This window comes from Calditrichota bacterium (assembly GCA_013112635.1).
In the GTDB taxonomy this organism is placed as follows: Bacteria; Calditrichota; Calditrichia; order Calditrichales; family J004; genus JABFGF01.
Map to the genome: position 1 here is coordinate 57672 of JABFGF010000008.1, position 95019 is coordinate 152690.

Sequence of the window (95019 nt, forward strand, 5' to 3'; positions counted from 1 at the left end):
CGCTGCATTTGCCGATTTTGACTGTGATGGATTAGAAGATTTTTATTTTTATGATCGGCTTTATCTTAATAATGGGAACCATCTTGTAGAAAGCCCGCCGGCAATCGGCTATTTACCAATTGGAAATCCATATGCAGTTGATATTGATTTGGATAGTGATCCTGACTTGTTATTACGGGGAACGGAAAAACTTTCGGTTTATAAAAATACATTCAACCCCACAAATAGTTTGCAGGTTACTTTAAAAGGTGTTCGGTCAAACTCTTTTGCAATTGGGACTCAGTTAAAACTATGGCGTGTTAATAATGAAAAAAGCACACTGCAAAATTATAAGCAGGTTTATGATTCAAACCCTCTAAACTTCTATTTGGATAAAACGAACGAGTATAATCTAGAAGTTATTTTTCCATCAGGCATAAGACGATTGTTTAATAATGTAAAATCAGGTCCGCTGCAAATAAATGAATTTCCATTTTTTTTCAATGCTTTCTGGGATTTTTATTATTCATTCAAACGGAGCTTACAGCTTACATCAGTTAAGAATGAATTATTAAAACTTTTGATGCTGGTAATTATGTCGGTTCTGTTCTTCCTGTTAATTCGCAATACAAAAGCAGTAAAATACTTGAATCATGCATATTCACTTTTTCTATTTGTTTTTGCTTATCTGGTTTTGATGCATGTTTCAGTTCGCGAAAGTTTTTTTGTCTCATTTCTTACTCCGGTAATGGGCATTTTCATTTTACAGGTTCTTCTCTTTTATTTTATTCGTCAGCGGTTGAGCCACCTGGAAGTTAACTATGTTTCACATTTTCGTTTGCAGCAGCCTATTGGTATGGGCGGAATGGGCATGGTTTATAAAGCCTTTGATGTCCATTCAAAAAAAATTATGGCTGTTAAAATTATAAATAAGCTTATTTCTGAAGATGATAATAATCGTGGACGATTGCTGGCTGAAGGCCAGATAATGACACAACTTAGTCATCCAAATATTGTAAAAGTCCAGGAGATGGGTAAGACCGAAAATAAAGATTTTATCGTGATGGAATATTTGGAAAATGGCACTTTAAAAAATTTTATAAATGAGCACAAGCCAATTGCTGAGCAGGAGATTGTTCGAATTGTTAAACAGGTTATTGATGGGCTTCAGGCAATTCATGATTCAAATATTGTACATCGTGATTTAACCAGTTTTAACATTATGCTTGATGGTTCAAAAAATATGCGTATTATGGATTTTGGGCTTTCTAAATCACCTTTGATTACGTCAATGACAACATTGGGGACAGCTGTTGGAACCTTGGGTTATACCGCACCAGAACAAATTACCGGCGGCAAGGTTGACCAACGATCTGATATTTTTTCCCTCGGAGTGATTATTTACGAGCTGCTTACATCTAAGCTGCCATTTACGGGAGAAAATGAAATGGCTCTTATCCATTCAATTTTTAATGTAACGCCACAAGTGCCATCTAAATTACGTGCGGATATACATCCATTCTGGGATAGAATTGTTTCTAAATGTATGATCAAGGATATCAATGAACGGCCTGAAAGTGTTGTGGAAATCGGTCATGAATTGGATGCTGTTTTTACGGAAATCGATTCTTGATACTCGACAAACTATCCCATCTAATATTTTAAATATTTTTACAAGACAAGCCTACCGGTAAACTAAATCAAGAAAAAATTTGCGTAACCGATTTGTTACACTTATATTTGTAACCGATTGGTAACATATTGGTTTTAATATGAGAAGAGATGTATTCCAGGCAATAGCAGATCCAACACGCAGGGAAATAATTAATCTGGTAGCTGATAAGCCATTAAACCTTAATACTGTGGCGCAACAATTTAGCATCAGCCGTCCGGCCATTTCCAAGCATATAAAAATTCTTGTAGAATGCGGATTAATAGAAATAAATCAACTTGGAAGAGAACGATTTTGCAAAGCCCGGACGGAACAATTAGCACAAGTCTCGGATTGGATTGAAAACTTCAGGCACCTATGGGAAGCGAGATTGGACTCTTTTGAAGAATACCTGACACAAATACAAAACAAAGGCAATGATGATGGAAAACAGCGTAATGAATAAAAGAATTCTCACACTTGTGCGTAATTTCAGTGCCCCCAGAAAACTTGTTTGGGAAGCATGGACCCAATCAGAACATATTGCCAAATGGTGGGGTCCAATGGGTATGAAAACCAGGGTAGTGGATTTGGATTTCAAAGAAGGGGGTAACTGGAAATATATTATGACCGCACCAAATGGATCTGAATTTCCTGCACATGGTGTTTTTACAGAAATAATTGAGTTAGAAAAAATTGTTTCCTCTGCAGATTTTGAACCGGTTACACACGGGGTAATAATAACAGCGCTTTTTGAGGATTTGGATGATAAAACTAAACTCACATTTAGTGTCACACATCCAACGGAAGAGTATTGTTCCAAGCAGGAGAAAATGGGTGTAATGAACGGTTGGGGAGCAAATTTTGATGGGTTAGAAAACTATCTCAGCCAACTACCTTAAAATGAAATTAACCGCTTTGACTAAAACAAAAACTATATTGGAGGATATAATATGTCTAATTTTATGATTGCATATTACGGAGGAAAACAGCCTGCCTCAAAAGAAGAGGGCATGGCTCAAATGGAAAAATGGAAAGCCTGGATTGGGAGTCTTGGAGCGGTAATAGTTAATCCCGGAACACCATTACCAGCTTCAAAAATTGTTACATCAAGCAGTGTTTCGGATGATAATGATCCCAATGCGATGAAAGGTTTTGCTGTTGTGAAAGCAGATAGTTTAGATGCGGCTGTTGAAATTGCCAAGACTGATCCGTTTTTAGAAAATGGCGGAACAATACGTGTTTCTCAGATGATGGAGATGTAGATTATCATGGTGCCGGGTAACCTCCGGCACTGATTTTTGGAAATTAGTTATAAATGAAAGAGAAATTAAAATGTCTAAAATTGAATTTTCAGATCAGGAAAAAGAAGTAATTATTAAAAAGGTGCAAACTTATTTTACAGATGAGTTGGATCAGGAAATTGGCCGTTTTGATGCTGAATTTCTTCTCGACTTTTTTGCTAAAGAACTTGGTTCCTTTTTTTATAATCGTGGATTATACGATGCCCAATCAATTTTAAAAGACAAGCTGGAAAACATAAATGACGCCATCTATGAGTTGGAAAAACCTACTGATTTTATCCGCTAGATATATTTCCGCACTCCTCGTATCGCTGCTATAATTGACGTTATCGTTAATTAATAACCTTAAATTTTCAAGTTTAAAGTCCGGGCAATATTTAAACACAATATAATTATGGAAGAGTAATATATTTTTAAATATTAAGCAGCAATAATAAAGGCTGCAAAATAAGTAATATCGGAAAATATTGTTGAAATAAAACGGATACTCAAAACACTTTAAATGTGTATATTACACCAGTTTTAAATTGATTTACTACAATAATGTGGAATAAAAAAGAGGCTTTTAAACTCATGAAGAATCTTACACAAAAACTCGACTGGTTGGAATATAAATTTGAAGAAATAATTAAGAAGTCACTGGAATTTGAGCAGCTTTACCAAGATGATATTACCAATGTTCATCCAGACTATAAAGCAAGCGCCATAAATTTGGTTCATTATCTGGCATTTCGGAGTTTTGATATTGCTTCATTGCAGGCAGAACTTCGCGAATTGAGCCTGCCAAGTTTATCAAATATAGAACCCCATGTTATGAAAAGCCTTTTATCGATTAAAAAGATAATAGAAAAACTAAATGATAAAGAAACAGGTACAACTAAAAAGGGCTATGTCACCATAAAAAAATCCAGAAAGATTATTAATAAAAACACAAAACAATTGTTAGGAAATAAATCTAGAAAAAGGCGCACAAGGATAATGGTTACATTGCCAAATACGGCTGCGGAAGATTACGGCTTTGTACACAGGTTATTGAAATCAGGAATGAATTGTGCGCGGATAAACTGCGCCCATGATGACACGGAAGCCTGGAAAAAAATGATAGACAATGTGAGGGAGGCAAGCGAAAGCCTAAACAAAAGCTGCAAAATAATGATGGATTTGGGTGGTCCAAAATTACGAACGGGTCAAATGACTCCCGGTGCAGAGGTTGTTCACTTAAAACCTGAACGTGATGAGCTTGGAAAGGCAATTACCCCATCAAAAATATGGATAGCGCCACCAGATGTGCTGCCTCCTGATGATTCTGCAGATGCCATTTTGCCTGTAGATGAAATCTTTTTTAAAAAAATAAAGCGTGGGAATACAATTTCGTTTGTCGATTCCAGAGATAAAAAATGTAAAATAACAATTGAAAAAAAACAGGGAAAAGGCAAATGGGGTTCTTGTTCTGATTCTGCTTATGTCCAGTCAGGTGCAGAACTGGCATTAGTTAAGAATAAGGGCGACAAAGAAAAGATAAGGGTTGGAGAACTATTACCTTTGGAAAAATTTATTTCACTTAAAACCAACGATCATCTGATCCTTACAAGTGAGCCGGATGCCGGCGAAGATGCCAAATATGATGATGCCGGCAATATTATTCAAAAGGCCCATGTTAGCTGTACTTTGCCGGAAATATTTAACGACCTTTGCATCGGGGAACCGATATTTTTTGATGATGGAAAAATTGAAGGCATTATTGAAAGTATAAATGAAAAAGATCTGGATATTAAAATCACTTATGCAAAAGATAATGGCAGTAAGCTGAAAGCTGATAAAGGAATTAATTTACCGAAGAGCGATATTAAAACCAGTGGATTGACAAAAAAAGATATAACGGATATGGAGTTCGTGTTAGAACATTCTGATTCTGTAAACTTTTCGTTTGTAAATGATGAAAATGATGTTGAGCAGCTTCATAATCTTTTCGAGGAAAAACAAAAATCAGTTGGCGTGATCCTTAAAATTGAAACCGAAAAAGGCTTCAAAAATCTCCCGCGTATTTTACTGAGGGCAATGAAAAATTATCCGATTGGTGTAATGATTGCGCGAGGTGATTTAGCCATCGAAACAGGTTGGAAGAATTTTGCCAGTATCCAGGAAGAAATAATGCGCATTTGTGAAGCAGCACATATTCCCGATATTTGGGCAACTCAGGTTTTGGAAAACCTGGCTAAAAAAGGCGTTCCTACAAGATCAGAAATTACCGATTCTGCTTTAGCGCAAAGGGCCGAATGCGTAATGCTTAATAAAGGATATTACATTACCAAAGCAATTAAAATGCTGGATAAAATATTGCGCAGGATGCAGTATTTTCAGAAGAAAAAAGAAATAATGCTTCCGAAATTAGCAGGGGCAGATAAACTTGTTTTATCTCATGAAATTTATGATATCAATTGAGACGTTATAGGATAGGAGATTGATATCATCTTAAAGGAGTATTTATATTGTGGTTATTAAAAGGATTCTTAAAATGGTTAGTTTGTTTATCATAGGAATAGTTGTTTTCCTGATATTGAGTGTGACGCTTTTCCTAAATTTTTATCCTACACTTGGTGGATCGCAATCGGCAGAACGTAAAGAGTTATTTGAGCAGTCTGGTCATTATAAAGATGGTATTTTTGTAAACCAGATTAAAACGACAATGGATATGAATTTCAGTAAAGGTATGTCTATCTTAAAAGATTATATAAACGGGATTCCCAATCAATCACCTAAAAATCCAGTACCGGTTTTGCCTTTGGATTCAATGACGATTGTTTCAAAAAAGGATTCAATCCCGCGAGTAACCTGGTTTGGCCATTCAGCTTTTTTGCTGGAAATTAATGGTAAAAATATTTTGCTGGATCCGATGTTTGGGGAAGCAGCAGCTCCTCATTCATGGCTTGGACCAAGCCGCTTTAGTGATGGTTTACCAATTGAAATAGAAAAACTTCCTAAAATCGACGCTGTAGTTTTTTCACATGATCATTATGATCATTTGGATTATGATTCCATCATCAAATTAAAAAATAAAGTTGATCATTTTTATACGCCTTTAGGAGTTGGAGCCCATCTTTTGGCCTGGGGAGTTGAAGAATCCAAAATAAGCGAACTTAATTGGTGGGATGAAGTTTTTGTTGATGATCTTCATTTTATCTGTGCTCCTGCAAGGCATTTTTCAGGTCGTGGTCTACTTGATCGTTCGACAACTATGTGGGCTTCATGGATTATCAAATCAAAAACATATTCGATTTATTTTAGTGGTGACAGCGGTTATGGACCACATTTTAAAGAGATCGGTGAAAAGCACGGCCCTTTCGATTTCGCCATGATGGAATGTGGGCAGTATGATAAGCGTTGGGAAAATATACACATGCTTCCGGAACAAACAGCACAGGCTGCATTAGAGTTAAACACAAAATTGATGATGCCAATTCACTGGGGATCATTTGTACTTGCCTTGCACAGTTGGACCGATCCGGTAGAACGGGTAACTAAAAAAGCACAAGAGCTTGGTGTTGAAGTTATTACACCCAAAATTGGTGAGCAGTTTAACCTTAATGAAACGAAAATAGAAGACAATAATTGGTGGGTAAAATGGCATTAGAAAATAGCATCGCATCAAAATAAAGAAATGGTTCGACTACGCTCACCATGAAGAACATAAGCTTCATCTCGAGCGAAGATAAGAGATTTCTTTTTTGATTATTTTAAATATTATCCGCAGCTCTCTAGTGAGAAAAATATGAATAACAAAATAAGAGCAATAATAACTGGCGTAACAGGCATGGTGGGTGAGGGCGTTTTACACGAGTGCCTGAATCATCCTTTGGTAGAATCGGTTTTGGTTATTAACCGCCGGCCATGTGGAGTGCAACATGATAAGGTAACAGAAATTATTCATGAGGATTTTCATAACCTGACAGAAATAAAACATCAGCTGTCGGGGTATAATGCCTGCTATTTCTGTATGGGCGTTTCATCAATCGGGATGAAAGAACCAGAATACACTCGTATTACCTACAATTTAACAATGCATGTCGCGGAAACGTTACATGAGCTTAATCCAGAAATGACATTTACCTATGTTTCCGGGGACGGAACGTCCGGCGATGAAAATGGAAAAACAATGTGGAACCGTGTAAAAAGTAAAACTGAAAATGAGTTATTGAAGTTGTTCAAAAATGCTTATATGTTCCGCCCGGGTTATATTCAGCCAACTAAAGGCTTAAAAAATGCTTACAGGATTTATTCATTCACGGCACCATTTTATCCAATTTTAAAAACAGTGTTCACAGGATTTGTTTGCACTTTGCAGGATTTAGGCTTGGCCATGATTGATGTGACCTTAAATGGCTATGGAAAACGTATTTTTGAAAACAGAGATATAACAAAAGTGGCAAATACTTATGAGAGGTAATCCAATAATTTCATTATTAATTTTTAGTATAATTATTTTGGCCATTGATTTCTATGTTTTTTGGGGTATCAGAAAAATAACACGTGATTATAGAGCATTGGTTAAGAAAATTGTAACTATTGCCTTTTGGTTTGTACCTGTGTTCAGTATAAGCGGCCTGGTCATGATTTTTCTTTTCCGTGAAAGCATTTCGCCTGCAAAAACAATGACTTGGTTCTATTATGTAAGTGGGCCCTTCATCCTTTTTTATGTGCCAAAACTTATTTTTATTTTATTCAATTTGGTTGACGATATTTATTTTCTAATTCGCAAATTAGTGACACAGGTTCAAACAAAATCAAACGCTGAAAAGAGAACGATTACCCGCAGAAAATTTTTAACACAGGTTGGGATTGTTACTGCGGGTATTCCATTTTTATCCCTTTTTTATGGCATAGTTTATGGCAGGTTTGATTTTACGGTTCGAAAACTCAAGCTAAAATTTAAATCTTTCCCCAAAGAAATGAATGGTTTAAAAGTAGTACAGATTTCAGATTTTCATATTGGTAGCTTTTTGGGCAAGAAAAAAACGATTGATGAAGCTGTTGATCTAATTAACCAGCAACATGCGGATATACTTCTGTTTACCGGGGATTTTGTAAATAATGTTTCTACCGAAGTGGATGAGTTTATCGAAAGTTTAAAAAACCTAAAAGCCCGGATTGGAAAGTTTTCTGTTTTGGGCAATCATGATTATGGAGAATATGTTCGTTGGCCAAGCGTTGAAGAAAAGAAAAAGAATCTTAACAGGCTAATTAAAATCCAACAAGATATTGGCTTTGATCTTTTGTTAAATGAGTCCAGGACTATAGAACTGAATGGAGCCAATTTTGAATTATTAGGAGTTGAGAATTGGGGGCTCCCGCCATTTCCGCAATATGGTGATTTAGAGAAAACCCTTTCCGGCTCCAACTCGGAATCATTTCAAATATTAATGTCACATGATCCAACCCATTTTAGTGCGCAGGTTGCCGGGAAAACAAATATCGATCTAACACTTTCCGGGCATACGCATGGTGCACAATTTGGAATTGAAATTCCCGGCTGGCGATGGAGCCCTGTTAACCTCCGCTACAAATATTGGGGCGGGCTTTATGAAGAAGCTAATCAAAAGATTTATGTCAATACCGGGATTGGCTTTATCGGATTTCCTGGCCGCGTAGGAATGCCACCGGAAATAACCGTTTTTGAAATTGAACAAGGATGATAGTTTATTAACCGTCTACCATCCTAAAAAGGCCGGCTATTAAATTCGCCGGCCATAGTCATTGTTTCAGGATATACTTATAATCAACTTTATAATCTATTTCTTACCCCCCACTTTTCAAAAAGAACTGGAATAACAATCATATTTAAGAATGTGGCCGTCAATAAGCCACCAAGAATAACAATAGACATCGGCGCCTGTATTTCACTACCCGGCTCTCCTATGGCCAGGGCCAGGGGCAACAATGCAAGCCCTGTTGTTAATGCAGTCATTAAAATAGGATTTAACCTTTCCAATGAACCTTGTACAACTGCATCGTGTAGGGATTTGCCTTCTTCCTCTATTAAGTGGTTGTAATGTGAAACCATAATAATTCCATTACGCACCGCTATACCAAACAAAGTAATAAAGCCAACCATTGAAGCAATAGTAATAATTCCTTCGCTAAAAAATAGGGCAATTACCCCACCAATTAAGGCTAATGGCAAGTTGACCATTACAAGTAAAGATTGACGGAAATTCCCAAACTCCATGTAAAGGGCTACCAAAATAGCAATAATGGACAGAACGCTAAGCAACATAATTAAGCGGGTTGCTTCAGTAGCACTTTCAAATTGACCGCCATACTCCACATAATAGCCCTGTGGAAAAGAGACATTTTCAGCAACCTGTGATTTAATATCATCTACCACACTTTGTAAATCCCTGTCAGCTACATTTGCCTGAACGACAATTTTGCGTTGTACATTTTCACGACTTATATAGTTTGGACCTTTATCAATCTGAATATCAGTAACCATTTTCAAAGGTATCTGGGCACCATTTGGCAGATCAATTAATGAATTACGTACGGCATCTAGGTTATCGCGAAATTGCGGTGCATATCGTATAACAATGTCATGACGGTTTTGCCCTTCATAAACCTGTGACACTGGCAACCCCAGAAAAGAAATATCTATCATTTCATCCACATCAGCAGCGGTTAATCCAAAAAGTGCAATGTTATCACGATTTACTTTTAGCCGTACCTGCGGAACATCCGTTTGCTGATCTTTAGAAAGGTCAACAATGCCTTCAATATTTTTCATTTGTGATTCAATTTTATCAGCCAGGCTACGTAACTTGTAGAGATCAGGACCAAATATTTTTACAGCAATATTAGCCCTTGTACCTGAAAGCATATGGTCAATACGGTGGCTGATAGGCTGACCGATAGTTATCACCGTACCCGGTACTATAGATAAATTGTTTCGTAACTCTATCAACAATTTCTCTTTACTGATTTGCTCCAAATCTATCTGAACTTCCATTTCGTGGGCGTGTGATCCCATGGAATGTTCATCCAATTCTGTTCTACCGGTTCTTCGTGCTGTAGATTTAACTGCAGGATGCGCCAAAAGAATTGTTTCAACCATCTGCCCGATTTTATCAGACTCTTCCAAAGATGTCCCCGGAACGGTAGCCATACTGATATTAAAGGTACCTTCATTAAATTCCGGTAAAAAGGAACGCCCCATAAAAGGAAGTGTAACCAGTGCAGAAATTATAAAAACCGCTGCTACTGAAATTATTATACGCCTATGTTGTAAGGCCCAAAGCAGACTGGGCTGATATATTTTTTTTAATTTTCTAACAAGCCATGGCTCGGTTTGGTTGAATTGTCCTATCTTCCTAAGCAGAAAAGAACTAAGCGCAGGTGTAACCGTAACCGCAACTAAAAGTGAGGCAAAAATAGAAACAACGTAAGCAATACCAAGTGGCCTCAACATACGTCCTTCAACACCGCTTAGGAAAAACAGAGGCAAAAAGACAACAATGATAATGAAAGTTGCCATTACAATAGGCGTTCTGATTTCTGATGAAGCATTGTGCACAACATCAATAAAGGATCGCTGTTCAGTTACAGGTTTTAAGGCATTTTGTCGTAAGCGCCGATGAACGTTTTCAACATATATAATAGCATCATCAACCAGTACACCAATAGCAATGGCCAATCCACCCAGGGTCATAGTATTGACCGTCAAATCAAATACTTTTAGTACGATCATTGTTATTATCAGAGATAAAGGAATGGCTGTAATAGAAATGATTACCGTACGGAAATTGGCCAGAAATAGCATCAAAACAACAATAACTAAAATAGCACCGTCACGCAAAGCGTCAACTACGTTATTTATAGCCAGCTCAATAAAATCTGATTGTTTAAAAATATCAGTGTGCATCACAATTCCAGCGGGTAAGGTGTTTTTCGATTCATTAAGCACCATTTGGATTCGGTCTGTCAATTCAAGGGTGTTAGCATCAGGCTGTTTGCTGACAATCAGCATAATTCCTTTTTCATTATTAATGGATGCTTCGCCAATTTTTGTGGCGGCCGAAATTTTCACTTCCGCTACATCGCCCAGCAGCAAAGGAACACCTTTACGCACGGCGACAACGGTTTTCTCTAATTCGGAAATATTTTCAATGCGACCTATGCCACGGATCAAATATTCTTTTCCAGATTGCACAAAAATCCCACCAGCAGCATTAACATTTGTACGCGAAACAGTGACTAATACTTGGTTTAGGCTTAGATTATTGTTTTTCAAATGCCAGGGGTCAATCTGTACTTGGTATTGTTTTGTTTCGCCACCATAAACAAGAACTTGGGATACACCAGGCACAGCCATAATGCGTCTGCGCAAGGTATAGTCTGCTATTGTTCTCAAATTCATTGCAGCCAGGGTGTCACTGGTTAATCCTACCAGCATAATCTCACCCATTATGGAAGTTACAGGAGCCAAGATGGGTTGATCAACGCCCGCGGGGATAGCATTTTGCAACGCCTGCATTTTTTCATTCACTATTTGACGGGCTTTAAAAATATATGTACCCCATTCGAACTCAACCCAGATGGTAGATAAGCCTTGAATAGAGTTTGAACGTACCCGACGTACCCCTGACGCACCATTCACAGCGGTTTCAATTGGAAAGGTTACAAGCATTTCCACTTCTTCGGGTGCAAAACCGTGCGCTTCGGTAAGTATGGTCACAGTGGGCGCCGTTAAATCCGGAAACACATCAACCGGTAAATCAATAGAAATAATTGTTCCGGTAATTAATAGTGCCGTGGATGCAAGTATTACTATCAGCCTGTTTTTAAGACTTATTTGCATTAATTTATCAAGCATAATTTTTCCTATTTTCTTTTGTCATGCCCGAGAAACCGGGCATCAAGATTCATTTTTTAGTGTGCATGTGGGTGACCAATTTCTTCCGAAATGGAAGCCAACTTTACCTGATACCCACCAAGACTAACAACCCTTTCACCGGTAGAAACACCTTTTAAAATAGAAATATAATCCTGATGTATCGGACCCGTTTCCAATTCACGTTTTTCAAAAGATTCACCGGAAGAGTGAATAAATATTACTTTTTTCGAATTATCATCATAGACAGCAGACAAAGGAACGGTCAGCATGTTCTGCTCCGGATTTGTATAAATTTGCGCACTAAAAGTTTGTCCAATTAAAAATTTTCGGTCATAATTTTTTGCTTCCAGCCAGAGAATAAGCGTCCTTTTTTGCGGATCAATCATCTCGCCACGGCTAATCAGCTTTATGTCATCACTATCAAGATTTATCTTTTTATCATTGCCAGGGATATTGATTGAGGCACCGGAAATATCTGTAAGATTTTTGGCATGTTCCGCAAACACGTCTAACTTTAACCACACCATATCCGAATCAACAATGCTGAATAGTTTTTGATGACGGTCTATTTTCTGGCCAGGCAAAATGGATACATCTGAAACAATTCCACTAATTGGCGCTGTAATTAAGAACTGGTTATTCTTTGAATCAAAACGTAAACTACTACCATCAGAATCAAAATAATTTGAAAATCCTGCTTTGTTTATTTCATAATTTCGTTTTGCCTGCTCAAAGTCCCGGTCAGAGATTGCCGCTCTATCTTTTAAACGCTGCGCTCTTTCATACTCTGCTTTGGATTGTTCATAATCGAGATATATTTTTGCCCAGCTATTCTGGGCTACTAATGGTGGAACAATAACGGCCATAGTTTGGCCAATACTTATTTTTTGTCCTGGCTTAACCAGCCTTTTTGCTTCAGCAATGCTTATTATCCCTTCTACCGGAGATACAATTTCCGCGTATGAAGCTGGTCGTACCCTAACTTCTCCCACAACCCCAACAGAAGATTTAATTGGGCGCACCTGAGCGACTTCTGTTGCAAAAGATGTTTTCCACTGTTGCTCTTTCAGATAACTGATCTCTTCCCCGGCATCTTCTTCTTCACTTGCAGGAATATCAGCCAATGTTTGATATACACTAAAATTTCCTATTGAAAAAGACTCACTTGCCTTATCACCCTGGTAACGGATGCTGAACTGATAATCACCCGCTGTTTCAAATATCTTAACAGGTGTAAAAATACCTTCGCGTAAAAGTTCATCTTTTTCAATGGAGATATTTGATCCACTGGAACTTTTAAAATTAAGAAAGACTTTACCTTCACGAACCGGTTGAAAATCAGCCATAGTAGTTAAATGGATAATGAATTTAATCTCATTACCCACAAAAGCCGTTTCATACTCCATAAAGATTTCCATCTTTTCTGTCCATTGAGTTATAGCAATAGCAGGAACTTCCGTTTCAGTAGCAGATTGTTCGTGCTCATGATCATGCGGTTGACAGCCGATTAGCAGCAACCAACCTGTTAGCAAAATTACAATTAATTTTTTCATTGTTTTCCTCTGTTAAAATGTTACAAGTTGTTGGCCATACAAGGCTTCTAATTCAAATACTGCCTGATAGTATTCGGTCAGCTGTTCTGTATATTGTTTGCTGCCTTCGCGATAAATTTGTATTGCATTAAGGAATTCGGCCAGAGACATTGTTCCTTCTTTATAAGCAGCTAATATGTCCTCAACAAGAGTGTTGTTAGACTGTTCATTCCCATATTCCTGCAATAATTCCGCTTGCCTCTTAACTGTCTCAACCAGGTTAACAATTTGTGATCGTATTTTTTGACTGTAAAGAGCGTTTTCTGTCATCTGCATATGATGAACTATTTTTTGTTTTTCAATTTGCGGGCCATTCCAATTTAAAAGCGGCAACGGTATAGACAGGCCAAAAGTATAACCCTTCCAGCCCGGATCTATTTTTTTATATCCGCCATGCAACGTTATTGAAGGTAAGATTCGGCTTTTTTCAAGTGTAATTCTTTGTTCCAATGCGGATAGCCTTAGCTGAGCAGCTTTTAATCCGGGATGGTTTTTTGTTAATTCAGTCTCTTCAAAAATATCTGTATCAATTTTTAAAAATGGGATTGATGTGCTTAGAATAATATCGTCTGAAGAATCAAAACCCAATATCTGTTTCAAAGAACTTAATGCGAGGCTATTTTCCTTTTGTGTAAGTAATAAATCACCTTCCAATCCAAAGATACTCATGGCCAGCAGCCGAGCTTCCATTTTTGAAATTGCACCTTCCTCGCTTTGTGAGTGGGCAGCCTGTTTAAGGTTTTTAAAAACTTCTTTTAGATTTATTTGTTGTTCAGATAACTTCTTTAACAATCCTACTTTTATATATCCCGTGCGGACAGATGCCAGCAACTGTTTCGAGTCTTGTTCCATGTTTAACTTTGCGGCTTCAAGATTAGCTCGCCATATGCTGCGTCGTTGCCAGTAATTCCATGGCAGGCTAAATGTTTTGCTTACATAAGCCAATTTTTCTGTTTCTTTGTTTCCATTGTTTTCAACGTATTCTTGATCATAGCTGAACTCAGGATTTGACCATTGTAGAGCTTCATCGCCTTGAGCTTTGATTATAGCTTGTCGAGCATTAATCAAGCTTTGCTGTGGACTTGTTTTTACAAGCAATTCTGGCAAATCTGTAATAGCCAATGAAATTTGCTTTCCTTGTGCAAACAAGTTGCCAGCTATTAATAAAAATATTAAAAAGCTTCGGATGGACACTTCTATCCTCCTTGTATTATGTTGTATATAATTGGATATAATTTTCCGAAGACTATTTAAAAAAAATTAAACAGCATCGGTTGACGAGTTATTTAGACAAAAACTGGGGGGGCGCGATTGGGAAATGATAAAGGTAGATATTGACTCGGGATTTTTAAAGGTATATACCTCGGTATTCTGCTCAAAACCTGGGGTTCAATCTCTGAAGCTACATAACTCTTAAAGGTTTTTGCAGTAATTATAGAATTCGTTGTTTTTGCATGAATTGTATAATCACTGTCTCCGTCAAAGTGCGTGTCTTCATGCTCATGCTCATCGTTATGACCATGATGCTCACCATGGTCATGATTATCTACAATTACATCTGGGGGGTGTATGCTAATTTGTAATTCAACATCATTCTGATGTTCCTGGGCGTGCCAGTGTACGACAGGATAAACCTGAGTGAAAAAAACATAGATTAGGAGAGAGATTATTTTTATGATTATATGCATATTCAAAAACTATAATAAAGATCGTGAAACGTAGCAAAACAATTTATGTATTCCAATTTTTTTTATATCTATTACTATCTATTATGATTTACGGTTGATAAATCTCGTTTGTAAATTTATTTTAAACCTTCTAAGTTAACAACCCCAAAAAACAACCATTCACGGAGATATTATGAAGCAAACATTTGTAAACAAATTTGTATTATTTTTATTATTGATTTTTATTCTCAGCAATTCTTCTTTATTTGCACATTGCCAAATACCATGCGGTATTTACGGTGACCAAATGCGCATAATGATATTAAAAGAACATGTTACTACAATTGAAAAATCAATGAACAAAATTATAGAATTATCTAAAGCTGAAAGCATTAATTATAATCAATTAGTTCGCTGGGTGAATAACAAAGATCAGCATGCTCAGGAAATGCAGGATATAGTTACTGCTTATTTTCTAACACAGAGAATTAAACCGGTTGATTTAACTGACAAAGAAGCATATAAAAGCTATTCTGAGAAGACTACAACGCTCCAACAAATACTGTTTTATGCAATGAAAACAAAGCAAACAACAGATCTGAAGCATGGCGCTAAGTTAACAGAATTGATCGATCAGTTTTCCAAATCATATTTTAGTGCTGAAGATTTAAAACATCTTAAAGAACACAAATAAGATTATGATGGGCAGTTTGCTGCCCATTTTTTTATACGATTTTTCCTCATTTTTCTTTTTTATTTTCATATAACATATTTCACTTTACAAAGTGAATCTTTTAATTAAATTGTGCATCAAATTTCCCAACGATAAAATTCATAATAGTTCTACTAACTCAAAGAGTTTATCAAATGGCACTCAAAATGACTGTTTTTTTAATAATCGTTTTATCACTCCCTTTGTTGGCACAAAAAGAAACTCAGCTATTAAAATTAAATGATGTGCTGGAGATTGCCAATAAAAATAATCCAGCCCTTAAGAATGCAAAACTAGATTTAAAAAAATCAAAAGAAATGCAATGGAGCGGTCTTGGATTAGATAATCCTAAGCTTATGTTTATGCAGGAAGGTATTGAGAGTTCATCTTATAATGGTTTCGCCGAACGGCAAATCGGAATCCAGCAAAATATTGACTTCCCGTTAAAAAGCTATTTTCGCACGGCAAGTCTCATTCGTGCAAAAAAGGCTTCAAAAGCACTTGTTGATTACCAACAAAATAAACTAAGGGCGAACGTAAAAATAGCTTATACGAAAGTTTTATATGCAAAGAGATTACAGAAATTACAGCAAAAGGAGCTTGAAATTGCTGACCGGTTACATCGCATTTCAGATAGTCGCTTTAAATCCGGCGATGCATCCGAGCTTGAGTTTATGAGAACCGAAATTCGTCTTTCAGAAAGTAAGAATGCCCTGGAAGAGGCCGCTAATATTTATCATGCTACGCGATATAATTTATTTGAAACGATAGGTTTAGACGCTGAAGAACAAAGATATTCATTAGAGTTTTATGATACATTACTTTTTAAGGATCCGAATTTTGATGAAGAAGACCTTTTCGTCAATTCGATGAAACAACCTATACTTATAGCTGTCGAACATCAGATTCAATCAGCGAAAAATAAAAAATATGAAGTAGGCAGCTCTTTCTTTCCTGATATCTCCTTAAACCTTTATAAACAAGATTTTGGCAACGGCTATGATTTTGTTGGTTTTGAGGCCGGGTTTTCGATCCCGCTTTGGTTTTTCAGTAACCAGGCGGTTGATCTATCTTCAGCAAAAGTACGTTACGCGAAGGCTGTAAATGAAAAACATAAAATTAACCTGCAAATTAAGAAAGAAATTGAGCTTGCCTGGCACAATTATAAAAAAAATCAGGTTATACTTACACGTTATGATTCTAAAATTCTCGATCGGGTAAATCAACTTATGCAGGCTACCGTAAAAGGATATGAGTTGGGTGAGATCGATTTGCTAAACTTGCTCGATACTCAAAGAACGTTTATAAATAGCCGGAAAAATTATTTTAAAGTTTTGCGTGATTACTATATAAGCTTAATCGAACTAGAACAATTTACTGACAACGAACTGGTTTATAATTGAAATAATGGAGATAAAAATGCGATTTTTAAAAATGATTAAATTGCTTTCTTTGGCTTTGCTCGTAACGATAATTTCGTGCGGTCAAAATGAAACAGCCGTAGAAAAAGAAGTTGAAACCCTGCCACCATCTATGCGGTCTGATGATGAGGGATTAATCAATTATGTAACGCTAACTAATGAACAGGCAGAAAACCTGAAAATAAAAACAGAGGTTGTTCAAAAATCATTTGCTGTTTATCCTATAAATGCTTCAGCTGTAGTTGAACCATCTCCCGATCACGTTAGCATAATAAGTGCGCCAATTGAAGGATTGATTGTAAAGATCTATGCTCATAAGGGAGACCCTGTTAAAAAAGGTCAGGTTTTACTTGAATTGGAAAGTCTGGAGTTTGCAGATTTAATTGCATCCTTAATACGTTCAAGCGCTGAAGAGAAATTCCGTAAAAATAATTTTCAACGTATGCAGTCGCTTTATGATCAAAAAATAAAATCACGCCGTGAACTTGAACAATCTGAAAATGAGTATGAAAGGGCTCGCGCATCAGCCCGGGCTTCTGTGGCACGCTTGCTTGCGGTGGGTCTTACACAAAAGGAAATACAAGCCTGGCAGGAGGATCCGGACCGACATCCACATCTGGCAATCCGCGCCGACCGTTCCGGTTGGATGACCGAACATCTTGTTGAACACGGTCAGGCTGTTAATCGTTATGACCGAATGGGGATGATTGTAAATACTGATAAATTACTGGTAAAAGGGTACGTATCTCCAGAAGATGCAGACTTTATCGATCCTGAAATCGATGTTACAATTAGCCTTCGTAAATCTGAAAACAAACAGCTAAAAACAAAAATTCATTCCATTGTTCCAGTATTAGATGAGCAAAATCGCTCAGTTGTTGTGAATGCTTTTGTAACAAATCCGGATTCCTGGCTTACACCGGGTAGAAATGTTCGTATGCAAATTGAAGGTTCAACAGCCGAAAAAGTTATCCATATCTCAAAAAACGGACTTTTAATATTTGGTGACCAACCGACTGTTTTTGTAAAAGTTTCAGATAATAAATTTGAACAGCGTCCCATTAAGATTGCTCAAGATACTGGCTCAAGAACTGTGGTTTATAGTGGATTAACTGCTGGTGAAGAAATTGCGGTGAGCCAGGTTTTCTCCCTAAAAGCATTAGCCAAATACACAGAAGAACCTGAATAAAGGATTAAATTTTAGCCGAGGAATATAATGTTAAACCGAATTATCAATTTTAGTTTAAATCAGCGCTTTGTGGCAATCTCTTTGGTTATTTTAATGGCTTTTGGCGGATACAGGGCATTAAAAGATATTCCAATCAATTCTATGCCGGATGTTACACCGATTCAAGTTTTGGTTATAACAAAGGCGGGGCGCTATTCTCCCAATGATGTTGAAAAGCTGGTGAGCTTTCCTATTGAAACGGTAATGAGTGGCTTACCGGATGTGAGCGAAGTACGTTCAATTTCACAATTCGGCCTCTCGGCGGTTACAGTAGAGTTTGATGAAGGGACAGATATTTATTTTGCCCGACAGCTTGTTAGTCAAAGAATTCAAAGTATCGCCGGAGAACTTCCTGAAGGAGTCTCGTTACCTCAACTTGGGCCCATTTCAACTGCCCTGGGTGAAATATATCAATATGTGGTTCGTGGTGAAACTCAGTCATTAACCGAGTTACGCACGATCCAAGATTGGCTTATCGCGCCACAGCTTAAAAAAATTCGTGGTGTTACAGAGATAAATTCTTTCGGCGGATTTGTAAAACAATATGAAGTAATAATCCGGCCCGGCCAACTACGCACACTTGGGATTGGCTTGAAAGATGTTATGGATGCAATCTCAAATAATAATAGTGTTTCCGGTGGAAATTTCCTTGAACACAATCGTGAACAATATATTATCCGGGGTTTTGGTCAAATCCGCAATGCAACGGATATTGAAAATATTGTGATCACACGAATTTCAAACCGGCCGGTATTTCTGCGCGAGGTTGCCGATGTGACCTTGAGTGAGCAATTAAGGCAAGGCGCGGTAACGCAGGATGGCAATGGTGAAGTAGTTACAGGAATTATTATGATGCTCCGTGGCTATAATGGTGAATTGGTAATTGAAGAGATTGTTGAAAAAATAAAAGACGTTAACAAGAGTCTGCCTAAGGGTGTAAAAATTGAACCATTTTATGACCAATCTGATTTGATTGACCGGACAACAAACACATTGATTACTAATCTGGTTGAAGGCGGATTCCTGGTGATTGTTGTTTTACTACTGTTATTGGGTGAAATCCGTGGTGCTTTGATTGTGGCATCGGTTATTCCATTCTCAATGCTTTTTGCTTTTATTGGAATGCGTGAGTTTGGTTTGGCCGCTAATTTAATGAGTTTAGGCGCAATCGATTTTGGTATGGTTGTGGATGGTTCGGTGGTTATGATGGAAAATATAGTTCGTCGTTTGCAGCAGGATGACGATACGCCAAAAATTAAAAAAATAATGCAGGCCTCTATGGAGGTTTCGCGACCAATATTTTTTGGTGTTCTTATTATTCTAATGGTTTATGTGCCAATCATAACATTTAGCGGCATGGAAGGAATTTTGTTTAGACCAATGGCAATTACTGTTGCAACAGCCGTTCTGGGATCGCTAATTCTCGCTTTACTTTATATTCCTGCAGTCGCCAGCATTGTATTTCGCAAAGGCATTAAAGTAAGCAGAAACCGTTTGATGGAATGGTTGAGGCCGAAATACGTAAAAGCACTTCAGTGGCATTTAAAAAAGGCACGTCTCGTACTCGTTTCAGCATCTGTATTATTTCTTTTATCCCTGGTTTTGCTATTTAATACAGGGACGGAATTTTTGCCGGAGTTAGATGAGGGCTCAATCCTGATAGAAGAAATTCGTCTGCCAAGCTCTACCTTAGAAGAAAATATTAAAAATGCGGATTGGCTTGCTGAACAAATCATGAAAAATATTCCGGAAGTTAGAACTGTGGTTCCTAAGACGGGCCGATCGGATCTTGCCAATGATTGGATGGGAGTCCATCAGACAGATGTTTGGGTGCTGCTAAAACCAATGGATGAATGGCGCTCGGGAATGACCAAAGAAAAGATTGCTGAAGAAATCGAACCCTTTTTGCAGAGTGAACCGGGTCTTGCTTATAACTTTACACAACCTATCGCAATGCGCGTTGATGAACTTACGAGCGGCGTTAAATCAGATGTGGCTGTTAAAGTTTTTGGAGAAGATTTGGATGTAATGAGTCAGATTGCAAATGACATTGCTACACAAATTGAAAAACTACACGGAACAGATAATTTTTATGTGGAAGAGGCAGAAGGGCAGCCATATATAAATATTGATATTGACAGGGATGCTGTTGCTTCGTTTGGAATAAATGCAGATGATGTTCAGCGTGTAATTGAAGCCGGCATTGGCGGGCAGACTGTAAGCCAGGTGTTTGAGGGGCAGCGCCGTTTTGATATCACTGTACGATTTCCTCAAAATATACGCGATCGATATGACAAAATTCTTGATTTGCCAGTTTACCTGCCGGATGGCGGATATATCCCTTTAAAACGTGTTGCGCATATTTATCCGGAAGAAGGCCCGCGTGAAGTTGCCAGGGAAAATGGTTGGCGCCGGACTATAGTTGGAGCAAATATTAAGGATATTGACATTGGGACTTATGTTGCGAATCTTAAAGAAAAAATAGACAGCCATGTCAATATCCCGGCAGGTTACTTCCTGGAGTTTGGTGGCTCTTTTGAAAATCAACAGCGCGCCATAAATCACTTATTTCTTGTCGTACCATTAACTTTATTAATTATTGTTGGATTGATGTATTTAATGTTTGGCAAGTTGCGCTATGTAGCTTTGATTTTTATAAATTTGCCATTTGCTTTGTCCGGTGGAATTTTTATGCTGTGGATGAGAGATCTTTATCTGTCAGTTACTGCAAGCATTGGCTTTATTGCTTTGTTTGGGGTTGCCGTACTAAACGGAATTGTGCTGGTTGAGCATATAAATGAAATGCGCAAAAAATCAACTAATCTAAAGGAATCTGTCCTTAATGCTGCGGCAGATCGGTTACGTCCAGTACTAATGACAGCCCTAGTAGCAAGCTTGGGATTTATTCCAATGGCCTTCAATGTTGGGCCAGGTTCAGAAGTGCAGAGACCATTAGCATCTGTGGTTATTGGTGGGTTGATAACTGCTACATTCTTAACACTTTTTGTAATCCCGATCCTATACAATTGGATGGAAACCAAATACCCGGTTCAGGATAATTCTTCTGTTGATGCCATAAATTAATTTGAAATATAGAGGGAATCACTCTTGGCCCATTTTATTAAAGTGCCGATTTCCTCTTCTGTTAAGTCAGCTTCAGAGTGAGTAATTATATAAGGTGGAAGTGGCATTTCACCTTCTTCAACTTCTTCAACAAGCTCTTTGAGTTTCCGGCTTTTACGCTTCTGAGAATATTCCTGCCAAATCGAGAAATTAAGTTCATCCCGACCTTCCTGAACATGGTTAACCACAAAAAATGAAACGGGGGCAACAAAACTGTACCACGGCCAGTTTGTATTATTAGAGTGGCAATCATAACAAGCTTTTTCAATTATGGGTTTTACTTCTGGTTTGAGTTTTATTTCTGATGTTGGATTGGATGCAGGATTATCCCTATTAAGTGGGATAAATTGTATGATTATTAAAACGATAATCAATGCTATAAGTGCTTTTTTCATTTACTGCTCCATTTATTTTAAGCTGATTTAAGATTGCGGTGGTTTAAACTACGGGAGGCGGAAATTTTTTTCAAGACAAATTGATTTCTTGTGGGAAGTCTTTTAGGCAAGGTACTTCCCCTTGGAATTAATATGCTGCCATAGAGAAATGGATTACAACAGAAAGGCGTTGGCTAAAAAGTATAATTAATCTGACTCATTATCAGGGATTTAGCCGGTTGATTTCCAGGTCTTATTTCAATGTATTTTAGATGTTCATTAATATTTGAATGGTAGAATTAAGAATAAGTTTAATTCAAAATCTTGGAAAAAATAAAAGGATATAAATAAATACAATTATATATTGCATTTATATTTTTACTTCGTAAATTGTAAGTAATTACTTACGTACTAAAAATTGTGAAAAAATTCTCTTTAAGACAACAGCAAATATTAGAAGCTGCAATCGAGCTTATCTCTGAAAAAAGCATCATGGGTTTAACCATCAAGAATCTCTCCCAAAAAATCGGAGTAACAGAAGGTGCTCTGTACAGGCACTTTAATAGTAAGTTTGAAATCCTCCTCGGTATACTTAAAGTTTTTCAAAGAGAGGCGCAAAAATCATTGGACGAAACATGTTCTACAAATGATACGGCTTTTACAAAAATAGAGAATATCTTTTTACATCATTTAAAATATTTTTCTGAAAAACCGGCGGTAACTGCTGTAATTTTTTCTGAGAGTATTTTTCAAAGCGACCATCAACTTGCCCAGGAAGTTTTAAACCTATTAAAAAAACATGAAGAAACCCTTAGTTGTGTTATAGAAGAAGGCCAAAAAAACAATGAAATAATTAAAACGATTCCAAAAGAGGAGCTTGTACGAATCATTATTGGGACTATCCGTTATTTTGTGACTCAGTGGCGTTTATCGCATTTTGAATTTGATCTTAACCAGGAAGGAAAAAAAATATTAAACAGCATTAAAGGGTTAATAAAAAAGTAAAAAAATTTACACAAAAAGTAAGTGAACGTTTACTTAAATATTTAGAAGATTTAATTTAAAGGAAGAAAAATGAAATCATCGTTAAACCGTTTTCAATATCTTTTTCAATCCACAAAGGGGTTGACTCTGGTAGCTATCTCAATGGTGGCGCTTGTTACGGCCATCTGGGGGACACTATCGGGTCCTATGGTGGAGTGGGGTGTTAGGGACTTTGTTGTTGATCTTTTAGGAATGGAACTTCACCACTGGGAACGCGAAGGCAGGATAATAATGCTATATCATGCCATTGCCATGGCGATTCTGGCCATTGAAGTTTATTTCATAACTTCGATAGTTCCAATGAAAAAACATCAGCAGGTAAATATTAATGCACTGGCCACTGTTGGTTATTTAGTTGCAATGATTTTTGGTTTATGGTTTGCATATTTTGGTCATGAATATATTTTTCATGGATTATTTTTAGTTGGCCAGACATTAGTGTTTTTCTCTGGTGTTTCACTGGCGGCTGCTTTATGGCCCTGGAACAAAGAGTACTATCTTGCTGCTAACAGCGATTATGCCCATACAAAATCAGGTCTGGATCTTGAACGGACAGCTCTTTTCACAATGACTGTACTTACTTTAATTTCAGCAACATGGGGAGCTGTGGCCGGTTCATATTGGAGCAATGGCCATGAAACCTTTTTAGCTGAAAACCTGATTCGTAACCCATATAAAACAGGCTTGGAAAAAGCAATTATTGGTCATTTGCATATAATGCTTTCATTGGTAGCCGTAGCTATTACCCTAATTGTGGGTAGATGGGTTGATTTTAAAGGCATTTTACATAAATGGTCAATGTATTTAATGATATTCGGCTCGATCACACTTACTTTTGGTGCATTAGCAGTTGTTTGGATTCCCTGGGCGCATACTATTATTTACTTCGGATCAGTTGGTGTGATGCTTGCTGCCCTGTTATATGTTATCTATTCATGGAAAAAAATAATTCATGAGCGTGTTACTGAATTGGGTCTGGAAAAACCTACATTCTGGCAAAAATTTAAAGCTATGCTGCATGACCCACTCAAATTTGGATCAGGCTGGCAAATGGTATTTATGAATTTTACTGTTAGCGGGATTGGTATTTTTATGGCCATTAAGTTGGATAAAATATTCCGGGTTTGGCCAGCACGTGAGGAACGAATTACTTTGACTGGTCACTGGCACATTTTGGCGGCAATTATTGCTACAATAATAATAATGTATTACTGGGATATTTCCGGTATGAAAGGTAAAACACGGCAATGGGCAGGCTGGACACTAATCATTGCCTCGGATATTGCCTTTGCGTCAGCAACTGTTTTTTCTATGAAACGCCTATTTGTTACTGAATATTTTGAAGGACCTGTTGTTAACTGGACTATGGTTTTAATGGATTTTGGTTTGGGGGCAATTCTTGTAATGATGGCTGTCTTCTTAGGCTGGCGGCTATTTGGGCTTTTTAAGCAGGAAGGCCTTTGGAAAGCAGAGGCAGCTAATCCCGAGCTTGATGTAAACAGAATACACCCTGCGGTACCAGTTGAAGGTGTCAATGTTGAAGAGGAGATTAAATAATGAAGAGAGCAGTAGCAAAACTAGCATTTTTGACATTGATATTTTTTATTTCCTGCAATGCTCAACAAAAGGTTGAAGTAGCTCCTATTCAATTTGTTGATACCGGTGTTGACTCTGAAGCCTGGGTTAAAATCCCCGCGGGTGAGTTTTTAAAAGGGCAGCATCGACATGAAACTATGATTGAAAAAGAGTATGAAATTATGGTTACTGATGTCACAAATCTTCAATATGTTAAATATTTAAATGAAGCATTAGCTAAGGGCACGATAATAGTTAAAAAAGATTCTGTTCTTGGCTATTATCCTGGAGATCCATTTGATGGATTTAAACATGAATTTGAAATTACAGAAGGAAATAAACTATACATCAACTTAGGGGAGCCGGGTATTCGGATAAAATTTGATGGTAAACTTTTTTCAGTGATTGGCGGATTTGAAAACCACCCTGTTAGTTTTGTTTCCTGGTTTGGTGCAAATGCTTATGCGCATTTTTACGGATGGCGTTTACCATTGGAAAATGAATGGGAAAAAGCTGCACGTGGAACAGACGGGAGAACCTTTCCTTGGGGAGAAGATATTTCAGCTAATGTGGCTAATTATTTAAGTAGCCATACCCTGTTTGAAAAAATGTATGGTAAGCAAATTACAACAACGCCGGTAGGTTTTTTCAATGGAAACACACACAATGGATATGAAACTGTAGATAATAAAAGTCCATATGGCTTATACGATATGGCGGGTAATGTTTGGCAATGGTGTGGTGATGATTATCCTGATTTGCATTATCGCTATATTCGGGGGGGAAGCAGAACAAATTATGAGTATAATCTTTTTATCTGGGCAAGAAACAGTGCCGGACCCGAGTTCTACAGTATGTATATAGGTTTTCGCTGCGCCCGTGATGTGCAAGAAAAAGAAGAGGAATTTAAAAATGAAGCAGATCTTGAATAAGTTTAAATTATATTGGCCACTTATTAAAAGCCTTCAAACAGGCTTGCTAATAATAACCGGCATTGCAGGATACATAAGCTCTCAATGTCCGGTAATGACCTGGCAAACATTTTTAGGATTGGTTGGTAGTCTGTTTTTAACAGTTAGTGGAAGTACAATTCTAAATATGGTCTATGATCGTGACATTGATGCCAAAATGAACAGGACTTCGCACCGTCCTTTACCTTCAGGAAAATTAGATGTCAAAGAAGCATTAATACTTGGATTAACTTTGTCTTTTGTCGGGGTTTACTGGGCTGTAACATTATCTACTTTATTTGGTGTAATAATTTTTGCAGGACTATTTATAGATGTAATTATTTATACAGTTTGGCTTAAACGTAAAACAGCCTGGTCCATTGTTTGGGGAGGTATATCCGGTGGAATGCCAATTTTGGCCGGCAGGGCTCTTGGCACTGGGGAAATAGATTTGATTGGTCTTCTTTTTACAATATCTATTCTGTTGTGGATACCTACGCACATATTAACATTTAGTATTCGTTACTCAAAGGATTATGCACAAGCGGGCGTTCCAACTTTTCCTTCAACATATGGGGAAGATAAAACTCGATTAATTATTGCGATTTCCAGCCTTGGTGCTGCATTAGCAATTGTTATTGGTTCTTTTGCACTCGGGCTTAGCTGGGGATATTTAAGATTGCTCGCTGTTTTGGCTATTGGTGTTATCGCTCTGGCCATTTTAAGTGTATATAAGCCATCAGAAAAAGTTAATTTCGGGCTTTTTAAATATGCTTCAATGTATATGCTTGGATCTATGGTTATGGTTACCTTAGGAACTATTTGATGAAAAAGATTTCCGCTTTGGATAGAATATTATTTCTATTAACCGGGCATGTAGCCGGTTACCAGATAATTAAAGGAATGGAAAGCTTTGATGTATTAACAACATTTTATTTTACCGTTTCTTTTGGGATTCTGGTTTTGGCTTGTCTTCTATTGTTACTGTTTGGATTTGAAGTTCTGTCAAATAAGGCTGTTTCTCTTATTGCAACGGTAATTCCGTTAAGCCTGTCTTTAGGGCTTGTAAATCATTTATTTGCAGATTTTCATGTACATTTCCTGTTTGTGGTAATTATTATTTATATAGTTTTTTTTATGGCGCGTTTTTTTGCATCATCACAATTAGCTTCCCTTATTTTGGCTTTTGTGCATGGGATTGCAGGATTAGTCCTTTTTATTCTTCCAATTATTATGATCATTCAAGGTAATTCTAATTTGCAGTTTATCCTGGTTAGTTTAGGAAGTATGTTTATTGGGATAGAAGGGATGTTGCTTGCATTTGCAAAATCAGATAAGTCTATTGTAAACGAAAAAAAGATTTTTGCCATTTTCCCAATAGTTTTGTTATTGGCAACTGTTTCATTTGTAGGTGGTTTGGCTGTTTATTAAGAATTGAGAAAAAGAAGGATTTTTTAATAAAACAATTATTAAATAGAAATATTTAAAACAGTTTCTACTACCATAAAAAAAATAAATAGAACGGGGAGTTTTGTGAAAAATATCCCAAAAAATTTTACATTAATTAGGAAGTAAGCATTTACTTACAATAGTTCACTATTAATAAAAAAAGCATTCATGCTATACAAAGAGTTATAACAACATTTATTAACCTTAGGAGGTTTCATGTTTAACGAAACAACAAAAACCCAGCGAATAATTATGGGCGTAACTGCCGTCATTGCTGGTATTTTTATGATGTATTTTGCGCCTACCCAAGGCATGCAAACATTAAAAATTGCACTGGAAAATGTAATGGAAAGACTAATTCCATTTGATCCGGATTTCTATCCGGCAGTTCCAATTTTAGGTGCTACTTACAGTATCTGGATGGTCCTGTTGTGGCTTACAGGCGCATTTGCCATAGTCTTGGCTAAAAAAGTATACGATGGTGAAGAGTGGGCCAGAAGCACCATGCTTGGTATTGTAGCCATCCCGTCTGTTGCAGGAATGACTATGTTAATTCCCTGGATGGTTCTTGTAGTTTCCGATTATTCAAACGGACCGGTTGCGGGTATTTTGCCTCCACCTGAAGGACTTTCAAAAATGCCTCCTGTTTTATGGACGATGGTTTTCGGATTGATATTTTATTATGTATTCCTTCTTGCAGACAAAGACGATTTAAAAAACAAAGCATTAAAAATCATTCCTTATACTTTTCTTGGGGTTGTTGCCGGTATGGTTTTTATGAATGGCCAGCATGGTGTTCGTTATTTTATCTTCATTCCTGAATATCTTACATACACTTCGTCATTTGATCCGTTGGGTAACTTTTTTACCAATCTAGATCATTATGATGCCCTTGCTTTAGTCAAAACTTCACAGGCACAAATTGATGCCGGACAGATTACTAAAACAGCACAGGCAGTTTATGATCCTAATACGTTAACATTATTGCTTGGTGGGTTTATGAATTATGCCTCATCATATTTGATGATTCTCTCAATTCCTTTCCTTGCGATGCGCAAAAAGTTTGGGTATTACACAGTTTTAGCAACTGCTTTAGCTACCGCTCTGATTGGTTTTGATGGCTATTTTGTTCGCCATTCCTTTGAATGGGCTGTTGGTGGGCTTATGTCATTGGCATTATTTGGAATGTTCCTTCTTCCTGTTTTCAAAAGAATGTTCGTTCCCGTTAAAGAATAAATATTGTAAGCCAAAATGAAAAGGGTAATTGATGATATTACCCTTTTTTATAAATAATTAAAACTTTTAGAGAATTGGATTAAATCCCACTGAAAAGGAAATGACTAATGAAAAAGATAATTACGGTTTTAGTAATTCTGGCTACTTTCTCATCACTACATGCAACGGACGGCGACCAGATGTTAGGTGTTACTGCAATGCAATGGTTACGTGGCGGGGCAGTTGTTGCTTCACCGGTTGACGCGCCAAGTATGATCTACAATCCCGCTGCGCTTGGAGCTTTAAAATTTGATAAGATGGCTTTTGATCTCAGTTTAGGAATTTTAAATCCACCAAGAAAAATTACTTCAATGGCGGGAACAACTGAAAGTGGTTCAAACAGCTATCTTGGTATGGGCAATGGGTTTGCTATAAAACTATCTGATAAAATGTTTTTTGGAGTTGCAGCAGGAGGAATTTCAGGTATGGGAGTTGATTTTGCATCAACAACATTGCCAGATAATCCAGGAACACCTTTCCCGGAAAACACATCCGTCGTGACGAAAAAAGGCTTGTTAAAAATTACTCCTACAATGGCATATAATGTTTCAAAGGATTTGACACTTGGTGTTTCATTGCACATAGGTCATCAATCCATGGCTTTAAAAACTCCTGGTTTTACAATGCCTCAAACTGAAGTGTTTGGGTTTGGTGGATCAGTCGGTGCAATTTATAAAATTACAGACCAGTTTCAGGCAGGGTTATCGTATGTATCTAAACTGGATATTGCTGAGTATGAGTTTAATGGAACCAGCCCTATGGCTGGCGAAGGAGTTTATAAAATGGATATGGATGCTCCTCAAAATTTTGCATTTGGCCTGGCTTACAAACCAGCTAAAGGGATAAATATTGAGGCAGATATAAAGTGGTATAATTTTTCGGATGTAATGGATAAGGTTGAATTAAAAACACCAACAGGTGGAGTAATCCCCTTAAACTTCGGTTGGGATGACCAGGTTGTATATGCTTTAGGAATTGACTATGCAGTAATGCCAGGTTTTTGTGTTAAGGCTGGTTATAATTTTGGGGAAACCCCAATTGCTGGAGAAGATGTTGATAGCAATCTTGGTTCAATAGCTGTTGTTGAACAACACTTCTCAATCGGTTTTACAAAACACCTTGGTGATGAATTGCTCGGCACATTGGCGTATACACACGGTTTACACAATGAAGTTAAATCCAGTTTAACACCAAATAAAATTGAAGCTGAACAAAATATTGTTTTTTTGCAATTCAGCTATCGTCTATAACAGGTTTAAATATTGATGATTTCAAATCATTTTTACCCAACGAATAAACCAGGAGGCTTATCATGACTTTATTCGATCAAATTGTGCTACTGTTAACAGGGCTAATTGCCATCTATATGATTTGGTTTTTTGTTAAAAGACAAAAGTCCGCTGAAAATAATGGTGTAACGAACATTTATTATATTATTTCTTTTACAGTGTTTTTAGTGGCGGGGTTATTACTAATCATTTTTGGTTGGGGTGCTTTGTCCAATAAACTTGTGGCTGTTGTTTCAGGACTTATACCTTTTGCCCTGGCAACCGGATTGATTGCCAAATATTATCCCAAAATGGAAAAAGGCTATCTTGCCCTAATGTTATTTGGATTAGTACTTATTACTCTGACAAAATATGGTGATATGATAGTTATGGGAAAAATTGTTTATCCGTTGTTTCATTCTATTGCCGGTTTAACAATATTTTTTGTTCCTATTTTAGTTGTTAAAGCAACAAAAATTAGCACGCCATTTATTAATATAACCGTGGGCGGGACTTTGATTGGCTTGGGAGGCATTGCTTTAGGATTCTTATCAGCAGGATCCCAATTATTATTCTTTTCTCAGGAATTTGTTTTAATGATCCTTGCGCCTCTTTTATTTCTAACTGCGCTTTTCTTTGCATTAGGTTTTATAAAAGGAATCGATTTAGGTTAACACTTTGCAGCCAGACAGAGGGGTTCTTTCTTTTTGAAGAACCTCTTTTTCTAATAAGATATGATAAAGAAACCCGCAGTTAATAAGCATTACTTACTTCTAATATCCGGATCAATGTGGAGCAGCGTTGGTGTTTTACTTATTTGGATCGCTATAAACTGGTTTCATTTACTTACCAGTTTACAAATTATTTTTGCGATTCTAATTGGAGCGGCGCTTGCTATTGCGATTAGCTGGTTTGGTTTTATCACTTTAGCAAAAAAAAATGCGCGAAGAATACTTGAGTATCCGGAATACGTCTGTGTTTTTGCCTTTCAGAGATGGCAAATGTACCTATTAATTGCTGTTATGATGAGTATGGGGATTTTTATGCGTACTTCTTCACTTTTTCCGAAATACTTACTAGTACCAGTTTATATAGGAATTGGTCTTGCTCTTTTTGCATCAAGTTTTAGTTATTATCGAATTATGTATAATGAGAAAAAATCTCGACTCATTTCAAAACCCCTTTCTTAAAAAACTATTATCCAAAGTCTAAAAATATGAAAGAAAAATTATTTTGAAATCACATCCCTTCAATCCAAAATATTTCCAGGTCCTGTTGGCCTTATTTTTAATAAATGTTTTGTCAGCTCAAACAGAATTTAGCGGATTTTTTGATATTTATAACAGTGCACAATTTGAAATTGAAGAATATAGTGGTTTTCAAATTAATCAATTTGAATTGGACATCAGTCATTCATATAAGGAAAGCTTATCATTGGGAACAGCAATAGCATTTAATCCAAATATGGGTCAATTCGAATTGGCATCGGCATATCTTCATTATAGCATATTTAACAAGGCAATCATGCATCCCAGGCGCAAAGAGGAGCGCAACCACACTGCGATTATGATAGGTAAATTTGATGTTCCTTTTGGTTTGGATTATTTGTCCCTCGCATCCCCTGACCGCCCAACTTTTTACCAACCGTTACCTGTTGAAAAATCGATAGGCGCATGGAACGATATGGGCATAAATATACATGTACTTGCTGATCAGTTAAAAGGTGATTTTACAATTGTGAACGGATTTAATGAAGGGGTAAATTTAAGCGCTAAAATCGAATATGAAATATTTCAAAAACTTAATATGGGCATTTCACATGCTTCTGATTTTAGCTCATTTAAACAGAGGAATAATTGGGCTAATGGCATCAGCTTTTTAGCAGATATTGATATTGTACAGATAAAATCAGAATACATTTGGGCAAGGGGATTATTGCATGGAGAGCAGGATACATTAAATGCAAATGGTACAAATCATGGATTTTATATACAGGCATTAACTGAATTAGAACCAATAATCGGGTTGCCTTATTTTGTGACCGCACGTTATGGTATCTGGAATTCATCTAAATATTATAAAGAAGAAAAGCCGGGTGACAGGCAAGATCGTTTTACTTTTACAATAGGTTATCACATTTGTAGTGAGTGTTCGGTCCGGAGTGATATTCAAAGTGATCAGTTTGGAAAGAATGAACGTTCAACGCAGGCCACTATTCAGCTTGTGGTAGGTTTTTGATACTGAAAATATATAGGAATAAATTAATTCGTCCGGATAAAACAAGAATCCAATCAAAAAAAATTACTGGTTAACATTATTAATTCAACAAGGAAACATCATGACTACGCGTATTTTTATGGTTTTACTATTTATTACTTATTCATTTGCTCAAATTGAAGAACACCAAGGAGAAATGGCTGGTCCTTTTAACTCCCCTCAGGAAGTAACAGAAGCATGTCTTAGCTGCCATGAGGATGCGGCAAAACAAATTATGTCAACAACACATTGGACCTGGCTTTCAGCAGATTCCATGCTTGTACCGGGACACGATCAAAAAATGCGAGTTGGAAAAAAAAATGTATTTAATAATTTTTGTATCGCATTAAATTCAAACTGGCCTCGTTGTACAAGTTGTCATGTTGGATACGGCTGGAAAGATACCTTATTTGATTTTAAGAATGAGCAAAATGTTGATTGCATTGTATGCCATGATAACACAGGCAAATATGTGAAAGCGCCAACCAAAGCGGGCTATCCGGCAGAAAATGTTGATTTGGTGAACGTAGCCCAAAATGTGGGAATGCCAACTCGTCAAAGTTGTGGAACCTGCCATTTTTATGGGGGTGGTGGCGAAAATGTAAAACATGGCGATTTAGAATCGGCCTTAGTAAACCCACCGGCAAATTTTGATATTCATATGGGTGAAAATGAAATGCTTTGCCAGGATTGTCATGAAACTGAAAGCCATGGTATAAAAGGGGTTTCACTCGCAGTGAATACAAAATTAGTTGACAAAGAAGTAGAATGTACAGACTGCCATGATATACCTGTTCATAATAACGCCGATCTGGACAAACATTCTGAGAAAATTGCCTGTCAAACGTGCCATATTCCTACCTATGCCAAAGAAAAGCCAAGAAAGGTTTACTGGGATTGGTCTGATGCCGGTAAAAAAATGGAAGTGCCAAAAGATAAATATGGGCAGCTTGCTTTTCACAAAAAGAAAGGTTCATTTGTTTGGGAAAAAGACATTAGGCCTGAATATCTTTGGTATAATGGAAATACTGAGCGCTACCTTCTTGGTGATAAAATAAATGAAAATGGCATTACACGTTTAAATTATCCGCTTGGAAATAAGGATGAAGAGAAATCAAAAATATACCCATTTAAAGTTCATCGCGGAAAACAGCTTTCCGATGCCCAAAATAAATATCTGCTAATTCCAAAATTATTTGGTGGCTATTGGAAGCATTTTGATTGGAGTAAAGCGGCTGAAGATGGCATGAAAGGTACTGGTTTTGCTTACTCGGGAAAATATGAATTTGTTGAGACTGAAATGTATTGGCGGGTAAATCATGAAGTTATTTCAGGCGAAAATGCATTAAGCTGTCTAAGCTGCCATGGAGATAATGGTCGTATGGATTGGGAGGCTCTTGGCTATAAAAATAATCCTGCATCTGAGGATGATATTGCTAAAATGAAAAAATAAATTTCCACCGAATAATAAATAAACAACAAGAAATACAATTTAGGCCGTCTCAAAAGGGCGGTCTTTTTTGTGTGGCACGTATTTGTAAAGATTATAGCGTAGCATAAAACTTCAAATTATCCTACATTAGCCGATATCTTTAAAATTACTTCAAAGACAATCATTTCTTGAGGGGGAAATGGATACACTTTCTGCTATTCAAAAAAAATTTAACGAGCTAAATAGTGATTCTGTAGCGCAGATATCTTCGCTTTTTATGGAGCTTTCTTCTCAACTAAAAAAAGAAAATGCTTCGGAGGGAGTACAGAAATGCCTTGACCGTCTGTTTAAAAAATGGATGGCACTCAACCAGGGTTTAACAACTGAAAGTAAAAAAATGTTAAGCAGCCTTGAGCAATCCGTAAAGCTGCAGGAATATTATCTTGAAGAGAAACGGCGTTTTGAAGCGTTGTTTGTTTCCGGGATTGTTTTTACCTCCATAACTGAAATGCAACAGCTTATGGAAAAGGCTATTACAACCATCGTTAAAGAGTTAAGAGCAGATGCAGGTTTCATTGTTTTGACTGATAAGGATGGTCAGGTTAGTCATACTTTTGCCCGTAACATGGATCCTGATGAAGATAAATCGGCTAAAGAAATGAGCATGTCGGTTGTAGAGCGTTCAATGCATCGAAGTAAGCCTGTCAACATGGATAATGATAATGATGACACAAATATTTCATTGTTTGAAGCCAACAGCGTTATAAACCTTGGAATAAAGTCGGCCTTGTGTGTGCCGTTGCTTACCGAACAAAAAGTATTGGGCGCAGTCTACCTGGATAGACGAGATAGTGAACAATCTTTTACTGAAGCAGATTTGAAATTTTTTATGTCATTTGCCAGGCAGATTGTGCAGGGCATGGATATTTCTCAGGAAATCAGCAATCTTGAGGATAAATTGATTGATGAAGCAAACCTGCGTTTTGAGGATTTGCGTAAAAATTTTGATTGCCGGGAAATTATTGGGAATAGTAAAAAGCTTTTTGAAATTCTAAAAATTGCATCCAAAATAAGTGCAACAAATGCTTCTGTTATTATTCTTGGTGAAAATGGAACCGGGAAAGAATTGATCGCACAAGCAATACATAAAAATAGCCGCCGGGCCGAAAAACCTTTTGTTGCAATCAACTGTAGCGCTATCCCAAGGGATTTGCTTGAATCGGAATTATTTGGCTATGAAAGTGGTGCATTTACAGGAGCTAATAAATCTAAGGAAGGCAAGTTTGAACTGGCCAATGGCGGTACATTGTTTTTGGATGAAATTGGTGAAATGTCTGTAAACCTACAGGCAAAACTTTTGCGTGTCATCCAAACACAGGAAATTGAACGTCTTGGTTCAGTACGTCCCAAAAAAATAGATGTCCGTATTCTTTCTGCAACAAACCGCGAACTACAAACCTTAATTAAAGAAGGCGAATTTCGCGAAGATTTATATTATCGTCTCAAAGTAGTTGAGTTAACCATGCCTCCACTTCGGGAACGTAAAGAAGATATTGAAGCACTGTCCGGTTACTTTCTTTCAAAACATGCCCAAAACAATGAGGTTCTTAAACTTAGTGAAGAAGCATTGTTTATTTTAGAAGAATATGACTGGCCGGGCAATATCCGGGAACTGGAAAATGTAATATTGCGGGGCATTGTTCTTGCAAAAGAAAATGAAATTCATCCTGATGAGTTGCCGGAGGAGTTACATCAAAAAGCAGAAGATATGCCAGCTGTTGGTGTTGGGAATTCTCTTGCCGACGCAGAACTTGAGTTTCGCAGAATGTATGTGCTGAGGACTTTGAGAAATGCAGGTTCAAAAGCAGAAGCCGCAAAAATACTTGGAATAAACCGCACTCACTTTTACCGTATTCTTTCACAACTTGGTATAGAATAACTGATTGTAAGATTTAGTTCTTTTAACCAAATAATTGAGTAGAAGATTTTTTTTCAAAACTCTACCATTCTAACAAACCTTTTTTAGAATTACATAACTCTTGTCGCATTTATGCAACATACCCGCCTTTTTATGCTGTCTGTAAATTGAGACAATATTATTCTTCGCTTCCAATAGTTTTGTAGATAAACCCATATAAATACACAACTTGTCGTTTATTTAAAAAATCATGGCATGTCCTTTGAATAATGTGATTTAAAAAATGAGGACCGAATGCGAAAACAAATTCTAATCGTTGAAGAAAACAAAGAGGAATTACGCAAACTGCGGAAATTACTCTCTCGTGAAGGCTATAATATTATGACAGCGATGGACAAAGATACAGCGATTGAGATTTGTCAAAACCTGGATATATCATTTATTCTATCAAGCACATCTATTTTAGATTTAAAAAAACCATTAAAATAAAATTACCAATTATTCATTTAGGAGGAGTTATGAGAAGTGTACGTCTCAAAGTAGTTGTATTATCATTGTTTACCATTTTGTTTTTAGCCGGTTGTGGTGCAATCACTAAAATGACCGGTAGCCTTGTTGGTTCGTTATTAACAAAGAGCACCGACAACTTAAATAATGCGGCAATCCAGGTTTATTTTATGCGTAATGTTTACCCAAAGGCCACAAATGTGGTTGAGGTTGATTATATGGGTGAAAGCTGGCAGGAGAATGGTAATATGGTTTTTGTCAGCTTCTTAAACAGGGATGGAATGGGTATGTTGACCGTAGATGGAACTGTAGAAATTGATGGTGAAATAGTCCCCCATGTTAAAAATGGATTTTATGGAAAATGGATTGGAAAAGATGATCTATCTCCAAAGCACGTTGTCATTAAAACAAAAACCGGCCAGACAGCCGAGTTTACAGTAAGTGCGCCAGAGCCAATTAAAATTAAGTCTGTAAATGGAAAAAGCAGCGGCGCGGAAATAAATGTTGAAAAAGATCTGGTATTGGAATTGGAAAGCCCTAATACAAATAAGAATACAGAGATAAAAATAGGGATGATTAACAGTATTATGGGAATGCTTGCTTTTACAGATGCGGGCGTATTTAAGTATGATGATAAGTTAACCATACCTGCTGTTATGTGGGAAAATACAGGGTCAGGAATGTCCCCTAAAGAAGGTGAAAACTGGTTGAAAGTCGAGCGTTTTAACGTAATCCCTACTAACGTTAAAGGCGTTGGTGCATCACAGGTTATTGGTATGTCTTTAGATTGTGTTCCAGTTAATGTGACAGGTGAAATTGATGAAAATATTTTTGGTACTTCCTCAAATTATGGTTTACGTGTTACTGAAGAGTTTGAAACAGAAAATGGTAAGCTGAACATTGACATATCGAAACCAACAGCATTTTTAGGCCGCCCGATGAAAAGTGGAAAGAAATTTGCGATGGCCTCGTTTACAGTCAGGGCAACGAAACTCCAGCAATCAAGAACAGATGTTTCTCACACAATGACTCATAAAATAACCACAACAACCACAAAAACTTTTCCAAAATTACCAGATTCTTATTGGGAAAATTTGGTGAACGGTTTGTATGCTGATTTTGAAAAAGTCTTAAATAATAATTATGATATGGAGTTAATTCCAATTTCAGATGTATTGAAAGCACCTTCATACAGTCGTTTGGAACCAATTAGTGATAATGTGTCAGTTGTGGAAGTTGAAAAAAGTTATAAGGGAACAAAAAATTTAATACCTACAACAGTATCCGCAATTGTTGACAATATTTCTACAACCTTTGCTTCTGACAGGGTTGATGCACGGTTAATTAAGGAATTAGGAGTAGATGGGCTTATCGCTGTAACATTGGATTTAGAAATGAACTGGGAAACTGCTGCTCTCTCACCGCGGATGAGTATACGTATCTCCGGAGCTCCAAATGGATATATTGCCGGCCCAACAATTTATTTGCAAGGTGTGATAACAGGCCAGGGCGTGGATTGGGATGAAGCACGAATGGAAGCTAATTATGTTATGGAGGCTTTACCTAATACTATCCGACAGAAAGATTTAATGAAAGCGCTGGATACTGCATTTAAGAAAATGTATGCAGCTGAAAAAGAAAAAGGTTATGATGCTCTTTGGGCAATCAAATAATCGCAAATAAAATCTCTCAAATATGCCTCCGAGAGAATATAGCGGAAGTCTTGGTCAGGGACTTCCGCTTTTTTTATTATGGTAAAATTTTTGCCAATCATAAAAACCCCTTGGAATCAGTTATAACTTCTCCCACCAACTAATGATAGTACAATGTAAAATTATTTAATTAATCCTGAGAGGAAATAAAAAAAGCCCAGTAATAATTGTCTACCAGGCTTACAAAAGTTTAAGTTATTTTAATTAGTCCGTCTAACTATGCGCAGACGAATCAAATCATCCTTAATTATTGGCGACTCTCCAGTAACCTTATGAATAAGTGTAATAAAAGCTGATGTTAATTCGACTGATGTGAAATTACAATGACCATACCTGTTTATGGCGCGAGTAGTTAAAAAGTCGCTATTTCCAGCTTCAGCTACTTTTTCGATATACAAATCCTGTTGCCATTTTGGTACAATCGGGTCTTTAAATGTGTGAATCATTACCAAAGGCTTAAAAATGTTTCCTGATGTTTGATAAGTGTTTTCTATCTCAGCTAAAGCATTTTCATCTGCTGAAAACCTTTGCACACCTGCATTAAACAATCGCATAAATGCACCTCCGCTGTAAACTCTTTCGGAGTTATCGAAAGGTTGGCCACCTAAAACTTCTGCAGCATTATTTGTGGCAAAAACGTTGTACCAAAGCAGGCTGACAATTGTATTTGCGATTGAATAATCCGGATCAGAATTATTAACAGCGGCGCGGTTAATTTTTAAAACCATTGCCGCCCCGGCAGGGTTTTCTTCAATGGCCGAGAGTATTGCCGGTATATAAACAGTTTCAAAATTATCCATTACTTCCTGCGGAATATCTACAGCGCTGCCTGGGATAACACCCGGAAAAAAGAAATCAAATGTAACCCGGAAATCTCCAAAATAATTTATTTGTTCTGCAAAATCACCAGTCGGTCCGCAAATAGAAAGTGCACCATCATAAAGAAAGAAATTTTTCTCCATGCTTAAATTGGTAATTAAACCACCCTCAGATGCGCCAATTAGGTAAACCCGTCTCGCCCGTCCAAAATTATTTTTAAAAATATCAATTAAGTCCGCCAGGTCCGCCATACCTTCTTTAACTGCTAATCCATTTTTTGAATAACTTGTAGTGGCAAAGGCATATCCTAAATCTGTAATTATTTTCTCCATGGATGTGGTATCATCAATACTTAAATCAGGCAGAGCGATTGGTTCTGTTGCAGAAACATATCCATGAGCATATAAAACAAGCTCCCTGTTCCAGATATCAGGAACGCAAATTTTATAAAATGCACCACTTTTCTGTTGGCCCTCAGTGCAACTTACGCCGTCAATAGTTTCCTGGAAAACAACTTTGGATTGTTGTGAAGTTTCTGAATTAATTATAGATGAATCTGTTGAACATGAACTAAAAATTAATGCAAATGTGAAGAGAATCGAAAAGAGTTTTGCGGATTTTATTTTAATATTAGCTGATCTCATATAATTTCCTGGGTTAAAGGTAATAATTGGTATTTAACAAGGTTAAAAAAGAAAACTAAAATTTTCATTTTGTTAAATAACACTATTTAAAGTAAAAAGAAGATTACCTATTGATTGGTTAAATTAAATTATCAGTATAGAATGAGCTAGATTTGAAGAGTTAATATATTCATAAAGCCCAGTATTAGCAAGCTCGGTGGGCTTTTCTAAAAAAATGTTAAACTTTTCCCGGTAATAATATTTTTATTGAGTTGTTTTTTATACCTTATTGCCAACAGGCTTTAATTGACTTGATGTTTATGCGGCACTAAATTAAATGGTTCTAAAAACACATTTAGAGATCAGGTTATGAAAGATGTATGGAAAAAATTTGAAGAAAATGGATTGACACATAGCAGCATGCATCACTTAATGGCTGTTTATGAGTTGTTAAAAAATAATGGCTATGCACGTGGTATTGATGTTGCCAATTATCTGGATATTAGCAGATCGAGTGTTTCTGTAACTTTGCATAAACTTTTGGCAAAGGGATACATAACCGAAGACGATAATAAGTTTTATCAATTAACATATGAAGGCAAAGAACTTGCAAACGATGTTTTAAGCATACGCAGGATTGCCAAAACATTTTTTGTTGATGTATTAAATCTTCCTGAGGAGATCGCGGAAGAAGATGCTTGTAAAGTTGAGCACTTGTTAAATCATGAAACAGGAGAAAGGCTTTTTAAATTTGTTAGCTTCTTTCTTTCTCAAGAACCGAGCAGTATTGAGTTTCGTGAGAGTTTTAAGAAATATGTTCATAAATGCAGTGATGATTGTGAAATTTGCGATGATGACTGTTTTATCAAATAAAGTCCATTTTGCCATATAAAATACCTTAAAAAGAATTGCAAAAAAACAGACGCTGCGGTAATTTCGCTGCTGTGAAAATTCAAATATTAATAATCCTTACAATATTACTTTCATTATTGTCATTTGCCCAGGAACCGGCATCCACTAATATTGTATGGATTGAGAAAAATATAAACTCAATATTGGATTCACTTAAGATTGAAAAGTCCATAAATGGAAGTACTATTGAGATTAAACTTGGAGTTGTAAAAGGAGAAAAAAAAGGATTTATAAAAAATCAGGTTCTGAGTTATTTGAGTAAAAAACAATCTGAGAAAAAGCTTGAAACCTTTTCAAAATTTCACATTGAACAATTCAACACAACCATCGTTTACGAACAGAATTCGGATGGTTTTTTAAATTTAAATACCTATTATTTACGGAAAAATAAAATAACATTTTCTGGTTGGATTGAAGATTCAACTTCAAAAACAATCAAATCGTTTAATATAAATAAAGTTTTTAGTAACGAACTGAAAATCGAAAATCTGGAGCAGATTGAAGTTAGTCCATATTCTTTTAGCAAGGGTGAAATAAAAGATTTATCGTTTTGGACAAGCACACTGGAACCAATTTTAGTTGGCGGGTCAGTGGCAGTAATAGTTTATCTGTTTTTTTCAGTTAGAAGCTAAACAACGTGTTTAAGGAGAATTTTATCTTGAAAAGAGTTTTTTTAGTTATTGTACTAGCCCTGTTTTTAATTAGCTGTGGTGGAAATAAACCAACCCCGGAATGGAATGCCAGCGATTATTTTAAAGCTGCCAAAGAAAAATTTGACGATGAAAGTTACTTTGAAGCTTCGAACGATTTTAATGTTGTTTTGTTAAGATTTGCAGGTAGTGTTGTGGCTGATAGTGCGCAATTTTATCTGGCAGAATCTCATTTCAAAATGGGTGATTATCTTATTGCCGGTGTTGAATTTGAGAAATTAATTAATGATATGAATCAGAGCCCATTAGTTAAGCAATCACAAATGAAGTTAGCTGACAGCTATTATGAACTTTCACCGAGATCTGCACTTGACCAGGAGTATACCTTAAAGTCAATCCGCGAATACCAATATTTCATTGATGAATTTCCTACGGACACATCAAAGCAAACTGCTGAAAAACGAATTTTTGAGCTGCGTGGTAAACTAAGTAAAAAAGAATGGCAAAATGCCGAAATTTACCGCAAAATGAAGGAATTTAAAGCAGCAATAATTTATTATGATCAGGTTCTTTCAAAATATTATGATACTGATTGGGCTGATGATTCACAATATGGAAAAGTTATTACCCTTATCGAAGCGGAAGATGTTGAGCAGGCAAACTTGGAAGCAGTAAAGTTTGAAGAACAATTCCCTGATAGTGAACTGCTGGAAAAATTGTTAGATTCGAAAAAAGAAATTAAAGAAATGCAGGATGAGCTGGCCAAAAATGAAAAAAGTGAATAATTCTATTGGCTTATTTGGGGGAACGTTCGATCCACCACATATTGGCCACATGGTTGTTGCAGAATGGCTAAGTGAGGTTCTGGAAATTGAAAAAACTTTTTTTATCCCTACCAAAATTCATCCCTTAAAAAAAAGACCGGAAATAAGCACGTCTACAATAAGAAAAGAGATGATTACTGCAGTTTTGCAGGATTATGCAAATTTTGAATTAAGTACATTTGAAATTGACCGTGATACTATTTCTTACACAATTGACACAATTAAACATTTTAAAACTAAATATCCTCAGAGTGAAATATTTTACCTTATCGGCGCTGATAACCTGGATTCTTTTTTACAGTGGAAAGATCCGTTCCAAATTTTAGAGTTATGCTATTTAGTGGTTTACAACCGTGGGACTAAAAACGAAAAAAATGATCTTATTGACCACCCAAAAGTTTTGACAATTGAAAGTCCACTTATAGAGATATCTTCGAGCCATGTGCGAAAACGAATCGCAAAACAAATGCCTTTTAGAAGTCTTGTCCCGCATCAAGTGTTCCAGTATATTACCCAAAACAAATTATATAAAAATAACAGTTGAAAATCCTGCCCTGAGTTTTGATTAGGAATATGGATGTTTTTTTTTATTAAATTTTTGCACAATTTCACTCACTATATTTTTTATTACAATTTTTAGGATAAACATTTCGTGTTCCTTGCAAAAGTTGTTGGTTCTGTCTGGGCCACCAAAAAGACTGATAATCTATCTAATTTGAAGTTTTTGGTTGTAAACCCAATTAACTTAAAAAAAGACCCGCTTACTGATGTAATAGTTGTTGCCGATGTTCTTGGAGCCGGTGTTGGTGAAACTGTAATTTGTGCATATGGTCATGCAGCACGTAAAGCAATCTCATCTCAAAACCCGGCCGATTTGAGCATTGAAGCTGCGGTGATTGGAATTGTTGACAAAATTGATATTGATAAATCTAAAATAGAATAGGAATTCTATGGCTTCTCTAACAGAAAACCAAATAAGACAAATTGCCGAACAGGCGCTAAAGCAATTAGGCGACCATGCCACAGCTGCCAATATCGAGCAAGTAGTTCACGAAACGGTTCAACGGTTGAGCAATGAGTCACCGCAAGAAAATCAGCAAAAAAACACATCTTTGCCAAACAATAACAAAAAAACGGATCGTGTGATTGTTACAGCATTTGGTAAAAACAAAATCGGGATTCTCGCCGGGATGACAGGTTGTCTGGCCACTACTAAATGTGACGTGATTGATCTTTCGCAAAAAATATTGCAGGAGTTTTTTACAATTATGCTTTTAGTGGATATCTCATATTCTGATTTATCGTTTGAGCAAATAAAAGATGAGCTGGTTAAAACCGGTGAAGAATTTGATCTCAAAGTAATTGTTCAGCATGAAGAAATATTTAAAACTATGCACAGGATTTGATTATGCAAATTGAATTGGCAGAAATACTTGAAACGATACGCATGACCGAGGTTGAGCATTTTGATATCCGTACGGTTACAATGGGTATTAATCTAAAAGATTGTTCAAGTGATAACCTGGAATCACTCAAACAAAATATTTATGAAAAAGTTACCCGCTCAGCTGCCGAGCATGTAAAAACTGCAGAAATGATTGAATCCGATTTTGGTATTTCGATTGCAAATAAAAGGGTTTCCATTACACCACTTTCTTTGGTAGCAGATGGTTTTTATGCGGAAGATTTTGTGGAGCTTGCCCAGGTGCTGGATAAAGCCGCTGATAATTTGGGAATAGATTATCTGGGTGGATATTCTGCATTGGTACAAAAGGGATTTAGTAAAGGTGATCTTAGCCTTATTAAATCTATCCCGGAAGCACTTTCCACAACAAAACATATTTGCTCTTCTATAAATGTTGCTACTACAAAAGCCGGAATAAATATGGATGCTGTTTACCTGATGGGCAAAATGATAAAAGAGACAGCAGAAAAAACAGCAGACCAGGAAGGAATTGGCTGCGCAAAACTTGTTGTTTTTGCCAATGCACCGGAAGATAATCCGTTTATTGCCGGGGCTTTTCATGGAGTAAGCGAACCAGATATAGTAGTCAATGTTGGTATTAGCGGGCCAGGAGTTATTTTACGGGCTGTACAAGAGGCACCTCATCATAATTTTAGTTCGCTGGCTGAAAAGATAAAAGGAATGGCGTTTAAAATTACGCGGGCCGGAGAATTTGTTGGCCGTAAAGTGGCCGAGATTCAAAACCTGCCATTTGGAATTGTTGATATTTCCCTGGCTCCAACACCCATGCCCGGTGATAGTATTGCCGACATTTTAAAAGCTATGGGAATTGAAGATGTGGGCGCTGCTGGAACAACAGCTGCTTTGGCAATGCTTAATGATTCGGTAAAACGAGGCGGTCTTATGGCATCATCGCATGTGGGCGGAATGAGCGGGGCTTTTATTCCAATTTCCGAGGATCAGGGGTTTATTTCAGCCGCGGAAAAAGGCCACATTACTTTGGAAAAAATGGAAGCCATGACCAGCGTATGCAGCGTTGGGATTGATATGGTTGCCGTGCCCGGAGATACATCTTCTGAGGTTATTGCAGGTTTAATTGCCGATGAATGTGCCATTGGTGTTGCCAATAGTAAAACAACTGCTGTTCGTGTTATTCCAGTTCCGGGAAAAGATGTTGGAGAAGCAGCGGATTATGGTGGTTTGCTTGGTGTGGCTCCGATAATGCCAATCTCAAAATTGAATAATGACCAGTTTATTAAACGAGGTGGACGGATTCCCGCGCCGGTTAAAGGAATTAATAATTAATTTTGAAAATTATGTCAAAAAAAAGAAAAATAAAAGTAGCAATTGCCCAGGTAAACTCTGTTTTAGCGGATCTTGACAGGAATATTGACAAGCATATTGAGTTTATTGAACAGGCCATATCACAAAAGGCTGATCTTATTGTTTTCCCGGAGTTATCGCTAACAGGATATTCATTAAAAGATGCCACATTTGATGTAGCTTTGGCCAAAAATGATCCCCGATTGGATAGAATCCGCGACCTGAGTTCAAAGATTTCTATTTCCTGCGGGATTGTAGAGATGGGTGATCGCTTTGAGTTTTATAATACCAATCTTTTTTTCGAAGACGGTAAACTTTTGACTACACACCGTAAAGTTTATTTACCTACTTATGGTGTTTTTGAAGAAGAACGATACTTCTCTTCCGGAAACCGCTTTCATGCTTTCGATTCTAAACTGGGTAAGTTTGGCACTCTTGTTTGTGAAGATATCTGGCATACAGCTTCGGGGCTAATTCTTGCTCTGGATGGAGCATCGATTATGCTGGTAACAGCTGCAGGCCTCACGCGTGGAACCACCAAAGATGACAAACCTGAAAACATAAGTGCCTGGGAAACTATTGTAAAATCATTGGCAATTTCAACAACATCGTACGTTGTATTTGTAAACCGGGTTGGAGTAGAAGACGGATTAATATTTTGGGGTGGTTCGGAACTGGTTCAGCCAAACGGGAAAGCTGTTGGCAAGGCAGAATATTTTGAAGAAGAACTTCTTATTGCAGAAATAGATATGCATGTTCTTAAACATGCTCGTTTAAATACTACTTTATTGAGCGATGAAAAACTGCCTGTTTTAATTGAAGAGTTTACACGGGTTCATAAAAAGAATAAAGATTACTGATAATCTCTTTCCTCTCTTTCTATTAATTGAAAAAAACTCATTGTACTTTAAAGGTCTAACTGTTACCAATTTAAATTCCTATAAAGAGAATAGAATGAAATCACTGAATCGCGCATGGTTGGAAAAAAATAAAAAATGGTTTATTCCAACAATAATTACTAGCGGAGTTCTATTAATAATTACTTTTGTTTCCTTGTTTGTTTTTACCATTATAGGTCATATAAAAGAAAGTGAAGCCTATCAGGAAACAATGGGGGTTGTAAGAACCAATGAGGTTTGTCTTAAATATTTGGGCAATCCAATTGAAACCGGATTTTTAATTTCAGCAAGTTTTAGCATTAGCGGATCATCAGGTAGTGCCTCTTTAAGCATTCCAATTAGTGGCCCAAAAGGTGAGGGATACATTTTTTCTGAAGCCATAAAAAAATTAGGTAAATGGAAGGTTATAGATATTGTTTTCGAAATAAATGAAAATAGATTTGTTTTATTAGAAAGCAGCCGTTAAAATTTTTGTTTTATTTGTTATTTATATGACTAAGAATGCAGAGTTTCCAAGCATCTTAATAATGTATCCAGAAACTTTTGCTCTTTTTAATTTAAAAAACTAAATTCGGGCTTTTTATCCGGAAGATAATTTAGGACGTAAGGGAGGATCCATGGATCTCAAAGAAATACAAAAGTTAATAAAAATGGTAGAATCAGCTGAAATCAGCGAATTTGAAATTGAAGAAAAAGGTAATAAAATACGAATCAGTAAAAACAATTCTGCAAATTCAAATAATGAAACACACATAATCCCAACAATGATGCCGCAAATGCAGGCTCCTGTTGCCGCTGCACCTGCCGCAGCTCCTGTAGCCGATTCTGCCTCTGCGCCAACACCGGCAAAAAATGATAATGTAATTGAAGTGCGGTCACCAATGGTTGGTACATTTTACCGTGCAGCAGGACCGGACTCCGATCCATACACAGATGTGAATAAAACTGTAAAAGCCGGTGATGTTTTATGTATTGTTGAAGCTATGAAATTGATGAATGAAATTGAATCTGAAGTTTCAGGTAAAATAGTTGAAATTTTAGTGCAAAATGCCCAGCCTGTTGAATATAATCAGGTATTATTCCTGGTCGAAAAAGGCTAACAGCATTATAATAGATTTAATAAAAGGGAAAGGTGCATAACCATTCCCTTTTTTTTTGATTTGATTACCAAATCTTTGCTTAATAATCTTCCCTTTAAGCTTGTAATGATTTATATTAAATTCTAAATTTAGAATCTTAAAAATTTAAAAATAACTACGATCTAATTTTTCAAACCAACATAGCCATTTTCATAAAAAGACAATGGGATTAAAATATAGTTTGTTCGGGAGGAAATTTGTTTAATAAAATTTTAATTGCTAATCGCGGAGAGATTGCGCTGAGGATTATCCGCGCTTGCCAGGAGCTTGGAATTAAAACGGTTGCTGTTTACTCAGAGGCCGATGAAGACTCGCTACACGTCCGTTTTGCTGATGAGGCAATTTGTATTGGACCGGCAAAAGGGATTGATAGTTATTTGAAGCCCGACAGAATAATTGCCGCGGCTGAAGTGACAGGTTCTGAAGCTATTCACCCGGGATATGGATTTTTATCAGAAAATGCAGAGTTTGCAGATATGTGCGCTTCGCACGGATTTAAATTTATAGGGGCGCCGGGCAAAGTTATTAGAATGATGGGTGATAAAGCGCAGGCAAAAGAAAATATGAAAAGCGCCGGAGTTCCTGTTGTGCCAGGCAATGAAGGTGTAATTACCAATTTAGACGAAGCAAAAAAACTTGCTGAAGAAATGGGATTCCCGGTCATTTTAAAAGCAGTTTCTGGTGGTGGTGGCCGCGGAATGCGTATTGTCAATTCTGTTGATGAGTTTGAAGTTAATTATCAGATGGCCAGTTCGGAAGCTGCGGGGGCTTTTAATAACCCGGATATGTATCTTGAAAAATTTATCCAAAACCCGCGTCACATAGAAATCCAGATAATGGCTGATCAACATGGAAATGCTGTTTACCTGGGTGAGCGTGAATGCAGTATACAACGCAGACATCAAAAATTAATTGAAGAAGCGCCTTCCGCAGTTGTATCTGAGGAATTACGGAAAAAAATGGGACAGGTATCCGTTGCAGGATCAAAAAAAGTTGGATATGAAGGCGCCGGAACGATTGAATTTTTACTAGATTCTGATGATAATTTTTATTTCATGGAAATGAATACACGGATTCAAGTGGAGCATCCTGTTACCGAGATGATTTACGACCGGGATTTGCTGAAAGATCAAATTCGGGTTGCATCCGGTGAAGAGTTGGGCTATACACAGGACGATCTCAAAATTAGAGGCCATGCCATAGAATGCCGTATCAATGCTGAAGATTGGGAACGTAACTTTATGCCAAATCCCGGAGAGGTAACCAGCTTTCATGTTCCTGGTGGCCCCGGAGTACGGGTTGATTCTCATGTATACCAACGTTATAAAATCCCGCCATTTTATGATTCGCTTATTGCCAAGCTTATTTGCTATGGGAAAACCCGCGCAGAAGCGACTAGTAGGCTAAACAGGGCGTTGGATGAATTTGTAATTGAAGGTGTTAAAACAACAATCCCTTTTCATAAAAGGCTTATTGCCACACGGGAATTTGTAGAAGCAGATTTTGATACCGGTTTATTAGATAGAATAAATTTACTTGATGAACAGGAGGTTTCATGAATATTCCTTCAGAATTAAAATATACAAAAGACCATGAATGGGCAAAACTTGAAGGTGATATTGTTACTGTAGGAATTACAGATTATGCACAGGGCGAACTTGGTGATGTCGTTTTTGTTGAATTGCCTGCTGCTGGTGATGAGGTAAGCCAGGATGAAACATTCGGCACAATTGAAGCTGTTAAAGCAGTTGCCGATCTATTTAGTCCGCTTACGGGTGAAGTTGTCGAAATAAATGAAGCCTTGACTGACCAACCGGATATTGTAAATAGCGATCCTTACGGCGAAGGCTGGATGGCAAAAATTAAAATACCTGATGAAAGTGAATGGAATGCCTTAATGTCTGATGAAGATTATAAGAATCTTATCGGGTAATAAATTTCTGCTTTAAAAGATCTGGTTTGGAATATAAATGCAAAAAATACTAATAGCCGATGACAACGAGGAAATGCTGGACACGCTTGTCCGTATTTTTGGACTTTATGATTTTGAAGTCATTAAAGCTTTAGATGGTAAAGAAGCTATTACTGCGGCAGAACAAAATATACCGGATATTATTATTTTAGATGGCATGATGCCTATTATGGATGGATTTGAAGCATGCCAGATTTTAAAACAGAAAAAGGCAACAAAAGAGATTCCCGTTGTTTTTTTGACTGCAAATTTTATGGAATTGCGCGACAGGATAAAAGGACTTGAACTTGGCGCAGATGACTACCTGCTGAAACCTTTCAACTCCAAAGAACTCGTTGCTAGAATTAAATCCATTATCAAAAGAACGGAAACTACTAAAAAGCTTAGAGAGGATAACCAGCAGTTAATAAATAAAAACAGTCTTATCGAAGACGAATTTAAAAAGCTGTTGGAAAGCAAAAAAAATGTAGAACAAAATCCTGTAACAGATTCATCGACAGGATTATACAAATTTGACTTGTTCAAAGACCAGGTTGAAAACGAACTGCAAAGGTCTTTGCGTTTTAGCAACGATCTTTCCTTAATCCTGATCAGTTTTGATAATCTTATAAAGATAAAAGATTCGCTTGGCTCTCAGCTATACAATTATTTTGTTATTAAAATTGCTAATTTTATTTTAAACCAAACACGTACTATTGATATCGTGTCATTTAATGAGAAAACCGGTTTTTATATTTTGTTGCCCCAAACTGATTTTGACGGGGCAAACGCTAAAGCTGCAAATATTAAAGAGACCCTTAAAGCAAACAAGTACATTGATGAAGAAATACTAAAAACACTAGAGTTTTCGAAAAAGAAGCTTTCTGACATTTCAAAACTAAGTTTTAAGTTTGGTGTTTCATCAAATAGTAAAGATGATTCAATAGCAAAAGCTGATGATTTATTACAGATTGCCGAAAAAGCTTTAGGTGAGTTGCCAGAAAACTAAATTAAAAAGCTTCCATTTAAATGGTGATATATTATGGCCGAAAAAATATTAATTGTTGATGATAATCCAAGTGTATTAAAGCTTTTAAATATAAGCTTAACAAAAGCCGGGTATGAAATTGTAGAAGCAGAAAACGGTGAAGAAGCTTTTGTTGCAGCAAATGAAAACCTTCCAGATCTGATTATTTCTGATATTATGATGCCACAAATGGATGGCCTGGAGCTTTGCTGGATGATCAGGGAAAACTCCAAAGTGCCAATGGTTCCTTTTATTTTTCTTACATCATTTGATGATCCTGAAACAGAAGTAAAGGGTTTCCGCGCAGGTGCAGATAAATATTTGAATAAACCAATCGAGAGAAAAGACTTACTTGAAAAAGTTCAGGAACTACTCGACAGGAAGAAAAAGGTTAATGACGTAGCAAAGACAGAACTTGATAATAAGGGATTTGCGGGTGATTTAAGTGACCTCTCAATTGTTGAACTTGTTCAAATGCTAAACCTAAATAAAAAATCCGGTGTTTTACATATTAAAGCCGATGTGGATGGTGAAATCTATTTAAAGGATGGCCAACTACACGCTGCAAGTTGCAAGGGTTTAGATGGTGAAGAGGCTGTTTATAAGCTTGTAGAGCAACTTAAAGGTAAATTTAATTTTGAATTAAGTGACGTTTCAATTGAACGCAATATTAATAATTCCACAATGAATGTTATTATGGAAGCATGTCGGATAATGGATGAAAGCCGGCTCGATGGCCAGGGTTAAGCAATAAGACTTTTATTCTCAATTAGGAGTATCCTCAGAAAACCGAAATGCAACAAGTACCTAACTAACTCAATTTGCATAGTCAATTACTCTAATCATCTTAAAAATTAAACTAAATGTATAAAATTTTAATATGTGATCCGCTTTCGGACACAGCAGTTGAAATATTGGGCGAAGCGCCTGATTTACAATACACCGAAGCATTCGGATGTTCTGAAAATGATTTGATAAAAATTATTCCGGATTACAATGCTGTAATTATTAGAAGTGCAACAACCATTACCAAAAAAATTATTGATAATGCTGATAATTTAAAAGTGATTGGCCGCGCAGGTTCCGGACTGGATAATGTTGATACAGACTATGCTGCAAAAAAAGGGATTAAAATCCTAAATACACCGGGTACAAATGCACCAGCTGTTGCAGAATTAGCTATCGGCCTTCTGTTTGGTTTGGCCCGATCAATACCCGCTGCGGACCAGAGTATGAAAGCCGGTAAATGGGCAAAAAAAGATTTCCCAGGTGTTGAGTTAAGCGGCAAGACACTTGGTTTAATTGGTTGCGGAACAATTGGTAAGCTTGTAGCTAAAAAAGCATATAACCTGGGAATGGATATTTTAATACACAACCGTTCGGATGTAGCAATTGACTCAATCAAATTTAAACAGGTACCACAGAATAAATTGTACGCAAGTAGCGATTTTATTTCAATCCATCTGCCTAAATCGCCCGAAACAAATAGTTTTATAGGTGCCGCTCAGTTCAACTTAATGAAAGATAATGTGCGAATTGTTAATGTGGCACGCGGTGGAATTGTTAATGAAAAGGATTTGCTCGCGGCTCTAAATTCAAATAAAGTTGCAGGAGCAGCAATTGATGTCTATGAAAATGAACCAAATTTTAATAGAGAACTTGCATCGCATCAGAGTGTGATAGCTACTCCTCATATTGGTGCATCTTCTTATGAATCCCAGCAAAGGGTTGGTGTTAGGATTATTGACCAGGTGTTGGAATTTTTACGATCGAAATATATATTCTTTTAAACCAAATTATTCTCGATTTGGGACAAATATTAAATCAGGAGTTTTAAAATGTTAAGCAAAGAGTTTAAATTGAAAATTGGTCTGGCGGAAATGCTTAAGGGTGGCGTTATAATGGATGTAACAAACCCAACACAGGCCAAAATTGCTGAAGATGCAGGAGCTGTTGCCGTAATGGCCCTGGAACGTATTCCTGCAGATATAAGGGCTGATGGAGGGGTTGCCCGAATGTCAAGCCCAAAAATGATACGGGATATCCAGGCCGTAGTTTCCATTCCTGTGATGGCTAAATGTCGTATCGGCCACTTTGCTGAAGCACAGGTTTTACAATCTTTGGGAATTGACTTCATCGATGAAAGTGAAGTTTTGACACCTGCCGATGATGTGAACCATGTTTGGAAACATAGTTTTAAAGTGCCGTTTGTTTGTGGTTGCAGAAATCTTGGAGAAGCGTTACGACGCATTTCAGAAGGAGCAGCAATGATCCGAACAAAAGGCGAAGCCGGATCCGGAAATATTGTTGAGGCTGTTCGTCATATGCGTACAGTAATGTCTGAAATGAAAAAAGTTCAATCATTGGATGAGCATGAAGTAGTTACATTTGCAAAAAATATTGGAGCTCCGGTTGAATTGGTGCTATCTGTCCGCGAAACAGGAAAATTACCTGTTCCTAATTTTTCAGCAGGAGGAATAGCAACACCTGCTGATGCTTCTTTGATGATGCAGCTTGGTGCAGAAACCGTTTTTGTAGGTAGTGGAATATTTAAGTCTTCTGATCCGGAGAACAGGGCAAAAGCTATTGTAAGTGCTACAACACATTTTGATGATGCTGATGCGGTTTGCAAAGCAAGTGAAGCATTGGGCGAAGCTATGCCAGGCTTGGAAATAAGTTCAATCCCTGAAGATGAATTATTACAAAAACGGGGATGGTAATTGGCCGTAATTGGAGTTTTAGCACTACAAGGTGATTTTGAAAAACATGCGATAATTGTTCAAAAACTGGGATTCGAAGCCAGATTGGTAAAAGATGCAAAATCACTAAAACAGTGTGAGCGCTTGATTATACCCGGTGGTGAATCAACAACTTTTCTGAAGTTAATTGACCGCTTGAATTTGAGAGACGAGCTTAAAACATTTGGAAAAACCAAGCCAGTATTTGGAACCTGTGCCGGTTTGATAATTTTGGCCGATAAGGTTGAAAACGATAGTTTTGACACTCTGGGATTAATTGATATTTCAGTTTCAAGAAATGCATATGGCCGACAAATTGATTCATTTTGTGATACAGTTAAATTAGGCTTTGACAAAGACAATACATTTGAAGCATTTTTTATACGCGCGCCAAAAATACTTGAATGCCATGGTTCTGTAAAACCCCTTGCATACCATAATGATGACATTGTAATGGCGGCTAATGGCAATATTTTAGTCGCTTCTTTTCATCCAGAATTGACAGACGATTTACGAATACACGATTTTTTCCTCAATCATTTCTCTTAAATTCCGAAAAACCTCAATAGTTTTGATTTGTAACGGATCTCTAACACCTAAAATATTACATTATTGTTTTGGAAAATAAACCGATAGTAGTTTTATCTACAACGCCGGATTTAAAGTGTGCAAAAGAAATTGCGCATTTATTAGTTCAAAAGAAGAAAGCGGCATGTTGTAATATTATCCCAAATATAATATCTGTTTATGAATGGGATTCAAAAATAAATGAGGATAACGAATATTTACTTATAATAAAAAGTACTTCCGGAAAATATAAGGATCTTGAGCAATTAATTATTTCTAATCATCCTTACGATTTACCGGAAATTATTAGTGTAGATATCGAAAAAGGTTATCCTGCTTATATGAATTGGATTATTGAAAGTACAAGGTAAGAAAATGACATTGAATATTTCTGAGATTCGTAATGATAATAGATCGGGGTCATTTACCCTGACAATGAACACTTTAAAACTGTTTAAGAAATATCTGAATGAGAAGAAAAAATCTAATACTGATGCTGAAACAGTTTTTGAAGAAATGCAAATTGCTGCAAAAAACCTTATTAAGCATCAATCTAATATGGTCTTACTGAGAAAGGCTAATAACTCTCTTATTTCTTATTTTAAAAGGTTGTTAAAATCTGATAAAAATCCTGCAGAGCTATTTTCAGCCCTTGTAGAAAAAATTGAACTACTCGAAGAGGAATATCAAAACAATATTGATGTAATTGCCTCTAGCGGAGCAAAGCTGATCACTAATTTTAATAAAATACTTACTTATAGTAATAGCACTGTTGCAACTGATATTTTGAAAAAAGCAGATTCGCAAAAAAGAAAGTTTGAAGTATTTTGCCTGAAAAGCGATCCTCCCGGCGAGGGTGTTGAACTCGCAAAAAATTTAAATGAATTGGGAATTAAAACGACAATTGTTACAGATTCCCAGGCTGGTGTAATTATGAATGATATGAACCTGGTAATTATAGGGGCTGATCGATTATATGAAAAGGGATTTGTAAACAAATCTGGCACATTGGCCGTATGCCTTTTAGCAAAACATTTTAATATTCCAGTTTACTTAGCAGTTGAGACTACAAAAATTCTAAAAGAAACAGAAAGATCCATAAAAGATATTGAGCGGGACACAAAAGAAGTGTATACTGGGGATGAAAGCATTTCCGTAGTAAACAGTTATTATGAAAAGATTCCATTAACACTCGTTCATAAAGTAATTAGTGAGCAAGGTGTGTTTGAAACACCGGAATTTTCAAGTTGGTATTTGGGGGATTAGATGGTAAACGGCACATTCTTTACTAAACTAAAATCAAAAAAAGCGTTGGAGTTACCCGCTGAAATAATTAATGGGTTGTCCCTGGAAGAAGGGGATAAAATTGAAGTTCATATAAAAAAAATTAAGACCAGAAGAATGGATATTAAAATTAGCCGAAATCCATTAAGCAAAATTTTAGATTTGTAAATGTAAATTGAGATTCATTTTCTACTATGAAAAAAAACAGTATAGTGTTTATTGACAAAACGGCCTGGATTGCATTATTAGATAAGACTAATCCTAATTATGAAGCGGCACGTGTCTATTTCGAAAACCTTCTTGCCCAAAATGCACGGTTGGTTACTAATAATTATTGTGTCGATGAAACAGTTTCATTTTTGCGTTCGACCTTAGGAAATGATCTGGCAACAAAATTTATGTTGATTATCGATGAAAGTGTTCTATCAATTAATCTTCGCGTTGATTGGATTTCAAGAAGGATTAGACGAAACGCACTTAATAATTTTTTGAAGAGTTCAAACTCAGAACTAAGCCTAAACCACTTTTTTATTTACGAATCTATAAAAAGGAAAAGAGTGGATTTTATTTTTTCGTATGATACCAATCTGAAAAACTTCGATTTTCCTGTAATGCCACAAAACATTTAGCTGCCGCAATGAAAAAGTTATTGATTATTGGTACGAACGATATTGCTACAGCCTGTGCAACCCGCCTTTATAGAGCTGGATTTTCTATTTGTATTATTAGCCGGGATATTTCTTTTGACTTAAATAGTTTTAGAAATTTCAGTGTCACTTTAAAGAATGGATCTAAAACAATTGAAAATATAAAAGCAATTTCTTTTGCTGATTTTATATTTCATAACACCGAATCTGCAAATCTGTCAATTAATCACTTTGTTGATTTTGTTTTACAAGACAGACAAATTCCTGTTTTGAGTAAGGACGATTCAAAATCTATCAATTTAAGTAAATTCGAATTCTGTATTAATTGTGATGATGACTTATTTAATAACCTCGAAGTTAGTATAAATTTACCTGTAATTTCCTGTACAAAAACTGAAATCATTCAGGCTGATTATAAAGTAATAAGCCAGGGTGAACATTTAGGGCGAGTTAAATATCCCTTCCTTGATTTTCCTGAGGTAGAAAATGAAATAGAAGACACTTTATTTATAAAAAGTCTGGAAGAAGGAATTTTTATCGCCGAGAAAGCTGCTGGTGAAAAAGTAATAAAGGATGAAAAGATAGCAACCGTTGGAAACATTGAAGTTTATTCCGGTTTCACTGGATATATAACGGGAGTAATAAGCAGTGGTTTAATAGTGTCAAAGGATTTGAAAATATTCAGTTTATCGCACAATAAGCCTAAAGGGGATATTTTGCAACTCCCGGCAGAAACCTTTGCAATTGCCGGAGGTGTTTTGGAAGCGGTACTATTTCATAATAATCTTAATGAAAAATAAGTTAAAAAAACTTAAACTAATTGTTGACAGGTTTATAAAAGAATCTTAAATTAAAAGCTCTATTTTTAAATGGAGAGTCAGTAGCTCAGTTGGTAGAGCAGTGGCCTTTTAAGCCATTGGTCCGGGGTTCGAGTCCCCGCTGACTCACAGACTTTAAGCCTTGTAAATATTATATTTACAAGGCTTTTTTTATATATTTCAGAAGTTTAATCAGGGTTGCTTAAACTCTCAAATACACTTGGTTTATTTGGATTGTATTTCACTTGAAATTCAAAGCTTTATTATAACATTTGATTTCTTAAATTTTATAACATATAATAAATGCGTTAAACCTACTTATTCTCCCGGATTTTGATTTTTTCTATACTCAGACTATTTCTCATTTTATTGCTTCTATTGGTCAAAATGTAACATATCTGTTAAAATATGTAACATATCTGTTAGACAAATTGCTTTGATTTTGTAACCATATAGAAAAACGAACTTGAAAAAAGACAGATTATATTTTTATACTTTTTTTATTTGCAAAATATGGGGTTTTTGATGAGTTCATTCGGTTCTGAAACTTCTTTTCAATCTTTAATCACGCTTTGCCAGGATCCATCGCTAAAGGGATATCAAGGCGCATGGCGTGAATTTTTAAGACGCTATAAACAAAGAATCTATCAAATTGTTTTTTACCGTTGCGACTCCTGGCAATCACCAAGAGTAAAAACACAGCTCAAAGATATTGTGAATGATATAGTTTCGCTGGTTTTTAAGGATTTGCCGAAAAGCATTAAAAACTATAGGGAAGTTTCGAAAGAAAAAATCTTTTTGCTCTGGCTTACAACTATATGCAATAGAGCCGTCAGCTTTTATTTTAAAGATCGCTACATCGATATTATCTCTAATTACCAAATTGATGATTACCCTGAAATTGTTGGAGATTTGCCGCTTGATAACCGCTGGGAATTATTTGAATTGATTACTGATGTTCTGACACGAGATAGTTCCCATAAAAGGAATGTACAACGGGATTTGGTGATTTTTCTTTTATATACCATTGGGAATTTTAAGGAGGAAGAGATAAAGAAACACCATTGTTTTAAAGAAATTGGTCCACGAGTAGTTGAAGTAACTGTAAGCAGAAAAAGAAAAATTTTAAAAGAAAACTTAAATTGATTGAGAGTTTTTAGGTTGTTTTGCACACTATATTAGTACGCAGGGGGCAGCAAAACATGTATTTTAATGAAGTCAATCTTGGCGAGGCTTTAGCAATTCTTGATGGAATTCAGGCAAAGCGCATTAATGTTTCTGATGACCACTTTTCCCAATCCGTACAAGCACATTTAAATAAACTGCAGATAAGGGCTTCATCAGTTACAAAAACATTTTCCTCGGAAACATTGTACGAAATTAACTCCCTTGATTCTTCCAAAGAAACCCAACTGGAAGATTGTTTTATTTACCTGTTTATAACAAGCAAAGATACTTTGTACTGCGAATCATTTTATAAAGCTGTCTCCTCTTCTTTTACAATATTTGAAAAATTCTGCACTGTATATAAAGACTTTTTAAATACTCAGGCGCAACTTGAAAATCTTAAACAAAAACAGAGAGAATCAATTTGAGAATATCAACTGACCAAATACAAAAATATATACACGGCACGCTGGATAGCAACGAGGCATCAGACCTTGAACGACTATTTAACAGCGATGATTCCTACAAGTTGTTGGCAAAGATTTTAAAATCTTGTAAAAAACAATTCCCGCTATATAAAGAAAATGGTTTTAGTAACATATCCTTTGACCAGATTGATAATATAATCCTGCAATGTTTAACGGATAAGATTTCCTCGGATAATTGTAACCTTCTGCTCAGTGCCTTAAATAGTGAGTATGATTTTTTAGAGAAACTCATAACCAGGATTAAGTGCAATGTGATGACAGCGGCTGAGAGTGAGAATGTGGCCCTTGAAGGAATCGAGATGTTTGCCGATGACACATTATTAGAACAAATGGATATAAAACCAAAACCAGCGCAGCTCCTAATAGAAGGGCTGGAGAGTAAGGAACCAAGCCGTAAAAGTTTTATCCAAAAAATAGAAGGTTTTGTTAATTCATTGGTTATACCTAAACCGGCTTATTATCTGGTGCCGATTGTTTTGATCGGTATAACAGTCTTTGTTGGACAACCAGTATATTCTAATTGGCAAAGTGATAAATTAACCAGACAAAGCTTAGCGCTTCTCGTTGAGAATTTTGAAATAGCTGATGGCACACCACGACCTACAGGTGGTTTCGACTATCAAGTTTGGGGAATGGTTAGAGGTGGTAAAGAAGGGACAAAGCTTGATATAGAAAAACTGCTCAAAGAAGCCATTGATTTAAACAAAGAAAATGTTAGTGCTCATTTATATTTGGGAACTTGGTTCTCATTTCAAAAACAATATGATAAAGCAAAAAAACAATATGAGATTGCCCTACACCTTTCACCTGAAAATGCTGAACTTTTTAACGAGCTTGGACAACTGGAATTCATTAAAGGCAATTTAAAAGAAGCAGAGGCTTATTTTTTAAATACCCTGGAAATGGATCAACAAAACCTCGAAGCACGATATAACCTTGGCTTGGTTTATTCAATAATGGGAATGCAAACCCAGGCAAAAATTGAATGGCAGAAATATTTAAAAACAGATAGTCTCAGTATTTGGAAAGATGTTGTTCAGGATTTATTGAGTGAAAAATAAATTTAAACAATGGGGGCAAGATGAATCTATATAAAAAACATAGGTACTATTTTTTTAAAACCAATTTTTTGGCATACACATGTGCAATATTTCTCCCAATTTTTTTTATAACTATTTACCCAGAAACAATGGGCTGGGTTGAACTTATAGTTATTGTATTCATTGGTTTTATAATAGGTTTCTTATTTGCTTTCTTATATAATTTTATTACACGCTATTTCGGTGTTAAAAAACATAATAATACCGGAATACTTCATCGGGCACGTCCAAAACCAATACAAAATGGTGAGTATAGTCCACAATTAACCAGCGCGGATTTAGCAGTAATTGAAAGTATTGAGTTTATTAATATTAGTACAATCCAAGATATACAAAACTTAGGTAATACATCAGATTTCAATATTTTCTTTGTAGCGAACCCATATATAAACCTTGTCGAAGTTAATGCTGAAAACGAAATTGAGAACATCCAAAGAATAAAAGATGATATAATTGGAGAATATAAAAACCACTTCTATGATACTGTTGAAAGTTGTATTAAAAGTTTCGCAATAAATAACCTCATGGGTAAATCAGAAATATTTCCCAGATTAAATTTTTATACTATTTATACTGAAAGTGCGGAAGATACAGATGAAAATGCATTATGTCAGAATACAGATATTGAATATCTTCAAGATGTGATTTCACCACGTTTGGATGATCGAAGGTTTGTAGAGGAGTTTGTTCGACAAGCACAGGAGGTTGCGAATAACGGAAATAATAATAACGATACTAATACAAATCTTGGAATTGTCCCAGATTTAGTTTTTTTAATTTCCGCTTCAAAGGAGCAAATACGTGCCTCAGCTATATTCAGCATTGATGGTGGTGAAAGTACTGATGAAGTTGAGTTCAAATATAAACTACCAAATTCAAACCCAGGGTTTTCTCAAAAATTTTACCATTGCAAATATTGCAAACACCCAGGTGTAGCAGCTTTATCAATTTGGGACGATAGACCAAAAACAGTCCTTCATGAATTTGCACACGCAATATCGAGTGAGAATAACGGTGCCATCGTTGATGAGTATATAGATAGTGACTCAACAGATGACAACACTTATTTCCCATTACTAATAAACAGAAGGCGAAGGCAGGAACAAGGCGATGCCATTCCAAATATTTTTTCATATTATAATATAGATGATCAAGATGTTACAACCTACTTTTCTGACCGGTATCGTGATTTGGGAAGCGAGAGCGTATCCATAACACCAGAAAAACCAGATATTAAAACCTCTTGTATAATGGACATTGCTTTGTATGATTATCATTTTGGAGAACTGATTTTCGATTTTTTATATGATAGGATGCTAATAAAATTGAATAGAAGGGAGAATAACAATGACACCTCTACATCCTGAGCTTCGTGATCTGTTGGTAAAAAAGTTAAAGGTTTCAAATGATACCCTCTTAAAATATGAAAAGATACAAACCAGGTTGTTTTACCTGCATTATAGTACCCGTGAGCAACTTATTAATCCTCAAGGGGCACCAACTCTTTTAAAGAAAGAAGGGATAAAACTTAGAGAAGAAGCTGACATCCTTTTAGATGAAAAGAAACGTGGAAAATATAAAAAAATTGTTAAGAAATGGGTTGAAAGTCAATAATGGCTTTTTTGATTGACTAATAATTTAAAAAACAAAATATTTTTTAGTATATGACCAAGACCTTGAATATAAATAAAACACATGATTTTCTTTATATGGTTTTTCTTTTATTATTTTTAACGAATTGTAAAAGCGAAAGAATAGAACCATCAGAAATATTATATAGTGGATTTCAAGTTGATAAAATTGTATCACCATACCAAGACTCCCTATTAATTAAATACTCCAAGGTTGGTTTTTTGCCTACTAATAAATTCAATCTTTTTGTTGCTATCGAAAAATCTATAATTAAGAATCTTTTTAAAAAATATGGCCAAAATGATAGCGTTAAAAAGACTTTTAAATACGAGAAATATCTTTCTGAAAAATTTTTAAATCACTTTGAAGATTCCCTGCTACATAAAGAAGTGATTTTTTGTTCAAATCTTAATAATGCTGCTTTGGAGAAAAAAATTAAAGTAGAACTTTACTATCATGAAGGTAGTAAAAATATTGTGGATAGTAGGAAAAAAGCTCTTGAGTATTTTAAGGAGGCGATAGTACTGGCAAATGAAATTGGTGATGTAAAAAGAAAAATAGACTGCTACTCTAAATTGCCATACATATATTTATATGAAGATCAGCGTGAATTGTCTATTAAAACAGCATTAAAGTTAATAAAAGAAGCACATAGGTTTAAGTATTATTATAGGGAGGCTTGGGCCCGGTATTCATTGGTTTCAACTTACTTTGAGTTAGGAGAATATAAAAAAGCATCAACTCACTTAGATTCTGGGCTAACAGCTGCACTAAGTGTTGGCGATCCTAATTTAATTAGTTCAATTTATGAAAGGATTGGCCTAACAGCTAACAGAATGGGCAATCTAAATAAAGCATACAATGCTTACGCGACTTGTTTAGGTTACTTAAAAGACCGTACCGATGTTTACGTTTTAGAAGATTCATTACGTCTATTAATTGGTTTGAGCAATGTGCTTAAAAACTTAGGTCAATATAGTGATGCAAAAAAAGTTTTGATTGCCGGATTATCAAAATCTAAACTGATTAGTGATTCTTTGTTCAGATCTACTTTTTATATGAATTTGGGTGAACTTTATGCACGAATAGATGAATTAGATGTCTCACTCAAGATGTTAAAAAAGGCATATAAAATCCGTAAAAAGATTGATAATCAATACCGGATTGCTGAAATGGAATATAAAATAGGAACTACATTTTATTTTAAATCACTTACAGATAGTGCTTTATACTATTTTAACAAAGCACAATACACCCTTTCGGGTGTTAAGGAATTTGCTCAAGTGTTCAAACGATTAGAAGCAGATATTTTTTTTGATAAAGGAAATTATTATTTCACAAAGAATAATTATAATGAAGCAAAGTATTTTTATTCCAAATCAAAAAAGCTAGCTCAGAGCATAAGTTATTCAGAAGTTGATATACTAGCAGGTATATTTCTAGGAAAAGTTTCAATAGAAAAAAAACAATATAATTCAGCAAGAATATTATTATCAGATGCTTTACAAGAAGCCAAAGAAAACAAAGACCCCTATTTGTTGGCAATTGCATATTTCAATTTAGGACTTTATTACAAAAAAACTGAAACCCCGGTAAAAGCGGAGGAATTATTATTAACAGCAATAAACCTGAGTGAGCAAACCCGTGCAATTCAAAATGATTTTCTAATAAAAATTAATTACTATGCAACAGTCCAAAATATTTTTAATGAATTAATCAATCTATATATACAATCAGGTCAAAAGGAAAAAGCATTTTATTATTCAGAACTATCTCGTGCACGTTTACTTTTAGATATTAAACCAGAAATAGACATAGGCTTTGATAATTTAAAAAATATTGGCTCTAAATTAGACAATAAGTCTGTTATTATTGAGTACAAAATTACTAATCAAAATTTGATAACATTCGTTGTTTCGAATAAATCTATTCATTTTGTTAAACAGGATATACCAAGAAATATACTTAATAAGAAAATTATTGAATTCTTAGGAGCGATTGGCTCGAAGAACTATTCTCTTTTTAAAAAAAAGTTAAAGGATAAAAAAACAGCAAAAAATATTTATAAACTGTCTTTGGAAGCGGGTAAAGATTTATATTCAGTATTGATTCAACCTATAGAAAATTTACTAATTGGAAAAGGATCCTTGCATTTTAGCCCAGATGGGATTTTACATAATTTGCCTTTCGCTTCTCTTCTAAAAAATGATTCCACATTTTTAATACAGAACTATACAATTGATTATCTTCCAAGCGTTTTTCTTCGAACAAATATTCAAATTGATAATCCGGAAAATAATAGCTTTTTGGGGATTGCAAATACTTCAGGGGATTTGCCATATTCTGAATTTGAAGTTCAATCAATTAGCAAAATTTTTAAAAATAATTACTTAATGTTAGGTTCAAGACAAAAAGAAAATTTAGTGCATAAGCAATTTCAAAATGGATATAAAATTATTCATGTTGCAACCCATGCACTAATCAATGAACAACAGCCACTACTGTCATATATTCCAATTGCCCCGGCAACGTCCAAGAAAACAATTTCAACATTTGAATATGAAAATCTTATTGAAGACAATAAGCTAATGGCATTTGAGATAATGAAATTTGATATGAATTCTACCCATCTTGTTTGCCTTGCAACATGTAAAGGTGCTAGCGGAAAGTTTTATTCGGGTGAAGGTGTTCTCGGAATTACCCATGCATTTATGATTGCGGGAGCACAATCCGTATTAACAACATTGTGGAATGTTGATGACAAGTTTACGTCAGAATTGCTTATACTTTTCTATAATAATTGGATAACCAATAAACTTTCGAAAGCAGAAGCCCTAAGGTTGGCGCAGCTTCAAATAATCGAAAATAGCAGGGACAGTAAGATTATTAAATACCCGTTTATTCATAGTTGGGCAGCATTAAAAATTATAAACATTTAGTTTCACTAACTTAGGAGATCAGAAGATGCGCATTATTAATTCACCGGGTGACGCTCATTCAAAACCACCTCCCAATACAGATATGTATACAAGATATAGTCCATATCTGCGCATTTTGGCATTTGGGGTTGCACTAGGTGTTTCCTCTGTTGTCCTTTTTTTATTATTGCAATTACCCTTGTTTGATTTTGAATCTGAAACTTCAATAGTTCAAACTTGTTGTGGCGAAATTTCAATTGGTAATTTTCAATTGTCTAGTTTAAATGTTGGTTTAGTTTTAATTAAAGGCTTCTTTGCCGGAATCGCGATATCCTTTATATATAATAGCTTTTTATATTTTGGGGATAATACATTTTAGCAATTGAGAATAAATAATATTTTCAGAAATTAGCCTGGAAAATTTAATGTTGTTTAAAAGAAAACACACAAATTTTGCCTCAGGCTAAAACTATTGGCTGGACTAAGCATAAATTGCTGGCCTACTCCAGCCCTTATTTCTATTTTTCCGAACAGATAAATAGAACTCGTTTATTCCGCCCTATCTTTTGTCAGCTAAAAATGGCACAACGCACCCATCGATTGACACAGCCATTACATGCCCAAAATTCTATCAAAAAAGTTACAGTACTTACTTAATTTTGCCGTATGATATCCCTAGTTGATTATCTTCAATGATTATATCTCTTTTATTGCATACACCTTTCAAGCATTGTTTACGCTTACCTATTTATTTGTTTAAAATAATATCCCAGAAAAAACTCTTTTCTTAAAGTTTTTTGAGAGAGTTCTTATTCACACCTCCACACTAACAATAAAGGCCCGGGCCAAAAGGTCGTAACCCTGGTTTCAGAAAAGCAACCTTCAGGTATGTACACAGCAAATTGGGATGCATCGGCTTTTGCGAGCGGACATTATTTTTACAGCTTAACAGCGGATTTAAAGGGTAAAAAATTTCTCCAAACCCAAAAGGATGATATTATTGAAGTAATACCTAAGAACTGCTGTCTTTAAAGTGTTTATTGTTCTGCCACCGGTGTTAGGCACTGCAGGGGACTTTTCTCAAAATAAGCGCTGCGACCCTCTTTATACCATTACATCCATAGCATAAATGGTCTGCTTTAATAAATTATTTGTTCTCTTTGAGAGAATTTCCCTTTTACTCCCCACTATAACTTTAGAGTCACATTTTTTTCAACAAACTTACTATTTACAGGAGGGGAGAATGAACACACAATTTAATGCTGGTCAGGAGATTTTGGACCAAAGTTTACAGCTGCTGCAAACCGGTAAAACGGATCAGGGATTGAATCGCTTAAACTTTAGTATCTGGAAATTGAAGAACAATATGTCTGATGATCAGTGGCAAGAGTTTTGTAAAGAAAAATGCCATCGTCATGAAGTTTTAAAAGTACTTCATCGCTCAGATATTTCGAAGAGGGCTTTTGAAAAGCCAAGGGGTTATGCAGGCGACGCCGTTCTTATGGATAATCTTTATGGTTATAACCATCAAAAAGATTCTACTGTTTTTAATTGGGAATATAATATGAGCGGTGGAATGAGCGTCCGTGAAAGACGATCTTTTATGGCGCGCTATATTGATGATTTGGCCGAGAACAGCAGGTCGCTGAATATTTTGTCAGTAGCATGCGGCCACTTAAGGGAGTTTTTAAGTATAAAACCACACAATAAAATGAAAATTGAAAACTTCTATGCATTGGATGGTGACCTGGAAAGTTTGAAAAATATTGACATGGAATGTGAGGGCTCCGAATCTATCAAATTGATTCATGCAAATGTGATTGACCTGCTTAGAAAAAAAATAGCTTTTGGAGAGTTAGATTTAATTTACTCGTTGGGATTGTTGGATTACCTGAATGATTTTCTTGCCAGAAAACTAATACAATTCTGTTTTACACTTTTAAAAAGCAAAGGCAAAATGGTAATTGCAAATTTTGCCCCAAATTTGGTAGATCAGGCTTACCTGGAAGCTTTTATGGACTGGCATCTTATCTATCGTGATGAACAGGATATGGAGCAGCTTCTTTCCAAATTACCACCAGAAAACTTTAAGGTAAGATCGTTTCGCGATAACTATAAAAATATTGTCTATTTGGAAATAACCAAAGTGAAATAGTAAATATGTAACATATCTGTTAAAGAATGTAACATTAGTGGTAGAAAATGCACATTTTGATTACGATACTTTAGACCAGGACTTTGCACGGAAATGAACTTAAGGATAAGTACTATGAAAACTTGGCCTGAACTACGGTTTCCCGTTGACTACACAAAAGCAGTCTGGAAACCTGAGAGTTGGCCGGCTGAAAATGAAGCTTCCGAAATGCCTGCTTTTATCTCTCACTATATAAATCAGCTGGCCGGCCACTGCTCATCTATGAGCCTATTATCTGTTTCATCCGGAGAATTAAAAGAGATTGCATCTATTCACCCTTGTACAATAAAGAAAATTGAAAACTATTATGCAGTGGATGGCAATCCTAAAAACCTGCGCAATATCAATCTTGATTTTCCAGGGGCTGAAATAATAAAAATTGTTCATGCATCCATTTGCAGCCTGGTACATATCAATATGGGCCTCCCTCAAATGGATTTGATTTACTCAATCAAAAATATCAATTATATAAATACGCCTATTGCAAAATATTTTATAAAAGTTTGTTTTGATCTATTAAAAGTTTCAGGAAAAATCATCATAGCCAATTTTGTTCCGTCCTTTTTACAACAAGATTATATGAGCGTTTTTGCAGATTGGAAACCCTGCTTTCGCGTAGGACAAAGTTTGGATCAGCTTCTTGGCCACCTGGGTTCTGATAAATATTCAATGAATTCATTTTGGGATGCAGCAGGAAACAGATTCTATTTAGAGATAACAAAAACCAACTAAACATGTAAACCTAACTCAGGAGGTGTGTTATGCGTTTGTTTACTGTGATCTTTTTATTGATTTTTCCAATTATGCTTGCTTCTCAAACTAATTTCAGGAAATATCCTGGTAATCCAATTATCATTAATGGTGTGATAAATTCATTTGAGTCAAATGGTGTAGTAGGTCCGTATGTTATTAAGGAAGAAGGAATTTATAAAATGTGGTTTCATGGATGGGATGGTTCTAAAGCAAGAATTGGCTATGCTACATCACTTGATGGGATTAATTGGGAGAAAGATGATGCAAATCCTGTGCTTAACACAATTGACTCCAGCAGTTGGGCAAATAAATATATTTCTGGGGCTAAAGTGTTAAACATGAAAGGAATCTATAAAATGTGGTTCACAGGTGGGGGCGGGCAGGGCCCACGAACCGGATATGCAACATCGGAAGATGGAACAAGCTGGGAACTTGGTAATAATGCCAACCCTGTACTTGAACCTGGGGAAGAAGGTACTTTTGATGATTCTGGTATTTGGTGTGGGTCTGTTATTTTCCAGGATAGTGTTTATAGAATGTGGTATGGTGGAGATGCAGAACCAGATTTTCTTGAAGGTAATATCGGTCTTGCAACCTCTATCGATGGAATAAAATGGGTAAAACATGGAGATCCGGTTTTAGTGCATGATGATAGTGGCTTAGAAAAAGACGGCATAAGCCTACCATATGTTTTGTTTGACAGTGAGGTGTACCATATGTGGTATACACAAGGTTTAACTCCAGCAAGTATCGGATATGCAACTTCATCTGATGGTATTACCTGGCAAAAATATGATAATAACCCGGTTGTTAAACCTGATCAAGGTAGTTGGGATAACACTGTTGTCCAGTGGCCTATGGTCCTTATAGAAAATGGTGTTTATAAAATGTGGTATGATGGATTGGGATTTAATAACAAAATTGGTTACGCAGAAGACTTTACAAATGTACTTAATGCTGAGGGAGCAAATATTGGATCTTCTTTATTTCATCCTGTTCAGGAAAAAATTGTTGTGAAAGCAAAAGTAAACAATCCTGAGGGACATGAAGAACAAGTTGCGGCTTACTTTGAGGATAGTAACGGAAATATTCTTGATATTTTGCTGATGAATGATAATGGTTTTTCTGGTGATGGGGTGGCTGGAGATTCTATTTGGAGTACAGAATATATTCCATTAAAAGAAGACAATTACAATGTTTATATAGAAACCTTTGATATTGAACGGGATTATAAAAATAATGGTAAGGTATGGGGATTGAATAAATGGTTTAGTACAAAAGGGCCATTACATGTTGTTCAGTATGATACGTTTGCCACAGCAGGAGAGGGAATAGAGTTGGACATTTTCCTGGAAAACAAAGGTAAAATGGCCTTGTTTAAAAACATTAAAACAAACCTTAAACAAATTGATAGTTGTATAGAAATCTCAAGTTTTGCACCAAGGCGTATTGATAGTTTAGCAGGTGGGGAAATAAGCGCCCATAATTCTTCGTTCCATGTAAGGGTTGCTGACAATTGTTCACCCCAGGTCGCTAGTTTCCAGATTGATGTTTCTGCAGATGGGTTATTGTCTATAACAAATACATTTACTGTGGATATTGTTGTAGGCCTTGAAGACGAAAAATACATTGCACCCAAGAAATTTTCTTTGCTCCAAAATTACCCAAACCCATTCAATCCTAAAACAATTATTAATTATGAATTACAAATTAAGAGTGATGTAAAACTTATTGTTTACGATATCGCAGGGCGTGAAATTAAAACGATAGTTAACCAACGTCAAAACGCAGGTGCACATTCAGTAACATTTGATGCATCTGATTTGCCAAGTGGTGTTTACATATACAAAATTATTGCAGGAAAATTTGAACAGAGTAAAAAAATGATCCTGGTCAAATAAAAGCCTTTCATTTTAAAAAGGTTTATCCTTACCAGTGGCTAATAATTAAGCCTTTTTGTTCTTGTTCCGGCCAGCCCTTCCCAGGCCAAACCGTGAAATGTCTCCTTCCCCTCAAGACATTTCGCGGTTTTTTTTTTCTTTGCTTTTAGTTCGTGTCATGTTATTTTTATTACGCTTTATCAATTATTTTCCCCAATTTTGTTTTATTTTTAAGAAATCATTGTTTAGGCCTGGCCATACCTGGAGTCAAAAATGAATGATTTTCATGTAAATTTAAGAAAAAAGAATTTTTTACCGTTTGTCGGCGCATCGATATTTTCCGTAATAGTAAATCCGCTTTGGGGCATTTTTGATTATTTTCTTGAACCTGGGTTATGGTTTTTATTTTTAAAATTCCGTTTGGGTACGGCACTGCTACATATCATTTCTCTGATAGTTATTTCCCGCCCAAAATTCCGTCACTTTTCAATTGAAGGGATTTGGTTGCTTGCTGTATCGATAGAGCTTGAAATTGCATTGATGTTTCCTTTTCTGGAAACAAATATCTATCCTTATACCCTGGGTTTTACACTACCTTTTTTGATAATCACAATTATAACTGCTATTCCATTTCTTTATTCTTTATCGGCTATGGCTATTTCTGTGCTGGCGTTTATTGTTGGATTTTATGTAAGGCCATATCCAATTTCATTTGAGGAAACACTTTTTCTTTCATTTTTTGTATCTACATCTTTTGGTGTTGGGCTGCTTTCATCATTTTTAAATTACCGTATAGTAAAAAATGAATATTACATGCATAAAAAACTTGATCAGCTTAAGTCCAATTTCTTTGCTAATATCACACATGAATTTCGTACACCGCTGACCCTTATTTTAGGGCCGGTTCAAAACTTGTTGGAAAAATACCCAAACTCTGAAGATAACCAGGATTACAATCTGATAAAAAAGAATGCTTTACGATTGCAAAACCTGATAAACCAATTGCTTGACCTATCACGAATGGAATCAGGAAAACTGACACTTCATGCATCACGACAAAATATAGTGGGGTTGAGCAAATCTATCTTATCGACATTTGAATCACATGCTGTTACGCGAAATATTGAGCTTACATTTAAAAGCAGTTTTCAAAGGCAGGAGCTCTATATTGATTTTGATAAATATGAAAAAATATTAACAAATCTTTTATTCAATGCTTTTAAATTTTCGGAGGATGGATCTGAAATAATTCTCTCTATATCTAAAAATGAAAAACATGTTAGTATTGAAATTGAAGACCGGGGAATTGGTATTGCCCCAGACCAGCTAACACATGTTTTTGAACGGTTTTACCAGGTTGAAGCCGGTAGTACCCGCAGTTATGAAGGCTCGGGGATTGGCCTTGCATTGGTTAAGGAATTGGTTGACCTGCATTATGGCCAAATTTCTGTAAAAAGTGTGCCCGGTATTGGGACAACATTTACACTTAAATTTTTACTTGGCACTGGCCATTTATCAAAAAGTGAGTTAATTGATAACCCGGAAACAAAAAGCACTTTTGTCAATGCTATCTTTACCGATTCTGAGGATGTTGAATCTTTGAGTGAACACAATGGTGAGCTGCCTTGTGTGTTGGTCGTAGAAGATAACCTTGATATGCAAAAATATATAAACAGTTTTTTATCCAACGATTACCATATTCTTTTTGCAAATGATGGCCTTGAGGGTTTTCAAACTGCAAAGGATAAAATACCGGATTTGATAATCTGTGATGTTATGATGCCGGTGATGAATGGTTTTGAATTATGCCGCAATTTAAAGACTGATTTTAAAACGAGCCATATTCCATTAATAATGCTTACGGCCAAAGCGGACATTCAGGATAAATTAAAAGGCCTGGAAAGCGGTGCTGATGAATACCTTTACAAACCGTTTAGTGGAAAAGAATTAACTGTTCGTACCAGGAACCTTCTTGAGCAGCGTAGAAAACTGCAACAGAAATTTGCCACAAATATTTTTATAAGTCCAAGTAAGTTGGATATTGGCCATACTGATAAAACATTTTTAGATGAAGTATTAAACACTATTCAAAAAAATATAGACAATCCTGATTTTCATGTTGATGATTTGGCAGATAAGATGTCTTTAAGCCGGGTTCATCTACACCGTAAATTGAAAGCCCTTGTAGATAAATCCACCACAGAGTTTATACGCTCCTACCGCCTGCAACATGCTGCAAAACTACTTTCCGAAAAAAACTACAATGTGGGTGAAATTGCTTTTCGGGTTGGGTTTAACAACCTCAGCTATTTTAGTGACAGTTTTAAAAAGCAGTATGGTGTTTTACCATCTGATTATGTGAAATAGGCCTAATATGTAACATATCTGTTAAAGAATGAAACATATGTGTTAGACATTGCAAAAAATCATTCTGATATTCTTTTTGATCGCTCTTGTTTTTTAGACCCTGTTTGTCAAACCCGCTTTGGAGGAGAAAATGAAGAAAGTATTGTTTTTACTAATAGGTTTTTTTTTACAAAACTCAATTGCACAGATCGATACTGTTTGGACAAAAACACATTCTTTTAAATCTGGAACAAATGGCTACAGTGTAAAAGCTACAAAAGATGGTGGCTTTCTTGTTATTGGCGACATAGAAATTAGTAATGACTCAAATAAAATACTTTTGCTTAAAACAAACGAAAGAGGCGATTCATTGTGGTCAAAAGTTTATGGAAATGAAAACTCACAGTTTTGGCATTTTCCAGAGTTAAAATTTGATTTAATTGAAAACCAAGATAGATCAATAGTTTTTACAGGAGCGCAATATAGTGAACAAAATATAAAACCTTATTTAGTTAAGTTAGATTCTTTGGGGAATTTAATTTGGGATAAAACTTACACAATGAAAGGTTATGCTAATTCGATTACAAAAATAACAGATACAGACTATTTGTTTAGCGGTTCATACTTTAATTATGATGAAAGCGAAGTTGGTTTCATTTGTAGGATAAATGAAAACGGTGATACACTTTGGACAAGAAAATTTGATTTCTCAATATCTGACATTCTGGTTTCAGTAAATGATAGTATTTTAGCTGTTGGATTAACCAAAATTCTAAAACTAAACAAATCTGGTAAGATTATTTGGATCCAAGATTATTCTGAATTAATGGAGAGTAGTAATGAAAGACGCGGTTTTAATTCAATTGTAGAGACTTCTAACTACGAATTTATAACTACAGGAATTGATTTTCAATTTGGTGTTCATTCTGGTTTTATTTTTAAAATTACTGGTAAAGGCGATTCTTTAAATTTTCAGAATGGATTTGCAGGAGGACATGATATAGTCTGGTCAGATGATAATTCAATTTTTATTGGTAATCATTTTGGCTTAGAGTCTGGTCCAAATGGAGAAATTTATTCTGTACAAAATGATACTACTTTCTCGTTTTTTCTTGGGACTTTTGTTTTGCTAAGATCAATAAATAAAATAACTGAAACCGAATTTGTTATTACAGGTTCTCACGAAGCTGAGAAGAATAGTTTATTCATAAGCAAAGTTATTCATAACCCAGTAACAAAAACGAACTTAATAAAACCAAATTTAGTAAAGTCATTTAATTTATTCCAAAACTACCCCAACCCATTTAACCCAACTACAACCATTAGCTATCAGCTAAAAACCAAAAGCAATGTCCAGCTCACCATTTACGACATATCCGGTCGGGAAGTAAAAACGTTAGTTAACAAACGCCAAACCGCCGGACAGCATTCTGTAGATTTTGATGCCTCAGGTTTATCATCAGGGATTTATTTTTACAGATTATCCACTTCTTCTGGTTTTGTACAAAACCGCAAGATGGTTGTGTTGAAATAATTTTGTTGACAAATCAGTATTGGAGGACAAATGAAAATTTTTTCTAACTATTTATACATTCTATTAACAATTTATGCAACATCGGTTTTCGCACAAAATAGTATAAATGATTTGGCGGAAGAAGCTGATTATATTTGGGCAGCCTCTGATAGCGGGCTCCTTAAAATAAACAAAACAACTAATTCTGTTTTTACTTTTAACCCAACAAATTCCGGTTTACCAAGCAAGTATGTCAGCATTATAAAGGTAGACAAGGCTGGTAATAAGTGGATGGTAATTCGGGATGAGTATGAAGGCGATTGGCTTGGTTTGACAAAATTTGATGGTGATGAATGGACTAATTTTAATATTCATAATTCTGCCTTACCCACAAATCGGATATCAGATATTGAAATAGATGATTCTTTAAATGTTTGGATAAGTTTTAATTACAGTGAAAGTGCAGACATAGGTAAATTTGATGGCTTAGATTGGACATTTTATAAAAGTGAATCTGCAATAGTAATTTCTTCTCTTGCAATAGATGATTCATTGCATATTTGGGCTTCTATTAAATCTGGAGGAATAGCAAAATTTGATGGTATGACCTGGACCATATATAATACAGGCAATTCAAACATCCCATTCAACAGTATTAGTTTAATTGAAATAGATACATTAGGAAATAAATGGTTAATTGCAAGTTCATTTTATGGTTGGGCACATCCTGGATGGTGGGAGTTTAAAGGAATAATTAAGTTTAATGACTCATCATGGACGCTTTATGATACTACTGGTATTAGAAGCCGTACAGTAGATTCTAATGTTCAAGCACTTTCTTTTGATAAATTTGGCAACAAATGGTTTTCAACCTCAATAGATGGGTTGACTAAATTTGATGGGACTAAGTGGATAAAGATAGATACTTCTAATTCAGCTATTCCTTCAAACTTAACTAAACCGACAATAATAGATAGTGATAACAATTTATGGGTTGGGTTTCATTTCAATAATAATATCGGTTATAACGGTGTTAGTTTAGCTAAATATGATGGTGAGAGTTGGGAAAGCATTTCAACTATCACTTCACTTAAGGAAAATCAGAAGAAACAGGGTGTTAGAAATTTAGAGCTTAATCAAAATTACCCCAACCCATTTAACCCAACTACAACTATCAGTTACCAGCTAAAAACTAAAAGCAATGTCCATATCGCCATCTACGATATTTCCGGAAAGGAAATAAAAACGTTAGTTAACCAACGCCAAAAAGCCGGGCAGCACTCTGTTGATTTTGATGCATCCGGTTTATCATCGGGGATTTATATTTACAAGCTATCCACATCATCAGGTTTTGTGCAAAGCCGCAAGATGGTAATATTGAAGTAATTTTATTGATAAAAAAGTAATGAAGGACAATTTTTTTAAGAACTTATTTAGTTTCCTTCATGATTTTGGATTGACCAGAATGAACAATTAAAGATGCAGATGATTTTTATAGGCAATAATAATGTGGCTAAAAAAAGGTGTAAGGTTACTTGAGGAAGAACAAGGCATCGGTGCTCCTGTAGAATATAACCAATATTATCTATTTGCGATTCGTATTACCCTTAATCGGGGTGAAATTGTTCAGCATCCAGATAAGTGTTTGGGGCACCAGTTAGATGATTACTTCAAAATTGAAAAGGATGGTTATTTTCAATTTAACGCCAGGTATCATCGCGAGAATTTTGTTGGTGGAATCTTTTATGCTATGCGTGGAATGAAAGTTGGAGGATTTCGGAAAGTAGTCATTGGGCCTCATCTTGCTTTTGGTGAGGTAGGAATTCCAGACATCATTCCCAAGAATGCAAAACTCAGGGTGGAAATTAAAGTGTTAGATTTGATGGCTGAACATTAGAGTTTATTTGCCTGTTAATATTTACTCAACTGCTTCAGCTTGCCCAAACTTAACGCTAAAACGTCTGGTAAGATTTGGCTGGTTTTGAATGCATCAGGTTTGGCAAACGGAATTTATATTTATAGCACCGAAACTGGTTTTTCGAGAATTGATGTTTTTATCGCCATAGATGGTTGGACAGCCTTATTTGGTACTGCCTTCAATGTAGAAGCGCACGAAGCTAAAAATAAGTATGAATTGCATAAAAGACCTAAAATATATGCAATTAAAATTGAAGGATTGAACACCCCACATCCTTGGCGCTCTGGAAAGTTTTTTCAATATATTTCTCCAAAAGACTTTTACAGGATACTTGAATAATCATTTCGTCAAATAGTGATGTTGAAGTAGCACTAAGAATCTAATAAAAGGAACCAATGGAAAACAATCTTAAAAAAAATGAGTGATTGGAATTTATTACAATGAAAATAAACTCAAAAGAAAATGACAAGTTTATTGGAACTCCATGGAATTCAGAACCGAATGATGATTTCAATTCACAAGCTTACTGGAATGACTATTATGATAAAATTTTATTAGATGAGAAATTAAAAGAACTGGAATGGGCAATTATTGTAAATATCGAAAATCTCAAAAAAGCTTTAGAATCTTTGGATGAACTACCTGCTGGTGATTCGAAAAGGTTTCTTTATGCAGGGTGCGGAATTTCCCAAGTTCCTTATATTTTGTCTTTATGGGGTTTTGCTGTAAATGCAATAGATTCCAGCGAGGCTGCAATAGATATAGTATCTAATTTAGAATTAAGGAAGAGAGATTTGGCACTTTCCATTTATGTTTTGGACCCAAATGAAAAACGGACTACAATAACAAATGATCCCAAAATATCTATAAATGAATTAAAAAAGTATCAAAGTACTAATGGAACTTTGAAATTCTTAGTGATGGATTGGTTCTCAGACAAATTAAGGCCTAAGAGTTTTGATTTTGTTTACTGCCGAAATGCGTTGCGTTGTTCAACTAAACCGTATTGGCGTAAATCTCTAAAAAGATTCAATGAACTTTTAAAACCCGGTGGCACGCTTATTCTGGAGACACTAAATGCCATTGGAATTCAAGATGAAGTAAGAGCCCTTTTTAAAGAGTACAAATTTGTGAAACCAAAACTGGATGAATCCAGAAACAAAACTAACAAATATATTATTGATGATTGGCCTACAGGTTAACTTAGGATAAAAATGAAAAAACACTCAACAGAATATCAAAAAATAACAAATGAAGAACTGGTCAATTTATTGTTGGAATTTGATCCTTTTAATCCTGGTAAAAGAAGTAAACTCTGCGATGAATTTAAACGGCGTAAATTAAATCAACATGATATTGAAGAATATGTTCGGGATTTTAATGTTAAAAATATTAAGAAAACAATAATGCTACCTGATATGCCTGAAGATAAAATTAGAGCAGCACTGAAAGAAGGAGCTCGGTTTGTTGTTTTTGAGTTTTGTTTTTCTATTGTATTTTGGACATTTCTGTTACCAAGCAATTCATATCTGATTAAGCCGGGTGAATCTACTTTACAACATAGTGGATTATATTCACTAGCATCGTTTTTTTTAGGGTGGTGGGCAATTCCCTTGGGACCAATCAGAACAATCAGTACAATTATAAAAAATTTTCGCGGTGGTGAAGATGTTACAGACCAGATTGCTTATTTACTGTCTGAGTTTCAATTGATGAAATCAGACCAATTCTTAATAAAGTGTGTCATTCACTGAATAATAGAAAGTAGGACTTCTTATACGCTTTATCCCTGGTCAGAGCCTTCCTATTTTATGGTTAAGACGGTTAACTTATGAAGAAAATTGAAATACCAAAATATGTTTGGGAAAGAGCATATAAGTTTTCTGCATTTGAGCAGTATATGGTTATATCAATGATCTACGTAGATTTTTGGTCATTTTAATACTCATTTATTAATGGAGGAGGTCAATTGAATAAGATAATGATACTGTTATTTTTAATTTTCAATGTTGGGCTTGCACAAGACACTGTTTTGGTAAAGCTTAATGATTATGTAAAAAACCTGATGGAAAAAACCAACACACCTGGCTTGGCAATGGCAGTTGTTAAAGATGATGAAACAGTCTATAGTAAAGGTTTTGGAAAATTAGAGTTTGATTCAAACCGGGAAGTAAATGAAAATACACTTTTTGCAATCGGTTCAATCTCAAAATCATTTACAGCTGCTTGTCTGGCAATGCTTGTAGAAGAAGAGAAAATTAATTGGGATGACAAAGTACAGGATCATTTATCTGATTTTCAATTGTATGATCCTTGGGTAACGCGGGAGTTTACCATTAGGGATTTACTACTTCACCACACTGGTTATCCTTACGCGAGCTGGGGTTCGCTATACTATGGCTCAGAATTGTCCAGAGGGGAAATATTTAAACGTTTAAAGTTTTTAAAACCCAGCACTAGTTTTAGAAGCAAATTAGCTTATCAAAATGTTACATATATGATTGCCGGTTTAATTATCGAAAAAGTTACTGGCAAATCATTTGAAAATTTTGTCAGAGAAAATCTGTTTACCCCTTTAGGAATGGACAATAGTTTCGCTCAGTTTCAACATACTAAAACAAAAAAGAATCTTTCTTCACCTCATATTTTCAAGCAAAATAAAATTCAAAAAGTAAACAATAGAAACTATGAAGGTATCGGACCGGCTGGCGCTTTGTATTCCACAGCAAAGGATATGGCCACCTATATTAAATTTATAATTGACCAGGGGGTTTTTAATGGAGATACGTTAATTGCGCCAAGGGTTTTTTCAGAACTGCTTAAGCCACATGTATCTTTCCCTTTTTGGGGTTATTCTGAATTTGAACACTATGGGTTCGGTTGGTTTATTTCAAATCAGGGGGGATATAAAGTAATTGAACATGGAGGCGGAGTTGATGGATTTTCTGCAGATATTGTTATTGTTCCTGAGTTGAACCTTGGAGTGGTTGTATTAACTAACCAGGAACTATTAGCGTCAAGTGCAATCTCACGATTTGTCATCGGACAATATATTGGAGTTAACAATTATGACATTTCACCTAAAATATTGGAGTGGAATAAAAAATATATTGAGCGTGAGAAGAAAAGAGTAGATAACTTGGGCAAAAACCAGATAAAACACACACAACCTTCGGTTGCATTAGAAACATTCACAGGAACTTACAACGATAAGATGTATGGTGAGCTTTATATTGGTCTGGAAAATGATAAATTAAGGTTATCTTTTGAGCATTCTCCCACATTCAATGCTGTTTTGGAACATTATCATTATAATATTTTCCGGTTACTTTGGCAAGATCCTACACTCCCAGATGGGCTTATCGTTTTTAACTTAAATTCAAAAAATAAAATTAATGGCTTCGATTTTGATATTCCAGGCTTGTTGGATGCTGATTTTAAAGAGCTTCAAATTAAAAAGAAAAAATAACCACCCTATAATTGGAGGTCAAAATGCGTTTTTTATTTACTTTCTTCTTACTTTTTCAATCTTTGATTTCCCAGCAGGTCGATCCACACCGACTAAACCACAATGCGGAACCCATTTTTCAGACAATCCACTTAAATCTTAATCCGGATAAAAATGATTACAGCGGTAGTACAATAATTAGCCTGAAAATTAAAGAAGAACTTTCCAGCTTCCGTCTCCATGGAAGTGATTTTAACATTACGGAAATTGAACTTAGGCAAGGGAGTGAATTGATTTCTGTAGGTTATGAGTTCCTTGATTATGGTTTATTGAAAATAAAACCTATACAGGCCCCACTGATCGGTGATTATAAACTATATGTTACTTTTAATGGAACCGTTAGCAAAAAGGGTGAAGGGATTTCAAAGTTTGTGAAAGATAGTTTAAATTATATTTACACCCAGTTCCAGGCAATAAAAGCGCGTAAGTCTTTCCCTTGTTTTGATGAGCCCAATTTTAAGTTCCCATATCAAATATCGATTACTTCACCTAAAGAATATCTGGTGGTAAGTAATACTCCAATCGAAACCGAAACAGTCAATGGGAGTGAAAAAACAGTTTTATTTAAAAATACAAAACCATTACCAAGTTATCTTCTTGCCTTTGCCGTTGGTCCTTATGAAACTACGCAAATCCCCGGATTAAAAATTCCTGGTCGAATTATTTTACCCAAAGGAAATTTGGACAAATCCAGGATTGCAAAAAATATGACCGCCAAGTTGCTTACAGCTTTGGAAAATTATTTTGGAATGCCTTATCCATATGAAAAACTCGACTTTATTGGTGTCTCCGGTCATGGTGGTGCCATGGAAAATCCAGGACTTGTTGTTTATATGGAAGGATTATTAATCGATGCTGAGGAAGTTCCTTTAACCCAAAAACGAGATATAGCTTATTTTGTAGCACATGAGCTGGCTCATATGTGGTTTGGTGACTTGGTCACTTTGGAATGGTGGGATGATACCTGGTTAAACGAGGGGTTTGCTGATTGGATAAGTATGGAAATCCTGATACAACAATTTCCGGAACTAAAACCGCGTGAACAGCTGCTTAAAAATTTTAATTGGGCATTGTGGGGAGATGTTAAAGCTACTACAGAACCTATTCATCGTATAGTACAAGGAGATGACAATCCTGAAGATGTTTTTGACGGTCTTACCTATGCGAAAAGCCAAATTGTTTTGAGAATGATTGAATCCTGGATAGGGCGCGATACTTTCAAAAAAGCATTAAATAATTATTTTAAAAAATATAAATGGAAAAACACTACGGCAGACGATTTGATTATTACTCTGCAAAAAGTGTCTGGTAAAAATGTTAAGCAGGTAATGAACGATTTTGTTTTCCAGGCTGGTATTCCATTACTAAAAGCCAATTTAAAGGATGCCAATACGATTCAACTTACTCAACAACGCTATAAAGGCGTTGAGAATGGAAATGAATATAATACTCTGTGGCATATCCCTTTGAGTATAAAAATTTATGATGGAAATACTGTCCATAAAAAGAAAATATTTCTTAACCAGCATTCAGAGGAATTTTCTTTTCCCGGTATAGATAATATTGAATGGGTTTATTTAAAAGAAGATCTCCTAGGTTATTTTATTGCTGTAGTTCCAATAAGATTTTATACAAACATGACAGGGCAACCCTATCTTACAAAGTATGAAAAAAATGACTTGTTATCGGGATTAGGATATAGCCATTTAGCCGGTATATTGAATCCAACAGACATCTTAGATATGGCTTATAAACTTCGTCAATCATCTGATCCATCAATTATAGAAACCTTCGCTACCAGAATCTATACAATTTGGAATATTTACAAAGAAGGTTTTAATGCAGAGGATTTTAGCATTTTTGCGAATAAAACTGTACTGCCTCTTTTGGAAAGTGTAGGTTATGGTTTTTCACTAGTCGAATCAAACAGCAAAACAAATGCAAGAGATTTACTTTTTGATGTTCTTGGGCAAAATCCTGATGTAATAAAAAGAAGTAATAAGTTTGCTAATAAATATTTGAAGAATGAAAACACTCTTAATTCTAAACACAGGCCATATCTCCCACGACTGTTTTATAGTGAAGGGACATTAGAACTACATGAGGAGATTATGAGTCGTTTAAAAAACTCAAATATCGCAGATGAACGCTGGCTTTTAAGCCAAACAATCGGTTGGTTTAAAAATGATATTTTGGTTAAAAAGAATCTTGAGTATTCTTTATCTGCTGATCTTGAACCGTTCCAACGCCTCTTTATTGCAATGGGGGTTCAGAGTATGTACAAATGGGATATTGAGAACAAACAAACACTCATTCCCTGGCTAAAGCAAAACTATGTCACACTCAAGGAAAAAGTTTCAGAAGATATACTGAATAATTGGTTGCCTTTTTTTGTTTGGGATTATGACGATTTATCGCTTTTTAATGATCTTTTCCCAAAAGACAAACGATCTAGGTCGATGCAAAAATCTTTGGAGAAAAGAATAGAAACTTTGAAAAAGAATAAAAAACTTCGGGAACTTTATGGTAAAGATGTAAAAGAGTATTTAAGTGGTTTTGGGAAATCTGTTGAGGCTACACAGTAAAAATTTTACAACTTATTCAATGTTTCTGTTAAACATTGCGGAGATAAATAATGAAAGCATTCTTTTCTTTAATTCTGATGATTCTCAGTTTTTCCAGTAGTTTTGCCAAAACAACTTATAATTTAAGCTTTGATGAATTGGATAATAATCTAGAACCAATAGATTGGGATCTCGGTTTCAAGAAGGGCGGGGCAAAGGGTTATATATTAGAGCTTGATTCAATAAATGTAAAAGATGGGAAATATTCTCTTTCAATCACTAATAATCCAAATAGTAAAAATAGAACTTTTGGTGCATGTTCTTATATGATTCCTGCAATATTTGCTGGGGATACAGTGGAACTAAAAGGATTTATGAAAACCGAGAACATCACAGACGAAGGCTTTGGTGGATTGTGGATGCGTGTGGATGGTGATGCAGGGGCATTGGCGTTTAATAATATGCAAGATAAAAAAATTACTGGTACAAATGGTTGGCAAGAGTATACAATCCGTTTGCCTTTGGATGAACAAGCCTCAAAATTATTTATCGGTGGGTTACTTGTTGGTACTGGGACAGTTTGGTTTGATAATTTTAAACTGAGAATTGATGGTAAAGAAATTGAAAACGCACCAAAGAAGAAAATTAAGATATATAAAGCGCAAATGGATTCTGCCTTTTATGATGGATCAAAAATTCGTTTTTCTTCCGTAAATGATGATCAGATAAAAAATATAAGCATTTTGGCAAAGGTTTGGGGATTTTTAAAATACTATCACCCTTCTGTAGCTGAAGGAAATTTCAACTGGGATTTTGAATTGTTTCGAATTTTACCCAAAATTATGTCAGCTAAAAACAAGACAAATAGAGATCGTTATTTACTAAAATGGATAGAAAGCCTCGGTCCTGTTTCAATTTGCGATACCTGTAAAACCAAGATAAATGGAGATTATAAACAAGTACCTGATTTAGTTTGGATAAATAATGGAATTGTTGATGAACAGTTAAAAAGTAAGCTGGATTTTATTTATAAAAACCGAAATCAAAAAAACAACTATTATATTTCATTAACGCCCTGGGTTAAAAATCCAATTTTTAAGAATGAGAATCCTTATGAAGGTTTTGATTATCCTGATACTGGATATAGGCTCCTGGCTTTATTCCGGTATTGGAATATAATTCAATACTTCTCTCCCTATAAATATATTATAGATGAGAATTGGCACACAGTTTTAGATCAGGCAATTCCAAATTTTATAACTGCCAAAAATCCATTAGAATATCGCCTGGAATGTTTAAAATTAATCGGGAAAACTAGTGATACGCATGCAAATATATGGGGGCAAGATTCAATACTATCTAATTATTATGGATTATACTATCCTTCTGTTCAAGTAAAATTTATAGAAGAGAAGTTAGTTGTTACAGGTTTTTACAATGAATATCTAGGAAAAAAAGATGGCTTCCAAATTGGAGATATCGTAGAAGAGATTACTGATAAAGAAGTAGATAAACTATTAAAAGAAAAATTACCATTTTATCCGGCATCTAATTATTCCATAAAACTTAGAAATATTGGCAGAAACATTTTGCGAGGAAATAAAAAAAGAGTAAAACTAAAAGTAAAAAGAAATGGCAATTCTTTATTCAAAACGCTTAATAGATATCCGGTTGATAGCCTTAACTTACAAATTGACCGGGCTCATAATAAACCGGATAGTTGTTATAGGTTAATCTCTAAAGATATTGGGTATATTTATTTAGGAAATATAAAAAGCGCAAAAATAGATACAATATTTAAAAAATTTAAAGCTACAAAGGGTATTATTATTGATATAAGAAATTATCCTTCAGAGTTTGTGGTTTTTTCAATGGGAAAACATTTGGTTCCAAAGCCAACAGAGTTTGCCAAGTTTACATATGGTAACATAAACCATCCAGGATTGTTTAGTTGGACACCAGCAATAAAAATCGGAAAAGAGAATCCGGACTATTACAAAGGCAAAGTAGTTATTTTAATAAATGAAATAACACAGAGTCAGGCAGAATATACTACAATGGCATTTAGTACAGCTCCCAAAGCGATAGTAATTGGTAGTACAACGGCAGCAGCAGATGGTAACGTATCTACATTTTATTTACCTGGAAATATTCGGACTATGATAACTGGTATTGGTGTTTATTATCCTAATGGCAAAGCTACACAAAGGATTGGAATTATTCCTGATATTAAAGTTAAACCAACAATTAAAGGGATAAGTGAGGGGCGGGATGAACTCTTAGAGCGAGCTGTCAATATAATCAATAATTGAAAATACTTTAGTAGTTAATATCTAAAATTGTAGAACAAGTCCCCGCTGACTCACTGAAAAAGCCTGTAATTTAAAATTATGGTCTTTTTTTTGTTTAAAAAGCTCTTCTATATTTAGCAATTCTACTTTTCTTTTTCCTCGAAAAATTTTTTTTTGAAAAAATCCCAAATCCCGCTTGAAAATGATAACAAATTAGTTTATAATTGATGCCTTTTAAATGACAATAAAAATTATGAAAATAGACTTGAGTGGGATTTTTTAGGAGGTTTGATGAAGATTAGTCAATTAAGATCGTATCTGGATGATTTTGATGAGCAAGCAGAGGTATTTGTTAACCTTTTCGGGCTAGAAGGCAACCAGGAAATTTATGAAATTACAAGCGCCTCTAATAATGGGGGGCACTTGCAGCTTACCATTGATGAAGCTGATTCGCATAGTGATATTGATTTTATGGATCATGATATGGATGACAGGTAAACTATCCTGTTTAACTACTTTTTAGCCCTGTTGTAGAAATGCAATAGGGCTTTTTTATTTACTTGCTACTCTTTGTAACATTTAAGCACCTTCTCCCGTAATAGATGCATTCATCCCAACTACATTAGGAGGACTTATGCATTTACCCACCAAAATTATTTTTATTTTGATTATTTGCTCATCAATTATATTTGCAAAAGATATTAAAAAAGATTTTAACCAAGTATTTACAGTAAATGATGGTGCTACACTATTTTTAGAGTGTGGGGATGGAGATGTTGATATTCAAACCTGGGACAAAGATCAGATACAGGTAGATGTTGTGTATCATGCAACAAGCAAATCATCATCAGACAGAGATGAAAGTGACTTTGACGTTGAATTTAGGCAGAATGGCGATAATATTTATGTTACTGGTAATGAACAACGTAGAAATACATTTGGTTTTTTCTCAATTCACTATGTTGAATATAAGTTTACCATAAAAGCTCCGGCTTATATAAACATTGATATTGTCGGGGATGACGGAAATATTCATATTGAAAATATTAATGGCGAAATTAAAACAAAATCAGATGATGGAAACTTGTCATTGGAAAACATTTCAAATAAAAAAACCAACATAAAAACAGAGGATGGCGATGTACGCATCGATAAGCTGAGTGGAGAATTGATTATTCGTTCTGATGATGGAGATATTTTCCTACAAAATCTCAAATCTGATGAAGTTGAAGCGAGTTGCTCCGATGGCCGGATTAAAATAATCAATAGTACGGGTGATTTTTTTGTAGATAGTGATGATGGTGACATCACTCTAAATAATATATCTGGGAAAAACCTGAGTGCCCGAACCCAGGATGGTGATGTTGATATTAATTTTACGGGTAGTGGCGTAGTAGATGTAGATATTAATACAAATGATGGCAGAGTAAATTTAGAAATTGAAAATTCTGTTTCAGCAAAATTTGTATTAGAAACAGATGATGGCAGAATTCGATTTAATATAAATGATGCGGATATTATATATGAAGGAAAAAGACGTGTAAAAGGGCGTATGGGAGATGCAGAAGGTCATATCCGTATTAATACAAACGATGGGTCAATTACTTTAAATGACTAGTTTGGATTAATATACTAATAGATAGGGGAGCATATGTTTAAACGAAAACAAGATTACTTCTTTTTGTTTAGCCTTGTATTTATAGTTTTTTTTAGTGGTTACTTCATATTCGATCAGATTCAAAACCGCAACCTGAATTTGTACCTGGACTTGATGCATGAAACTCTTTCAGATATGATTACAGATGAAGAAGACCGAGCGAGTTTTGAAAAATTTTATGATGAATTTATTCGAAATGTGGAAAATGATTCTCTTTCGTCTGATGATATAAAATTATTTGCTGAAAATATTATTGATCTAAAGCAGGAAAAGGAACAAATAAATCAAAAAGATATTGAGACAATTTTCTCAAAAAACCCCAAAAAAATTGATGTAGAAATTTTAGTTGCACAGATGCCTCAAAAACACATTGATGTTGACTGGATAAGTTTGGCAAATGACTTCCGAAAATCACGTAAAGAAAGCGATTCAGTTCTGGTGTTGAAAAAGATGCATGCCAACATTGAAGCACAAATCTCAATTCAGGAAGAATTATCTTTGGCGCTTAGGGAAAATTCAATTCAGGCTGCAAAATATTATGAGAAGAAAAAAGCAGAATTGGATAAAATTGAGAAAATTTCTAAGCACCGGTTCCACCATATGGAAGAGGATCTTTTAAAAGAAATTGAGAAAATCAAATCAGACAACTTTAAGATAAAACTCAAGTTGAATTCTATTGATTCGCTTAAATACATAATTGCATTGGAAAGAGAAAAACTAATTCCACGGTTAGAAATGGTCGATTCTACAATAATTGAATAGTTACAATCAAATAAGCCTGTTAGATTTTTAATAAGCCTTTTCTTATAAAATTCTTTTGTTTCTTTATTTTTCTTCGATATATATTAGTGATAACAAAATTCTGCGATTTATTTCTATAAAATTCTTCAAAAATTATAAAATCTAAATATCGGCTATAACAGGAGGTTGCATGGCAAATCCGGTTGATTTAAAACAACTTATTCAATTAATAAATGACCAAAAAGGATTAGATACTAATTTGTGTCTGGATTCCGGTTGTGTAATTGATGCTGAAGACAAGAACTCTTTAATAAAGATTATAAACTACTTTTTGAATTATTTACATCAACTATCTGATAAAACGATGGAGATTTCTTTGGATTTAATGGGTAGTTCAATTTTAATGGTTTTAATGTCTTTTACTGACAAAGATTCGCTTCCGGAAATAAGCCCAAACCTGAAAGGCGCTTTAGATTCATTTAAAGCAAAATATGAACTGGTGCACAAAGCCGGAAATTATGTTCAAATCAAAATAGAATTCGCAAAATAGCAACCGCCTGCAACAACCTTACATTATCTCCGTACATTCCTCCTATGTAAAGATTATTTCATTAAAGGAGGATAAACATGCAGCACAAATATCAAAGGGCATTTACACTTTTTTTATTTCTTATTCCCCTTCTAAGCGTTGCCCAGGAAACAAGTCTTGTAGAAATTGATGATTTATTTCCTGAAAAAGTTACTGTAGCCGGATTTGTGCTTACCGAATCACAGGAAGTTTCGATTGATGCTGCAGCGATTACTCCTTATCGCTCAAAAAGAGCGTTTCCATTTACCGATGCATGGATTTTAAATAGTAAAACACGTGAAGTAGTTTGGGTACTATCAGATGCGGATGATGTTGATCGTACACGATCTGTAACAACCTTTGAAGATAAAGTTCAATTGGATGCAGGCAATTACGAAGTTTACTATTCTACTTTTCCAAATTACCAAAATATTTATGGAAACTGGCGTAACAATCACGGTTTCTGGGATAATATTTTTGGGAACGTTTTTCATGGTGGAGATTGGGATATTCGGCGTCGGGATTACAGGGAATTACACATTAAAATAACCGGATCGGGTACAGCGGTTGATGATGATGTTGTCTATGATTGGCAATCTGAAAAGAAATCATCAGCAATATTAGATTATTCATCATTGCGAGATGATGTTTTTGAAGAAACAATCATGAAATTGTCAAAGGCAGCTACAGTAAAAGTTTATGCACACGGCGAAGCCATGCAAGATGGTAACTACGATTATGGTTGGATTCAGGATTTGAAAACACGGGAAAAAGTTTGGGAATTTGATTATAGAAATTCCGCACATGCCGGTGGAGCCAGTAAAAACAGGTATGCAGAAAAAACAATCGACCTGGATGCTGGTTCATACAAAGTTGTGTTTGTAACAGATGATTCGCATAGTTACCGAAGATGGAATTCAGCTCCTCCTTATGATCCAACATTTTGGGGCATCGTAATCTGGCCGGAAAATAAAGAAGACAGATCAGCAATTTCTTTTGAAGATATTGAAGATTATGAAGAAAAAAATGTTATTGTAAAATTTGACCGAGTTCGTGACCGGGATTATAAGTCTCAAGGTTTTACTTTGAATAAAAGTTTGACAATGCATGTTTACGCCCTCGGTGAAGGACGTGATGGAGAAATGTATGATTATGGCTGGATTGTAAATGCCAACACCCGTGAAAAAGTATGGGAAATGGATTATTATGATACGGAAAATGCAGGTGGAGCGGATAAAAACAGGTTATTCGATGGAACGATAACTTTGGATGCAGGTAATTATATCGCTCATTATGTGTCAGATGGATCTCATTCTTATCACAGATGGAATAGTTCTCGCCCATTTGATGAAAAGAGTTGGGGAATGACAATCAGCGTACTGGATGACAATTATAGTGCTTCGGATATAGTAGAATATGATGAAAGCAATGATGAATCAATTCTTGTCCGTATCACACGTGTTGGTGATCATGATCGTGCACGTTCCAGCTTCTCTATAAACGAAGATCAGAAAGTTCATATTTATGCAATTGGTGAAGGCAGTGGTAACGAAATGTATGATTACGCCTGGATAGAAAACTCTAACACTGGCCGAATAGTTTGGGAAATGACTTACAGGAAAACAGAACGTGCAGGTGGCGCGCGTAAAAACAGGTTGTTTGATGATAATATTTTTCTGGAAGCTGGGGAGTATGAAGTTTTTTACGAAACGGATGATTCGCATTCATTTGCGGATTGGAATGACAGTCCACCGCGAGATCCTGTTAGTTGGGGAATAACAATCACAAAATTAGATGAGTAACTTTATGAGGCCTTGAGAATATCAAGGCCTTTTTTTTGTAGAAAACTATTTCAAACGTGATTTTAGTTTTGGTGGCTCGGGGGTGTTTTTTATAAATAAAGCAATACCTGCTACAAGTGTTACAAATACTAAAGTCCAGACTATGGTATTTCTCTTCCGGGCGTATTCTGTTTTCTTAATATCCTCTTTAACCTTGTCATTAAAATTATTTTTATTAGGAGTTGTATAAACGGAATCGTTATCAATATTATATAAATATTTAATTGCAACACCGCTAAACACTGGGTAAGAATATTCTGTTCGATTTGAATCATTGGTGACTTTCGACTCATTTTTGAAAATTCTATTTACATTTATTATTGCATCTGCTCCTTTGCTATATGCCTGATATTTCAAATGGGCAATCATCAAACCATAAGATGTATCGCTGTGGCCGTTGGCTTCAACAAATCCAATTTGAGTAAAACCATATACAGGCAAACTGCCTTCAAAGTACAGTTCTATTTCTTTTGAATGGTTTTTGTATTTATTATTTGTGGTTGGTGTAAAGCTGGATTTTATGCCCGATGAAGATACGCAACTGTATAAAATTATAAACGATAAAAAAATTGTAAAAATATTTCTTACCATATTTTACCTCGTTTTTGATTTTGAAACCAGTTCATCTCTCTAACTGACAAAAAATATGCCAAAACCAGATCTTCTATAGAAATAGATATTTAAAATAAAATGTGTAAACTGTGTAAACAAATCTTGATGATATTTGTAAACATTGTTAGTGTTCTGAATAAAATTTGGAAGTGTTGAAAGCAGAAAGGCAATTTTGTAGATGGTATTATGACTTATCAGGTTTTACTTCATTAAATAAAAATATAAAACCATGTGCAAAATAATAATAAGGTACATAATCATTTTTATTATAAGATAGTCCAATCATAAAATTAGCATTATATTTTGATTTCTTTATTTACAATATTTTGAAATCGTGTTGTTGAGATATATCTATCTGAAAGTAATTTTCCGTTATAAATAAGATTAAAAATGCTGTAAAGAGAAGGCGCTTTTTGTGCCTGTTCTGCAGTTTCAAGGACAACAATTTTAGGCTTAAGCTTTTCTTTTTTCAATATTGGTTTTACTTCTTCAATGAAGCGGGCAACCCATGGACATTGTTTTGAATAAATGATAGTTAAGTCTTTGGTGTTTTCTAATTCAGCAGCCCAATTGTTAATTGAAGGTTGCGTTCCGTTTTTAAACTGTTTTGAAAGCAGTTGATCTTTTCCCGATTCTGCAATTATTTTGTAACCATTTTTAATAAATAGGTCTTTCGTTGTCATGAATGATTTATCGCTTGTAACAACAGCAACTCCATTCATATTTTGCGCATCTTTTTCAGCCTCATTTATTAAGAGGCGTCCCAGGCCTTGATGATGATGTTTTTTACCATTGATCCAAAGACAATGAATAAACATATAGTCTTTTGCACTTACAGCTCTCCAACAAAATTCTCCGGGAACATATTCAATAAAGCCAATTGGTTTTTTTTCACCTTCAATATAAAGTAGTTTTATAACCAGACCATTTTTAAACTGTTCTTCCATCCAATCGATTTTTTTATGATAAAGTTCATGCTTTGGATTTATAAAACAAATTGCTTGTGGATGATCAGCAATATTATCCATTGTTATATTGACGATTTTTGTTTCCATTATCAACCATCTCCTTTAAGCTGTTTTTTAACCGCATATGCATAATATGGGATTAAAATCAAGGTGGTAAAAGTTCAATAAATTTAACAAATTATTTAAAGATTCCCAAGTGAAAACAAGGTATAATACACTTACAATTTTTGAATAATAATCACCATAAATAGTTTGCCCCATAAAACTAAAAAAACTACCTTCATTTGATAGTATAATTCTCAACTTAAACAAATAAACCAATCGATTATTATGGATTATCTTTGGAAATCGCACAAGGCGACTGATAAAAGTCGTCATCAATCCTGGCGTTTAAAACTGCATGAAATAATTTTTGAGGCCGATACGCGCGCTGGCAAAGTATTTGATATTATCCTGATTCTTGCCATTCTGCTTAGTGTGTCCGCAGTAATGCTGGAGAGTATCCCAGCTGTTAAGCAGCAATATGGTTACCAGCTTTTTATAGCGGAATGGACTTTTACAATCCTTTTTTCAGCAGAATATTTTCTACGAATAACGACTGTTGGACGGCCCGTGAAATATGTTACAAGTTTTTTTGGGGTAGTCGATTTCCTGGCAATTGTACCTACCTATCTAAGCCTTTTATTGCCCGGTACACAAGCGTTGGCCGTAATAAGAATCTTGAGAGTTTTGCGAATTTTCCGCGTGCTAAAACTAGTACAATATCTTGGAGAGGCACAAAGTCTCGTTGCAGCTTTAAAAGCGAGCCGCCGAAAAATCATCGTGTTTATGTTTACCGTGGTTTCACTTGTGGTTATAATTGGTTCCATTATGTATTTGGTTGAAAGTGAAGAAAGTGGTTTTGAAAGTATCCCGCATAGTATTTATTGGGCAATCGTAACTTTAACGACTGTAGGATATGGTGACATTACGCCGCAAACTGATCTTGGAAAAATGCTTTCGGCCATCGTTATGATTTTAGGTTATTCAATCCTGGCAGTGCCAACCGGAATTATTACTGCAGAAATAACCATGGGAGCAGTTAAGGGACGCATCTCTACACAATCCTGCCCTGAATGCAGCGCAGAAGGTCATGATGCGGATGCTGAATATTGTAAATTTTGCGGACAACCTTTGAATCCTAAATCCTGACTCACTTCTGAAAGAACACTAAATGTCTGACTCCTTAAAGCCAACGCCCCTATTTCCAATTCTGTTGGTAAACTTTATTGGTATGCTTGGTTTTAGTATCGTTTTACCATTCCTTGTATTCCTTGTAACCGATTTTGGCGGCAATGCTTTTATTTATGGACTAGTTGGTGCAATGTATCCGGGATTGCAATTAATTGGTGCGCCTATCCTGGGCCGTTTATCTGATAAATATGGACGTCGTAAAATTTTGTTGGTTAGCCAGGCAGGAACCTTACTTTCGTGGGTTATATTTCTAAGCGCATTTTTTATTCCAGTGGAGCCACTTTTAGAATACAGCTCTTCAATTACCGGCTCATTTGTATTAACCTGGCCTTTGATTATTGTATTTTTTGCCCGCGCCTTTGATGGCCTTACAGGAGGCAATATTGCTGTTGCCAATGCTTACCTCGCAGATATTACTCCACCCGAAAAACGTAACGTTAATTTTGGCAAAATGGGTATTTCTTTTAGTCTGGGATTTATTGTTGGGCCTGCGCTGGCCGGTCTTCTGGGTGCGTTGGGATATGGCAACCATTTGCCGGTGATTGCTGCTTTATTAATTTCTTTTATAGCAGTTTTCCTGATCTATTTCTATTTGCCGGAGTCGAATGGAAAAAGCAAAGGAGATTATCAGCAAAAGGAAAAGCCGACAATTGGGTTTATTCTTCGGCTACCTCATATCGGCTATATGCTGGGAATGTATTTTATGGTTTTTCTTGGCTTTCATTTATTTTATACAGCATTTCCTGTACATGCAATTGAAAACCTCAACTGGGATGTTTCGCAAACAGGAATATTTTTTACAATTATGAGTACCATAATGGTTGTAGTCCAGGGTCCCATTTTAAAAAGTGTTTCTTCAAAAGTAAAAGAACCAATCTTGATAATTTTTGGTGGAATTATTTTAGGTACAAATTTCCTACTTTATTTTCCATCAAATACGGCTATTACGTATTTTGCTGTTATTCTTTTCTCACTTGGCAATGGATTGATGTGGCCATCGGTACAGGCTTTTCTTTCAAAAATAACTCCTGCTGAGCACCAGGGTGTTGTTCAGGGCTTTGCCGGAAGTTTTGGAAGTTTGGCTGGCGTTATCGGCCTAATTGCCGGTGGGTTTTTCTATTCATCTTTGTCAACAGATGTATTCATATTTTCTGCTGTAATAATTTATTTTGTAGCTATTATGGCTATTCGTTTGCTTAAAATTGAAACACAATGACCTTAATTTTGCAAGAAAAATAAATTTACTTTGTCAGAAATAATAACACGAGAATTTTAGGAAATGGATGATTGCACAAGCCGGCGTAATAAATTCAACTGGGTCCCAAATGACATTTGATGATATTTATCAGGAGAATGCCGATATGATTCTTAACCTGGCCTACAGAATGACCGGTAAACAGGAAGTTGCACGTGATTTAACCCAGGATATTTTCGTAAAAGTATACGAAAAATCAGATTCATTTCGCGAACAATCAAAAATTTCTACATGGATTTACCGTATTGCCATGAATCATATCCTGAATTTTATAAAGCGGGAAAAGCGACTATCATTTTTGGATTTTATGGAGCAGGATACAAAAACTGTTCGTGAAGGAACGGTGACAGTATGGGAACAAAACCTGCCGACACAGCCTGATAAAGCTTTGGAAGATCATGAAAAAGAGAATATTATCCGACACTTTGTTGAACAACTTAATGCAAAATATAAAATTCCATTCCTTTTGTTTCGATATGAGGAAATGAGTTATCAGCAAATTGCAAATCAGCTAGGCTTAAGTATGAGTGCTGTCGAAAGCAGGATTTTTAGAGCCAAGAAGAAATTGGCTGAAAAACTAAAACCATGGCAACACCGATTATAAAATTATAGTTTAATATCGTACCAAAAGAAAAATAAAATGAATCAAAGGTACAATCATGAAAAATGACAAAATAGAACAACTCCTAAACAAAAAGGCGAAATCACCAACGCCAGGGTTAACTCCGGATCCGTTTTTAGCTACCCGAATTGCAGCTATTGCAGATGGTAAGAAACAGGAAAAGGCTGGAGGGGCTTTGGTCTCCAATTGGTCTTTTGCATCCGTGATTACGGCCTTTGCTGTTGTTCTTGGAGTTTATTTTGGTTCAGCAATATTAGACTCCGAAGTCCAAAACACTGATGATGTTTTTAGTGAATACAGCCAGGCTTTTTATCAAACAGGATTTGCTGAGAATTTTGAAACTACTTTAGATAGTGGAGGGTCAGAAGAATGAAAGTAAAAATAATTAGTGGCCTTTTGATATTTTCCCTGGCATTAAACCTGGCTGTTTTAGGTACTTTTATTTATAAACGGTTTTTGGATCCGAACCCACGCTTCTATGGCGGAGGCAAGGGTGGCCGTATGCAATTCTTAAAAGATTTAGATGTTAAAGATGCCGAGCGGGAAAAAATTGTTCAGCTGTTCCGAGAATTCCGTGAAAAAAATCAGGAAACTCAGGAGCAAATTAGGAATATAGAAGATCAACTCTTTAAAATTTTGCAAAGTGACAGCTCAGACATGGATCAAATATATTCTCTAATGGATCAGATTGGAGAGAAAAAGCTTTCACTTGGAAAAAACGCCCTTGATCAGTTTTTAAAAGTAAAATCATTTTTATCACCGGAACAACAGAATCATTTCTACAAAATGTTGATGAAGAACAGGCCTGGTTCAAGACTACGAAAACCCCCGGAAGAAATATTTAAAGATCGTCAACAACGGATTGAAAACAGAAAGAACAGAAAAAATAATCGCTCCAATTAGTTGAATAAAAATAGTGCAACTTTGCAACAGAATTCATGAACTTTGATAATTATTATTATTGTTTATTAAGCACTTGAAAGTAGAAAAATTTCCAGTAAATTTAAATATCTTAATTTTAGCAGGAGGAAAAATGCATAAACCTACATTTTATGTATTAACAATTATCTTTTTTTCAAGCTTACTTTTTTTCGCTTGTGAAAATTCCGCAGAACCCAAAGAAGAAGAAAAGAGTGATTTTAATTCAGCTTTAATTCAATCCTTTGATGATGAAATAAAACTTGTCCAGAATGGATCTAAAGATCTTGAAGGAGATGCTATGTTTTCGTTGTCCTGGGGAAAACTTAAAGCTCCGTTTTTAGATTTAGAGTTTGAAATGGGAAATGCAATGGCCGTGGCATTTGATGAAAAAGAAACAAAGCGTGGCTATTTCCATTTTGGTGGGTTAGATATGGGCGATGTTTTGCTGGAAATGCCTTCGGATACATTGCACCTAAATGGCATAAATGGTCGTGGTGGAAGCTATATTTATATTTCTGCTCCTAAAATTGAAGGCCGAGGCCGCCATGGATTTGACAGTTTTAATTTTTCAATGGTGCCATTTGATGCCAATTCTGATTACATCTTTAAAACATCAGGCTCTGATGATATTGAAGCAATGACAGTTAGTTTTAAAACTCCACAAGCTTTGTTATCCATCAGCAACTTAGAGGAAGGGCAGGCTATTAATCCATCCGAAGATCTTGTTATTGATTGGCAAGGTGCGGCTGCGGAAAGTAAAATATTAATTGCTTTACTTCCATTTCATAATCCCAATGGCCGAGGAAAAGACCGCCTCAAATTACGCGATCTAAAGGATAATCCGGATTTTGTAAGGCTGGATTTTGAAAATCATCCTGTGATTATTGAAATGATGGATGACAATAATGGCACTTTTACAATCCCGGCAGAAAAACTAAGTGAACTTGTTGAAAGTGTAGATGCAAAATCACTTTTACTGCATATTGCTGCCATTGATTTTACAAGTGAAGAAATAAATTCGAAACTGATTAACAAACTTATCCGCATGAATGATAAAACTGTTTTAGTTATTGAGTAAAACGTTTTAAATAACATATTTTTTTTGATTTAATCTCTCTCCCAAAATACAACCTGGTTTCTATTTAGATTTTAGAAACCGGGTTTTTTAATAAATCGTATCTTACAGTCAGATTTTCCTTTTGCCAGTAATAATCAATCTTATTAGATTAGCATCCCAATTCCACTTTTAAGGAGAACTCAATGAGATCGATACTTCTTTTTTTACTTAGTCTGTTTTTAATTTTAAGCTGCACTCAAAATGCCCAGCTTCAAAACGAAGTTCAGGGTTATCTTGATTCTTACACAAAAGAATACCAAAAGCTTTATTATGCATCAGCAAAAGCTCAATGGAAATCAAACACCTACATAATGGAAGGTGATACCCTAACAAAAAAAGCAACTACCGAAGCGAATGAAGCTTATGCCGAATTTACCGGCAGTGCAGAGAACATTGAAACCGCACGCAAATATTTAAAACAAAAAGAATTGTTAAAGCCATTACAGGTAAAACAGCTCGAGGCTATTTTATATGCTGCTGCGGATAATCCCTCTACGGTGCCGGATTTGGTTAAAGACCGTATCGCTGCAGAAACCGATCAGGTAGAAAAATTATATGGTTTTGATTTTCAAGTAGCAGGAAAATCAATTTCAACAAATGATATTGACCAGGTATTGCGCGATTCAAAATATCTGAATAAAAGACTTGAAGCGTGGCAGGCAAGTAAAGAAGTTGGTAAGGGTTTAAAAGATGGTTTGGCAAATTTACAATCATTAAGAAACAAAACGGTTCAAGCCCTGGGTTATGATGATTTCTTTTCTTACCAGGTTTCTGATTATGGTATGACCCGTCAGGAAATGATGGATATGAATAAACGGTTTGTGGAAGAGCTTCGTCCGCTATACAGGGAATTGCATACTTATGCCCGTTATACTTTGGCTGAAAAATATGGTGCTGAAGTTCCTGAATATTTACCTGCACACTGGCTTCCAAACCGCTGGGGTCAGGATTGGAGCTCGATGGTTCAGGTAGAAGGAATCAACCTTGATGGAGTTTTAGAAGAAAAGGGCGCACCATGGTTGGTAGAACAAGGCGAGCGATTTTTTGTAAGTCTTGGATTGGATAAACTCCCACAATCATTTTGGGAAAAATCCAGCTTATATCCTTTACCAGAGGGCACGGAATACAAAAAAAATAATCACGCTTCTGCCTGGCATCTGGATTTGGAAAACGATTTGCGTAGTTTGATGAGTGTGATCCCAAACTCAGAGTGGTATGAAACAAGCCATCATGAATTGGGCCATATTTATTATTACATTTTATATACAAATCCCAATGTACCGCCATTGCTTCGTGGTGGCGCAAACCGGGCTTTTCATGAAGCAGTTGGCAGCATGCTCGGCCTGGCTGCAACACAAAAACCATTCCTTCAAGGATTGGAGCTAATCCCGGAAAATGTTGAAACTGATGAAATGCAAACATTGCTTAAAGAGGCTTTGAACTATATTGTTTTTATTCCCTGGTCTGCAGGCGTGATGACCGAATTTGAAAACGAATTATATGCAAATAACCTTCCAAAAGAGCAGTTCAATAAAAAGTGGTGGGAAATAAAAAAGAAATATCAGGGTATTGTTCCACCAACCGATCGTGGAGAAGATTATTGTGATGCAGCATCCAAAACGCATATAAACAATGATGCAGCTCAGTATTACGATTATGCGCTCTCATATATTTTGTTGTTTCAATTACATAACCATATTGCAACAAATATTTTAAAAGAAGATCCTCGTGCTACCAATTATTATGGCAGCAAAGAAACAGGGGAATTCTTAAAGAAAATATTATCTCCCGGAGCCAGTGTGGATTGGCGTAAACTTATGCGTGATTCATTGGGTGAAGAGATTAGCGCAAAGGCCATGCTTAACTATTTTGAACCTTTAATGGAATATCTAAAGAAAGAGAACGAAGGAAGAAAGCATACATTATAAATTTTTTATCCAAACAGAACTCCAAAGGTGTTGATTAATCCTTTGGAGTTCTATTAAACAAATTATTTATAGTTAGTATCAAATGATACCTTAATGAATTTTGTGTATTTTAAACCAAAATCTAAGGAGGTATCATTATGGATCAAAACCTTACCAAAAGGCTTCATTCCAAGTCTGTTAAAAACGCTATTGTTAATAATATTTCTCATGATTTCAACCTTACACCGATACTGGCTGAAGCTTACTTTAACCAGATTAAAAACTATTTCTTAGAACA

At 35.6% G+C, this 95019-nt stretch carries 88 protein-coding genes, 1 tRNA gene and 1 pseudogene (1 of these 90 cut by a window edge); 83 read left to right on the forward strand and 7 right to left on the reverse strand.

The window, feature by feature from the left end:
* From HND50_18150 to HND50_18190, 9 genes are all read left to right on the forward strand, one after another.
* On the forward strand, positions 1-1612 hold the 3' portion of the coding sequence (locus HND50_18150; GenBank protein ID NOG47170.1) for a protein kinase. It extends 1757 nt beyond the left edge of the window; only the last 1612 of its 3369 coding nucleotides appear in the window; its start codon lies off the left edge, out of view; the stop codon is at positions 1610-1612.
* A 139-nt stretch (positions 1613-1751) separates the two neighbouring features.
* Entirely contained in the window at positions 1752-2096 is a 345-nt protein-coding gene (locus HND50_18155) for a winged helix-turn-helix transcriptional regulator (GenBank protein NOG47171.1), read from the forward strand.
* Positions 2089-2532: an activator of HSP90 ATPase gene (locus HND50_18160; protein NOG47172.1), complete on the forward strand. Its 444-nt coding sequence runs from the start codon at positions 2089-2091 to the stop codon at positions 2530-2532. The genes HND50_18155 and HND50_18160 overlap by 8 nt, the downstream gene beginning before the upstream one ends.
* Before the next feature lie 51 nt (positions 2533-2583).
* Positions 2584-2895 carry a hypothetical protein gene (locus tag HND50_18165; protein NOG47173.1) on the forward strand — a complete coding sequence of 104 codons (312 nt, stop codon included), beginning with the start codon at positions 2584-2586 and terminating at the stop codon, positions 2893-2895.
* Between the two features lie 70 nt (positions 2896-2965).
* Positions 2966-3220 carry a DUF2164 domain-containing protein gene (locus tag HND50_18170; GenBank protein ID NOG47174.1) on the forward strand — a complete coding sequence of 85 codons (255 nt, stop codon included), beginning with the start codon at positions 2966-2968 and terminating at the stop codon, positions 3218-3220.
* 287 nt (positions 3221-3507) lie between these two features.
* The gene (locus tag HND50_18175) at positions 3508-5376 is read left to right on the forward strand and encodes a hypothetical protein (GenBank protein NOG47175.1); all 1869 of its coding nucleotides are present in this window, start codon (positions 3508-3510) and stop codon (positions 5374-5376) included.
* Positions 5377-5449: 73 nt separating this feature from the next.
* Entirely contained in the window at positions 5450-6565 is a 1116-nt protein-coding gene (locus HND50_18180) for an MBL fold metallo-hydrolase (GenBank protein NOG47176.1), read from the forward strand.
* A 138-nt stretch (positions 6566-6703) separates the two neighbouring features.
* On the forward strand, positions 6704-7378 hold the full coding sequence (locus HND50_18185) for an NAD-dependent epimerase/dehydratase family protein (protein ID NOG47177.1): 675 nt from the start codon (positions 6704-6706) through the stop codon (positions 7376-7378).
* On the forward strand, positions 7368-8624 hold the full coding sequence (locus HND50_18190; protein ID NOG47178.1) for a metallophosphoesterase: 1257 nt from the start codon (positions 7368-7370) through the stop codon (positions 8622-8624). Before HND50_18185 ends, HND50_18190 begins: the two co-directional genes overlap by 11 nt.
* Before the next feature lie 89 nt (positions 8625-8713).
* Here HND50_18190 and HND50_18195 read toward each other — a convergent pair whose 3' ends face one another.
* From HND50_18195 to HND50_18205, 3 genes are read right to left on the reverse strand one after another with little or no spacing between them, the layout of a single operon-like run.
* Entirely contained in the window at positions 8714-11797 is a 3084-nt protein-coding gene (locus tag HND50_18195) for an efflux RND transporter permease subunit (GenBank protein NOG47179.1), read from the reverse strand.
* Positions 11798-11853: 56 nt separating this feature from the next.
* A complete protein-coding gene (locus tag HND50_18200; protein ID NOG47180.1) occupies positions 11854-13371 on the reverse strand; it encodes an efflux RND transporter periplasmic adaptor subunit in 1518 nt (505 codons plus the stop codon).
* A gap of 12 nt (positions 13372-13383) precedes the next feature.
* A complete protein-coding gene (locus tag HND50_18205) occupies positions 13384-14604 on the reverse strand; it encodes a TolC family protein (GenBank protein ID NOG47181.1) in 1221 nt (406 codons plus the stop codon).
* A 666-nt stretch (positions 14605-15270) separates the two neighbouring features.
* On the opposite strand from HND50_18205, the gene HND50_18210 reads away from it, so the two are divergent.
* The 4 genes from HND50_18210 (at position 15271) to HND50_18225 (ending at position 21522) form a co-directional block, all read left to right on the forward strand.
* Positions 15271-15771: a superoxide dismutase gene (locus HND50_18210; protein NOG47182.1), complete on the forward strand. Its 501-nt coding sequence runs from the start codon at positions 15271-15273 to the stop codon at positions 15769-15771.
* Positions 15772-15944: 173 nt separating this feature from the next.
* Positions 15945-17192: a TolC family protein gene (locus HND50_18215; protein NOG47183.1), complete on the forward strand. Its 1248-nt coding sequence runs from the start codon at positions 15945-15947 to the stop codon at positions 17190-17192.
* Positions 17193-17208: 16 nt separating this feature from the next.
* Positions 17209-18399, forward strand: a complete 1191-nt coding sequence (locus HND50_18220; GenBank protein NOG47184.1) for an efflux RND transporter periplasmic adaptor subunit — start codon at positions 17209-17211, stop codon at positions 18397-18399.
* A gap of 27 nt (positions 18400-18426) precedes the next feature.
* Entirely contained in the window at positions 18427-21522 is a 3096-nt protein-coding gene (locus tag HND50_18225) for an efflux RND transporter permease subunit (protein ID NOG47185.1), read from the forward strand.
* Here HND50_18225 and HND50_18230 read toward each other — a convergent pair.
* On the reverse strand, positions 21519-21956 hold the full coding sequence (locus HND50_18230) for a heme-binding domain-containing protein (protein ID NOG47186.1): 438 nt from the start codon (positions 21954-21956) through the stop codon (positions 21519-21521). The two genes, HND50_18225 and HND50_18230, sit on opposite strands and share 4 nt — an antisense overlap.
* 399 nt (positions 21957-22355) lie before the next feature.
* Here HND50_18230 and HND50_18235 point away from each other — a divergent pair, with 399 nt between their 5' ends.
* The 14 genes from HND50_18235 to HND50_18300 all read left to right on the forward strand — a co-directional run bounded on the left by HND50_18235 (position 22356) and on the right by HND50_18300 (position 37282).
* Entirely contained in the window at positions 22356-22940 is a 585-nt protein-coding gene (locus HND50_18235) for a TetR/AcrR family transcriptional regulator (protein NOG47187.1), read from the forward strand.
* Positions 22941-23009: 69 nt separating this feature from the next.
* Positions 23010-24536: a hypothetical protein gene (locus HND50_18240; GenBank protein NOG47188.1), complete on the forward strand. Its 1527-nt coding sequence runs from the start codon at positions 23010-23012 to the stop codon at positions 24534-24536.
* Positions 24536-25486: a formylglycine-generating enzyme family protein gene (locus HND50_18245; GenBank protein NOG47189.1), complete on the forward strand. Its 951-nt coding sequence runs from the start codon at positions 24536-24538 to the stop codon at positions 25484-25486. Before HND50_18240 ends, HND50_18245 begins: the two co-directional genes overlap by 1 nt.
* Entirely contained in the window at positions 25467-26330 is an 864-nt protein-coding gene (cyoE, locus tag HND50_18250) for a protoheme IX farnesyltransferase (GenBank protein ID NOG47190.1), read from the forward strand. Before HND50_18245 ends, cyoE begins: the two co-directional genes overlap by 20 nt.
* On the forward strand, positions 26330-26935 hold the full coding sequence (locus HND50_18255; protein ID NOG47191.1) for a hypothetical protein: 606 nt from the start codon (positions 26330-26332) through the stop codon (positions 26933-26935). Before cyoE ends, HND50_18255 begins: the two co-directional genes overlap by 1 nt.
* Before the next feature lie 234 nt (positions 26936-27169).
* The gene (locus tag HND50_18260) at positions 27170-28189 is read left to right on the forward strand and encodes a hypothetical protein (GenBank protein NOG47192.1); all 1020 of its coding nucleotides are present in this window, start codon (positions 27170-27172) and stop codon (positions 28187-28189) included.
* Positions 28190-28296: 107 nt separating this feature from the next.
* Positions 28297-29478, forward strand: a complete 1182-nt coding sequence (locus tag HND50_18265) for a long-chain fatty acid ABC transporter (protein ID NOG47193.1) — start codon at positions 28297-28299, stop codon at positions 29476-29478.
* Between the two features lie 62 nt (positions 29479-29540).
* On the forward strand, positions 29541-30170 hold the full coding sequence (locus tag HND50_18270) for a hypothetical protein (protein ID NOG47194.1): 630 nt from the start codon (positions 29541-29543) through the stop codon (positions 30168-30170).
* Positions 30171-30230: 60 nt separating this feature from the next.
* Positions 30231-30686: a hypothetical protein gene (locus HND50_18275; GenBank protein NOG47195.1), complete on the forward strand. Its 456-nt coding sequence runs from the start codon at positions 30231-30233 to the stop codon at positions 30684-30686.
* Between the two features lie 43 nt (positions 30687-30729).
* Entirely contained in the window at positions 30730-31734 is a 1005-nt protein-coding gene (locus HND50_18280; protein NOG47196.1) for a hypothetical protein, read from the forward strand.
* Positions 31735-31834: 100 nt separating this feature from the next.
* On the forward strand, positions 31835-33205 hold the full coding sequence (locus HND50_18285) for a tetrathionate reductase family octaheme c-type cytochrome (GenBank protein NOG47197.1): 1371 nt from the start codon (positions 31835-31837) through the stop codon (positions 33203-33205).
* 178 nt (positions 33206-33383) lie between these two features.
* Positions 33384-35123, forward strand: a complete 1740-nt coding sequence (locus HND50_18290; protein ID NOG47198.1) for a sigma-54-dependent Fis family transcriptional regulator — start codon at positions 33384-33386, stop codon at positions 35121-35123.
* A 273-nt stretch (positions 35124-35396) separates the two neighbouring features.
* Positions 35397-35591 carry a hypothetical protein gene (locus tag HND50_18295; GenBank protein NOG47199.1) on the forward strand — a complete coding sequence of 65 codons (195 nt, stop codon included), beginning with the start codon at positions 35397-35399 and terminating at the stop codon, positions 35589-35591.
* A 29-nt stretch (positions 35592-35620) separates the two neighbouring features.
* The gene (locus HND50_18300; GenBank protein ID NOG47200.1) at positions 35621-37282 is read left to right on the forward strand and encodes a hypothetical protein; all 1662 of its coding nucleotides are present in this window, start codon (positions 35621-35623) and stop codon (positions 37280-37282) included.
* A gap of 239 nt (positions 37283-37521) precedes the next feature.
* Here HND50_18300 and HND50_18305 read toward each other — a convergent pair whose 3' ends face one another.
* Positions 37522-38784, reverse strand: coding sequence for a hypothetical protein (locus tag HND50_18305; protein ID NOG47201.1), 1263 nt, complete (start codon positions 38782-38784; stop codon positions 37522-37524).
* A 348-nt stretch (positions 38785-39132) separates the two neighbouring features.
* Here HND50_18305 and HND50_18310 point away from each other — a divergent pair, with 348 nt between their 5' ends.
* The 48 genes and pseudogenes from HND50_18310 (at position 39133) to HND50_18545 (ending at position 86047) form a co-directional block, all read left to right on the forward strand.
* Positions 39133-39636, forward strand: a complete 504-nt coding sequence (locus HND50_18310; protein ID NOG47202.1) for a metal-dependent transcriptional regulator — start codon at positions 39133-39135, stop codon at positions 39634-39636.
* Positions 39637-39707: 71 nt separating this feature from the next.
* Positions 39708-40307, forward strand: a complete 600-nt coding sequence (locus tag HND50_18315; GenBank protein NOG47203.1) for a hypothetical protein — start codon at positions 39708-39710, stop codon at positions 40305-40307.
* 26 nt (positions 40308-40333) lie between these two features.
* Positions 40334-41110, forward strand: a complete 777-nt coding sequence (gene bamD / locus HND50_18320; protein NOG47204.1) for an outer membrane protein assembly factor BamD — start codon at positions 40334-40336, stop codon at positions 41108-41110.
* Complete coding sequence (gene nadD, locus HND50_18325; GenBank protein NOG47205.1) at positions 41094-41693, forward strand: nicotinate (nicotinamide) nucleotide adenylyltransferase; 600 nt, start codon at positions 41094-41096, stop codon at positions 41691-41693. The genes bamD and nadD overlap by 17 nt, the downstream gene beginning before the upstream one ends.
* A 108-nt stretch (positions 41694-41801) precedes the next feature.
* A complete protein-coding gene (locus HND50_18330) occupies positions 41802-42092 on the forward strand; it encodes a EutN/CcmL family microcompartment protein (protein ID NOG47206.1) in 291 nt (96 codons plus the stop codon).
* A gap of 7 nt (positions 42093-42099) precedes the next feature.
* Positions 42100-42555, forward strand: coding sequence for an ACT domain-containing protein (locus tag HND50_18335; GenBank protein ID NOG47207.1), 456 nt, complete (start codon positions 42100-42102; stop codon positions 42553-42555).
* Between the two features lie 2 nt (positions 42556-42557).
* On the forward strand, positions 42558-43919 hold the full coding sequence (locus HND50_18340) for a PFL family protein (protein NOG47208.1): 1362 nt from the start codon (positions 42558-42560) through the stop codon (positions 43917-43919).
* 11 nt (positions 43920-43930) lie between these two features.
* Entirely contained in the window at positions 43931-44797 is an 867-nt protein-coding gene (locus tag HND50_18345) for a hypothetical protein (protein NOG47209.1), read from the forward strand.
* 94 nt (positions 44798-44891) lie between these two features.
* The gene (locus HND50_18350; GenBank protein NOG47210.1) at positions 44892-45302 is read left to right on the forward strand and encodes a hypothetical protein; all 411 of its coding nucleotides are present in this window, start codon (positions 44892-44894) and stop codon (positions 45300-45302) included.
* Between the two features lie 151 nt (positions 45303-45453).
* A complete protein-coding gene (locus tag HND50_18355; GenBank protein NOG47211.1) occupies positions 45454-45936 on the forward strand; it encodes an acetyl-CoA carboxylase biotin carboxyl carrier protein in 483 nt (160 codons plus the stop codon).
* A 236-nt stretch (positions 45937-46172) separates the two neighbouring features.
* On the forward strand, positions 46173-47534 hold the full coding sequence (gene accC, locus HND50_18360) for an acetyl-CoA carboxylase biotin carboxylase subunit (protein ID NOG47212.1): 1362 nt from the start codon (positions 46173-46175) through the stop codon (positions 47532-47534).
* The gene (gcvH, locus tag HND50_18365; GenBank protein NOG47213.1) at positions 47531-47908 is read left to right on the forward strand and encodes a glycine cleavage system protein GcvH; all 378 of its coding nucleotides are present in this window, start codon (positions 47531-47533) and stop codon (positions 47906-47908) included. Before accC ends, gcvH begins: the two co-directional genes overlap by 4 nt.
* 37 nt (positions 47909-47945) lie before the next feature.
* Complete coding sequence (locus HND50_18370; GenBank protein NOG47214.1) at positions 47946-48935, forward strand: response regulator; 990 nt, start codon at positions 47946-47948, stop codon at positions 48933-48935.
* Positions 48936-48968: 33 nt separating this feature from the next.
* Positions 48969-49700: a response regulator gene (locus HND50_18375; GenBank protein ID NOG47215.1), complete on the forward strand. Its 732-nt coding sequence runs from the start codon at positions 48969-48971 to the stop codon at positions 49698-49700.
* Positions 49701-49816: 116 nt separating this feature from the next.
* Positions 49817-50743, forward strand: a complete 927-nt coding sequence (locus HND50_18380; GenBank protein NOG47216.1) for a hypothetical protein — start codon at positions 49817-49819, stop codon at positions 50741-50743.
* 48 nt (positions 50744-50791) lie between these two features.
* The gene (gene pdxS, locus HND50_18385) at positions 50792-51673 is read left to right on the forward strand and encodes a pyridoxal 5'-phosphate synthase lyase subunit PdxS (GenBank protein NOG47217.1); all 882 of its coding nucleotides are present in this window, start codon (positions 50792-50794) and stop codon (positions 51671-51673) included.
* Positions 51674-52240: a pyridoxal 5'-phosphate synthase glutaminase subunit PdxT gene (pdxT, locus tag HND50_18390; GenBank protein NOG47218.1), complete on the forward strand. Its 567-nt coding sequence runs from the start codon at positions 51674-51676 to the stop codon at positions 52238-52240.
* Positions 52241-52299: 59 nt separating this feature from the next.
* Positions 52300-52629, forward strand: coding sequence for a divalent-cation tolerance protein CutA (locus HND50_18395; protein NOG47219.1), 330 nt, complete (start codon positions 52300-52302; stop codon positions 52627-52629).
* Between the two features lie 4 nt (positions 52630-52633).
* Positions 52634-53524, forward strand: a complete 891-nt coding sequence (locus HND50_18400; GenBank protein ID NOG47220.1) for a hypothetical protein — start codon at positions 52634-52636, stop codon at positions 53522-53524.
* Entirely contained in the window at positions 53525-53710 is a 186-nt protein-coding gene (locus HND50_18405) for a hypothetical protein (protein NOG47221.1), read from the forward strand.
* A gap of 26 nt (positions 53711-53736) precedes the next feature.
* Complete coding sequence (locus HND50_18410) at positions 53737-54171, forward strand: type II toxin-antitoxin system VapC family toxin (protein ID NOG47222.1); 435 nt, start codon at positions 53737-53739, stop codon at positions 54169-54171.
* An 8-nt stretch (positions 54172-54179) separates the two neighbouring features.
* Positions 54180-54989, forward strand: a complete 810-nt coding sequence (locus HND50_18415; protein ID NOG47223.1) for a hypothetical protein — start codon at positions 54180-54182, stop codon at positions 54987-54989.
* A gap of 74 nt (positions 54990-55063) precedes the next feature.
* Positions 55064-55136, forward strand: a tRNA-Lys gene (locus tag HND50_18420).
* Positions 55137-55532: 396 nt separating this feature from the next.
* A complete protein-coding gene (locus HND50_18425; GenBank protein ID NOG47224.1) occupies positions 55533-56153 on the forward strand; it encodes a sigma-70 family RNA polymerase sigma factor in 621 nt (206 codons plus the stop codon).
* Positions 56154-56209: 56 nt separating this feature from the next.
* Positions 56210-56602 carry a hypothetical protein gene (locus tag HND50_18430; GenBank protein ID NOG47225.1) on the forward strand — a complete coding sequence of 131 codons (393 nt, stop codon included), beginning with the start codon at positions 56210-56212 and terminating at the stop codon, positions 56600-56602.
* Complete coding sequence (locus HND50_18435; protein NOG47226.1) at positions 56599-57723, forward strand: tetratricopeptide repeat protein; 1125 nt, start codon at positions 56599-56601, stop codon at positions 57721-57723. The genes HND50_18430 and HND50_18435 overlap by 4 nt, the downstream gene beginning before the upstream one ends.
* A 128-nt stretch (positions 57724-57851) precedes the next feature.
* A complete protein-coding gene (locus HND50_18440; protein ID NOG47227.1) occupies positions 57852-59129 on the forward strand; it encodes a hypothetical protein in 1278 nt (425 codons plus the stop codon).
* Positions 59110-59376: a hypothetical protein gene (locus HND50_18445; protein NOG47228.1), complete on the forward strand. Its 267-nt coding sequence runs from the start codon at positions 59110-59112 to the stop codon at positions 59374-59376. Before HND50_18440 ends, HND50_18445 begins: the two co-directional genes overlap by 20 nt.
* A 62-nt stretch (positions 59377-59438) precedes the next feature.
* Complete coding sequence (locus HND50_18450) at positions 59439-62333, forward strand: CHAT domain-containing protein (protein NOG47229.1); 2895 nt, start codon at positions 59439-59441, stop codon at positions 62331-62333.
* A gap of 25 nt (positions 62334-62358) precedes the next feature.
* The gene (locus HND50_18455) at positions 62359-62691 is read left to right on the forward strand and encodes a hypothetical protein (GenBank protein ID NOG47230.1); all 333 of its coding nucleotides are present in this window, start codon (positions 62359-62361) and stop codon (positions 62689-62691) included.
* 864 nt (positions 62692-63555) lie between these two features.
* Entirely contained in the window at positions 63556-64467 is a 912-nt protein-coding gene (locus tag HND50_18460) for a hypothetical protein (protein ID NOG47231.1), read from the forward strand.
* 114 nt (positions 64468-64581) lie between these two features.
* A complete protein-coding gene (locus tag HND50_18465) occupies positions 64582-65238 on the forward strand; it encodes a hypothetical protein (protein NOG47232.1) in 657 nt (218 codons plus the stop codon).
* 29 nt (positions 65239-65267) lie between these two features.
* Positions 65268-67160, forward strand: a complete 1893-nt coding sequence (locus HND50_18470) for a T9SS type A sorting domain-containing protein (GenBank protein ID NOG47233.1) — start codon at positions 65268-65270, stop codon at positions 67158-67160.
* A 252-nt stretch (positions 67161-67412) separates the two neighbouring features.
* Positions 67413-69506 carry a response regulator gene (locus HND50_18475; protein ID NOG47234.1) on the forward strand — a complete coding sequence of 698 codons (2094 nt, stop codon included), beginning with the start codon at positions 67413-67415 and terminating at the stop codon, positions 69504-69506.
* A gap of 130 nt (positions 69507-69636) precedes the next feature.
* Complete coding sequence (locus HND50_18480; protein ID NOG47235.1) at positions 69637-71019, forward strand: T9SS type A sorting domain-containing protein; 1383 nt, start codon at positions 69637-69639, stop codon at positions 71017-71019.
* Positions 71020-71049: 30 nt separating this feature from the next.
* Positions 71050-72384, forward strand: coding sequence for a T9SS type A sorting domain-containing protein (locus HND50_18485; protein NOG47236.1), 1335 nt, complete (start codon positions 71050-71052; stop codon positions 72382-72384).
* A 121-nt stretch (positions 72385-72505) separates the two neighbouring features.
* Entirely contained in the window at positions 72506-72895 is a 390-nt protein-coding gene (locus HND50_18490) for a hypothetical protein (GenBank protein ID NOG47237.1), read from the forward strand.
* Positions 72896-72934: 39 nt separating this feature from the next.
* Positions 72935-73255, forward strand: coding sequence for a hypothetical protein (locus HND50_18495; protein NOG47238.1), 321 nt, complete (start codon positions 72935-72937; stop codon positions 73253-73255).
* A gap of 101 nt (positions 73256-73356) precedes the next feature.
* On the forward strand, positions 73357-74118 hold the full coding sequence (locus tag HND50_18500) for a class I SAM-dependent methyltransferase (protein NOG47239.1): 762 nt from the start codon (positions 73357-73359) through the stop codon (positions 74116-74118).
* Positions 74119-74307: 189 nt separating this feature from the next.
* Positions 74308-74601: pseudogene (locus tag HND50_18505) on the forward strand (hypothetical protein).
* Between the two features lie 284 nt (positions 74602-74885).
* Positions 74886-76385 (forward strand): serine hydrolase, encoded by a 1500-nt coding sequence (locus tag HND50_18510; GenBank protein NOG47240.1) that lies wholly within the window; start codon positions 74886-74888, stop codon positions 76383-76385.
* A 23-nt stretch (positions 76386-76408) separates the two neighbouring features.
* Positions 76409-79009, forward strand: coding sequence for a hypothetical protein (locus HND50_18515; protein NOG47241.1), 2601 nt, complete (start codon positions 76409-76411; stop codon positions 79007-79009).
* 50 nt (positions 79010-79059) lie between these two features.
* A complete protein-coding gene (locus tag HND50_18520; GenBank protein ID NOG47242.1) occupies positions 79060-81300 on the forward strand; it encodes a peptidase S41 in 2241 nt (746 codons plus the stop codon).
* A gap of 270 nt (positions 81301-81570) precedes the next feature.
* Positions 81571-81777 (forward strand): hypothetical protein, encoded by a 207-nt coding sequence (locus HND50_18525; GenBank protein ID NOG47243.1) that lies wholly within the window; start codon positions 81571-81573, stop codon positions 81775-81777.
* A gap of 136 nt (positions 81778-81913) precedes the next feature.
* Positions 81914-82897 (forward strand): DUF4097 family beta strand repeat protein, encoded by a 984-nt coding sequence (locus HND50_18530; protein ID NOG47244.1) that lies wholly within the window; start codon positions 81914-81916, stop codon positions 82895-82897.
* Between the two features lie 33 nt (positions 82898-82930).
* On the forward strand, positions 82931-83698 hold the full coding sequence (locus HND50_18535; GenBank protein ID NOG47245.1) for a hypothetical protein: 768 nt from the start codon (positions 82931-82933) through the stop codon (positions 83696-83698).
* A gap of 169 nt (positions 83699-83867) precedes the next feature.
* Positions 83868-84227: a hypothetical protein gene (locus HND50_18540; GenBank protein ID NOG47246.1), complete on the forward strand. Its 360-nt coding sequence runs from the start codon at positions 83868-83870 to the stop codon at positions 84225-84227.
* A 77-nt stretch (positions 84228-84304) separates the two neighbouring features.
* On the forward strand, positions 84305-86047 hold the full coding sequence (locus HND50_18545; protein ID NOG47247.1) for a hypothetical protein: 1743 nt from the start codon (positions 84305-84307) through the stop codon (positions 86045-86047).
* A gap of 45 nt (positions 86048-86092) precedes the next feature.
* Here the strand turns inward: HND50_18545 and HND50_18550 are convergent, their stop codons facing one another.
* Positions 86093-86677 (reverse strand): hypothetical protein, encoded by a 585-nt coding sequence (locus tag HND50_18550; GenBank protein ID NOG47248.1) that lies wholly within the window; start codon positions 86675-86677, stop codon positions 86093-86095.
* Positions 86678-86994: 317 nt separating this feature from the next.
* Positions 86995-87753, reverse strand: coding sequence for a GNAT family N-acetyltransferase (locus HND50_18555; protein NOG47249.1), 759 nt, complete (start codon positions 87751-87753; stop codon positions 86995-86997).
* A 243-nt stretch (positions 87754-87996) separates the two neighbouring features.
* Here HND50_18555 and HND50_18560 point away from each other — a divergent pair, with 243 nt between their 5' ends.
* The 8 genes from HND50_18560 to HND50_18595 form a co-directional block, all read left to right on the forward strand.
* On the forward strand, positions 87997-88857 hold the full coding sequence (locus HND50_18560; protein NOG47250.1) for an ion transporter: 861 nt from the start codon (positions 87997-87999) through the stop codon (positions 88855-88857).
* Between the two features lie 22 nt (positions 88858-88879).
* Positions 88880-90115 (forward strand): MFS transporter, encoded by a 1236-nt coding sequence (locus HND50_18565; protein NOG47251.1) that lies wholly within the window; start codon positions 88880-88882, stop codon positions 90113-90115.
* Positions 90116-90182: 67 nt separating this feature from the next.
* Positions 90183-90758 (forward strand): sigma-70 family RNA polymerase sigma factor, encoded by a 576-nt coding sequence (locus tag HND50_18570; GenBank protein NOG47252.1) that lies wholly within the window; start codon positions 90183-90185, stop codon positions 90756-90758.
* A gap of 55 nt (positions 90759-90813) precedes the next feature.
* Positions 90814-91149, forward strand: coding sequence for a hypothetical protein (locus tag HND50_18575; protein ID NOG47253.1), 336 nt, complete (start codon positions 90814-90816; stop codon positions 91147-91149).
* Positions 91146-91679: a periplasmic heavy metal sensor gene (locus tag HND50_18580; GenBank protein NOG47254.1), complete on the forward strand. Its 534-nt coding sequence runs from the start codon at positions 91146-91148 to the stop codon at positions 91677-91679. The genes HND50_18575 and HND50_18580 overlap by 4 nt, the downstream gene beginning before the upstream one ends.
* 130 nt (positions 91680-91809) lie before the next feature.
* Complete coding sequence (locus HND50_18585; GenBank protein ID NOG47255.1) at positions 91810-92775, forward strand: hypothetical protein; 966 nt, start codon at positions 91810-91812, stop codon at positions 92773-92775.
* 182 nt (positions 92776-92957) lie between these two features.
* A complete protein-coding gene (locus HND50_18590; protein NOG47256.1) occupies positions 92958-94742 on the forward strand; it encodes a M2 family metallopeptidase in 1785 nt (594 codons plus the stop codon).
* A gap of 137 nt (positions 94743-94879) precedes the next feature.
* Positions 94880-95019: hypothetical protein (locus HND50_18595; GenBank protein NOG47257.1), on the forward strand; the 140-nt coding region annotated here is incomplete at its 3' end.

Coding starts and splice junctions, on each gene's coding strand:
- HND50_18155 (NOG47171.1), top strand. CDS start 1,752: ATGAGAAGAGATGTATTCCAGGCAATAGCAGATCCAACACGCAGGGAA.
- HND50_18160 (NOG47172.1), top strand. CDS start 2,089: ATGAATAAAAGAATTCTCACACTTGTGCGTAATTTCAGTGCCCCCAGA.
- HND50_18165 (NOG47173.1), top strand. CDS start 2,584: ATGTCTAATTTTATGATTGCATATTACGGAGGAAAACAGCCTGCCTCA.
- HND50_18170 (NOG47174.1), top strand. CDS start 2,966: ATGTCTAAAATTGAATTTTCAGATCAGGAAAAAGAAGTAATTATTAAA.
- HND50_18175 (NOG47175.1), top strand. CDS start 3,508: ATGAAGAATCTTACACAAAAACTCGACTGGTTGGAATATAAATTTGAA.
- HND50_18180 (NOG47176.1), top strand. CDS start 5,450: ATGGTTAGTTTGTTTATCATAGGAATAGTTGTTTTCCTGATATTGAGT.
- HND50_18185 (NOG47177.1), top strand. CDS start 6,704: ATGAATAACAAAATAAGAGCAATAATAACTGGCGTAACAGGCATGGTG.
- HND50_18190 (NOG47178.1), top strand. CDS start 7,368: ATGAGAGGTAATCCAATAATTTCATTATTAATTTTTAGTATAATTATT.
- HND50_18195 (NOG47179.1), bottom strand. CDS start 11,797: ATGCTTGATAAATTAATGCAAATAAGTCTTAAAAACAGGCTGATAGTA.
- HND50_18200 (NOG47180.1), bottom strand. CDS start 13,371: ATGAAAAAATTAATTGTAATTTTGCTAACAGGTTGGTTGCTGCTAATC.
- HND50_18210 (NOG47182.1), top strand. CDS start 15,271: ATGAAGCAAACATTTGTAAACAAATTTGTATTATTTTTATTATTGATT.
- HND50_18215 (NOG47183.1), top strand. CDS start 15,945: ATGGCACTCAAAATGACTGTTTTTTTAATAATCGTTTTATCACTCCCT.
- HND50_18220 (NOG47184.1), top strand. CDS start 17,209: ATGCGATTTTTAAAAATGATTAAATTGCTTTCTTTGGCTTTGCTCGTA.
- HND50_18225 (NOG47185.1), top strand. CDS start 18,427: ATGTTAAACCGAATTATCAATTTTAGTTTAAATCAGCGCTTTGTGGCA.
- HND50_18230 (NOG47186.1), bottom strand. CDS start 21,956: ATGAAAAAAGCACTTATAGCATTGATTATCGTTTTAATAATCATACAA.
- HND50_18240 (NOG47188.1), top strand. CDS start 23,010: ATGAAATCATCGTTAAACCGTTTTCAATATCTTTTTCAATCCACAAAG.
- HND50_18245 (NOG47189.1), top strand. CDS start 24,536: ATGAAGAGAGCAGTAGCAAAACTAGCATTTTTGACATTGATATTTTTT.
- cyoE (NOG47190.1), top strand. CDS start 25,467: ATGAAGCAGATCTTGAATAAGTTTAAATTATATTGGCCACTTATTAAA.
- HND50_18255 (NOG47191.1), top strand. CDS start 26,330: ATGAAAAAGATTTCCGCTTTGGATAGAATATTATTTCTATTAACCGGG.
- HND50_18260 (NOG47192.1), top strand. CDS start 27,170: ATGTTTAACGAAACAACAAAAACCCAGCGAATAATTATGGGCGTAACT.
- HND50_18265 (NOG47193.1), top strand. CDS start 28,297: ATGAAAAAGATAATTACGGTTTTAGTAATTCTGGCTACTTTCTCATCA.
- HND50_18270 (NOG47194.1), top strand. CDS start 29,541: ATGACTTTATTCGATCAAATTGTGCTACTGTTAACAGGGCTAATTGCC.
- HND50_18275 (NOG47195.1), top strand. CDS start 30,231: ATGATAAAGAAACCCGCAGTTAATAAGCATTACTTACTTCTAATATCC.
- HND50_18285 (NOG47197.1), top strand. CDS start 31,835: ATGACTACGCGTATTTTTATGGTTTTACTATTTATTACTTATTCATTT.
- HND50_18290 (NOG47198.1), top strand. CDS start 33,384: ATGGATACACTTTCTGCTATTCAAAAAAAATTTAACGAGCTAAATAGT.
- HND50_18295 (NOG47199.1), top strand. CDS start 35,397: ATGCGAAAACAAATTCTAATCGTTGAAGAAAACAAAGAGGAATTACGC.
- HND50_18300 (NOG47200.1), top strand. CDS start 35,621: ATGAGAAGTGTACGTCTCAAAGTAGTTGTATTATCATTGTTTACCATT.
- HND50_18305 (NOG47201.1), bottom strand. CDS start 38,784: ATGAGATCAGCTAATATTAAAATAAAATCCGCAAAACTCTTTTCGATT.
- HND50_18310 (NOG47202.1), top strand. CDS start 39,133: ATGAAAGATGTATGGAAAAAATTTGAAGAAAATGGATTGACACATAGC.
- nadD (NOG47205.1), top strand. CDS start 41,094: ATGAAAAAAGTGAATAATTCTATTGGCTTATTTGGGGGAACGTTCGAT.
- HND50_18335 (NOG47207.1), top strand. CDS start 42,100: ATGGCTTCTCTAACAGAAAACCAAATAAGACAAATTGCCGAACAGGCG.
- HND50_18340 (NOG47208.1), top strand. CDS start 42,558: ATGCAAATTGAATTGGCAGAAATACTTGAAACGATACGCATGACCGAG.
- HND50_18345 (NOG47209.1), top strand. CDS start 43,931: ATGTCAAAAAAAAGAAAAATAAAAGTAGCAATTGCCCAGGTAAACTCT.
- HND50_18350 (NOG47210.1), top strand. CDS start 44,892: ATGAAATCACTGAATCGCGCATGGTTGGAAAAAAATAAAAAATGGTTT.
- HND50_18355 (NOG47211.1), top strand. CDS start 45,454: ATGGATCTCAAAGAAATACAAAAGTTAATAAAAATGGTAGAATCAGCT.
- gcvH (NOG47213.1), top strand. CDS start 47,531: ATGAATATTCCTTCAGAATTAAAATATACAAAAGACCATGAATGGGCA.
- HND50_18370 (NOG47214.1), top strand. CDS start 47,946: ATGCAAAAAATACTAATAGCCGATGACAACGAGGAAATGCTGGACACG.
- HND50_18375 (NOG47215.1), top strand. CDS start 48,969: ATGGCCGAAAAAATATTAATTGTTGATGATAATCCAAGTGTATTAAAG.
- HND50_18380 (NOG47216.1), top strand. CDS start 49,817: ATGTATAAAATTTTAATATGTGATCCGCTTTCGGACACAGCAGTTGAA.
- pdxS (NOG47217.1), top strand. CDS start 50,792: ATGTTAAGCAAAGAGTTTAAATTGAAAATTGGTCTGGCGGAAATGCTT.
- HND50_18400 (NOG47220.1), top strand. CDS start 52,634: ATGACATTGAATATTTCTGAGATTCGTAATGATAATAGATCGGGGTCA.
- HND50_18405 (NOG47221.1), top strand. CDS start 53,525: ATGGTAAACGGCACATTCTTTACTAAACTAAAATCAAAAAAAGCGTTG.
- HND50_18410 (NOG47222.1), top strand. CDS start 53,737: ATGAAAAAAAACAGTATAGTGTTTATTGACAAAACGGCCTGGATTGCA.
- HND50_18415 (NOG47223.1), top strand. CDS start 54,180: ATGAAAAAGTTATTGATTATTGGTACGAACGATATTGCTACAGCCTGT.
- HND50_18425 (NOG47224.1), top strand. CDS start 55,533: ATGAGTTCATTCGGTTCTGAAACTTCTTTTCAATCTTTAATCACGCTT.
- HND50_18430 (NOG47225.1), top strand. CDS start 56,210: ATGTATTTTAATGAAGTCAATCTTGGCGAGGCTTTAGCAATTCTTGAT.
- HND50_18440 (NOG47227.1), top strand. CDS start 57,852: ATGGGCTGGGTTGAACTTATAGTTATTGTATTCATTGGTTTTATAATA.
- HND50_18445 (NOG47228.1), top strand. CDS start 59,110: ATGACACCTCTACATCCTGAGCTTCGTGATCTGTTGGTAAAAAAGTTA.
- HND50_18455 (NOG47230.1), top strand. CDS start 62,359: ATGCGCATTATTAATTCACCGGGTGACGCTCATTCAAAACCACCTCCC.
- HND50_18460 (NOG47231.1), top strand. CDS start 63,556: ATGAACACACAATTTAATGCTGGTCAGGAGATTTTGGACCAAAGTTTA.
- HND50_18465 (NOG47232.1), top strand. CDS start 64,582: ATGAAAACTTGGCCTGAACTACGGTTTCCCGTTGACTACACAAAAGCA.
- HND50_18470 (NOG47233.1), top strand. CDS start 65,268: ATGCGTTTGTTTACTGTGATCTTTTTATTGATTTTTCCAATTATGCTT.
- HND50_18475 (NOG47234.1), top strand. CDS start 67,413: ATGAATGATTTTCATGTAAATTTAAGAAAAAAGAATTTTTTACCGTTT.
- HND50_18480 (NOG47235.1), top strand. CDS start 69,637: ATGAAGAAAGTATTGTTTTTACTAATAGGTTTTTTTTTACAAAACTCA.
- HND50_18485 (NOG47236.1), top strand. CDS start 71,050: ATGAAAATTTTTTCTAACTATTTATACATTCTATTAACAATTTATGCA.
- HND50_18490 (NOG47237.1), top strand. CDS start 72,506: ATGTGGCTAAAAAAAGGTGTAAGGTTACTTGAGGAAGAACAAGGCATC.
- HND50_18500 (NOG47239.1), top strand. CDS start 73,357: ATGAAAATAAACTCAAAAGAAAATGACAAGTTTATTGGAACTCCATGG.
- HND50_18515 (NOG47241.1), top strand. CDS start 76,409: ATGCGTTTTTTATTTACTTTCTTCTTACTTTTTCAATCTTTGATTTCC.
- HND50_18520 (NOG47242.1), top strand. CDS start 79,060: ATGAAAGCATTCTTTTCTTTAATTCTGATGATTCTCAGTTTTTCCAGT.
- HND50_18525 (NOG47243.1), top strand. CDS start 81,571: ATGAAGATTAGTCAATTAAGATCGTATCTGGATGATTTTGATGAGCAA.
- HND50_18530 (NOG47244.1), top strand. CDS start 81,914: ATGCATTTACCCACCAAAATTATTTTTATTTTGATTATTTGCTCATCA.
- HND50_18535 (NOG47245.1), top strand. CDS start 82,931: ATGTTTAAACGAAAACAAGATTACTTCTTTTTGTTTAGCCTTGTATTT.
- HND50_18540 (NOG47246.1), top strand. CDS start 83,868: ATGGCAAATCCGGTTGATTTAAAACAACTTATTCAATTAATAAATGAC.
- HND50_18545 (NOG47247.1), top strand. CDS start 84,305: ATGCAGCACAAATATCAAAGGGCATTTACACTTTTTTTATTTCTTATT.
- HND50_18550 (NOG47248.1), bottom strand. CDS start 86,677: ATGGTAAGAAATATTTTTACAATTTTTTTATCGTTTATAATTTTATAC.
- HND50_18555 (NOG47249.1), bottom strand. CDS start 87,753: ATGGAAACAAAAATCGTCAATATAACAATGGATAATATTGCTGATCAT.
- HND50_18560 (NOG47250.1), top strand. CDS start 87,997: ATGGATTATCTTTGGAAATCGCACAAGGCGACTGATAAAAGTCGTCAT.
- HND50_18565 (NOG47251.1), top strand. CDS start 88,880: ATGTCTGACTCCTTAAAGCCAACGCCCCTATTTCCAATTCTGTTGGTA.
- HND50_18570 (NOG47252.1), top strand. CDS start 90,183: ATGATTGCACAAGCCGGCGTAATAAATTCAACTGGGTCCCAAATGACA.
- HND50_18575 (NOG47253.1), top strand. CDS start 90,814: ATGAAAAATGACAAAATAGAACAACTCCTAAACAAAAAGGCGAAATCA.
- HND50_18580 (NOG47254.1), top strand. CDS start 91,146: ATGAAAGTAAAAATAATTAGTGGCCTTTTGATATTTTCCCTGGCATTA.
- HND50_18585 (NOG47255.1), top strand. CDS start 91,810: ATGCATAAACCTACATTTTATGTATTAACAATTATCTTTTTTTCAAGC.
- HND50_18590 (NOG47256.1), top strand. CDS start 92,958: ATGAGATCGATACTTCTTTTTTTACTTAGTCTGTTTTTAATTTTAAGC.